Below are 115,343 nucleotides of genomic sequence, written 5' to 3'. Positions count from 1 at the left end.
AATATCTTTATAATTCTCGGCGACCTTCTACTGCTTTTAGCAAGGTCACTTCATCCGCGTATTCAATATCGCTGCCCACAGATAAGCCATGAGCCAAACGCGTGACTTTAATACCGGCAGGCTTGATCAAACGCGACATATACATCGCCGTCGCTTCGCCTTCCGTGGTCGCATTGGTCGCAATGATCACTTCTTTGACCTGATCATCATGCAGCCGCTGTATCAGGGATGCAATGTTGATATCTTCTGGACCTGTCCCTTCCATCGGGGATAACACGCCATGCAGCACATGATAAAGTCCATGATACTCGCGGACTTTTTCTAATGCCATGACATCTTTAGGCTCTTCAACTACTAAAATCGTTTCTTTGTCTCTTGTGGGATCACTGCAGATTTCACAAGGATCTTCTTCCGTTATATTTCCGCAAATACTGCAAAAGTGCAAATCTCGTTTAACACTAAGCAACGATTTAGCAAACTCATTGACGACTTCTTCTTTCATATCAATCGTATAAAATGCCAAACGTGTTGCGGTTTTTTGTCCAATTCCCGGCAGTTTCATGTAACTGTCGATCAATCGGGCGATCGGTTCAGGATATTGCACCGTCATTTCTCCTTTTATAGACCCGGAATGTTTCTTGTATATTTGCCCATTGTTTGTTCCGATTCTTTTTCAATTTTCTTTAATCCGTCATTGATGGCTAAAATGATCATATCTTGCAGCATTTCCACATCGTCAGCATCAACGATTGCTTCATTGATAGCAATGTCTTGTAACGTCTTATCGCCAGTAAAGGTCGCTTTGACATAGCCATTTGTCGATTCGCCGATAAATTCTTTGCTGTTTAGTGCTTCTTGTTCTTTCATCATTTCTTTTTGCATTTTTTGCATTTGTTTCATCATGCCTTGCATATTTCCCATGCCTCGCATCATTATTCATCACTCCATGTTCATTAATTTTCTTCAATGCTGGTTAATTCACCAAATAACTCTTGCGCTTTTGTTACTAAGTCATCATTTTCTGGTTCGACAGGAGCGGCTTCGGTCTCTTCTTGCTCTACTTCAATTTCTGACTCTTCCGTTGCTTGACCGCCAGCCAAAAACTCTTGTCGTAGCGTCGGCCAACTTTCTTTTGTAATAAAGACAGCCTGTGGGGCGTAGTCTTTGATCATACGGGACAATTGATTATGGATCATCAATTGAAACTCTTGGTCGTTACTTGCTCGCTGACATAAGATCTCATAGTCAAAAGCGATCACGACGCCCGATTCGCTGGCAGCTTTTGCTTCACTGGAGTGCAGCATAGCTCTTTGCGTCACGGAAAGAGACATCAAAAGATCGTCCCAAACATTACGAACATTTGCCAAGTCTTTCTTCGTTGCACTTTTCAGCACTTGGAACACGCGTTCCTTTGGTAAACGGAACGTAGTGGTCGCCTTGGTTTTCTTCACTGGCGCGGTGGTTTCAGCAACGGCACCCGTCGGTCGATTCTCTTGCAGTCGTTGCACCTCTGCCTGAAGTTTTTGCAGTGCTTGACGTAACTGCGCCACTTCTTGACTATTGTCAGCTGAATTGCTGGCAACAGCAGCACTTTCTGGATCATTGGCTAATTTGACCACAGCCACTTCCAAATAGATCGTAGGATTGTTCGTAAATCGTACTTCATTTTGCGTATCGTTTAAGACCGTGATCCAGTGATAGATTTTTGCTGGCGGGGTAATTTTTGCCAGTGTTTGAAACGCTTCAGTCAACTGCAGAGACTTTTCAGATAGCAGCTGCGGCGCTTGTTGATACATCAGCAAGTCTCGACAATAAACCAACAAGTTTTCCAATAAACGGCGGGCTTCTTTACCAGAGGCTAATAACTCCCGCAAGGTCGCTAACGCATCGGCAACTTCTTTTTCCCCACAAGCCTGCATCAGACGGTCCATCATTTCATAGGACAAGCTGCCCGTCACTTCTAAAGCATCTTGGGTCGTTACGGTTCCATCACTAAAAGCGATCGCCTGGTCGGTGATACTCAAGGCATCCCGCATACCGCCTTCTGCGGCTCGCGCAATGATCTGTAAAGCTTCTGCTTCGTAATTGATCTCGCTAGTAGTAAGGACCGTTTCCAAATGACCCACGATGTCTTGCGTATTGATCCGTTTGAAATCAAATCGTTGGGTTCGGGAAATAATCGTTGCTGGAATCTTATGGGGCTCTGTTGTTGCCAAAATAAAGACAACATTTTTCCGTGGTTCTTCCAATGTTTTTAGTAATGCATTAAATGCGCCTGTTGACAGCATGTGCACTTCATCAATGATATAAACTTTGTATTCTGCTTGGGTCGGTGCATAGTTCGCACGATCACGAATAAAGCGAATTTCTTCTACACCGTTGTTACTTGCCGCATCGATTTCGATCACGTCTTCTTGCGTTCCTGCTGTGATTGAGCGACACATGTCACACTCATTGCAAGGCTCGCCATTGACTTGGTTCGGACAATTGATTGCTTTGGCAAAAATTTTCGCTGCACTTGTTTTCCCGGTTCCTCGAGGGCCCGTAAACAAGTAAGCATGCGAGATTTGATTTTGATCGATTGCATTTTTTAAGGTTTGGGTAATTGCTTTTTGTCCGACAACATCATCAAAACGCTGAGAACGCCAAACACGATATAATGCTTGATAGGCCATAGTTTTCCACACTCATTTCAAAATTCGCTACCTTCTATTATACGTAATATCAGCTAAAAAAACCACCGTTTGCGTGGTGGAATCTCAAAAGAAATGGAAATTTAATTCGAAGAGCCATTCCGCGCGCTTTCACTCACTATATCCTTTTATTCCTCCCTATTTTCAAGAAAAAAGACCATTCCTCTTCTCCAACTTTAGACTGATAACGTAAATCTCACCTCCTATGGTATAATGAATCTACGTTCATCTATTGTGATGAAAACAATTTAAAGGAGGACTGAAAATGGGTATTATCAAAGCGGCAACAAGCGCAATTGGCGGCGGATTAGCAGATCAATGGCTAGAGGTGATCGAGCCTGACAATATGAGCGATTCGACAGTAATGACAAAAGGTGTCAAAGTGCGGCGTAATGACAAACGCGGTTCTAACAGAAAAGGCACGGAAGATGTCATCACTGATGGGTCAGTGATCCATGTCTATCCGAATATGATGATGTTATTGGTTGATGGCGGGCGAATCATCGATTATACCGCTGAAGAAGGCTACTATACCGTCAAAAATGAATTAGCGCCTTCGATGTTGAATGGTTCATTGAAAGATGCGATTTCTGAAACCTTCGACCGCTTTAAGTTTGGCGGCGTTACACCACAAAAACAACAAGTTTTTTATATCAATCTTCAAGAAATCAAAGGAATTCGCTTCGGTACTTCATCGCCTTTGAACTATTTTGACAACTTTTATAACGCAGAACTATTCTTACGGGCGCACGGAAACTATTCCTTACGAATTACCGATCCAATTTTATTCTATACGAATGCGATCCCAAAAAACAAAAGTCAAGTCGATATCAACGACATCAATGAGCAGTACTTAGCTGAATTTTTGACCGCCCTACAAACAGCGATCAACAAAATGTCCGCTGATGGCGAACGAATTTCTTACGTTCCATCTAAGAGCATGGAATTAAGCAAATATATGGGAACAGTTCTTGATGACAGCTGGCGAGAACTCCGCGGCATGGAAATCGTTTCTGTTGCCGTAGCGAGCATCTCTTATACGGATGATTCCGTAAAACTGATCAACATGCGGAACCAAGGGGCAATGTTAGGCGACCCTTCGATTCGTGAAGGCTATGTTCAAGGTTCGGTTGCTCGTGGTATGGAATCTGCCGGTAGCAATGCCGCTGGGGCTACGACTGGGTTTGTTGGCATGGGCATGGGGATGAACGCTGGCGGCGGTTATTTGAACCAAGCGTCTCAAAACAACCAGCAGCAGATGCAGCAGCAACAGGCTTCCGCACAAAACAGCGCAGATCATTGGGACTGTCCACAATGCGGCACCTCTAATACTGGTAAATTCTGCAGCAATTGCGGGACGCCAAAACCAACGAGCGATGGACCAAGCCTGAAAATGAAATGCAGCGATTGTGGTGAAGTGATCGATTTAGCCAACGGCATTCCAAAATTCTGTCCGAATTGCGGCAAACCTTTCAAAGGTGTCCCAGTAGACTAATTGAGGAGGATTGCTGATGGATGTTATCACACATAAGTGCCCCAATTGTGGTGGCGCTTTAACCTTTGATCCTGGCGATCAAAAATTTCATTGTCCATTTTGTCTGAGTATTTTTACTGAAGACGAAGTCACTGCCTTTGAAGAAAAGCAAAAAGAAGCGCAGATGGCCGATACTCCTGTCTCAGATCCTTCTGCAGCGACCGAGACCGAACCGTCCCTTCAAGAAGAAGTTAGAGAGCAAGCCGATGCACAAGCGGGGCAGATGGACCTTTTCACCTGCCCCAGCTGCGGTGCTGAAATCGTGACGGATGCGACTACAGCCGCAACCTATTGCTACTTTTGCCATAATCCGGTCGTTTTGTCGGGACGGCTTTCAGGAGAATTTTTACCTAACAAAGTCCTCCCTTTTGCCATCGAAAAGGAAGAAGCAACTACGAAATTCTTAGAATGGGCGCAAAAGAAAAAATTCGTGCCACGGGATTTCTTCGATCAAGCACAAGTAGAGAAATTGACTGGTGTGTACTTCCCTTATTGGGTCGTCGATGCTGAGATGAATGGCTTGCTTTCAGGTATGGGTACCTCTTTGCGTATTTGGCGCGTTGGTGATATTGAATATACTGAGCACAAACAATACGATGTCTTGCGACGAGGAAAAATCAAGGTGAATGAATTGCTCAAGCATGCGCTGTCAAAAAACGTTCAGCAAAAAATGGTGACTGGCGTTCAGCCGTTTCCCCTTGAAAAAGCTGTTAATTTTCGCAGTCAGTATTTAGCCGGCTTCCAAGCAGAAAAAAGAGACATTGAATACATTGATCTTTCTGACGAAGTCAAAAACGAATTATCGGGTTATGCTGAAAATCTGCTAGCAGGTACCGTCAATGGCTATACTAGTTTTAAACGCAACAATCGTTCCATCAATCTAACAAAAGAAGAAAACAACTACGTTTTGCTTCCTGTATGGCTAGTGACCTATCGAGCCGATGATGAAAACAAGAGTGCCTTTTATTATGCGATGAATGGGCAAACCGGAAAAGTCAGCGGTGTTTTACCGATTAGTTACAAGCGCTTGGGAATCGTCAGTGGCGCAATTTTCGCGGCAACGACCATCCTCGCATTGATTGGAGCGTATTTCTTATGAAAAAACTATCTTATTTGTTGTTACTGCTGGTTGGCTTTTTCTTAACCGCCCTGCCCGCCTTCGCAGCCGAAGAGACAGTCGCAGACCACGCTGGACTCTTTACCGAACAAGAGATCCAGAAGTTGAACGAAGAAGCAGAAGCGCTGAATGCAAAGATCAAAGGCGAAGTTTTTATTCAAACAACAAACAGCAATACGGGAGATATCGAGTTGTACACTGATCGATATCTTTCAAGACGGATCGGCAACGACAACAACGGTTCGGCATTGGTGATCGATATGGCGCAACGGAAATTTCACGTTTCGACTTCCGGAAATATGATCGATTATCTTACCGATTCACGTCTAGATAAGCTACTTGATGCGGTATTTGACCAGATGGCAGAGGGAAATTATTATCAAGCTGCATTGGTCTATCTGCAAAAAGCAGAGGGTTTTGTGGAAGCAGGTGTTCCTGCCGATCATTATCGTATCGATCGTGATACCGGAAAAATTACTTATTACAAAGTGATAACACCACTAGAAATTGCTATTTGCTTAGCGATCGCGGCAGTGATCAGTATCGCTTTTTTCATCATTGTTAAATCCCGTTACCAATTAAAAATGGGCGGCTACAAATTTAACTATCTAGAAAAATCAAGTATTGATCTGACCCAAAAAGAAGATCGCTTAGTCAATTCCTTTGTCACAACCAGACGCATCCCCCGTCCTTCGAATAATGGTGGAGGCGGTGGTGGCGGTTTTTCTGGCGGCGGCGGTGGCAGTACGACCCACTCTTCTGGTGGCGGAACATTCGGCGGCGGCGGACGCAGCTTTTGATTTTTCAAGAGTTCCTTTAATCAGGAACTCTTTTTTTGTTGACAATTTCCATAAAAACATCTACTATTTAGGAAAATATAGGAAATGAGTTGATTTTATGTTTGAAATTATTAGAAACAATAAACTTTTTATCAGTTTGAGTAGTTTGCTAGTTTTTTTGACTGTCCTGACAAACCTCGCTTTCCCTTTGCTTCTACAAGAAGATCACGCACTGCGCTTTGATCATCTCGTCGGCTTATTAGCGTTCATATTAAGTATCACTTATTGCGCGCAATTCTTATTGATTGTGATGAAAGAGCGCTATGCAGCTTCGATGAATGTTCGCCATCTCTTAGAATTGTTAAAAAAAATGAAAAGGAAGAGTTATGTAGAACTCTCTGAAAAGGAGCCCACTTATCTATTAAACCGCATCTTTGGCGTTGTTGATTCCTTATACTTGTTTATTTGCGGTAGTTTTAGCGAAGCCATTCGCTGCTTTTTCTTATTGCTGATCCCACTTTTTTTGTGTTTCCAATTGCATTATTTACTGGGTTTCATTTTACTATCGCTATTTCCCATCAATGTTTTTGGGTTTCGATGGATCAATCAACAGTTGAGTATTAAGATGAAAAATATGCAAGAAGCATTTTCTCTTAGCAATAAGGAAATGTTAACAACATTGTCCCATATTGATACAATGAAGCAATGGAGTGACGCTGTTCTTGAGCAGCTGTTTTCCTCTCAATTGACATCGATGTATCAAACATTAGCAAACACCAATACTTTTGCCCAAACGACTAGTTTAGTCCTTAATGCGATCAATCAGATCGCCCAGATCGGCGTCTATTTGTTTATGATTCAAGGAATATTACAAGATGAACTGCCAACCTCTGCGTTGATTTTGATTGGCGTGCTATTACCCATTTACTTTTCTGCATTAAGTGGTTTAACGAAAATCAATCTTGATACAGCTACTCTGAGGACCAATCAACGTTTTGTTAACGAAGAATTGGCTGCTCCCGATGACCGCTGGAACCAAACGTGTGAAGCTACTCTGAGTCTTACTTTCGACCACCCTGTCGTATCCATTGGCAACCACAGCTTTTCCTTTCCCATTGAAGAAACCTTGAAACCTGGTGAACATATTTACTTGGCTGGCGCTTCAGGAAAAGGAAAATCAACGTTTTTAAAGGCAATTGCTGGCCTTTATCCATCAGAAGGAATTTCGCTTTCAACGAAGAGTAAACGCATCAAGCCAAGAAACCCTGAAACAGATAAAACCCTCTACCTTGCTCAAGACCCTACGATTCTCTCTCGGACAATTGAAGAAAATCTTGTATGGGGAAGAAAAATGACGAGAGAAGAAAAAATAATTATCGAAACCTCTGGTATTTTAGCGCCCATTTTTCAACAGCGCTCATGGACTAGCAGGCTTACGGAAAATGGTGCCGACTTGTCTGGAGGAGAAAAGCAAAGAATCGCTCTAGCTCGCATATTATTAAGTGATGCCGAAATCATTCTTTTAGACGAAGCTACCAGCAGCCTTGATGATGAAGCTGCCGAAAAGATTATGAAGTATTTAAAAAAACATGCAGAAAAACGCATTATCATCTATACTAGTCATAAGAAAGAGGAGCAACGCTTTTGTGATCGTACAATCGCTTTGTAGGAGGAACCGATGAAAGATTATTATACCGTTGAAGAAGTCGCTGAAAAACTGGGCGTAACGACTCGAACCATCCGAAATTATCAAAAGACCAACCAACTTAAAGGGACAAAAATTGGCGGGCAGTGGCGCTTTTCTTACAAAGATGTGGCTTCGTTGATGGGCGAACCATTTGAAGATCCCCTGCTTTCTTTTGCTTCAATACGTTCAGAAAAACAGATACCCGAAAGCTTACTTGCCATTGATTTCTTTATTGAATCAGAGGAATTGCTACAACAGCAAAAAAAAATCGTTATTGATGAGTTCAATGCACTTTACTCAGGGGAAAGTCGGCGTTTTTACTTTGAAAAAATCAACCCAACGATGGCACGATTTACATTGGTCGGACCGTTGAAATATGTAACAACCTTTGGACAGTGGATCGAAACAATACTTTCTCTCCCAAAGTAATCATCTGAGCGCCTGCTTTGAATTTAAAAGAAGAGACCCAATTAGGAGAATGTCTAATCAGGTCTCTTCTTTCTTTTTTGGAAGGCTTGTTGCACTCAGATGATTTCCTTAAACACAGAGAAATCAATATTGCCGCCGGAGACCAATGCCACAGTTTTCTTTCCTCGAAGCAAATGATCGATCTGTCCGCTTAAAATCGCCGCCGTACTTAATGCACCAGCCCCTTCTGCGATGACTTTTTCCTTCAATGCTAAGTAATGGATCGCTTGTTCGATATCGGATTCTTCAACTAAGACCGTTTCATCGATACGGGTCTTTAAAACATCATAGGTCAGTTCCCCTGCCAATGCAACATCACAGCCATCGGCGATCGTTCTACTGCGGCGATTGGCTACTAGCTTTTGCTGCCAAAGTGAGGCGATCATGCCATAAACGCCATAGGATTGAACGCCGATGATTTTGACTTCTGGACGAAGTTCTTTTAAGGCTAAAGCAATCCCAGCAATCAACCCACCACCGCCGATGGGAATAATGACATTATCAACATCTGGAAGATCCTCTAACAGTTCGATCGCAATCGTTCCTTGCCCCTCCATTACTGCACGATCATCAAAGGGGGAGACAAATACTTCTCCACTATCTTTCATGGCGTCTAGTGTCAGTTGTTTGGTTTCATCAAACGTCTCTCCTGCTAAAACGACTTGTGCGCCATAACTTCTTGTCGCCTCTATTTTTGTTTTGGCAGCCGTTAATGGCATAAAGATTCGGACATTGATCCCCAGTAACGATCCGGCGAGAGCAACACCTTGCGCATGATTTCCTGCAGAACAGGCAATGACACCGCGAAGTTTTTCTGCATCAGTCAATGACGCGAGTTTGTTATACGCCCCCCGCGCTTTAAAGGAGCCGGTACGCTGTAGATTTTCTAATTTCAAAAATATCGTGCCCTCTTTTTCTTTGCCTAAAATATTACTTGGTGCAAGTGGTGTATGGATCATGATTGGTTTCAATCGTCGATACGCAGCAGCGATCCCCAGACTGTCCGTCAACACTTCCTCAATCACAAACGTTCCCCCTTTTTTGTATTTTTATACTCTCATTGAAGCACAGAACTTGTAGAAAAACAATCTGGGGAACTCGTACAAGCAAAGATCGGTTCCCCTTTCTTTACACGTCACTGTCACCAAATATTCTTACAGAAGAATTTTCAGAAAATAATGACATTTCTTTTCTGAAGTGCTATACTTAGAAAAATTAAAAAAGGGTGTGAACGAATGACAATCGATTGGTCAAATTTAGGGTTTTCTTATATCAAAACGCCATGGCGTTTTTTGGCAACATGGAAAGACGGTTCTTGGAATGAAGGCGAACTTACCGAGGATAATTATCTGCATATCCACGAGGGATCAACCGCTCTTCATTATGGACAGCAATGTTTTGAAGGACTAAAAGCCTACCGAAGAAAAGATGGCGGCATCAATTTGTTCCGTCCAGACGAAAATAGCAAACGGATGAACCGCAGTGCCTATCGCCTGCGTATGCCAGAGGTTCCTGAGGCCTTTTTCTTAGATGCGGTAAAACAAGTAGTAAAAGCAAATCAGGAATATGTTCCGCCTTATGGCAGCGGCGCCACCTTGTATATTCGTCCTCTATTGATTGGCGTCGGAGAAAATATCGGTGTCAGCCCAGCACCAGAGTATATTTTTACGGTTTTTTGTATGCCGGTCGGACCTTACTTTAAGGGCGGATTGACACCAACCAATTTCATTGTTTCTGATTATGATCGCGCGGCACCAAATGGTACTGGCGCAGCCAAAGTTGGTGGAAATTATGCGGCGAGTTTGTTACCTGGATACGAAGCCCATCAACGGAAATTTTCCGATTGCATCTACCTTGATCCAGAAACGCATACCAAAATCGAAGAAGTCGGTTCTGCCAACTTTTTCGGGATCACGGCTGCTAATGAATTTGTGACACCAAAATCTCCTTCTATTTTACCAAGTATCACAAAATATTCATTGCTGCATCTAGCGCAACATTCATTAGGATTGACCCCTGTGGAAGGTGATGTTTATCTCAATGAGCTGGATCGTTTTGTCGAAGCGGGTGCCTGCGGAACAGCTGCTGTTATTTCCCCGATCGGCGGGATCCAAAACGGCGAGGATTTCCATGTGTTCTATAGCGAAACGGAAGTTGGTCCACAAACAAAAGCATTGTATCACCAATTGACCGGCATTCAATTCGGCGATATTTCGGCACCAACCGGTTGGATCTTTGATGTTCCATTGGATTAAGCGAACCGGGCTACATCCTCTTCAACCGAACGATCACTACGGACCGTTCGGTTTTTCTCTTTCTATCGATCAATTTATCATCACTGCATCAGAATTGATTGCCACAACTCTTTTGACTTGTTACAATCATAGCAAAGGGAGGCGTAATGATGGGCAAACGATTCGGCTATTCTTTGCTAGCAACAGCCTTGTATTTGGTGGTTTCCAATATTGGTAATCTCGTTTTTGGTATTAACCGCAGCTTTAGTTGGACCACAACGTTGTGGGAAGCATTTTTCTTTTTTATTTTCGTGTTCTTATTCCAACAATTTCGAAAAAAATAAGCAGCGATCCTCGCTCATAAAAAAACGAGGATCGCTGCTTATTACTTTTTAGGAATCTCAGCCTCTAACAAAAAAAGCGCCAAACCCCTTCATACGAAAAGATTTGACACTAAGAAAAATTATTTAACTGTTACTGAAGCGCCAACTTCTTCTAAAGCTGCTTTCAATGCTTCAGCTTCGTCTTTAGAGATGCCTTCTTTAACTGCTGAAGGAGCTCCGTCAACGACTGCTTTCGCTTCTTTCAAGCCTAAGCCAGTTGCTTCACGAACTGCTTTGATAACTTTAACTTTTTGATCGCCAGCTGCAGTCAATTCTACAGTGAATTCAGTTTGTTCTTCAGCAGCACCAGCATCGCCAGCTCCACCAGCTACAGCTACAGGAGCTGCAGCAGATACGCCAAATTCTTCTTCGATAGCTTTAATTAAATCGTTTAATTCTAAGATTGTCGCGCCTTTTAGCTCTTCGACAATGTTTTCAATGTTCAATGCCATTTTGTTTTCCTCCATTTAAGTAAGTAGTTTAGTTTTTAATACTGAAAAATTATGCGGCAATTATGCTGCATCTTCTTCTTTTTCTGCCACTGCTTTGACAGCGTAAGCCACGTTGCGGATAGGTGCTTGTAGCACAGATAGCAACATAGAAAGAAGTCCTTCGCGGTTTGGCAATTTCGCCAATGCAGTAATTTCTTCCAATGAAGAAACTTTGCCTTCGATGATACCGCCTTTGATTTCTAAAGCTTTTGCGTCTTTTGCGAAATCGTTAATGATTTTTGCAGGTGCAACAACGTCTTCATTACTGAATGCTACGGCAGTAGGGCCAGTGAATACTTCACCTAAACCTTCTAGACCAGCTTTTTCAGCAGCACGAGAAAGAATTGAGTTTTTGATAACTTTCATCTCAACGTTTGCATCACGCAATTGTTTACGTAAGCGAGTTACTTCATCAACAGTTAGTCCACGGTAGTCAACAACGACTACAGATGCGGCTGCAGAGAATTTTGCACTCACTTCATCAACGATCGCGGATTTTTTAGCGATAGCTGCTTCACTCATTTATATTTCACCTCCTGATTTTGATGGAAGAGTTTCTTCGAAACAAACTGTTCCTTTGTCCTATAAAGGACAATAAAAAAACTCTATGCCACCGTAGACATAGAGGGACTATTGAAGATTCTCAATAAACGTCCTCGGTAGGAAATTAAGGCAAATGCCACCTACTGTCTTCGGTACAGTTAAACTTTTAACCTTGACTACCTTACCACAGATAAGGTAGTCAAGTCAATAAAAGTTTTGAATTTTTGTATTAAATTAGAAAGAAGCTTGTTCTACATGGATCCCAGGACCAAATGTTGTTGTAACTGAGATATTTTTCATGTATTGCCCTTTTGCTGCTGAAGGCTTAGCTTTCAACAATGTTTCATGGATCGTTTTGAAGTTTTCAATCAATTTGTCATCTTCAAAAGAAACTTTTCCGATTGGTACGTGGATGTTCCCAGCTTTGTCAACACGGTAAGTAACTTTACCAGCTTTTACTTCGTTAACTGCTTTTGTTACGTCCATTGTTACTGTACCAGTTTTAGGGTTAGGCATCAAACCTTTAGGGCCTAATACACGACCTAATTTACCAACAGTAGCCATCATGTCAGGCGTTGCAACAACAACGTCAAAATCGAACCAGCCACCTTGGATTTTTTGAACCATATCGTCGTCACCAACGAAATCAGCACCAGCTGCTTCTGCTTCTTTGGCTTTATCGCCTTTAGCAAAAACTAAAACTGTTTGTGTTTTACCAGTACCGTTTGGTAATACAACCGCGCCACGGATTTGTTGATCCGCTTTTTTAGGGTCTACGTTTAATTTGTAAGCAACTTCAACCGTTGCGTCGAATTTTGCAATATTTGTTTCTTTTGCCAAAGCTACTGCTTCTTCAACTGAATAAGCTTTTGTAGCATCAACTTTTTTCAATGCTTCTTGCATTTTTTTGCTTTTTTTAGCCATTTTGTTTCCTCCTTGATGTGGTTATAACGGTAGAACCTCCCACGTGTCCCATATTTTTCAATATGAAGCCGACTGAGAAGCTACTTCCTTAGGGCTGTAATTATTCTACAGTGATCCCCATGCTTCGTGCAGTTCCTTCAACCATGCGCATTGCTGCTTCAACGTCAGCTGCGTTTAGGTCTTCCATTTTCAATTCAGCGATTTCTTTTACTTGATCGCGTGAAACTTTTGCAACTTTTGTTTTGTTTGGTTCGCCTGAACCTTTTTCAACGTTTGCTGCTTTTTTCAACAATACTGCTGCTGGTGGTGTTTTTGTAACGAAAGTAAATGAACGGTCTTCGTATACAGAGATCACTACTGGAATGATCAAACCTGCTTGATCAGCTGTACGAGCATTGAATTCTTTAGTGAATCCCATGATGTTGATACCCGCTTGACCTAGCGCAGGACCTACCGGCGGAGCTGGTGTTGCTTTACCTGCAGGAATTTGCAATTTAACGATTTTTTCTACTTTTTTTGCCACGAGACATACCTCCTTGAGTCCGTGATGTGGTTAATTGGAGATCCAAATTTCTCCTCCCACTTTGGTGATTCATGTGCACACACAAAAAACGTGTGACGAAAGCACACTGGAATATTATAGCATCTTTATGGAATAATTCAAGGTTTTTCAGCTGATTTTTTTGAAAAAATGCTCACCAGCGCTTTTCGTTAGTCCATCGCTAAAAAAGAAATAAAAATCACTTGCTTTTGGTCTGCTTTTTTCATTCTCTCATTTTTTTATGCTACACTACTACTGGAATTCTTCCCTATTCGTTTACTACTATCGAGGTGAAAAAAATGGAACAATTAAAATACCGCAGTGTATTTGACATAATCGGACCCATCATGGTGGGTCCCAGCAGTTCTCATACCGCCGGTGCTGCCCGGATCGGAAAAATCGTTCGCAGTATTTTTGGCGAACAGCCAGACAGTGTAGATATCCTGTTGTATGAATCGTTTGCTAAAACCTATCGCGGTCATGGAACCGATATTGCGTTAGTTGGCGGTCTCTTAGGCATGGAGCCAGATGATGCTCGCCTAGCGGACTCTTTAAAAATCGCTTATGAGAAAGGGATCGAAGTCTTATTCGTCCCTAAAAAAGAAAAAGCGGAACATCCGAATATGGTCAAGATGATTTTGACAAAAGGTAGCCACAAACTATCTGTCACTGGCATCTCGATCGGTGGTGGCAACATTCAAATCTCAGAGCTTAACGGCTTCAAAATTTCTCTGACACTGGGTACCCCTACTTATGTGATCGTCCATCAAGATGTTCCGGGAATGATTGCGAAAGTAACCAATTTACTATCAGAGGCTCAAATCAATATCGGTACGATGACCGTTACGAGAGAAGCTGTCGGTGATAAAGCAATCATGATCATCGAAGTCGATCAGCGCAATGATCAGCTGGCGCAACAAATCAAAGTTTTGCCGCACGTTTACAGCGCTGCGTATTTTGATTAAAGGAGATAAGCACATGTTCTATACAATAGAAGAGTTAGTAATAGAAAGTAAAAATTATCCTTCCGTTGCAGAGATGATGATTGCGATCGAAGCAGAAAATACTGGTCGTAGTCGCGAACAGATCCTTGCAATCATGGAAAAGAATTTAGTTGTTATGGAACAATCAGTCGCTGAAGGTGTCGCTGGTGTAAAATCGGTGACGGGATTGACCGGCGGCGATGCGACTCGCATGAACGACTACCTTGCTGCCGGTGATTTTTTAAGCGGAGAAACCATTCTACAAGCGGTCCAAAATGCCATTGCAGTCAACGAAGTCAATGCGAAAATGGGCTTGATCTGTGCAACACCGACTGCCGGCAGTGCGGGTGTTGTTTCTGGTGTATTAATGGCCGTACGTGAGCGTTTGGCACTGACTCGAGCGCAACAAGTCGACTTTTTGTTTACAGCCGGCGCCTTTGGTCTGGTGATTGCCAACAATGCCTCGATTTCCGGTGCCGAAGGCGGTTGTCAAGCAGAGATCGGTTCTGCTAGCGCAATGGCAGCGGCGGCTTTGGTTTGTGCAAAAGGTGGCACCCCCCACCAAGCGGCTCAAGCGGTGGCGATCACCCTCAAGAATATGATGGGCTTGATTTGTGACCCTGTCGCGGGCTTAGTCGAGGTCCCCTGCGTGAAGCGCAATGCCCTGGGATCTTCCCAGGCCTTTATCTCTGCCGACATGGCATTAGCAGGAATCGAAAGTGTCATCCCACCTGATGAAGTGGTCTTAGCGATGTATCAAGTAGGACGACAAATGCCTAGCATTTTCAAGGAAACGGCTGAAGGTGGTCTAGCCATGACACCGACTGCCCAACGCCTACAGGCAGAAATCTTAGAAGCCAATCGTTGATGTTTTTTTAGAAATGAACACGAATAAAAACCAACCAAGAACAACCAATCTTTGCTTGTTCTTGGTTGGTTTTCATTTTCCCATTATTTCCAACGACGAAAAGGCAAGCACTCCCTACTTGTTAAACAAGTAACAAATGACATTGGCGGTTTTTCTACTCCCACTCGCCTACCCTATAGTGTTTCTTTTGGGCAACGGGTTTTAATACCTTCACAGGCTCGGAAAATTTAGGTTTTCCTTCTGTTTGATCCAATGGGACCAATGGCTGCTCGCTTTCTTGTGCTTTCAAGTCCATTTGTGGTTTTTCATCCTTGGTAGCTTGCGCCTGATCGGCTGATTTTTGCCAAAGCTGTTTGCTGAGATCCAATAAGGGAATGATCATCATGGCGACTAGCCCGCCAGAAAAACCATTGTTATACAGATTCAAACCTCCATGTAAGAAATCAATATTCAGTACCATTGAGGCGTGCACAAAACCGACCACCAAGCCGCCTTTCCAGCCATAGGCATTTGTTACTGCACAGAGCATCATCGCAAAAATCGCTGACGTGACTGTAACCGTCTCGTTGATGGTGTATACGCTCAATAGATTGGCAATCGTCACCCCTGCCAATAAAGGCAGCGAGTTAAAGACATGAGAGCCACAAGCAGAAAAGCCGATGACGCAAAAGATCGCACCGATAACTGGTCCATTTAAAACCGCACCAATACTGACGACATATGCCACAAGCAAAAACGTCATCAATCCCATGTTGATCATCGTATTATAAACGCCGGTATCACGTAAGATATCTCGTTCGATTTTGCCACTATGAGACCAAATCGCTCGCATATTCAATCGTTTTTTCTTGATTGCCATCAGCGACCCATAGCCTACGAACACACTTCCTAAAACCAGCATCATGAGAATCAAACGCGGCTGCTGTTCTTGCGACACCAATGTTCTTAGCTCAATCGTTAGGCCAAACATCCGACAGATAGCGGCGACTAATGTACACAACATTCCTGAAGTGAATCCAGCACTGTATAAACTGACGCTTTGAAAAAGTCCTTGAAAATATAAGGCCATGGGAACCATCAAAAAACCGGTAAAAATTCCAATACCGTACCCCATCACCAAGCTAAAATAAGGCGGTAGTGAGTCATTGAATGCAAAATAGCTGACGATTGGAGAAACCGACGATCCATACAAGGCAATCAACAGAAATTTTTTCAATGGTTCATTCATAAAATACGAATACAGACGGACGCCTAAAAATATCGGGATAAAATTTAGTAGATTTTTCCCAAAAAAACCATACCCAGTCACCATAAAGATAGCAGACACCGCGCCTCCTGTGATCGGCACCCGATAATGATAGCAAATCGAGATCGCTACAAACGTCATCAAACTGCTGTTTAATAAAGCCGACCCTACAGAAGTCATAGCAATATAATCTGTCACAAGATGACTTTCCGAAAATAAAATCAACTTGAGCTCTTCGACTGCCACCCTTGGATCGAAAAACAACATGGCAAAGAAAAACAGCAGCAAATTAAAAAGAAACAACAAGCTATACCCATTATGTACAGAGATCATCCCTTTAGTATGGGGATGAAAATCATTGTGAAACTTTACTCTAAAAAAAGCAAATAATTTTGACATAAGACCCCTTCCTCTTATAAAGCGCTTACTCATTTTGAGAAAAAAAGTGGGCCAACGAATTGGTCCACTTTATTCTCATTACTGTTATTTTACCGTAAATGAGCCGTTCATGCTAGTCTATCCAGCAGTTAAATTTTATCTACTTGCTCAAAATCAAGTTCTGTACTGGTTTCACGACCGAACATATCGATGTTCACTTTTAGTTTTTGTTTTTCTTCATCGATTTCTGCTACTTGTCCTTCTAGACCAGAAAACGCACCTTCGATGATTTTGACGGTTTCGCCAATTTCGACTTCCAGTTCAACTGTCCGAGTACTCATACCGATCGAACGTAAAATTGAATTGATTTCTTCTTGTAATAAAGGCGCTGGCTTGCTTCCTGCACCATGAGAGCCAACGAAACCTGTTACCCCAGGAGTATTACGTACAACGTACCAAGATTCATCCGTCATGACCATTTCAACTAATACATAGCCAGGAAATGTTTTATGAACGATTTCTTTGGTTTTGCCGTTTTTTTCTTCTGTTTCTACTTCTTCGGGAACGACGACACGGAAAATATAATCACCCATCCCCATGCTTTGTGCACGTGACTCTAGGTTCGCTTTTACTTTGTTTTCATAGCCAGAATACGTATGCAGTACATACCAATTTTTTTCAAAAGATTCCATTTTTTTCGGACTCCCCATCTTTTTTGTAAAATAAAAAAACCTCAGCTGCACCGAAGTTTTTCCTCAAAGCGATTATAGCACGATTTGTGATAAATGACTAGCGCTATCAGTAAGAAGTGTTACTTTAGGATCCAATTGAAGACCGTTTGAATCAGTGTGTCCATCACAAAGAACATCAATGCAAAAATAATGGTTGTTTGAATCACCACAAATGTATCTTTGCGTAATTGTTTTTTTGATGGCCAAGAAACGTTTTTCATTTCTTCAACAACATTTTTCAAAAATTTCATTCGATTCCCTCCTTACTTCGTTTCACGATGCAACGTATATTGATTACAATACTTGCAAAATTTGTTGATTTCAAGGCGTTCGCCTTTTTTACCTTCACTGACTGATTTTGAATAGTTGCGGGATCCGCAGACAGAACAAGCCAAAGCAGCTTTTTTCGTTGCCATCTTAGTGTCCTCCCCCTTTTTATAAAGTTTTCCAACACTAAAAATACCATTTATTTAAGATTGTGTCAATTTTTGATTTTCTGTCGTATAAATATAGTTTCTGCTGATTTTGTGGTATGATAATGGTGTTAAATGGGTATTTGGGAGGGAAAATTATGTTATTAAAAACAATGGTTTACAAAAAACGCGATTTAACAACGGTAAAGGAAACAGCTACCTTAGAAGAAGCGCTGGCAATTTTAGAAGAGTCTGGTTATCGTTGTGTGCCTATCCTAGATGAATCAGGAAAGATTTTTAGAGGAAATATTTATAAAATGCACATCTATCGCCATAAAGCAAATGGCGGTGACATGACTTTACCCGTCACCTATCTGCTAAAAAATGCGACGAAGTTCATTTATGTCAACTCTTCATTTTTTAAGGTTTTCTTTACAATCAAAGAATTGCCTTATATTGCGGTACTAGATGAAAACAATCAATTTTACGGCATCTTGACTCATAGTTCCTTATTGAATATGTTGTCACAATCATGGAGCGTTGAACAAGGAAGCTATGTGTTGACGATCGCATCAACAGGTCAACAAGGCGACTTAGCGGTTATCTCAAAAATAATCGCAAAATACAGCAGTATCGCTAGCTGTATCACTCTCGACATCGGTAAAGACGAATTTATTCGTCGTACGATGATCACTTTACCAGCAAACACATCAAAAGAATTATGCGACAAGATCGTTGCGCAACTAGAAGCGAAAAACTTCAAAGTTGTGGAGATCGAAGACTTAAAAGCAGAATAAAATAAAAGATCATTCCTTCATTTCTTAGGAATGATCTTTTTTCTTGTTTTTTGAGAACCATCAAAGCAAAAAACAAGCTTTTTTTACACGCGCTTATCGAAGCGAACGGCACGATTGATGATATACATCACCGGTGCCGTAATCGTCATTACAATAAATTCACTCAATGCCGTTGTTGCAAATGTTGGCCAGAAAGGCAATGCTAAGGTGATATTTAGCATAATCGCAATCAGGAACATACTTAATGAAAAAACAATGGTATTAAATGCCAGTCTTACGAAAACATTTGGAATCTTCTTATATACCAATGCAGTTGCTCCTAAAGCCAAGAAGCTTCCGAAACCGCCGAATACGACATCCAAGATCCCCATTCCAAAGAACATGTTATACACTATAACCCCGCCAACGACACCCCACATCAATTTTCTGTTGAAAACGACCAAGTGATTCAATCCTTCAGATATCCTAAATTGAATCGCTCCTGAAGCAACGGGTGAGACTAGAACCGTTACAGCAACATAAAGTGCCATAATGATCCCATTGGCTGCGACGGCACGCAAACGTTGATTGGTTAGATTTGTTGATTTTTCCATTTGATCCCTACTTTCTCCGAGTTTTGATTACGCGGGATGGTTGATGAACCGCGGTGCGCTTCGCACAAGTACTTATTATACACATTAATAGCCATATATCAATGTTAAACCGGCCATTTAATCATCAAATCATCTCGAAATCACCTGACAAAACTTTATGCAGATGGAATTGCTCCCTCTGTTCCTTCATTCGTTGATTCAAAGAAACACTTCGCAGCTTTCATTTTCTAGCCCTATTCGACTATCAATGAATCATCCATCGTCAGATTTCCTAATAGCTTGTGATTCAATCTTTAACCTTGAAAGAGATGGCAAAAATATTATTTTTACGCCTACCGAAGAAATGAACGATGAAGATGGTGGCTTTGTGTTGAAACCTCGCTAAATCAAGGCGCATCTCGTGATGAAAGGTTAAGTGCTGAATTACTTTAAGATTCGTCGGATCTACGCACAGAAATCATCTTGAATACGTAAAACATCCCTTTTCGCTAACGGAAAGGGATGTTTAGAATGAATCAGACGATTCAGTTACTTTTTGATCAAAAATAGCTCTCTTCTCGTTGCCTCGTTACCTTTTTGGTAAAGCAATTTCTCATAGATGTTTACTCAGCGAATGCCTGCTACACCTCTATTTAGCTGGTCGAAAGCCCGATTTGTAGGCTTCCACCTCTGTCTTGAACATCCGAATTGGACTGGTCGTTTTATTATAATATTGACTCCCCGGTATATGATAAATCTTTTGTTTGGAGCCTTTGATCAGCCCTTTGCCCCGTTTGTCTACATATTTTTTCAGTCCATCTCTAAATGCATCATTCGTCGTTCCAGGTGCTTTCCCACCTTTTTTCACCAGTTTGACCTGGATTGCTTCCAGTTGAAAACCAAAGCCAGACGTTCCTGAAGACTGTCCGTTTTTCGCCCACCCCATCCAGCCAAATTGTTGTGCATTGACTCGATAATAGACATCGTAATACTTAGCGATCTCACCGGTGAGTTTGATTTGGATCGCCTCCAACCGTTGTCCTTTTCCACTTGTACCAGACAGAGTCCCATTTTTTCTAAACGATTTTTCCCAGCCTTGTTTCTGAATGGAGGTTTTATATTCAATATTCCCTTTGTATTTTTCGTTAGTAATTTTTATCTTGATTGCTTCAAGTCGCTTGGCTTTCCCTGTGGTCCCTGACGTCTGACCGTTTGTTTTCCATGATTGCCACCCTTGAGACTGGATATTTGTTTGATAGCTCACACTTGGTGAAGATGCAGCAAAAACTGTCATCGGAAAAACAACAAAGCCAAGTAAAAGAACAAATAGTATGGACACTTTTTTCATTTTAAACCCTCCTTATTTTGATTATCTCAATATAATATCTAAAAAACAAACTTTTTATGAACAATAAATATTTTTTTATCAAAACACTTATTTAAACGTTGAACAGACTGAGAAATAAAAAAAGGAGTCTTAAGCGATGGCAACGAAAGTCAATTCATTTAGGGTTGGGGTCACTTATTGTATTCCTTTCAACACTCAAAGTTGAAAATTGCATGGTATCAAGCTAGCTTCTCGACGACTGATAAAATTTGCCTGTCAACGTACGATGAAAGAATCGTTGTTCATTTTTCTGAAAATCTAAGCAATTGACCGTCTGCAATGTGGTATAATCGACTTCGTTGAAATTTGTTTTGAGAGGATGGCATGATTGAACTTATTTGGATTGACCTTTGGCTTAAGAAATGTAAAAACTGGAATCAGTGTATTCCTCTGTATTTTGATTAGTGTTCTTTTGAATCGTGAAACCTACGTCGTATCAACGATCACAGCTGTTTTCACATTAAGAGAAGATCATGAGAATACCGTCAAATACGGGAAACATCGGATTGCCGGTAACAGCTTCGGCGCAATCGCTTCTGTATTTTGTATTGCGATATTTAACTTTTTCGGACATTCGTCCTTTATACAAATGATTGCGATCCCTTTAGTGATCATGTTGATGATCGCTTTATTGGTCAAATTTGATTACTCCGAGGGAACAGTTGGTGCTTGTGCTACACTATTGACGATTTTATTTATGATCCCTCAAACTGAATCTTACTTGTATGCTTTTAATCGGATTGTTGATAGTTTCATCGGCATGACGATTGCAATATTGGTGAACCGCTTTTTTCCATTTCCGAATAAAAGTACCGCAGGGACGAAGACGACAACAAATGAGAGTGATTCATTTTAAAAATGGAAAAGGAAAAAAACCATCTCAAAACAGCTTTGAGATGGTTTTTTAAGAATGGATCAGTTACTGAAAAGAACTTGTTGGTCTTCAATTAATGGATAAGAAATCGGTACATTACCTTCCAAATCTTCTTTATTCATATCAACTGCAACGATTTGACTATTTTCATACGTACGATAGTAATAGATTCCTTTATCTGTATTGCAGCAAGAAGAATAAATCGTGTACTCATAGCGCTCATTGCCTATGTCACAAAGTCCTTTTTGTTGCTCAACCGAACCTAAAATATGGAAGAACTGACTAATGCTTTCGGATTCAGATTCTCCAGAAACGGAATTTAATCGGGTAAAAGCTACTTTGACAAAGCGAGACATCGAAGAAAGATCTCCTGGCAGACCTAAGCCGCCCATTCCACGACTATATTCATCAAAATCCAGCTTGTCAGAAAAATGGGTTTCCGGAGTTTTCGATGATAACACACGGTAGTTATTCAAATTGAACAATTGATAATCAAATGGCGGATTATTTGTCAAAACTCCCACCGGATTTTCATGAATATGAAGGCCATCACTCATACTTTCCACAACGATGGCACTTTTTTTATCAGCAATCATCCAATGCAAAGGCGATAGAGGCAAATCTTCACTAAAATTGATCCGAACGAGATTGACATTGGCTAATAGCCCTTTTACTTCTTCGACAGTAGCGCATTGTCCTAAGAGCCATGGGATGAACTCAAAAGGCGTAACATTCTCTTTTCCTTCTTGAAATTCATTGTAGACAGCATTTTCTGGAAAATTCAATCCAGCGATACCTAAACCTTTTTCATTGACCGCATCATAATACAGTGGATACTCAGCGACACCAGCAGCAATCCCAATCATTGCGTAATGGTGATCTATTTCACTTACTTTGCGAAATTTGAATGGATAATTTCTCGGAGTAATGGTCACTACTTCTTTATAAGAAACATCATAATCAAAATTTCTGCCAAAATAATGATCTTTCGTTACATAAGTTAACGCAGTACACATAATACTTCCTCCTAAAATAAGTTTTTTACACTTCTAATTTACTCCTATCGCTTTTTTTTAACAAGGAAAAAGCAATAAATAATAATAAAAAAATAATTAGATATATTATAGTTATTTTAATATCTTTTCTCCATAAAATGCAAACCTTTTGAATTTTTACACAAAATAAAAAAAACGCTTTTTTTATCACTATTTATAACAATATGCATAAACATAGTTAAATAATGGTTAAAATAACCAGATACTTCTTTATTCGTGAGGCTTTTCAAGGTAAAATAAATAAAGTATCTAAAAAAGAAAGGATATGTTCTTTTTTAGATACAAAAAAATATTTCTTCATAAATTATAATATAAGCAAAATATTACAATTTATTTTGAAAAAAAGGGGTTTAAAAATGAAAAAGATTTTATTTGGTTTTGTACTAGTATCCACTTTATTCCTGGCTGGTTGCTCTAGTGAAGATGTGGAAAGTGATACTGTCGAATCGTCACAACAAACAACTGAAACAACAATGGAAAGCTCCGAAGATTCTGAGGATGTCGCTGCTTCTGAAGAAGAAGAGATTGAAACTAATGAGAGCTCAGAAGAAGAAATTGACAGCCAAGCGAATGAGCAAGCTTCTGATGAATTGGAAGCACAACTTGAAAAATTATCTGATACGTACGCTGATCTGACCGCAGAAGTTGAAGGGTATATTGCCAATCCTGAAACTTATGATTTGTCCGCTTACACTTCTGTTATGCGTAGCTACACTGATTTGATGAGAGAATTTCAAACAACCACTGAGACAATTGAAGCGGCTGATCTAGGTGACGGCTGGGCTTACTACGATATCTATATGGATATTTTAGAAGAATCTGTGAAACTAACTGAAGCCTTCGCCAATCTACCAGAAATGCAGCAATAACTAAAGGAGCTCTCCTATGAAAAAAGTACTAATTAAGCTAGTACGGATTTTATGTGTGATCACAATAATCCTTAACATACTAGGCACCTCTGCTTTATTTTATCTTGCCCATACTCAAAATTTACTGGGATTTATGTTTCAAACATGGCAAAATAATCCGTTTAATTTTAGTAATTACGATGTGCTGATAATCAATAATTCGATTATATTTTTAGTGGTTCCAATTTTGATTTTAATTTTTGTGAAAAATCCAAAAAAAGAATGACTGCTACTTTCTAAAAGACATAAAAGCAAAATCGAATGAAAACTCGGTTTTGCTTTTCCTTTATCTTTTATTTAAACTATTTAAATTTATCTAAAAGACAACTACCAAATCATGTAAGCGATTGCTAAAAGAGAAAAATGTGCTATACTATAAGTGTAAGGAGCAAGGATTCCCAGTAAAGCAGACGAAGCAGGTTCTGCAAGAAAAGAATTGTTGTCAACTTAGAATAAAAGACAAAGGATGTGGGAATTTGAGTTACTCCTTACTAATTGAATAGGATTCGGCGATGGGCATCATTACCTGAGGATCAAAGTGGACATAAGAACCTTTGAAAACCCAGAAAGCACAATCGTCGAATCTATTTTTTTGCTCTTTTTTCAGGCATCGTCTCCCCGCCTTCTGTCGAAACATGCTATAATTAAACGCATTGAACGAAAAAACGATATGGAGCTATTCATAAAATGAACTATTATTATCACTTCCTCGTAAACCCTGCTTCAGGTAGTGGACGAGGAAAAAAAGCGGCGGAACGTGTGCAAAGAATCGTAAAAAAACATCGTTTCCCCCATCAAATCTACCTAACCAAATCACCCGGCGACGAACGGTACATCACCAGAAAACTCTTAAAAGAACGCCTTTTGCCTTGGGATGATGTCTATTTAGAAAATGGCGAGATGCTTTATCCATTATTGGTGGTTATCGGCGGTGATGGAACGCTGCACCAAGTAGTATCAGAGTTACAACTTGAACAACAACAAATTCCCGTTGCTTACATCCCCGCTGGCTCGGGAAACGATTTTGCGCGAAGTATCGATCTGCCACGAGAGCCGGAAAAAGCGTTTTGGAAAATTGCCGGTACTACTAAGCCCCAAGAATTGGCCATTATCCGCTATGAAGAGCAGATCCAAGAGGAAAACGGCATCGCTCTTAATAATGTGGGTATTGGTCTTGATGCGGCAATCGTCTATACCACCAATCACTCTGTGGCAAAAAGCAGTCTTAATAAGTTCAACCTCGGCTCCTTTTCCTATATCGCTGCAATTATCCGCGTTTTGTTTCTTCAAAGAGGTTTTCCGATCTTAGTCGAGTGTAATGGGCAACAATTCAGTTATAAAAAAGCTTTTTTGTGCACCACGACCAATCATCCTTACTTTGGCGGCGGTGTTGCAATCGCCCCAACCGCTTCAGTCAGAGAGAAAAAGTTTGATTTCGTACTCGTTGAGCGTGTGTCGATTTTCAAGATTTTCTGGCTGATCGGTTTACTGATGCGTAAGAAACACATGAATTCACGCTACTTTCATCATCTCTCCACGTCGAAGCTGAGAATTATCTCTACCGTGCCCCAACATGGACAAGAAGATGGCGAAGAAATGGGCCAACGTCCCTTTGATATTACCTTTACTACTGCCAATCAATTATTTTGGTGCCCATAAAGAAAACGATACAAATCAGCAACGATTTGTATCGTTTTTTTCTGTGTACCTGTTAGTTTTTCGCTGAGTTGTACTGCCAACGAGGACTGCCTTCTTTTCCCAAAACAAAATGAATCATTGAAAATACTGCTGCAAATGCAACCAAGACAAAGCCATTGAACCAAAACGATTCAGTAAACCCTTGATTGTACGTGAGGGTCTCGCTAATCAAGGTATTGTTTTGAACAAACCAATACGTTGGTGTAAACGCCGCGATTTTATTGACGATATCTGGCAGGAAATTAGCTGATACAAAGACACCACCGATAAAACAGCTGCCGGTTATAAAGATATTGCTGATCCCGCCGATTGCTTCTGAATTTTTCACCAGGGAAGTGACACACGCCGAGAAGCTGATGACTGGTAATAAAAACAAGAACGTGTTCAAAATGTGGTACCAAGCTGCTGTATCCCAAGACGTGCGGATCACTAATAACACCATCAGTAATAAAAAGCCGAAAGTTAAGAGCAGCGAATAACTGATCAAGCTTAACAGGATTTTCCGCTGTAAGACACGTTTAGCAAGAGGGGCGCTCTGGTTTCGCTTGCTGATTGCTTTGCGATTAAAGGCCATATTGATCACGCCAAACCCGCTAAATATTGATAGAAAGAGACCATATGACAATAAGTTAAAGGTCATGCCTGTTAACATTTTTTTCATTCGTTGACTATATTCTGTACTGAGTTCAACTTGCCCAGTGACGGCTAGCGCTGTTTGTGCTTGTTCTATCGCCTCACTAACTGTTTTACCTTCTTCTTTAAAAAGCAAAAGCGTCTGTAAGTACGTGTTCACTTGCTGGGTGACAATGGTTTTAGAGAAAGCATCTGGCCGGCTTTGAATCTCGATTGCTGGCATCTGGCCGGCCTCCACCTGTTCCGTGAAATCTACTGGTAAATGCAAGACGATGTTTATGCGATTAAAATAAAGGGCATCATCAATTTCTTTTTGTGAGGTACCCTCCAAAGTGACCAAGGTCTGCTTCTCCTTCAAGTAGTCCCGAAGACCGTCAACGACTGGCGACTCCTCTTCACTGATCAAAGCAATGTTGGCTTCTTGTAAAGAGGTGTTTTCGACGTCGATGCTTTGTGCATAAAAGAATGTAACTCCCACAGTGATCAGTACTCCAATTAGTAAATTCGACTTATTGGCCTTCAGTAAAGTCCAAATCGTTTTATAAAGCGTCATAGCGCACCCCTCTTTCGATCCAAGTATTTCCAATTGCGAAAAGGACGATAAAGCCAGTCAACCATAAAAGATTGGTATAAAAGCTAGCCAGATCTGTATAGTAGTATAATTGATAGAGACTTTCACTGATCAAATTGACGAGATTTATTTGCCCCAGTATCGGCACATGTAGATCAAGCCAATACTTGATTTGTTCCGAGCCCATCATCCCGGCAAAAAAGCTCATCGCCATCGTCACGGAAATCAAAATGCCATCCTTTTGCACCAGATTCATTTTTGGCGTCAGATTTCCAATCAATGTTCCTAGCAAAATCGCACACAATGATCCCAACGCGGCAACCAGTAGTAGCCACTGCCATCGTTCACCAAAGTCTACTTGATAGACAAAACGAAAAACCGCTAAAATAATGTAGACTTCTACTAACACAATCGTAAAACTCGCCGCTAAATTCGCACTTGAAACCAATGTGCGTTTTCTTGGTATCAAGGAAAGCCGAATCCCATTCGCGGATTGATTGGCTTGCTGATCCTGAACATTGCGAACACCCCACATCGTCCCATAGAGGATCGCCATCCCAATCAAAGTAAAGAAATAAAAACTTTTAACACTCATGTCACGATCAGCATTCACTTCTTGAAAAGTCGCTTCCTGTTCAAACGCGGCCATAATTGGTGCAAGATCAAGCGTTTCAAGTTCTGCTGCTTTACTAGAAATAATCGCTGTACGTTGTAAAAATTGATCCATTACATTTTTCATCAACGTCTGACTCATGCCCGCTTGCCCCACATGGAGTGAAATCGTTTCGTCAGCTATCAGATAAAACCCAGCTAAATCACCCGCATTCAGCTCTTCAACTGCCTCTGCTTCTGATAGTTCCTTAAGATCAAATAATGGTTTTTCATTGATTTCCACTTGTTCAAGGACCGCGGAAAAATTTTCCGAAAGCGCTGATTGATCCCCGTTTTTTACGATTCCCGTCGTGATTGTCTCTAAATTTCCTGCTTGATCGATCTCCCCAAAGGCCGCCATAAACATTAGGCCTAAGAGAATGGGAAACGCCAACGTCCAAAACAGCATGGATTTATTTCGCAACAGCACTTTTGTGCGATATTTGTAAAAATGCCAAAACATGTTTTCCCCTCCTTTAGTCTCTCAATTCCTTGCCCGTGATCTCTAAAAAGACATCATTTAAGGTCGCTTCTTTGGTTGCAATTTTTCCGTAACTGATTTTCTCTGCTTGTAAGAGCGTCAAAATGGGGAGCAAGACCGTATTGAGTTCCGTCGTTGTTACTTGGAGCTGTCCCTCTTTATAAACGATCCCGTCAGCAGTAATGGTGGTTTGAATTGTAGCCAATACATGGTCTGGCAGTAAGGGGATGTCGATGGTCAAACGATCTGCCGTGCGTACCATGTCTTTCAGAGATTCCTTGGTCCCTTTGGCAATCACCTGTCCCTGATCCATAATCACGATCTGGTCACAAAGAATTTCCACTTCTTCCATGTAATGGGTCGTATAAACGATCGTTGCTCCTTGGCGATTCAGCTCTTTGATGCTTTCCAAAATTTTATTACGACTTTGGGGATCGACGGCGACTGTTGGTTCATCTAAAAAAATCAAGCGTGGCTTATGAGCGATCCCACAGGCAATATTCAACCGTCGTTTCAAGCCACCACTCAGCTCACCTGGATGGAAAGTCACGAAATTTTCCAATCCCACTAATTGTATGACTTCTTCGATCAATGCTTGCCGTTTCTCTTTGTCAGCAACATATAAACCACAAAAATAATCGATATTTTCTTGTACACTTAGTTCTTCAAAGACGGCAACATCTTGAGGAACGACGCCGATCATTGCTTTAACGGCATAGTTTTCAGGGGTCATGGTTGATCCAAACAGTTTAATGGTGCCTTTGTCATAATTTAGCAAAGAGAGCATACAATTGATAGCAGTCGATTTCCCACTACCGTTTGGTCCCAATAATCCTAAAACTTCCCCTTCTTGTACTTGCAGATCAAAATGATTCAATGCCACAAAATCACCATAGCGTTTAACTAATTTATCAATTTCAATAATCATGATGAAAAACTCCTTCCAAATTTCTTGTTAATCTGACTATAATAAAGTTTAAGAAAAGAAACTAGTGACGATTGACCAAATCAACTATGACATTTGTCACAATGAAGGAGTCTGCCATGTCCAAATCTCGACTACTCAGCGAAGCTGGCTTTCTACTCGCAATCTCGTTGCTTCTATTGGTAAATCAAGGATTTGTTGCCGTACAAGTCATTTTTTTGCTGATCGCTATTTTCTTCACTGGTGTCAGTTATTTATTGCCTAGGAAAGCAAGCTGGTTTTTTCAAGTTATTCTATTGCTTCTATGTACTTTTTGGCCAGAGCTTGCCCTCTTTCTGCCTGCAATGATGCGGGTGATCGCTCCTGAAGAAAGAAAAGATGACATTCTATCTTTATTAGGATTTTTATTGATCGCAACAGTTGGCAATCAATCCCCCTCCAAGATCGCCTTTGTCATCCTTTTGTTGCTTTTTGCTTTTTACTTACGTAAAAAAGAACAGCGAATGTCTGCTCTTGAGAAAAAGTACATCGCTTCAAAAGATACTCATTGGGAAAAACAGCAGCAATTATCGCAGCAAAACAAAGTACTAGCCTTATCACAAGAAACAAAATTGGCCTTACAAATTGCCGAAGAACGAAATCGAATCGCGCGAGATATCCATGACAATGTTGGCCATCTGCTGTCGAGTGCCATTTTGCAGATTGGCGCACTTGAAATGATCAATCAAGAACCAAAACTGAATGAGCCCTTAGCAAATTTGAGTGCTACGGTTCACACTGGGATGGATCGTATCCGCCAAAGCGTTCATGATCTCCATGAGACATCGATTACTTTCCAACAGTCCTTAGAGTTTCTGATTGCTGATTTTCCATCTTCAGTCACGATTGAAGGAACCTTATTTGAAGGATTGAACGAAGCCCAGCAAAATTGTTTCTTAATGGTGATCAAAGAAGCCTTGACCAACAGCATCAAACACAGTCATGCCAAAACCGTTGTCTTGCATTTTCGGACACTGCCTGCTTTTTTCCGCTTGCAAATCACCAATGATGGGGTCCGCGGATCTCAAATTGCTAAAACTGGAATCGGTCTGAAAACGATGCGTCAACGGGTCCAAGAACAACAAGGACAAGTTCATATCTTACAAGAAAACCAACGCTTTCAGTTGACGATCATTTTACCAAAGGAGGAACACCAATGATTACTGTAGTTATTATTGACGATGATCCGTTTGTGACGACCTCGTTGCAAACCATTTTAGAAAGCACAGAAGAAATTCGTGTATTAGGCATCGGTCATTGTGCCAAAGACGCCATTGACCTCTATGAAACTCATCGTCCTGACGTTTTGCTGACGGACATCCGCATGCCGGAACAAACTGGGATCGATGCTGCCAAAGAAATACTGGCTAAATTTCCCCACGCGATCCTTTTGCTATTGACTACCTTCAAAGATGAAGAATACATTCGAGAAGCCTTTTCCATCGGTGTGAAAGGTTATTTGATCAAACAGAATTTACAGGCAATCATCCCTTCTGTCAAAGCCTCTTATAATGGCCAAGTTGTCTTTGGGAATGAAATCGTTGAGACCTTCACGCAGCTAATGAAGAACGAACCATCAATTGACAATCAAGCTTCCTTTAGCGAACGTGAATTTGCGATCATCAAAGAAGTAGCAGCGGGTAAAAACAATAAAGAAATCGCCGATGCCTTGTATTTGAGTGATGGAACCGTTCGTAATTACATCAGCCAATTACTAGAAAAGCTGGGGTTACGGGATCGCACGCAATTAGCAATCTATTTTTATCAGCATTTACAGTGAGTCTCGTTAGACACAAAAAACCTGAAGAAATGCGCCTTTGCATTCTTCAGGTTTCTTTCTATTCGATTATTCAACAGTTGGTTTCTTCTTGGTAGAAAATCATGGATTTCCAGGACTGCCAGGATTCGTTGGGTTATTTGGTGTGTTAGGCGGGAAAATCGGCGCCTTATCTAACGTTTTTTCTAATCCTGATTCTTCCCGTTCGCCTCGTTCTGCATCAGGGCTTTCATCTAATTTAAATTCTTTTTCCATCTCATCCAATTTCTTAAAGTCGTTGCCAGATTCTTTTGCGAGTTTTGCTAATTTGTCTTCGGTTTCTTTCGCCATAATGTAACGCCTCCTTTTGATTTCAGCTTAGCATAAGAAGCTGAAAAACCAAAAGAAAGCGCTCACTAACAATCCCTTTTTAGCATTTTCTCATCGTTATAATCCCTCGTTTTTTACGGGCATAAAGTCGTACGGAGAACAGTCCTTCATCCCAATCATTGGATCTACTAAATGCTTTTTGACCATCGTTAAGGTCAGCACACCATCGTTTTGCGTTTCTTCGATGAGTGCTTCTTCCCCCGTAGTCCCTTCACTTAGGACCTTATCCCCTGACAGAGGCTTGGCCGTTTCTGTCTGATTTGATGCCGACGGATCAGGTTCGGCAAAAGCAAACAAGTCCAACCCACTATCTGGTGACTTTTCTGTCGCTTGCTGGTTAGCAGCAGCTTCAGTGCTGGGATTTTCCTTTGGCTTCGAAGCTACCATTTTTGCCTTCGTGTTCTCAGAGGAATCATTATAAAACGGATCATCGGCTTCCTCAAACTGAGCCAATTTCGCCCGTTGCAGCGGCGTCATTTCTTCCGTGCCATTGATACGTTCTTTTAATGTCGTTAAGCGAGTGGCAGATTCGTGACTGACACAGGTTTGGTAGGCTTGCGGTTCACCAAGTAAAATCAGCATCTCTTTGCTGCGAGTCACAGCGGTATATAGCAAATTGCGCTGCAGCATACGCTGGTATTGATGAACCATCGGCAAAATAACCATTTGAAATTCACTACCTTGGGATTTATGGATCGAACAACAGTAGGATAATGTGATCTTGTTCCATTCATTACGCTTATAGGTCACTTCGTTGGCATCAAATTGAATGACCAGTTCGTCAACCTTGTCTTCCGACTGTTTGGCTAGAGTGATCCCAACGATTTGGCCCATATCGCCATTAAACACGTTATCTTCAGGAGAGTTTACCAACTGCAAGACCTTATCGCCGATACGATACACCGTATCATTGAAGGTGACCTCTTTTTTGGTTCCATCGTTGGGGTTAAAAATCTCTTGCATCATTTTATTCAGAGCATCGATCCCAGCTGCCCCACGATACATCGGCGCCAACACTTGAATATCTTGCGGCGTATAACCTTTGTCTTTCGCCCGTTTCACGATCTGAGCGATCAACGGTTCGATCTTGTACGCATCACACGCAAAGAAAGAACGATCTTTTTGGTTTTGTGTAAAATCAGCAGGCAGCTGCCCGTTTTTGATGGCGTGGGCCAGTGGAATAATACTTGATCCATCTCCTTGACGATAGATTTCCGTCAATTCTTGTTTCGGGATCGCATCGATCGCTAGCAAATCATGAAGGACTTGTCCTGGTCCCACAGAAGGAAGCTGATCTTTATCCCCCACAAAAATCACTTGCATGTTTGTAGGGATCGACTTAAAGAGCGTATTCGCCAACCACGTATCGACCATTGACATCTCATCGACGATCAGTAAACCGCCTTCTAACTCTTTGGGACTAATCGATGGTGCTTTTTCACGGCCATTCAATCCTAACAAACGATGGATCGTACCACTTGGCAAACCAGTCGTTTCGTTCATCCGTTTGGCGGCTCGACCAGTCGGTGCTGCCAAGAGAATCGGAAAGGTTTCGTCGCTGTATCTTGATGGTTCTAAGTCCAAATCGTTCAACTCAGCAAATAATTGTACGATCCCATTGATTACTGTTGTTTTCCCGGTACCTGGGCCACCTGTCAAAATAAACAATGGCGATCGGATTGCTTCTTTGATCGCTTCTTCTTGCGAGGAACCATAGGTGATGCCTAAGTGCTTTTCTATTTTACGTAACGTTTTGCTGATTTTTTTCTCAGGATAGACGATTTCTTTTTTGCGGGAAAGCAAGCGTTCGATGGAACTGGCAATTCCCCATTCAGAAAAGTACAAACTATTTTCATATAAACGGGTTTCTTCTTGTTGGATCTTTCCTTCTTCCACTAGATGAATGATCGTTGATGCCAAATCGTCAGGCGCAATCTCAATGGGGCGGCTCGTTTCTAATAGGCGCAGTGTCTGCTCTAACAAATCTTGGGCGTGGATAAAGGTATTGCCCGTCTGCAAGGACTGGGCGAAGATTTGATGCAAGACCGCCGCTCGAAACCGTTGCGGTGACGAAGCCTCGATCCCCAGCTGTTCAGCGATGCCATCTGCACGTTTAAAGCCAATGCCTTCAATGTCTTCCACCAGCTGATATGGATTCTCCTCAATAATGGATAGCGCCTCATTTTTGTAGGCTTGATAGATAGCAAAAGATAGCTGGCTACCAAAGCCATAGCGACTCAAGCCAACGATTACTTGATCCATCCCATGGTTTTGCCGAACGGTATCTAAAATCATTTTTTGCTTACTTTCATTTAACCCTGGAATCTGCTCCAACAATGCCGGTTCTTCCAGCATCCGGTCGATCGCTTCTTCTCCTAACAGGTCAACGATTTTTTCAGCAGTCTTTTTGCCGATGCCCGGAAATTTTTCACCAGAAAGGTAGGCAATCAATCCTTGTTCAGAGGTCGGTTGTTCTTGTTGGTAACTCTCAGCCTTCAACTGGACGCCATACTTGGGATGATTGACCAGCTCACCAAAAAACCGATACTTTTCCTCTTCTTGGATCTCGCCGAAACTACCAGTAACGACGATCTCCGAGTCTTTGTAGTCGGCATTATTCTCAGTGACTTTAACTAATAGTACTTTATAAAAATTGCTGGGATTCTGGAAAAAGATGGCGGCAACATGGCCGACAAAAAACGTTCTTTCTGGAATCATGGTGCCGCTCCTTTCATGGTTTACAATAAAGCGTCTAACCCTGCCTGATTGCTTAAAAAGCTTGCTTCATTCCAAAGTTTCAGTTCAAAAGGCAGTACTTTTTGGTCATTGGTCTCTAAAAGGCTTAAGCTGTTGTTGACTAGTCCACCTTGCTCTCTTAATTCGGCTAATGGTTTGCCTGCAAGCCACTGGATAGCAGCCGTAAAGGATGCCCCATGACCGACGAACAATAATGGGCCTTCATGCTGCATCACCGCATCCATGACGACGGTCTCGATCCGGCTCAATGTTTCTTGGATCGGCTCTCCCTTAAAGGCACTGGGATCGTAGCGATCAAGATGATTACGCAGATCAGTCAATTGTTGAGGATACTTCTCATGCATTTCATCGATAGAACGTCCTTCTAATTCACCAAGTCCGATCTCACGCAGGTTCTCATTATAAATAATTTCAACAGGGTGATGGAGCCTTGTTTGGATCTCTTGGGCAGTTACTTTTGCTCGTAAAGACGTGCTTGAATAAATCTTCTCAAAAGGAATAGCAGCCAGATGATCACCGAGCAGTTTGATCTCTTCATGACTTTCCGGCAATAACGGTGAATCCCCTAGCATCCCTTGAAAGCGGCGCGCTTGGTTCCACTCTGTTTTTCCGTGACGGGTAAAGTATAATTGCATCGAACAAGCCTCGTTTCTTAATCTAGTTTGTCGTTCTCATAATGGTGTGTCAATTCCAGCTGTGGGAAGCCTTGCTGCCGCAAAACTTCATAAATGATCAAAGCAGCCGTATTTGATAGATTTAGGGAACGAACATGCTCATCATTCATCGGAATGCGTAGGCATTTTTCGGCATGCTCACGCATAAAGCTTTCCGGAAGCCCCGTCGTTTCTTTCCCAAAAATAAAGAACTGATCATCATCTGCGGTATAATCGACGTCAGAATACACGCGATTGGCAAATTTCGAGATCAGGTACAACGGACGCTCTCCTAAAAAGTCCATAAAAGTAGCCAAATCTTTGTGATAGGTGATATTGACATCATGCCAATAATCAAGTCCTGCCCGCTTCAATTGCTTGTCATCCGTTGAAAAGCCTAGTGGCTCTATTAAGTGTAAATGAGTATTTGTTGCTGCACAAGTACGTGCAATGTTCCCCGTATTGGCCGGGATCTGAGGTTCAAAAAGAACGATGTGATTCATAGATAAAAACTCCTTTCGATCGGATATTGCCGATCGGTTCTCGCATTGATTTGTGTCTCTGTATCTTGCGTTTTACAATTGATTCTCAATAGCTTCTTCAATAACTTCTATAGTACCATATTTTGGCACGCTTGTTTTTTGAAAAAGACATTTTTTAAGTTGAATTTTGGGCATAAAAAAAAACGTACCAACTCGGTGTCGATCACTGCGAGTCGTTACGTTAGTGAAGCTCTTTTCACTAACTTTTATCAGAACAGGAACCTGATAAAAACCAATGAAAAATGACTTGAGAACAATATATCACTCCCATGGCATGATTGCAAGAGTAAATAACAAAAAAGTTCAAAATATTTTCAGGAAATTTTCGCAATCAACACCTCAACATCAACAGTTATCTGTGCCAAAGGGGTTTGACGCAGCTTTTCTTTCCTTTCCTCCGAAGCCCCCCACTCTAACGGCGACATGGCAAGTAAATCTTGCCGATTTTCTTCAGGAATCGCAAAAACATGCGTTACTCTTTGACGGGATGCGGTGGGATAGTGTTCAAAAAATTTGCTAACGACCCGTTCATTCGAATACTGCTGTTTTGTTTCGTCATCAGGATAAAAAGCGGCTCGTAGTTCTTTTAAATAATCCGCTGCTGGGACGACTTTGATCAACTGGCCACCCTTTTTTAGAATGCGGTTGAACTCCCCGTAATTTGACGGTGAAAACAGATTGAAAATCGTATCAAAGCTCGCTTCAGCAAACGGCAGGTTGGTCAGATCCGCCACACACCAAAAAGCCGGTACGTTTTGATTGGTTGCTAGATAGACCCCGTCTTTGGCGATATCAAAGCCGACAGCCGCCTGAGTCTTTTCATTGACCATCTGCGCAAGGAAACTGCCTTCACCGCAGCCGACATCTAAAAGATACTCAGCAGCCCCCAAAGCTGCTTTGATGGTCTCAAGGACTGGTGCATACATGCCGCTAGCGATCATACGTTGACGCGGCAAAAACAGTGCTTGATCATAATCTGCTTTAACTTGATGATCCAAAAAGAAAAGTGTGCCTTTCTTTGATAAGTCAAATCGATGACGATTTGGACAAACCAAGCCATTTTCGGTTGGGAAAAATGCTTGGCGGCACAATGGACATTCAAATAAGTGATAATGGGCGTTTAAAAAAAGGCGCCCCCGATCGATTTTTTTTAACATTCAACTTCCCTCATCTCTGCTCTACTTTAGCATATTCTTGTGGTAGAATGCTAGTGGATAGAATAACAAATCAATTGAACACCCATCTATTGGAGGTAAATCATGTTAAAAGAATTTTGTGCAGAAAATTATACCAATATTCCCTTAGCAATCGCACGAGGCGCACAGCGGATTGAACTCTGTGATAATTTAGCGGTCGGCGGAACAACACCAAGTACCGGCGTGCAAGAAGAAGTCCTGCAGTATGCTGGCGAAAAAGGAATACCCGTTATGACGATCATCCGACCTCGAGGCGGTGATTTTGTTTACAATGACACTGAGTTGAAAATCATGCATACCGACTTGATCGAAGCAAAAAAATTAGGAACAGACGGCGTTGTTCTAGGTTGCTTAACTCCTAGCGGCTGGTTAGACGAAGAAGCATTGGAGCTATTGTTAGAAACCGCAGAAGGCTTGCAGGTTACTTTTCACATGGCCTTCGACGCGATTCCTGCAGCGCGCCAATTTAAAGCGATCGATTGGTTAGCTGAGCATGGCGTACAGCGGATTTTGACCCATGGTGGTGCTGCAGGGACTCCGATTGAAGACAACTTCGATCATCTGAAAGAATTGATCGCCTATGCTGGTGAGCGTTTAACGATTTTACCTGGCGGTGGCATTTCCTTTGAAAATGCCCAACAAGTTGCTGATACATTAGGTGTAAAAGAAGTTCATGGAACCAGAATCGTCGACTTTAATGATTGAGCTTGCGTGACACAAAAGAATCACGCAAAGAAATCCCCACAAACGATGAGAACGCATCGTTTGTGGGGATTCTTTTTATATGGCTTGCAATAAGTCGTATTGTGATTGATACAAATGATGGTACAAGCCTTTTTGTGCCATTAGCTGATCATGGTTACCAGATTCAGCAATCGTGCCCCCTGCCACGTAAAAGATTCGATCAGAATTTTTGATTGTGGACAGCCGGTGAGCGATGATGAATGAAGTTCTGCCTTCTAACAGCTTCAACAGTCCTTCTTGCAGCAATTCTTCTGTCTTCGTATCGATACTAGAAGTAGCCTCATCTAAGATCAAGATTTTTGGATCAGCCAACAACGCTCGGGCAAAGGAAATCAGTTGCCTTTGCCCCGCAGATAAAGTGCTTCCTCGTTCTTCGACGACGGTTTGATAGCCGTCTTTCAACTCCGTGATAAAGTCGTGAGCACGGACGATTTTCGCTGCTTCAATGATCTCTTCTTCTGTCGCATCTAATTTTCCATAGCGAATATTCTCTATGATCGTTCCTGAGAAAATAAAAGTATCTTGCAGCATGACCCCCATTTGTGAACGCAGCGATTCCAGCGTCACGTCACGAACATCCATCCCATCTACTTTAACACTGCCTTCATTGACATCATAAAAGCGGCTCAGCAAATTGATGATCGTGGTCTTTCCTGCACCAGTAGGGCCAACCAAGGCAATGCTTTCCCCGGGTTCGATGTGAAAATTGACATCAGAAAGAATGTTTTTGCCTTCTTCGTATCGGAAGGTCACGTGTTCAAAATCAACGGTCCCTTTCATCGTCGGCAATACTTTTGCATCTGGTTTGTCTTCGATATCTGGGACTTCATCCATCGTTTCAAAAATCCGTTCAAGATAGGCTGTTGCTGTAATCAAAGAATTATAAAAATTCCCGATGTTGATGACTGGATTCCAGAAATTATTGATATAACTGATAAAAGCGATCAGAGTACCTGTGCTGACAGCGACACCGATTTGGCGAATGCCGACAAAATAAATCAAACAAGTCGTAATGACTGAAATGTTTTGCACCCCAGGCCACATGAGAAACTGAATTTTGACAGCTTTCATCCAGGAAGTCCGATAATCATTGCTGACTTCTTGGAAAATCTCTGCATTTTCTTCTTCCCGTGCGAAGGATTGGGTAATCTTGATGCCGGCAATACTTTCATGAATGTAAGCATTTAAATTGGACTGTTTATTGCTCAACTCCTGATAGGCTTTGCGCTGGTTATTTTTGATTACCATCACCATGATGAACAAAATTGGCAGCAACGCAAGGGAATATAGGGTCAATTTGAAGTCGATTGCAAACATAAAGATCAAGGTGATGATGACGTTGAAAACATCGGAAATCAAATTGATCAGGCCATTACTCAACAGGTCACTCAGTGTATTGATATAGTTTACGATGCGGATCAAGATCTTGCCATGGGGCCTTGTATCAAAATAAGAAAACGGCAGCCGCTGCAGATGTTCAAAAATATCAAAGCGCATATCCTTCAAAACATCTTGCCCAATATTCGTGATATGGTAAATACGATAACGCATGCAGACGCCAATAACGATCAAGGTCACTAGAAAGGCAGCTCCTAAAAGCAGCAATTGATTGACATTTTTCTCAGGAATCGATGAGTCGATGGCGATCTTCGTGAAAACGGGCGCCAGCATTCCTGCTAAGTTTGCCAGGATGATCGTAAATAGTACTTTCCCAATGCTTTTTTTATACGGTACGACGTATTGGGACAAACGCTTGAAATCCTTCCAGCTAAATTCCTGGTCTAATTCCTCATCCACATCAAATTTATTTCTCGCCATCGTCTTCACCTCCTGACAAACCTAATTGTTTTTGATACACTTCATAGTATTTACCTCGCAGTTTGACAAGTTCTTCGTGGGTGCCTTGTTCAACGACCCGCCCTTTTTCCATCATCAAGATCTGATCGGCTTCTCGAACGGAGGAGATGCGATGCGCAATGATAAACGTTGTCTTCTCTCCAGTTAATTTCGTTAGTTCTTGTTGGATCTTCGATTCTGTTTCCATATCGACGGCAGATGTCGTATCATCCAAAATCAAGATCGATGGATCTTTCGCTAGAGCCCGTGCGAGGGAGATCCGTTGTTTTTGACCACCAGAAAGTCCGACGCCTCTTTCACCGACAATCGTCTCATAGCCTTGAGGCATTCGAGAAATAAAGGTATCTGCATCGGCGACTACCGCCATTTGCCGAATAAAGCCTTCATCTGCTAAAGGATTTCCAAAAGCAATATTGTCAGAGATGGTATTAGAAAACAAGAAGACATCTTGCATCACCATTGAAATGTTTTCCCGCATTTGTCGCACAGGATACTCTTTGGCATTTTTCCCATCAATGAATACTTCCCCTTCAGTCGGGTCATAAAAACGACCGACTAAATTCACTAAGGTCGTTTTCCCAGACCCAGTTTCGCCTAAAATCCCTAACGTTTGTCCTGGCCCGATGGTGAAGTTGATGTTTTCCAACACATTTTGATCCGGGTCATCTGAAAAGTGGAACGAGACATCTTTGAATTCCACAAACCCTTTGATCGGTTCTAATTTTTCTTGTTGGTGAACCGGTATTTTCGATTCTTGTGCTAGCATTTGTCGAATTTTGATACAAGCTGCAGAAAATCGCTGAACATCGTTGATCAACCAACCGCTCATACGCATAGGGTTATTCAACATCCATAGATAGCCATTAAATGCAACGAGATCACCTAATGTCATCTCCCCATTGATTACGAAAATTCCGCCTAAGACTAAGGCAATGACTGACAAACTTCCTGCTAAGCCATCAAGCCATGGCAGATAGGTACGGGATACTTTGGCAGATGCCATATTGCGGGTCTTAAAATCTTCGTTGTAGGAGCGAAATTTTTCAATCTCAAAATTTTCACGAGCAAAAGCTTTCACTACTCGATTGCCGCCGATATTTTCTTCCACCATTGAATTCAAGCGCGAAAAGCTCTCACGAATGTCAAAAAACAACGGGTGTGCTTTCTTAGACATGCGATTGGTCAACAGAAATATGATCGGTGTGACAGCCACCAGCGCCAACATCAATTTCCAATCAATAAAGCTCATGACCACCACCGCTGAAAAGAACCATAAGATACATTCAGCGATATTGTAAGTCACCCAAGAAACAAAGTGGCGAATGGCATCGGTATCACCAGTCATCCGTGCCATAATATCTCCCACGCGAGTGTGATTGAAAAAGTCGAAATCCAATTCTTGCAGCTTCTGATACAAATCTTCCCGTAAATCGTATAGCGTATTTTGCCCGACCCGTTCAAATAAAATTTGATAACTGTAGCGGACAATGGTACGAATGACGGTCGTTGCGATCATGATCAACAATAATGGAATCAATAAGTGCGTTTTTTGCTGATTGATGACATCATCGATCACCATTCCTCCCAAGTACGGATTAACAATGATCAGCGCTGCATTGATCACTAAAAACAGGACTGCCAATATGATTTTTCCCCGGTTCTTTTTGGCATAGCGCCAGATCCATTGTGTATTACTCATCTAATTCCCCCTCTCGTTGTTAAGCTTAGCGTTTTGAAAAGCGATTTGAATGGTTTTTCTTACTCATTTTGATGTAAAATATTAGTAAGAAGCACCATTCCCTTTTTTTATCGGAGATGGGCACCCAATTGGAGTGAATCAGCCATGAATTTAGTTAACCCTCGGACCTTCAATCCCGAAATCATCTATCTCTTTGACCCATGGACGCAAGCAGAAAGTCATGGAGAAATGCATCATCATGACTTTTTAGAAATCAGCGTCTTGTTAGAAGGAGAAAGTACGTATTATTTTGAAAAAGAACCAGCGAAGAAAATTCGTGCTGGCAGTGTCATGCTTTTTAATCCTGGTGTCGACCACTGCGAATTACAGCCTAAAGGCACTCGCTCCCACCAGTTGCATATTGGACTGAAGAATATTTCCTTGGAAGGATTCAAGCGAAATTTTTTCCCCAACAAACACCCATTGTTAGAATTAGGCAAATACCATCATCAAGTTTTGGAAAAAGCGTGGCAGTTGGTGCGAGAAAGCAGTGAAGAGCGGGATGAGTTTCAGTTGATGCAAAAAGCTGTCTTGATGGAGATGCTCGTCTATATTTTACGCGGACTAAATGAAGACCACATCAATGTCGTTCCTTACCTTTCCAAAAGCCAAAGAAGACAACAACAAATCGTCAACTATACCGTCTATTATTTGGAAAATCATTATAAAGAAGAAATCACCTTGGAAAAACTGGCACAAGATCAATTTCTCAGTCCAACGTACCTTTCCAAGATTTTTAAAGAAGCGACAGGGGTCAGCCCCATTAACTATTTGATAGAAATCCGCCTAAAACGTGCCAAAGACATGCTAAAAAATGACAACCTCACGATCAAGGAAGTCGCCTCTGCAGTTGGCTATCAAGATGCCTATCACTTTAGCAAGTCTTTTAAAAAACTTTATGGCGTCTCTCCTTCTGGGGTGTTGCCAAAACCAAAAAATTAAAAAGCAAGCCAATGATTCTTCACTCGAAGAAAAATCATCGGCTTGCTTTTATTTTTTATTCATTGAATAAAATAGTTCATAAAAAGACTGGCAATATTGAAATAGATCAAAACACTGGTCAAATCACTGAGGGTCGTAATAAACGGACCGCTCGCCACTGCCGGATCAAACCCAAGCTTATCCATTAGCATCGGAATCAAACTTCCCGCTAAGTTGGCTACTGTGATGGCACACATCATAGCCATCCCGATCACAAACCCTAGAATCGGATTTTGTTTCCAGACAGCCACAATAGCAAAAATCGTCAATCCGGTAATAGCTCCTGTGAAAAGTCCTGTAAGCACCTCACCGACCACTGTTTTCATAAAGCTATTTTCTTTATCATCATTGATCGCCAAGCGGCGTACGGCTACCGCTAAAGATTGGGTACCGGCATTGCCGGCAGTTCCGGTGATCAGTGAGATAAAGACGGCGAGAATACTTGCTTCACTAACTAACTCTTCATAATGGCTGATTAAACTGGCGGTTGCCATTCCGAGAAAGAGTAAGGTGATGAGCCAAGGTAACCTTCTCGAAGAAGCTTTGATCGGGTTTTCACTGACTTCTTCTACATTGACCCCTGCTAAACCCGAGTAATCACTGGCTGCTTCATCATCGATAACGTCGATGATATCATCGACGGTCACGATCCCTAATAGGTGATCGTCATAATCGGTGACTGGCAATGCGAGAAAGTCATAATCCCGGAAGGTCTGAGCGACATCCTCTTGGTCATCTCCAACATGAACCGACATCACCCGCTCGTTCAAAATATCAGCAATCATGGTATCTTCATCATTGATGATCAAGTCTCTTAAAGAAATAACGCCCACAAGTTTGTTGTCGGTATCCACGACGTAAATATAATAAATCGTCTCAGCAACATCTGCGGCATTTTTTAAGACATACATCGCTGAACGAACCGTTTGGTTGGCAACAATGGAAACAAACTCGGTTGTCATCAATGATCCAGCTGTTTCATCTTCATAATGCAATAGTTCTTTGATCTCGCTAGCGGCTTCAGCAGTCATCAGACTCAAATATTTGGCCGTTTGTTTCTTGTCCAATGTATTCAGTAGATCGACAGCATTATCGGTATACATCTCTGCTAACATCGTTGCAGCATATGCCGGCCGCATTTCTGAAAGATAGTCCACCATGTTTTCATCGTCTTCTTCAATGACGTCAAACATGTCTGCCAATTCTTTCGGCGATAGATACGTATAGACGATTTGTCGATCGTCTGCTTCTAGAGATTGGTAGAATTGACCCTGCTCGTAGATATGCAGATCCAAGAATGCCTCACGAAATCCCTGGATATCATTGTCTTTTAGTGCTTGATTCAGTTGATCAAATCGTTTGGTTAATTCTTGATTTTCATCCAATCTCTTCACCTCATTTGTTATTGCTTATCGATAGCTGAACAAACAGCGGCCATGTCTGCAGGTAAAGGCAGTTCAAAAGCCAACGGTTCATTCGTAAAGGGATGCTGGAATTGCAGCTGACAGCAATGAAGTGCCTGTCGTCTGATCCCAAAAGCCATTGGTCCCCCATACATCTCGTCTCCTAGTAAGGGACAACCGATTGCAGAAAAATGGACCCTTATTTGATGTGTCCGGCCTGTGTGTAGTTGAATGTCGACTAATGCGCAATCTGAATTGCGCTGTTTTAGCCAATACTCCGTACGTGCCTCTTTTCCTTCTTCACTGACCTTGCGTTTCAAAAGCGAGGTCAGGTCCCTAGCGATAGGCAAATCGATCTCGCTATGGGCGGATAATGCGGAAAGATCTCCCGCAACGAGGGCTTGATATTTTTTAACAACTTGCTTCTTCCGTAACTGGCTATCCAGCTTCGCATGGGCAAAGCCGTGTTTTGCAAAAAGCATCAATCCTGATGTGTCACGGTCTAAGCGAGTCACTACATGGATCACTTGATCTTCATAGTGTTGCGCTTGATAGTAGGCCTTGACTCGATTGGCCATCGTGCCAGTCGGATGATATTGCGCAGGAATCGATGAGATGCCAGCCGGCTTATTCACGATTAACAGATGGGCATCTTCATACACAATCTCAATAGGTGTCGGATCAGCCAGCATCGTTTCATGTTCCCCTTCAGGAGGAATTACAATAGTTACCCTATCATTTTGCGCCAAAGAAAACAAGACGTTTTGCTCGTGGTCGTTCACAAATATCTTTCCGCCTTGAAATTTTATTTTCGCTAGCAGACCTTTGGATACTCCTTGTTCCTTCAAAAAATATTTGACTTGCTGCCCTTGTCCAGTATATTGATACGTAAATTCCATGAGTTTATTCTTCTCCAATAAAGGAATCTTTGACACGATTCCAAAAATGCATATGCCGATAAGACGCAAAATGAATCCGTTCGTCGGCAATCCGGTAATAGATTGCATCGATTTCTTCTTGCTCGATGGTAAATTGATCAATCGTCACTAAATAGTCGGTACTTTGTTGCAGTTGCACTTTGACCCACTCGTGATGACCCACGACGATCGGTGATCCAAGTGTCCGAAAGACGCGATTGTTCAAAGAAGCAATCTCTGCTAATTGAAACGCATTGATACTTGGGTGCAATACTGCCCCACCAACACTTTTGTTATAGGCAGTTGAGCCGGTTGGCGTTGAGATCGAGAGGCCATCCCCGCGAAACTTTTCAAAGAGGTCTTCTTTAATAGAAATATCGGCAACCATGGTGCGATTGCCGCGTTTGATCGTTGATTCGTTCAATGCCAGGAAATGCTTGTCTGGTTTGCCATTTGCATAAGTGATTCGGACATCCAATAAAGGATAACTGACACTCTTTTGATGGTCATTGCATAAAGACTCTACCAATTCATCCAATTCATAGTCACGCCAATCTGTATAAAAGCCGAGGTGTCCCGTATGGACCCCTAAAAATTGTACTTGATCTAACTTATGGTTGAACAAGTGAAAAGCAGAAAGAAGCGTACCATCTCCACCAACAGAGATCACTAATTCAGGGTTCTCTTGATCGATCTTGTTTTCAGACTGCTCCAGGAGGACAGTTAAACGCTTCGTCACTTCTACTGACTTGCTTTCTTGATTATGGACGATTGCCACGCGGATGCCTTTCATTCTGATTCCTCCTTCGGCAACTTGGGCGTGTCATGTCCGCCGCGTTTGCCTTTCCCATGAGAAAACAATCGCTGTGCCTCTTGGATCTCTTCACGAATATTAGACATCTCTTCATCTAGCTGGTAGGCTGCTTCTGCCGAACGTCGTAGTCGCTCGCTAATTTCATCGGGAAATTCCCCTTGGTATTTGTAGTTCAATGAATGTTCAATCGTTGCCCAAAAGTTCATCGCCAGTGTACGAATTTGTACCTCTGCTAAGATAATTTTTTCTCCATCGATCAATTGAACTGGATACTCGATCACCAGATGATACGAGCGGTAACCACTGACTTTTTTATTGGTAATATAGTCACGTTCAATAATGACTTTCATGTCTTTACGTGTCCGCAACAGTTCAACGACTTGGTGAATGTCTTCCACAAACTGACACATGATTCGCAAACCGGCGATGTCAGACATTTCTTCTTCAAGACGATCCAGTGCGATTCCTCGTAATTTGCTTTTTGTTAAAATGCTATCTACTGGCTTGACACGCCCCGTGACAAATTCAATGGGAACATGTTTGTTTTGTTCCCGATATTGTTTTCTTATGCCTCTTAATTTTACTTTTAATTCTGAAACCGCCTGTTCATAAGGCGCTAAGAATTCTTCCCAATCTCGAATCATTCTTCTCCCTCGATTCTGTTCATAACATACCTCTTATTCTACCATACTCTTGGAATAAAACTGAATGGACAGAAGTGCAGAAGCAAAAGATTTTTTTGTCTGCCCCAATCGTTTCCGCTTTTCTTTGTTTAGTTTCTTTGACGGAATAGCTGAAACAGCGTACACTATGTTTGCAATAGAAAGAGAGTGAAAATCAATGGTCGAACAAGTAGAGATTGAATATAAAACAATGTTGACGGAAAAAGAATACCACCAGTTGCTTGCTTATTACAAATTGTCAGAAAAAGCCTTCAAGACGCAAACCAATTATTACTTTGATACGCAAGACTATAAACTGCGAGAAAAGCATTTTGGCTTACGCATTCGCACGACTCCTACCAATGCAGAATTAACGCTAAAGACCCCCATTGAACACGGTCTGTTAGAAACGACTGATCCTTTGACAATCGAAACCGCAGCGTCATTGATCGCATCAGAAAAAATTTTAAAAACAGGTGTGGTTGCTCAACGCTTAAAAGCAGCGAATATCGAACCTGATTCATTACACATGATCGCAGCATTAAAAACGAAACGGGCGGAATTTCCGATCAATGAAGGATTACTTGCTTTGGATGAAAGCTGGTATGGTCAACAGCATGATTATGAGTTAGAGCTAGAAGTCAGTGAGCCAATTCAAGGAAAACTTGCCTTTCAATCGTTATTGCATTCTTTTGGTGTTCCTTACCGACCAGCAAAAAACAAGATCATTCGAGCCGTTGAAGAAAAATCATTGTAGGATGCCCTTTTGCTTACTTTTTTCGCGTTTTTTTGCTATATTTAATAAAACATACTTATTTTGTTTTTCAAGTTACTCAAGAATCTTAATTGGGGAGAGATTCAAATGATCGAACTTTTTTTATTTATTAATCCGATTGGGCCTATTTGTTATGATATCGAAAAAGAGATTCTCAACAAATTAAACACGAGCCGCAAAAAAATCCATTTGCAGATCCTGCCTTTCGTTAACTTGTTTTCCGTAGGTGTTTCAATGGACTATTTGTCCATGAATAAGGCGGATTTGGTCTTGCGAAATGAACAGACCAACCAAATCTATGCTGCGTCATTGGATTATAAAGCAGCCCAGTTGCAAGGAAAAAAAATTGCTCGGGATTTCTTATTGAAATTGCAACAACGGATAGGGATCGAAAAACAGGAATATTGTGACACCTTAGTGAAAGATCTATTTTCAGAAACGAATGGTGATTTAGAGATGTTCCTAGAAGATCGTACATCTGAGTTAGTGAAAAAGAACTTTGCCACTGATCAGAGGGTAGCGAAAGACATGGGCATCACGATCACACCTTCTGCTGTGGTGTATGATTTTTCAAGTGAAGAAGAATATGGGGTCCTTTTAGAAGGATCAGAGGAACTGAGAAGTCTTCCTCTCGTCTGTGGTACAGCAACAGAACTCGATACATTTATGCAAAAAGCTCAGTCTTTGAAAGCACCAAAACTTTCCACTATTCATGAAATTGATCGAGGGTTGATTCTTTTATGAAACCCTATTCAATAGCGACGCTGCGCAGCGAGCCAAACGATGATCTTGTGTTTGGCTCGCTGCGCAGCGTTTTTCATTGCGGGAGGAACAAAAAAAACAAACCAATCCTTTTCGGACTGGTTTGTACTCTTTTCAATTATGCTTCGATTTCTTTTACGAGTTCTTCCAATTCATTCAAGCGTTGCTCAAATACTTTCATTGCATCTTCAATATAATCTGCTTTCGTCATATCTACGCCTGCTTTTTTCATGACTTCGATTGGATAATCACTACGTCCGGCTTTCAAATAGTTCAAATAGTTAGTTAAGGCATCAGGTTCGCCAGCTAAGATTTTCTTCGCCAAAGCAGAAGCTGCCGAAAAACCAGTTGAATATTGGTAAACATAGTAATTGTAATAGAAATGCGGAATGCGTGACCACTCAAGACGAATCTCCGGATCTTTTTCAACTGATGGTCCGTAGTATTTTGCATTTAACTCGGCATAGTTCTCGCTTAAGAATTCACTGGTCAACGGCGTTCCTTTCGCATCTTCCACGTGCATGAAGTGTTCAAACTCGGCAAATTGCGTTTGACGGAAAATCGTTCCTTTGAAGCCATCAAGAAAATGATTCAAGACATAGGCTTTGACCCGCGGATCAGTCTCAGTCTGAAGCATGTATTCCGTTAAAATATTTTCATTCGTGGTTGAAGCGATTTCTGCTAAGAAGATCGAGTAATCCCCATAGGCATAAGGCTGGTTACTCCGTGTGAAGTAACTATGCACACTGTGTCCCATTTCATGAACGAGGGTAAAGAGTTGATCCAATCGATCATTCCAGTTCATTAAGATATAAGGCAGTGTGTCATAAGCACCTGAAGAATAGGCACCACTGCGTTTGCCTTTGTTTTCAACGACATCGATCCACCGATTGCTGAAGGCTTCTTCAACTACAGCTAGATACTCTTCCCCTAATGGTTTTAACGCTTCTTTCGCTTTTTCGACTGCTTCTTCATAGGTATAGCGAATCGGTGCTTCCCCTAAAATCGGCGTGTACACATCATACATATGAAGCGTGTCGACAGCCAACAGGCGTTTTCTTAATGCCATATATCGGTGTAATAATGGCAAATGCTGATTAACGACGTCCACTAAGGTATCATAGACACTTTCAGGAATATGATTGGCACTCAAAGCGGCTTGGCGTGCCGAGTCGTATTTACGGGCTTTGGCTTTAAAGTTGTGGGCTTTGATATTCGTACTTAAGGTTTGGGCAAAGGTATTGCGGAATTGCTCATAAACGCCATAGAGACCTTTAAAGGCCGCTTCCCGAACAGACCGATCCGTGCTTTCCATCAACTCACCGTATACACCATGAGATAGCTGTACTTTTTCCCCGTTTTCATCTTCAACTACTGGAAAATCCAAATCAGCATTGTTTAAAACAGAAAAAATGTTGCCGGATGCTCCAAAAATTTCGCCTGCTCCGGCCAATAGCGCTTCTTGATCGGCAGGCAAAACATGGGGCCGCTCGTTAATAGTTTTTTCGATCATATGACGATAAACAGCTAGTTTCGGTTCTTGATCGAAATAGCCCCAAATGGTTTCATCGGACATCGTCAATAACTCGGGATCAAACCAAGCAACGGCTTCACTTACTTGCGCAACTAAACTGCTGGCTTTCGCATATAAGCCTTGATAAGTCGTATTAGCGGTATCTTGATCATTTTTCAAATGACTGTAAACATACAGTTTCTCTAAACGGCGAGAAAGATCTAAGACAAATTCTAAAGCGGATAGGAAGGCTTGTGGCCCATCTGCTAAAGTGCCTTGGTAACTGCTAGCTTCTTTGAGCTGTGCTTGGATTTCTTGAAATTCTATGTCAAAAGCCGCATCATCGGCATAGATTTTCGTTAAGTCCCACGTTTTTTCGACTGGAATCGATTCACGTGCTGGTAATTGTTTTGTTTCTGACATTCCCTTCACTCCTTGTTCATTGGTTAAAAATATCTTATCACACTTTTCAACGAAACCAAATCATTGGCTTGAAAAAGAAACCGAATTTTCTAAATATTGGCATTCTTGAAAGATTTCTCTCAGTATTTCTCTTTGATCAAGCAAAGGAAAGCACCATTGCCAATGCAGCTTCCTCAATTGAATCAACCACTGTTCAAAACTAATGGGACATTCACTTAAATAGAGAAAGCGAAAAATCAGTATGTGGTGTTCAAATAAAAAGCCAAACCGACTTTCACAATAGCACCAAAGAGGCAACTGTGAGACATTCCCATTCAACGGGTATACTATTTCTTGAATCTCTCTGATTTTAGGCAGTCTGTTTCGCAGTTTTCGAATCACCCACAAACGATAATCGACCGCTACCCATTCAATAGAATGGTGGGTATCTGATTCATCTGCTTCGTACAAAGGTCGAAGTGTCTCTTTCCTGTATGGCTCCCCTTTTTGTATAGCGCTTCGTCGACTGATTACCCCTTCTTGATAGTGCCATTTGATTTGGTGCAGCCGCACCAATGCCTGATTTCGCGTATCAATGAGCCACAAGCAAAAGCCAGTAGACTGATAAGTACAGCAGGCTTTTGCCAAAAGCGACCAATGGCGTTTCGGATACATTTTGGTCCCTAGGATCCACCAAGGCTGATAACCATTTGCTAAATAAGTGCTGGTTCGTTCCAGAAATCGTGAAACCTTGAGTGAAGAACACTGGACTTCAACGGCAATATTTTTGTAACAGAGATCAGGTCGCTGCTTAAGTTGCGGCAAGTAGGCTTCAAGTTCAATATCCATCTCTTGATACCATTCAAACAAAAGTTGTTTTGCTTCCAAGTGCTCCTTCGTCTCCCCTTCACTGTATGTCTGACAATCAGTGGTGGCTTGATGGGCAAAGTGGGATTGTCGCTTAAGTCCTTGCCTCAAAATCACTTCTTTCTGACAGCCTGGGCAATAAAAAGGGCCCGAGGATTTCTTTGCCCCTTTCGCTAGGATGACTTCTTTTCTTTGGTTCAACGCTTTCAACATCTGGCTCACCTCAATAAGAGGTACGCCAGATTCGTCAAACACAATTAAAAAAGCCAAAAACATTGTCAAAATGTCCTTGGCTGGAAATGATTTTCATTCATTAATCATTCTTGAAATAGAAACGAGTCAATTCAAGTGCATCGTTTTCCATGATCAACTCACCGTATTCTGATAAAACTTCGGGCGTCACTGAAGTCCTTTGGGCAAATTCCATCAAATAAGAAAGTGCATTTTCCACTTCAATATCAGTAATATCTGCATCCATAAATCGAATTTCAATATAATAATGATTGCCCATTTGGTAAAGATTGGTTGCAACGGAATCCAAATATACTTCGGATGCCAATTGAATCATATCTTCGAATCGCAACAACTCGAATACAAAACGATTGCCGATTTCTTCTGCTTGCTCTGACTCTTGTAATTGAGCCGCCACATGTTTTTTCAACATATCGGTAATGTCTTCATTCGCTTCATCGTTCATCTCATCAAAATTTTCCATTCCTTCTGGTGGAAGATTTTTGCTAATAAACAATTCTAACCCATCGCCTTTAGGCAAGACTTGGAAAGTTACAGCTTCACTGCCTTTAAATTCTTCGTCAATATCAACTTCTTCAAGAATACTGTAAAAGAAGTTTTCAATTTCATTGTGATTTCCTAGAAGGTCAAGAAAAGTGATGCCTCTCGCAGCTAAGTCTTCACTTTTGATCAATACACGAATGGTGTTCTCATTGATATGTTCCATTTCCATATTAGCTACACCTCACTTTTGCTACTCACTATAGGTTCATTGTATCGAAACCTGATAAAAAGTAAAGAGAAAACGAATATCCTCTTAAGAAAAACGTAAAAACTCAAAAAAAGACTCACTTTCTACGAGAAAGCGAGTCGATGAAGTCAAATTTATAAGCCTGCCATTAATTGCGCTTGTCTTAGTTCCAGTTGGCGAACATCCCTAGGTAAGAACCGACGAATTTCATCTTCATTAAACCCAACTTGCAATCGTTTTTCATCGATCATAATTGGCCGACGCAATAATCCTGGATTTTCTTGAACAAGTGTCAATAAATCTTTTAGGGGCAGGTCATCTAGATCCATATTCAACTTTTGGAATACTTTGGATCTGGTGGAAATAATTTCTTCTGTGCCATCTTCTGTCATTTGTAGAATTGCCTTAAGCTCAGAAATATTTAACGGTTCTGAAAAAATATTTCTTTCAACAAAAGGGATTTCGTGCTCTTGTAACCACGCACGAGCTTTGCGACAAGATGTGCAACTTGGGGAAGTGTATAGTGTCAACAACGTGCATCTCTCCTTTTTAATTTTCAATCAAGCAAGTCCTGTTCCCTCGCTTGATTTCAATTATACAGGTTTAACTAAAAAAAATCTAGTCTAAATCTCATATTTTTTAATAAAACTCGAAAGTTATATTAAAAGCGAAACCTTTTAGGCAAAAGGTTTCACTCAAAAAGTTTATTTTTAAATGAGAAAAATCAAATTTTTTTTTAATATTACTTCTTTTATACAACAGTGTGTCAAAGGTGTATCAAAAAGATGTCAGAATATTAAAATACTCTTTTAGTTGAATCCCGCGTTTTTTAATTTCCCCTCTGTAATTACATGTGTAATCAAAAAAATGGAGAAAAAAACCAAGTCCATGGCTCAATCGTTTTCAAAGGAAAAATTTCACGATACCTTGTTGCCTTGGAAACGACAGGGCTACAATAAAAATATATGTTATTTTTTCCAGAGAAGATTCTCAACCAATGTCTTCATTCTTGATTCCATTGTATCACATTCCTTTTTAATCAGAAAACCATACAAGCATTTCTGTCATAATCGACAATAAAACAGTAGGAGAAATGAATATCTGCTTATAAATGAAAAGGGTTTCTCACAAAAATTTAGTGAAAAAAGATCAACCTAAGAAACCCGTCTTTTATGCTTTTTCCTGACAAAGTATAAAAAGACTAGTGTTTTCTTGGATTGATCGTTCATTTCTTTCTTCTAAGGAAGAGAAGGTTCTCCATCACGAGCGAATTGCGCATCATGCAATGCGCGATAATGTCCCTTTTTCGCCATCAAATCTTCATGGGTCCCCTCTTCTAAGATGCCTTTATCACTAACGACAATGATGCGTGTCGCATGTTTGATCGTTGCGAGGCGATGGGCAATGATCAAGGTTGTACGGCCATCTGCCAAAGAATTCAATGACTCTTGAATCACTTGCTCGGTTTCCGTATCCAACGCTGATGTTGCTTCATCTAATATCAAAATCGGCGGGTTTTTTAAGAACATCCGAGCAATCGCTACCCGCTGCTTTTGACCACCGGATAATTTGACTCCTCGTTCACCGATGACCGTATCTAACCCATCCGTCATTTGATCGATGACCTTTTCTAAGTGTGCTAATTTGACTGCCTTTAAAATCTCTTCTTCTGTTGCATCAAGTTTGCCATAAGCAATATTTTCTCGAATCGTTCCCGGGAAAAGAAAGACATCTTGCTGCACAGTCCCAATCTGCTGACGTAAAGAAGCCAGGGTCATCTCCTGAATATTGATGCCGTCAATCGTAATGGCGCCTTCAGTGACTTCATAAAAACGCGGCAACAAGTTGCATAACGTGGTTTTCCCTGAGCCACTTTGCCCGACGAAGGCGATCGTCTCGCCAGCTTTGATCGATAAATCGATGTGATTCAAGACTTTCGTCGCATCCGCATAGGAAAAAGAAACATCTTGGTAGACGATATCCCCTTTTAATGATTGAACAGCCCGTGCCCCTGGTTTGTCTTTGATCGTCGGTTCTTTATCCAATTCTTCGGTCAATCGTTTGAAGCCAGCGATGCCTTTCGGATAGCTTTCAATCATCGTATTGACCTTCTCAATTGGTCTAACAAAGACATTCGATAATAAAATAAACCCAACAAACTGGCCATTCGTCAGTTCACCACGAATTACGTAGTAAGCACCAAAAATCAGAGCAAACAAGTTGATCAAGCGAATCAGAAAGTAATTATACGCTGAACTGATCGCCATTACCTTATAAAAAAGGATCTTCGATTGCCGATAGATTTCGCTCAATCCATCAAAGCGTTTATGTTCGAACGTTTCATTAGCAAACGATTGGGTCACTCGAATGCCGCTAACAGATGCTTCCACTCCGGCGTTGAACTCACCGAGGTTGTCATAGATCTGTGTATTGACTTTGGTCATTTTCTTATTGAAAAAAACCAAGGCAATCGTAATCAATGGAATCAACGCAAATGTCGCTATCGCTAATTGAACGTGCATATTCAACATCAATAGGAATGCCCCCACCAAAGTCATGATAGTAATAAAAACATCTTCTGGCCCATGGTGAGCGACTTCAGAGATTTCAAAGAGATCCGTGGTCAAGCGACTGATCAGCTTGCCGGTCTTTTGATTGTCATAATATTCAAAAGATTGGGTCTGCAGATGTCGAAACAGTTCTTGACGCATATCTGTCTCAATATTGACCCCAAGTTTATGACCATAAAAAACCACGATATATTGCAACACAGTATTGATCACATAAAACAAGAACAAGCCTAAGCAAGCCAATAGTATCAAGCGAAAGTTGTTCTGGGGCATGATCTTATCGATTACTTGGTTGACGGCAACGGGAAAGGCCAGTTCTAATAAACCAGCAAATACCGCACAAGTAAAATCTAGCATAAATAGTGACCGATACGGTCGATAATAACGAAAAAACCTTTTTAACACATTTCCCCCTCCTCAATAGCTTTCATTATAAGCAACTCTTTGAAGAAATGCAAAATGAGAAACATGTGAAAATGGGTAAAATTCACTATAATTTTGAAAACGTATCAAGACGCGGATTTCTAAAAACAGTAAATAAAACCTTTATTTCACAAGGTTTTTCCTCTTTTTTTTAGAGTCATAATGGCTTATGATTGATTCGAAAACAAACTGAAAATTTTCACTAACTTTGAAAGGCGTGTCTCTTTTGATCACTAGTATTCTTTTTGATGTCGATGATACCTTATATGACCAGCAACAACCATTTCGTAATGCCATAACCTCATGCTTTCCACAAATTGCCCGCAAGGACCTAACCGCTCTTTATTTGCGTTTTCGCGTACATAGCGATGAACAGTTTGGAAGGGTATTGGCGAATGAATGGACGCTGGAGCATTTTCGTTATTACCGGCTGACTCATTCTCTAACGGACTTAGGTTATTTCTCTATTACTATGGAAGAGAGCTGCCAGTTTCAGCTGTGCTATGAACAAGAACTAGATGCTATCACGCTACATCCGGAAGTTGAGTCAACCTTGAGTTATTTGTCCAAATTGCCAATCAAATTAGGAATTATTACTAACGGTCCCACCGACCACCAACAAAAGAAGTTGAATCAGTTGCAACTGACTCGATGGATCAAACCAGAGCATATGATCATTTCACAAGCAACCGGTTATCAGAAACCAGAGCTAGAAATTTTCCAATTGGCAGAAACCGCCTTTGCTCTTGATCCAGAAACAACACTGTACGTAGGTGACAACTTTGATAATGATGTAGTGGGCTGCAAAAAAGCCGGTTGGCAAGCCTTGTGGTTCAATCATCGTCTTCGTCAGGCGCCTAATGGATTGGAAGATTTACCCGATGTGTCGATCACTGCTTTCTCGCAGCTCCAAGAAAGTATTGACGCCCTCTTGCAGCTTCCTGCATACGCCTATAACTAAAAAAACATGGACCTTCGCTTCAAGCGGGTCCATGTTTTTTTGAATGCTTAATTTTCTTCGCCGATACTCAAAATTAAGCGAATATCTTCTTCGGTCATTTGTTGAAGCTGGGTTTCATTGCCTTGAATCACTTTTTGGAAAAGCTCACGCTTTTCTTGTTGCAATGCATCCATTCGTTCTTCAATGGTTCCTTCGGCGATCATTCGCCAGACTTCGACTACATTTTTTTGACCGATCCGATGGGCTCGTCCAGCGGCTTGTTCTTCCACTGCCGGGTTCCACCATAAATCGTATAAAATCACTGTATCTGCACCAGTCAGATTTAGTCCAGTTCCTCCTGCTTTTAATGAGATCAAGAAGACATCTTTTTCGCCACTATTAAAAGCATTGACCATCGTCAAACGATCTTGCGGCGGTGTGCTGCCACGCAAATAGAAGGATTCAAACCCTTCCTGGGCTAATTCTTCTTCAATGATCGAAAGCATACTGGTGAACTGAGAAAATAGCAGGACACGACGGCCATTTTCTTTGGCTGCTAAGAGTAAATCTTTGACCTGTTCAAGTTTCCCAGAAGACCCTCCGTAGTCCTCCACGAATAATCGAGGGTCACAGCAGATTTGCCGTAGACGAGTCAAGCCAGCCAAAATACTGATCCGATTTTTGCGGAAAGACGTAGAATCCATTTGCGCGATTTCTTCTCGCATTTGTCGCAAATACGCCAAATAAATTTTCTTTTGTTCCTCTGTTAGGACACTGTAATAATTTGTTTCCAGCTTTTGCGGCAAATCATGTAACACAGATTTTTTATCTCTTCGCAAAATGAAGGGTTTGATCATTTTTGCAATTTCCTGTGTAGATAGTTCCTTAAATTTCTGCTTGTTGGGGAAAAAGCCTGGCATAATCATTTGGAACAAGGACCACAATTCTTCTAAATTGTTCTCGATCGGTGTGCCACTGAGGGCGAACCGCTGCGGAACTTCCAAGGATCGCAATGCCTGTGCCGTTTTGGTCGCGCTGTTTTTGACCATCTGTGCTTCATCTAAAATCAAACACGATAGCTCTAGTGCTTGATAGGCATCAATGTCCTGACGCAAGCTTGCATAAGAAGTAATTCGGACGTCCGCTGATTGCGCCATCTGCGCTTCTCGCTCTTCTTTCGTTCCACTGATGACAGTCGCTGAAATTGAAGGTGCGAACCGTTTGATTTCTTGCTGCCAGTTGAATGTTAGACTGGCTGGCGCCACGATCAACGCATTCAATTTTTGATGCTCTTGTTTCTCAGAAAGCAAATAGCTAATGGTTTGGACGGTCTTCCCTAACCCCATTTCATCAGCAAGAATGCCGCCAAATTGATAATGGCTCAACATTTTTAGCCAACGAAAGCCAACTTCTTGGTACTGCCGCAACTCAGCATGCAAGTTGTCTGGCAACTGTGCCTCAAAGTTTTCTGGATGGATCAAATCTTCCGTCATTTGCTGAAAGCCTGTACTAAAACTCGCTTGATCGGCAAACTGTTCTTGCAGTAATAGCCCTTGATTCAATGGGACTTGGATTGCCCCGTTTTTCGTATCTAACGATAGCCGTAATTTTTTGAGGGCAGCACTTGCTTCTTGAAACTCTTCCGACTCCAGCGAAAGAACTTGCCCATTTTCTGTGGTATAAAATTGCGCAGATTGCAACAGACTCCGCAAAACATCGTTGATCTCTGATTCTTGAATGCCGCTAACATCAAACTTGATATCCAACCAAGAACCATTCTCTTCAATCACGATTTCTGGTCGATGATGCTGGGCATCAAGGTAGAGTTCCCTCAGCTTCTTGCCGATCCGCACTTCCCCTAATTGTCTCAAGACCGGGATCTCTCTCGTAAAAAAGGTATAGAGTTGCTCACCTAGCGGTAGATTTTTTTGCCAATTTTTGCTGCTGGCTTGATAGCCAAAGGTTTCAATAATGGCTTCGATCCGTGCTTCTTGTTGGAAATCACGTAAAATCTCTGGATGATTTTCTGGCATGTATTGATGTTTTTCATCACTTGAAAAAACGACTTCTCCATAAGTAAAATCAACTTGTAGATCTACTTGACCTTTGATTTTCCGCAAGGAGAAAACTGCTTTCAATTCAGATTCTTCGATGTCATTTTGAACCTCAGGAGCCACTTGGACACGCCCAATTTTTCGCAAATAAGGCAAAACTTTCATAAAGAGATTCGCCAGCTCTTCTTTTGGATAATCAATGATTGGCTGTTCAAAACGTTTAAACAGCTGCTGCATCGTGACATAGATCTCCTTTTGCTCGACAGTCAATTCATAAAATGTTCCGTCCAACAGCCCCCAGTTATAATAACTAAGTAAGTGGTCGAAGTCTTTTACGAACTGCAGCGGAAAATGATCCGCTTCTTTTGTAACTGAAAACGTCAATGGTTCCCCCGATTGGAAGTCTACTTGGCTGACCTTGGTTTCACCAATGGTGATTTGCGTGTAGACATCATTGAATTGCAATAGCAGTTCCTTGCCGAATTCAACGGGCAGAAGCAAGTATTTTTTATCAAGTTTGCCATTGATTTGAATGCCCGCTTGCCCCATTAATTGTTGGGTTTGCGCGATTCCTGTCAATCGATTCAATAAAGCTCGATTTTTCTCATCAAAGGCATCCGCAGAAAGCAAAAAGGTCTGTTGCTTATTGGCCGCATAGTGCTTGTTCTCTTGATACATCTGTAAAAATTTATAAATGTTTTTGACGACATAGGTCCTGGCCGTGCCGCGATGCCCGACCTTCAAAGAGACCCCTAAAATATCCATCTCTTGGTGATAAGGATTTGTCGCAATCGTATCTACCCGAAATTCAATCTGTAATGGTTTACTCGCTTCCTTTTCGCTGTCTAAGCGAGCAAAACCATTGGAAAACATCTCTGAAGCAGAAAAGGCTTTTTTGATGGGGGTTTGTTCATTGATTTTCCGTGTTTTTCCTTGTTGGCGTAAATAGAGTTCGACGGCCACCGTATGTTTGCAATAATGATGTTCTTCCCAATAGGGACATTGGCAATAATCCACTTCTTTGGCAGTAGCATCCAAAGTAACTAAATACAATTCTGTTCCGAGTACTTCTGCATGCCACACATTTTTTTCTTTATCCGGGGTGACAGACAGGACACGGCCTTCATTAAGATACGTTCTCCCCCGCTCGATTACTTTTTCTGGAATACTCCACTTCATAAGAGCCCTCCTCTCCTTATTCTTTTATTCGGATCCGGCTTTGCCCGCTGCCGTTGGTTTCTACGAAAACTTGCTGCAGGATCCTTGCCCGCAGTTCTCGAACATGACTGATGATCCCAATCATGCGCCCTTCATTTTCGATCATTTCTAATGCTTCCATCGCCATTTCTAATGATTCTTCATCAAGCGAGCCAAACCCTTCATCGATGAAAAGTGCTTCGATCTCAATCCCGCCAGCTCGTTGCTGGATCACATCTGCTAAAGAGATTGCTAACGCTAAGGCTGCAATAAAGCTTTCACCGCCTGACAGTGTATGTGCTCTTCTGACTTGACCAGCATTATCGTCATAGATGTCAATTTCTAAGCCTGTTGAGCTTCGATAGCTCCCAACTTTATCCGCTAATTCAAATTGATAGCGGCCACGAGTCAACCGAGCCAAGCGTTCATTGGCGACTTCTAAGATCTCTGTCAGAAATTGCTGCAGTACATACCGTTCCAAGCTGGTTTTTTTGACGTTTTCGCCGTTGATGGTTTCTGCCAACTGCTGAAGTTGGCCTAATTGGGCCAGTTCTTCGACATTTTGCTGATAAATGACCTGCAGCTCGTCAAACAACCGTTGATTGCCGTTGACTTTCTCCTGTTTGCGAACTGTTTCTTGCTGTAGTTCCTCCATCACGGTCTGCAACTGAAGGTAGTCAGCTTCCAATTGGTTTAAATCAATCGCAGCTTGCTCTTTTAACTGTGCATCTAACAATGCTAGCCGTTGCTGAACAAACACCGTTTCTTGCTCATAGGTTTTGATTTCTTCTGAGAGAACGGTTGTTTGAGCGGCTTGGGCAATCAATTCCCGCATCGTTTCCTCAGTCATACCAGCTTCTTGAAGTCGCTGCGTCAGTCGTTGTTCTGCTTTTGTCTTAGCCGCTTGCTTTTGTTCAAAAAATTGCTGCAGATTTTTCAGCTTCTCTGAAAGAATCGCTTGCTGTTCGTTTAGCTGCGCTTCTTGTCGGGCATCAGCCTCAATTTGTTGCGTATATTCCCTCAGTAAACCATTGGTTTTTGCTAAATCGGCTTGTAATTGTTCATACGTTGCGCCTGCAAGTTGTTCCTGTAAAGAAGCCAATTTCCCCTCCGCAAGCTGGCGCGCTTCTTGGGCTTTTTTCGCTTGCTCACTGACTTGCTGATAGGACTCATTTAACGTTGCTAATTTCTCATTTACTGCCTGATGTTTCTTCTGCGCGTCTTCATAAGAAGCGGCTTTTTGTTGATTGAAAGATTGCCGTTTCTTTAGTTCCGCTACCGCCGTTTCCTCGGTAATCGTCTCTTGGTTTTCTATCGGCTGCAAGGCAGCAAATGCCTGTTGAACTGCAGTCCAAGCGAATGCCACTTGCTTCTGCGCAGCAACACTGGTGGCTTGCCATTCGCTGATTCGCAATGTGGCTTGCTCCTGCAGCGTTTGATTTGCCGATACTTGCTGCTGGATCTTCGTCAATTTTTCTTGTGTTTGCTCAAGTCTTTGTTCACTGGCAATGATGTCTTCGATGCGATAGGTCGTGTGCTCCTGTGTATTCGGATGATCCAATGATCCGCAAACCGGACAGGGTTCATTTTCTTCCAGCAAAAGACGAAGCCGAGCAATTTGCATTCGAGCATTTTGACTGGTTTCTTGTTTTAACGTTTTTTGCAGCTCCAGCAAGGATGCTGCTAATTGCTGTTTTTCAAGAACCAACTCCGAATGAATTTGTTGCTGTTCCCCTGCTTTTTGCTCGGCTTCACGAAACTGCGCTTTTGCTTGCTGCCATTTTTCTACCAGAGCCTGCGTTTCTACTAATTTCACCGCTTCTGCTTGAAACCCTCGCAATGCTTCGATTTCTTCTGCCAGATGCTGCGCTTGCGCTTTGGCACTTGCTTGCGCTTGGTTTATCTTCGTTAATTCGGTGGTCTGTTTTTGTGCGGCTTTTTCAAGTTGCACCACTTCTTCTTGCTGCGCTTGTGTGCGCTGTGCTAGCGGGATCTGCTGCTGGATTCGTTGAACTTTTTGACTAGCAGCTTCCTGTTTTTTCTTGATGCCGTCAATCAACGCTCGTTGGTCTTGCCAGCTTACTTGTTGCTGCTGAATTTCTTGCAGCTGCTGCTTTGTTTCGTTGATTTGCTGAGTAGCTTGCTGTGCTTCTTTCACTCGTTCTTCTTTTTGCTGCATGATTTCTTGATGTTCAAGCGCCCACACCAACTGGTTCAACTGGGCTTTTTTCTGAGCGATCTCGGTTTTTTTAGCATGCAGCTCTCGGGCTTTTTCTTGTAGACCTTGCCATTCGATCCGTGCATTTTCAATTTCTTTTGCACGGTAAAAAGCGTCTTGCGCAGCTTTCATTTCTTGGATCGCTTGGTCTTTTTTGTGCAATAACTGCTGAAGCTGCGCCTGTTGTTTTTCTAAATCCTGCGCCCACAAAGTAAGACCTTCCGCAACCGTTAAAACCTCCTGCGCTTCTTCCCATTCAAAGCGCTCCATGATTTGCGAGGCGAGCAGCTGCTGATGCTCAAGCTTTTTACTTTGTGCTTTGACTTGCTCTTTCAACCATTCATTAAATTGTTGATACATTTCCGTGCCAAATAAATTCCGTAAAACGCGTTCTTTCTCATTGCTGCTGGCAATCAAAAAATTACGAAATTCTCCTTGCGGCAACATCATGATTTGAAAAAACTGTTTGGCATCCAGCTGCAGCAGATCCTTGATAAATGCATCAACCTCTGTCCGTTTACTGATCTGCTTTTTCTCTTTGCCCTCGGCGTCAAAAATTGTCAGCTGGACTTTTGCCGTTTGGTTGGTGACCCCGTCACCACGTTTTTTTGCTAAGGTCTGTTCCGGTTTCCGTTGGATCTGGTAAGTAAAACGCTGATGTTCAAAAGTAAAGGTGACGCTGGTCTCTTCGGTTGGTGAAGCAAACATCGATCGCATTTCTTTGCCTGAGCGCAGATTCCCCGATGTTTCACCGAACAAGGCAAACGTCATTCCATCGAAAATCGTCGTTTTTCCTGCACCAGTTTTACCGCTGATCAAAAACAACCCGCCAGCTTGCAGCTGACTAAAATCCAATTTTTCATCAATGAATGGACCAAAATTTTTCATTTGTAAAGACTTCGGTTGCATGACTATTCCCTCTTTTCCACGACAAATGCTTCATTTAATCCTTGTTCGATCCATTTGGTTTGTGAATCGAGCAATGAATCTCCCGTCATTTCTTGAAAAAAATGACTGATCAAGGTCTGCGGGTCGGTTTCTCGTGTCGTTAGCTGTCTTTTTTTCGTCTGTTCTCGTCCATTCAACCGTTCGACAGACAAAATAAATGGATAGATTTTTCGCAACTGATTCATCATATTTGGAATCACAGCACGATCCGTCAGCAGAAAATGCCAAAACGCCTCACGATCCAGATCACGGTAAAAAACCGGATCGATCAACTCCTCAAAGGACGCCGTCAGCTGCTGGATATCCCTTTTTGGTGTCAATGGAATAAATTCATTGGTATCTTTTACGGTATCAATAAGATAGATCCCTTTTTGGTTCGTCCGTTCAGAAAGGGAAAATTTCAGTGGTGAGCCGCTGTACCCGATCTTTGGGTGTTTGAGAGCCGTATTGGCATGTAAATGGCCTAAAACAACCCGATCAAAAGGCGCAAAAGCGGTGGTCGGTACGCTGTCCAATCCGCCAACTTGAATTTTTGTTTCTGAATCTGTTTGGCTAGAACCCGCCACAAAGAAATGGGTCACTAGCACTTGCTTTTTGGACGAGTCAAAGTTCTTGGTCATCTCCTCAATGACTCTTTGGACACTATCAGAAATCTTCATTAATGGTTCATCAAAAAACAAGCGGGCCTCGATGGGTTCGAAATACGGTAGTAAAAAGAATTGTGTATCGTCAAACTCAACCGGGTGCAAACTTTGTTCGATGCTGGTGGACAGGTAAAAGCGTGTTTGTTGAAACCACTGACTGCCGGTTTCTAAACGAGTTGGACTATCATGATTTCCTGAGATAGCCAATAATGGCAGTTCATTCGTTAAATTGATTTCAGCGATTTTTTCATTTAGTAATTTGACTGCATCAACAGCAGGAACCGAACGATCATAAAGGTCCCCCGCAATGACGATGGCATCGACCTTTTCTGCTCTTGCTAGCGCTATGATTTGATCAATGATTGCTCGTTGGTCTTCCAGCAGATCATAGCCATGTAGTTTTTTTCCGATGTGCCAATCAGCTGTATGTATAAAGCGCATTTCTTCACCTTCTTAAAAAATATCCTTCCAATCATTATACCACTTTCCCTGATCGTTAGACATCTCTCTTCCAGCGAAATTTCATTTACCACCCATTTTTGATAAAAATAGCGAACACCTAACATCATTATGTTGAAATGTTTTTTCAATTATAAATTTATATCTTGAAATATAATTACACTTCATTTACAATGAGTGTGAAATCGAATTCAACAATCGCTTTCATCACTATTCTAAAAGAAAGGAGAAAAGATATGCTTGCAATAGGACTCATGTCAGGAACCAGTTTGGATGGAATCGACGCTGCTTTAGTAAAAATCAACGGCTGCGGTACCGAAACTGACGTCCAGCTGATGGAAATGCTCACACTGCCCATTGGTGAAGAATTGAAGGAACGAATAAAAACTGCTTGTGATCCGGTGGAATCAAATGTTCCCCTCATCTGCCAATTAAATACTGAATTAGGGTATCAATTTTTGAAAGCGTGTCAAATCCTCTGCCAAAAAGCCGGTATTGAAGAAAAAAGCATTGATTTTGTTGCCAGCCACGGACAAACGATCTGGCACTCCCCCGATGCTGATCCAGCGAATAACAGCACCTTGCAAATTGGCGAACCTTCGATTATTGCTTATGGCTTACAAACGAAAGTCGTCGCCGATTTCCGAGTGATGGATATGGCTGCTGGCGGGCAAGGAGCGCCCCTTGTACCTTATACGGACTATCTGCTTTATCAATCAGGCGATAAAAATCGCTTATTGCAAAATATTGGCGGCATCGGCAACGTTACGGTTCTGCCTAAAAATGGTGGCTTAAGCGAATTATATGCTTTTGATACAGGTCCAGGAAACATGGTCATCGATGAACTAATGGTTCAGCTATTCGGTCAGCCTTATGATGCGTTTGGTGAAACAGCCCGAGCGGGAGCAATTATACCCACCTTGCAAAAGGAATTAAGAACTCATTTTTATTTGTCCCAGCAACCGCCGAAAAGCACTGGACGTGAACAATTTGGCAAACATTTTGTGCAGCAGCTAATGACCGAATATCCCCAAGTAGCATCGGAAGACTTGGTGAGAACTTTAACCGATTTCACCGCATTTTCCATTGCTGACAGTTACCAAAGGTTCATTTTCCCTCAGTTGGGAACAAATGATATTGAAGTGATTCTTTCAGGTGGTGGCGCCCATAACCATCTGCTGATTGAGATGATCAAAGGCTATTTACCCGAAACAGTAGCCGTTGTAACACAAGATGACATTGGCGGTTCGAACGATGCCAAAGAAGCGGTGGCTTTCGCCATCTTAGGAAATGAAACCCTTCACAGCCGTGTCAACAATGCCCCTGCAGCAACCGGGGCAGCCCAAGGCGTGATTTTAGGAAAAATCATTCCGAATCCATGGGAAACAAAAATGTAAAACATCTTAGGAGGATAAACCATGTTAGATAAATTCACTCAGTTCATCGAACGCCATCTGGCAGGACCGATGGAAAAACTTGGCAGCCAGCGTCATTTGCGAGCGGTTCGTGACGGGATCGTTTCAACATTGCCATTGATTATCGTCAGTTCGTTCTTTATGATTTTAGCCTTTCCACCGCTGCCTCAAAGTTGGGGCATCTATCAATTCTTGTCTAGCAATGCCACAACCATCTTATTGCCTTATCGAATGACGATGTACATTATGAGCTTGTATGCTGCATTCGGGATCGGATACAGTCTTTCTCGCTCTTATAAGCTTGATGGTCTTTCAGGCGGGATCTTAGCAACGACCGCCTTCTTACTGACCTTCACCCCGGTCAATATCCCAGCAGAAGCGTTGGATGCAGCTGGAACGGTCGGTTTTGTCTTGCCAATGGCCAATTTAGGGAGTGCTGGTATGTTCGTGGCGATCATCACCTCGATTCTTGCCGTTGAAATCTATCGGTTAACGGACAAATCGAAATTCAAAATCACGATGCCAGAACAAGTCCCACCTGCAGTTGCTCGCTCTTTTGAAGCCTTGACTCCCACTTTAGTGATCATTTTAGGAATGGGCGCGATCACTTACTATATCGGTTTTGACTGGCACACGATCGTGGCAAAAGTCGTCGATCCTTTAGTCAGTGCCGCAGATACCTTGCCAAGTGTGCTTTTGATCACCTTCTTGACGACCTTCTTCTGGTCATTCGGGATCCATGGTGCTTCTATCGTTGGTTCACTGGCTCGTCCATTATGGTTACAGTTGTTAGAAGGAAATACAACAGCGCTTGCATCGGGAGATATGATTCCCAATATTGCAGCCGAACCATTTTATCAATGGTTCATCTGGATTGGTGGGGCTGGTTCAACGATTGGTTTGGCTATTTTGTTAGCTTTTCGCACAAAATCGGAATTCGGTTCAAAACTAGGAAAAACAGCCTTAATTCCAGCTATTTTCAACATCAACGAACCACTGATTTTCGGTACACCGATCGTCTTGAATCCAATCTTGATCCCACCGTTCATCATTGCGCCTTTAATCAATGGTGTCATTGCATGGGTCGCCACCTCAGCAGGTTTAGTCAATGCCGTCACGGTCAATGCCCCTTGGACATTGCCTGGACCAATTGGTGCTTTCTTAGCGACTGGCGGCGATTGGCGTGCGATCGTGCTGAATGTTCTTTTGATTCTTTTATCGATTCTGATCTATTACCCATTCGTAAAAATCTATGACAAAAACGAATTGGAAAAAGAAAATCAACCAGTCACACAATAATTTGTTGATAAAGGTCGGACGAAGCACCCATCAAGACAATCGGAAGAAGCGCTCCACAGCAGCATTTTTCGATACTAAGAGGTGCTTCGTACGATTTTTTTAGAAAGAGGGAAAACCATTGAAACGAGAAATTGGCCTTTCGATTTACCCCGACCATAGCGATCCTTTACTGGATCAAGACTATTTAAAAAAAGCTGCTGCCCTTGGTTACTCTCGCTTATTTATGAGTATGCTAGAAGTCAGTGAAGGCAAAGAGACCGTCAGAAAAAAATTCTCTTCGATTATCGGGTTTGCCAAGAACCTTGGGTTTGAAACGATTTTAGATATTTCCCCAGCTGTTTTTAGTGATCTGGCGATCTCTTATGACGATCTAAGCTTCTTTGCAGAATTAGGTGCGGACGGTATCCGCTTGGATCAAGGGTTTGATGGCAGCAAAGAAGCCCAACTGACCTTCAATCCATTCGGCTTGGCGATTGAATTAAACATGAGTAATGATGTGAACTATTTAGAAAATATCCTTTCTTATCAAGCCAATGAACCTTTTTTATATGGCTGCCACAATTTTTACCCCCAACGAGGCACAGGCTTAACGGAGGCTTTTTTCCGCAACTGCAGTCAACGTTTTAAAAAATATGGGTTGAAAACAGCCGCCTTCATCACTAGTCAATCAGCCAAAATTGGCCCTTGGGAAGTCAATGATGGCCTGCCAACCTTAGAATCTTGTCGCGATTTACCTTTGGCGTTGCAAGGAAAGCTGCTTTTTGCTTCTGGGTTGATCGATACGGTGATTGTTGGCAATGCCTATGCGTCGGATGCAGAACTGAAAGCTCTGGCAACGATCGATCGCTACAAACTGACCTTTGGCGTTTCCGTAGAAGCAGAAGCCAGCGAAATCGAACGGAGGATATTAGCTGAAACCAATCATTTTCGTCGCGGTGACAGTAATGCGTTAGTCGCTCGGTCCACACAATCACGGGTGAAATACCGTCCCATCGAAAACCTCCCTCATACAAACCAAGAACCGTTTGCTTATGGGGACATCGTTATCGGCAATGATACCTTTGGTCAGTACAAAAACGAATTGCAGATCGTTTTGACCCCTCACCAAGACGCCCGAAAAAACAAAGTCGGTGCTATCCCAAAAGAGGAGTTGCCTTTGTTGGAATATTTGAAACCATGGACCAAATTTGCTTTCGAATTGTTGGATTAAATCATTAGAAAAAAGCCGCTGATCACAAAAGGATCAACGGCTTTTCTTAGGTATTAATCTTCTCTTTTGGACTCATCGATTTGATAAACAAATGACGGATCGATCGCTTGATCCAGTGTGTCAAATGCACCTTGTATGCGCCGTTCCACTTCCGCCAAGCCCTCTTTGTCCATCTTTTTGATGTCACTGATATCGATTGGCTCCCCAAAACGGACAGTCACTCGCTTGCGTTTAAATAAATCCTTTAATGTCAGCGGTCCTTGATAAACAGAGGGAACGATCTTGACTTTGGCCATTTTCGCGATCAACGCCATGCCACCTTTTAAGGCCGTTGCATGTCTCGTACCACTTGGGAACATGATCAAGCTAAGATCGGTTTCCTTCAAGATTTTGACTGGCGTCTTTACCGCGCTCGGTCCTGGTTTGTCCCGTTTGACTGGAAAAGCATTGGCATGAATCAAAATGAACCGTAAAATCGGGTTTTTGAACAGCTCTTCTTTCGCCATAAAACTGAATTTCTTTGGCCGAGCAGCCACTGCTAGGTACAATGGATCCCACCAGGTTCGGTGAGGAGCCACTAAAATATAGTTTTCATTTTTAGGTAAAACCTCTTTGTTTTGATAACGAGCATTGCCGTTGATCAAAAATAATACTACGCGAACCACACCGCGCATAAAGCGAAAAAACATACTCATTTTCCTTTCTATTTCTCTCCTATTCAAGTATGCAAAAAAACGGTTTAAATGACAAGCCTTTTTTAGCGTTTCCCATTATTCTTAATCGTAGTATAATACATTGAAATGAATTTAGAACAGGAGTATGCTTCATGTTGCAACCGAACGAACGCATTGACCAATTGTATGCCGATGACATCAAGATTATTCAGAGTTCCGAAGTTTTTTCTTTTTCATTAGATGCTGTCTTATTAGCCAATTACGCTAGAGTACCAAAAAGAGGTGTGATCGTTGACCTTTGTGCAGGGAATGGCGCAGTCGGTTTATTTATCAGCAGAAAAACGACTGCTCATATTTATCAGGTCGAATTGCAGGAACGCTTAGCGGATATGGCGCAGCGCAGTATCGAATTAAATGACTTGCAAGAACAGCTGACGGTCTATCCTATGGATTTGAAGAATCTCTTTCAAAAAATCAAACCTGATTCCGTCGATCTTTTGGTCTGCAATCCGCCTTACTTTAAAAATATACCGACGGCGATCAAAAACCCGAATCCTTATTTAGCGATCGCCCGGCACGAGATCACCACAAATTTAGATGAAGTGATCCAAACCGCCAGTAAAGCGTTAAAAATGAATGGAAGGTTTGCGATGGTTCATCGCCCGGATCGCTTTCTCGATATTTTGGACCATATGCGCACCCATCGAATCGCGCCAAAACGAGTCCGCTTCGTCTATCCGAAAGTAGGCAAAGAGGCCAATATTTTATTGATTGAAGGAATCAAGGATGGTAAGGCGGAAGGGTTTAAAATTGATTCTCCTCTCATTACCTATGATGAAACGGGCTCTTATAGTCCAGAAGTGAAGGCGATGCTCTATGGCTGCTGACAACCATTACTTTTATGTCTTACGTTGCAACGACCAATCCTTTTACGGCGGCTATACTACCGATTTGAGTCGCCGCTTATTAGAGCATAACAAAGGGATCGGGGCAAAATATACCCGTCCCGCTAGTCGCAGACCCTTGCAAATGATCCATGCGGAAAGCTTTTCCACTCGCAGTAAAGCCACTCAAGCAGAAGCCGCCTTCAAAAAATTGCCTCGCAAAAAGAAAGAGGACTACCTGATCAGTCATAGGAAAAGCAATGTTCTCTGACCAAGCATGCAAAAAACTACCTGCGCACGGAAGTTTCCTTCTTGAGGGAGCTTTCTTTCGTGACTTAGGTAGTTTTTTTATCGTTATTCATTCCTATTCGGTAACGCCCATTGGGTTTGACTTTTCCCAAATTCTTTCGGGATCACAGAATCAACGGATTGATATTCGAGGGTTTCTTGGGACTTTGGAATCGTAATTGCCGTTAAATAGTTGTTGGTTTCGGAATAGAAACCAATTGTTTCAAAGGAAGGATCAGTCAAATGGTATTGAACCCCCTGCAGTTTAGCAGTTGTTTCCTCATCCACAAAAGTCGGTTGATAGCGAGCATAGTAAACCTGGGCGCCCATTTTAAAATATACGGAGTTATGAGCAGAACCAAGAAATTCAATCGCCCGTTCCACCGGTATTGCTTGATAGATTCCTAAAGTTTCAATCGCTTCATTGCTTTGGATGCGCTGATAAATTGCTGTAGTATCAGATTCGTAATATTTATAGCCTAGAAACATCTTTTCGCGATCTCGGATATTCGGTGTGATCAGCGCATTATACGTTTTGAATTCACCATACACTTGATCCCCAATAAAAAAACCTAATAGACACGTAACGACTATGCCGCCAAGCAATAGCGTCACTTTTGGGTTGCGGTTTTCTCGATAAAGCAGAACCATCAGGAACCCTAATAACGCAATCAGACCAACTACCATGAGAATTGGTAGGATCACATAATAAAAACGCTCACTTTGCAGCCATTTTTCGCTCGTCATAAATGCAACCATTTTTTATTCCTCTTCGATTCCTCACTACTCACTGTCTTACCCTTGGTAAAACAGTAGAAGGATCGTCCTTTCATCCCTTTTCATGCCAATTATCCTCAAGGCGCTCAATTCCCATATAAGTTCTTATGAGATTAATTTTACCATAACTATGTAGAAAAGATAAGTGTTAGATGAATTGCTTTTCACAACAAACATCCATTGACAAAAGGAGGGTTTTATCAGATAATATTGATGCTAATCGGGAATGAATGTCTCCCTCAGTTCTTACTGAAACCGCAATTTTGCTAATGACTTCTACCACTTTTTTTAGTGTGTAGCAGTCATTTTTTTATTTTCACTAGGTCGTCGTATTTGCAGGAGCATTGTTCCTATATTCTTTTTAAAGGATCGTGATAGAAATGATGAAACAAAAAACAACTAATTGGGAACTGACTGCTTTAGGTGTGGTCAGTCTGGTTATTGGCGTATTCGCTGGAGCCGTCGACACCTTCTTTGGGAAGATCCTACTTTCCTTAAGCGCCTTTCGTGATAGTCATTTTTTGCCCTTGATTCTCTTTTTACCCATTATCGGCATTTGTTTTACTTACCTGTTCCAAAAGTACGGTGACCGAAGTCCTCAGGGAATGAATTTAGTGTTTTTAGTCGGACATGAAGAAGAAAAAGACATTCCGTTGCGCTTGATTCCTTTTGTAATGGTGGGAACCTGGCTGACGCATTTATTTGGAGGAAGCGCTGGCAGAGAAGGGGTTGCGGTTCAGTTAGGTGCCACCATCGCCAATCGCTTAGGAAAATGGCTGCGACTAGAAAAGTACGCCAGCACCCTGATCATGATTGGGATGGCTGCGGGATTTGCTGGTTTATTTGAAACCCCGATCGCTGCGACGTTCTTCGCACTGGAGGTACTTGTCATCGGTAAATTCAGTCATCATGCACTCTTACCAACTTTGCTGGCTGCTTTCACTGCTAGTACGACTTCTCAATTGTTAGGATTAGAAAAATTTAGTTTTGCTTTGTCACCTTCCCCCGATTTGACTTTGGCTGTTTTTCTGAAATTACTTTTGATTGGCTTACTATTTGGTATTGTTGGTGGCAGCTTTGCGGGATTATTAGAAACGATGAAACGGATCATGAAACGACGCTTTCCTCATCCTCTCTGGCGCATCGGCATCGGTTCACTCGTGCTAGTCTTACTTTTTGTCCTTTTGTATCATGGTCGTTATTCAGGTTTAGGAACGAATTTGATCAGCGCTAGTTTCACGAATCAACCAATCTATTCTTATGACTGGCTGCTTAAGATGGTGTTAACTGTACTGACTATCAGTATTGGTTTTTTGGGCGGAGAAGTCACCCCTTTGTTTGCGATCGGCGCCTCTTTGGGCGTCGTGCTGGCACCGCTCTTCGGACTGCCTATCGAACTGGTGGCAGCCCTAGGCTATGCCAGTGTCTTTGGCAGTGCTACTAGCACTTTATTTGCACCGATCTTTATCGGTGGGGAAGTCTTTGGCTTTGAAAATCTGCCCTTGTTTGTGATCGTCTGCTCCGTCGCCTACTTTATCAGTAAACCCTATAGTATTTATCCCTTACAAAAATCATTGGCAGACGGGAAATGATTCACTTTTGATCCCTCCTCCAGAGCAAAAGAAAAAACCGCGAACAAGTCGCGGTTTTTTTCTTATTTCGCACGTTTTAAGTAGGTACCTTCAGCTGTATTGATTTCTAGCATTTCGCCTTCTTCAACAAAGTCAGGAACATTGACAACTAAGCCCGTTTCCATCGTTGCTGGCTTGCCTGAACCAGTCACAGTCGCCCCTTTGATCGACGGCTGTGTTTCAACAACCTTTAAGATTACGCTTGATGGTAGTTGAACGCCGATTACTTCGCTGCCGAAGAATTGGATTTTTACTTCCATGTTTTCAAGAATAAATTTCATTTCTTCTTCTACCACTTCAACTGGAATTTCATATTGTTCATAGGTTTCCAGATCCATGAAGAATGCTGTATCATCCATTGTGTATAGATATTGTACAGCTTTCGTATCAATATGCGCTTTTTCAAATTTTTCTTCTGGACGGAAGGTTGTATCATAAGTCGAACCAGTCCGAACGTCCCGTAATTTCATACGCATAACCGTATTTCCCTTACCTGGTTTGTGATGGCTAGCATCTAATACTTTGATAAGTTTGCCGTCTTGAACGAATGTCATTCCAGCTCTTAAGTCACTTGCATTGATCATAATTTTGAAATCTCCTTCACTATGTGATAATCCTTGTCTATTGTATCAAAAAAAGCTGCTTTATTCTAGCTAAATCAGTGGGAAGGTCGCACAAGTTTGCGCCGTTTCTCCATATAGTGAGGGTCATACTCATCTGTCTCAATATAAATATAGACTTTTTTATCTGCCATCTGGTGTCGAATCTCGGCTTCAATCTCATTAATGATCTCATAGCCGACCTCTTCTTGTTTCGAGGCAATATCAACTTTTGCCGCAATCAAAATTTCTGATGGTCCTAAATGCACCGTTTTAACATCAATCAAGCGATCAACATCTGGCCGTTCAAATGCTCTTTTGATCACTGCTAGATCCCGTTTTGTGACACTTTCGCCAATCAGTAGACTGTAAAATTCGCGGGCTAAGAAAATGGCTGCTACCATCAATAAAAGACCAATCAATAAACCACTGAAGGCATCAAAAAATGCGTTACCCGTAATCATGGTTAAAATCGTACCAAATAGTGCGATCATTAGGCCGATCATTGCACAAAAGTCTTCTGTGAAAATGATCAGAATCTCACTATGCCGACTTTCTTTCAAAAAACGATAGATTGGTTGACGTTCCACATTCAGTTCGCGGATCTCCTTGATCGCGATCCACAACGAACTTCCTTCAACGATCATCCCGAAAATCAAAATAGCGATCACCAACCAAGCGTTACCAACTTCATGGGCAGGATGCAGCAGCTTTTCTACCGCTTCCATCACACCGAGTGCGCCCCCACCAAAGAAGAGCATCATCGCAACGATCGTGCTAAAAAAATATTTCGCCCGACCTTCTCCAAACTGATGCAGTTCACTTTGGCCCTTTGTTGCCCGTTTATCCCCGATCAATAAAAAGATTTGATTGCTACAATCCACGACACTATGAATGCTTTCATTCAACATGGCTGCACTGCCACTTAGTGCATAACCGACAAACTTACTAATAGCCACCAAAATATTTGAGATCAGGGCAGCGATGACCGCCATCATACCATTTGCTTTCTTTTCCACACCTTACGCTTCCTCTCATCAATAAATTCCCTGTCTTTTACTCTGCTATTCTTCTCAAATGAATCACGGCTGACTGAGTTTCTTCAATCAACAGGTGCTTGTTTTTTCAACTTTGCTTCTCGGCGACTGATTTTTTTGGTCCAAAATCCACCTGAGATATACTTGGGTTCATAGCTGATGATAAACGCTCGTTCTTCCACCGCTTTGATGGTTTGATAGAGCTTTTTCTCACTTTTTCTTTGGGAAAGAATCTCTAAAATCAGTCGTGGCCCTTCTAAGCCTTCTCCATAACTTTGTGTAACTCCGTAGCCTTCTTGTCGTAAGATCTTAGGCAAACTTTTTTCCTCATCCGTATTACTAGGTAGGATCACTGTGACCATTGTATAGCCCAGAGCCAGCTTATCTTCGATTTTGATACCAATACTGACTCCTGCAGCATAACCTAATGCATAGAATAAGAGATTCAGCGGGTTATCCAAACGATCCAATACCATAGATAAGCCTAAAATATAGATCGTGATTTCGATCATACTCACTAATGGGGCAATCACGCGATACCCTTTCATTGTCAATAAAAATCGCAGTGTGTTCAATGTAACATAGGCGAGATTGATAAAGAAAATCATCGCCAGCATTTGTAGATCAACTTCCATCTTTGATTCCCCCTTGTTCTTAGCATATCAAAAGGCAAGAGAAAATTAAAATATTTGAGCAGGATTTAATTACTAAAATAGCTAAATAAAATTTATACTGGGGAAGATATAGTGCTTAAGTGATTTCATTGATCACTACCATGTCATGATTTTACTCATTGATCCATTGCCTGTGGTTTCACTCTCTTCTATTGATCGAAAAGCATATCCACCAAAGTGGAAAAAGCAGTTTAAACCACCGCTCGTCTGTTTCAGACAAAAAAGAAGTCCAATGGCAAATGGACTTCTTTTTGTCTGATCAACTTTTACAGTGTTCGATCATATTCACGATTGCAGAACATACTTACTTGTTTTCCAAGGGGTTATTCGTCAGCACCAGGTACGAAACTCAGCTCCCAATGGATGGTTCCTTGATAACTTGTTGCTTGCGGCCTCGCGCCAATAGGGATTTCCAGCTCGACACTTTTTTGCATGGTATCCTCGTTTCCATAGCGTTGAATCCAAGTTCCCGCCCCTTGCTTTTCATTGGCACGTGCAATCACTTGGTTCTGCGGTCCCAGCTCGATTGCATCAAAGTAGTCTGGTGCTTCAGAGGGATTTTCTCTAGAGGTAACCATTTCAATATTCGTCAAATGCACACTCGCTCCTTTTAAGTGGTGCTTAAACGCTTCCGTGCTAACGAACCCTTCCTCTGATAATCGGGCACTCAAGGTCCAGCCCTTTTGAAGAAATCGACGATCGGAAACCTGAATGTAGTTTGGTCGTTCGGTTGATTCATGATCATCCACTAAAGAAATTCGTTGCGGACGCGCCGGATAGCGGCTTGTCGACGAGCGAATCGGTACTGTACCAAAATCGAATTGTGAAACAAAGTCTATACTGATAAACCCGCGATTTTCTGGTATCAAGGGTGGATTTTCAGGTAGAATCGGTTGATCAGGATCAAGGGGATCTTTTGGGTCTACGTCACCAATGGGTTCCACAGTGGTTGATGCTTCTGCCCATTTGCCATCAAGAAATGCCTGAGCGGTGACCACCTCACCTTGAGTAAAATACTGGAAAGGTTCTAAATCAGATAGATCAAGTAAATAATGCCCGTTTTCATCCGCTTGGGTGTGAAAATACGTGCTATTGCCAGCACTATCGACTGTCGTTTCAAGCGTCGGTTCTGGCATCAGTCCCTCTCTTTGGAATCGAAGGTAGCTACCAGGATTGGCGGTTCCCGAAATCGTATAGGCATTAGGTAAGGTTCTATCTTCTGTCAAAGGATCGATGGTCACCGTGACGTCTGGTATGTTCTCAAACAATAGCCGTTGCGAACGAGAAGCAAACTGCGCGGCAAACCCTCGACTTGTTTCCTCATTTAGCGAAGATACATTGGTCACATTGGTATTGGTTCCTGAAATCGCCGCAGTCATGGACAAAATCGGTTGCCACTGAAAATCAACTGTCTCTCCTGTATTTCCATGCCGCCACTGGCGAATCGCCTGATTCTTTGCAGTGATTCCTCCCCCTTCAATTAGACCATTTGTGGTGGTCGTTATGGCGCGGGTTCTTTGCAAATTGACACGCTTGGCATCGTCGATCGTCAATCTTGCGGGATTGTTGGCACCGGTAAAGAAAAGTAGCCGTTGGACAGCTTGTGGGCTGTCCGAACGAATATCTAAGGTAGCATCTTTGCCCACGTTGAGATTGCCAGTCGTGCCAGAGAAGTGGAAGATATTTGCGGTTGTATTTTGATTTGTTGCTTCAACCTCTAAGGTGCTGCTGTCTTCTAAGGTGACATGCGTATTGGCACTTAACCAGAAAATATGACTGTACAACGTTCGGTTTGCAGCAGCAACCGACAAGCGACTTTTTTCCATTAAGCGAATATCATGGGGCGTGCCTGATGTGATGACTGCTGGGCTGTTGTTTTGTGTATTTAGTGTCAATTCCGCGCCTTTTCCTAACTCAATGCGTCCATTGCCAGCGACAAAGCGAATATTAGCACCGCCTGCTTCACCAGCTGAACCGTTGGCATTTAATGATAGTCGGGCATTATCCCCTAATACGAGACGCGCATTTATATTATAAAAATCAAGATTTCCTGAGCTGATCGTCGACATTTCGACGTTTGCTCCCTCACGAAGCTCGATTTGGTTGATTTCAAAATTCGCTTGGGTGTTCGAGTGAATCATCCAAGAAGCATTGAAGTCTGATGTATATCTAGGCGTTTGGTGTGAAACCGAATGTCCAGAAAAGCTGGCTCGAGAGTGCAACCCGTAAAACAACTGATTGCCCGTATGGTTGAGATTGTGGTACCGAATGATTGAACGCTGCTGATTTGACATGTTCAAATCATGGTATTCAATTGCCCCCCAAAAGTTTCCATGGTAGAGTTCCAAATTTTGCAAGGTAATGTCCCATGGGGAATCAGGATTGACACTGGAATCGCGGAAACAGATCGCTACGGCTCTAAGATCCATCTGAAAGGTGTCGAGACCATCGATGATTAACGTTCTTGAAACTCTCGAGGCATTGATATAAACATAGGCTAATCCGCCATTAGGATTGGCACTGCTGCTCCAGCCGTCAATTCCCGTAATGCCTAAACGAGGATTATCGTTCGTTTGAAAACTGGCTGTCAAATAAATATAATTGACCGTCGGATCGACCATTGCAGCCATAAATTCGACCCAGTTAGCAACCCCTCTCTTTTTTACGTCGTCGCCTAACAGATATAGATTGCCAGGATCTGACTCTGATTCGTCAGGAATCTGGCTTTCTATTTCCTTCTCTTTTGGTAATTGATCCTCTTTGTCCTCTTGATCGAATTGATCAGTGGAGTCACTCGAATCGGTTAGCGCATCCTCTTGTGTATCCGTAGGGTTTGTCTCCCGTGCTTCCTTTATTTCAAGTATTATCATTGATTCTGCTACTTCAAATGGAAACGCCCCTGCTGTATCAACTACCAATGGAACCAAAAAATCACTTCTAGGGATATCAGTCGTTAGTTTCCAACCATTCTCTTCAGTGGTTGACGTAATTTTGACTCCCTTTGGCAACTTCTCTTCAACAAAAACTGCAGATTGCGGCAACCGGATCGCTATTTCACTAATGGGACGGCCCGTATGAAACGCAACTAGTAACATGTCTCCTACAGTCCCGGCTTTCGTTGATTCATCAAAATAAATGGCAACTTTTTCCTCAGCCTCTTTCTCTCGTATCGGTTCGAATGGGTCACTCGCAACCGTTTCTTCCTCCAGCTGTGCAGCAAAGAAAATGTTTGAAGAAAACACACTCATGGTTGAAAAAAAGTAGAGTCCTCCAAGTAAACCAATAATGATGGTGAAATATACCTTTCTCTTTTTCTTGTTCATTTGTTGATGCCCCACCTTTCAGCGTATCTTTCCCTTGAAATCGATCATGGATCAGTCCTTCCCAAAGAGCAGCTTTAACCATCAGGACGCTTGCTTCCTTTTTTCAATTACGGCTGATCAGAAAACCACAATCCTGCCATCGATTTTAAATGACAAAAGAAATCGCCAATTAAAATAACAAACATTATAAATAACGATGGTTTTGATCGTTTCACTTTATTCTATAGCCCACGCTATTGCTTAGTAAAATCAGAATATTCCTCAGTCGGTGAAAAATGTAATTCGACTAAGTATTTTGTGAAATCGGCAGTTTCAGCACACAAAAAAAACAGCTAGATGTTCGCCATCTAGCTGAAATCATTCATCGTTATGCTCAAAGGACTACTTCTATTAAAAGTAACTGTCTCTGCTATTTAGAACGAAAATAGCCATTTGAAGATTCTGCTTGTTGATCGTCTTCAATCATTCCTTTTAATGATCGATCTAAAACGGACCGTTTTTTCTCACCATTTTTTTTATTGTTGGCTCGAAACTCGCTGCGTGTCATCCCAACAGAGGGGTGGCGATTGAATTTTTTGACGGTTGGATCGCTTTCTTCTTTGACTTGATAAGCTGCTGGTTCAGTGTCAAATAACAAATAACTTTCTTGTTTTTTTGCCATTGCATCCATCAAATCGTTCGGCGTAATTTCAGGTTTTTGCTCATCTGGAATAATTGATGCAGGAATATATTTAGGCACGAAGTAAGAGCGTCCCGAATATTCTTTTTTTGAAGAAACAGGAACCTCAGCTTTTTCCTTCTTACTAGTCACTTGATAAGAAGAATGGTTCGCTTCTTTGCCAAAAAAATTGGTTTTTCCTGTCGGCATCTGCTCTTTCACCGGACGTTTTCCGTACTGAGGCAAGTTGGCACGGTGATTGGCAAGCTCTTCTTTTTGACGAACATTGTGCCCTCGATCGCGTTGGCTGGACTGCACTTTACGCTGCAAAGATTGATTTTCTTCCTTGTGAGAATGACTCACGGGATCTTTGATTTCGGTTAAAATCCAATCATCTGCTTTACTGAATGCGGGGCGATGCTCGGATTGAAGCTTCACACCGTCTGTATCATCATAAGCAGGAAAACGGAAGTGTTTTCGTTTCACATCTAAATAATTTGCCACTGTACTCATCCTCTTACATGCATTTTTTTCATCATACCACAAATAAAAGAGAATTTCACGAAAGACTGCGCCATTTCAACCGAAGTCGCTTCAATTGTCTCCCCTTGGAGGCACTGACTCCGTCAAGCTTGCCGCATTTGGTTCTTTGATATGGGCAAATAATGGATCGATCTGCCAAATATCTGCTGCATAATTTCGCACCGTTTCATCCGCCGAAAACTTCCCAGCATTCGCAATATTCATTAGACTGATTTTTTGCCAGCGATGAGTATCTTGATAAGCAATATCCACCCGATGCTGTGCATCACAATAGGCGTGGAAATCTCTTAATAAAAAGTACTCATCATTGTATTTCAAAAGTGAATCAAAAATCTCGCGGCCTTCTACTTGAATATTGGGGATTGTCCCGTCAATAAAGGCATTGACTACACGTTGCAATAGTGGATCTGACTCATAATACGCATAGGCAGAATAATTACGCTGGGCGTAATACTGATACACTTCTTCTTCGGTTAGCCCAAAGATCGCGATGTTTTCATCACCGATTGCATCTCGAATCTCAATATTGGCACCATCTAAAGTGGCGATCGTTACTGCCCCATTTAGCATCAACTTCATATTACTTGTCCCTGAAGCTTCTTTGGAGGCCAATGATATTTGTTCACTGACATCCGCTGCTGGGATAATTTTTTCTGCTAAAGAAACGTTGTAATTTTCTAAAAAAACAACCTTGATTTTATCATTGATGGTTTCATCATGATTGATCAGATTCGCCACTTCATTGATGACTTTAATGATCGATTTTGCGTAGTGATAGCTTGGTGCGGCTTTGGCACCAAAGAGAAAGACTCTTGGATGAAACGCAGCAGTTGGTTCGTCTTTGACCTCAAAGTAGAGCTTTAGAATATGCATAAGATTTAGTAATTGTCGTTTGTATGCATGCAGACGCTTGATCTGCACATCAAATATTGCCGTCGGATCTACTGTGATGCCCGTTGCTTTTTGAATGTACTGTGCCAGTGCACGCTTGTTACTCATTTTTGCGTCGGCAATTTGTTGGAGAACAGTTTCGTCCTCATAATAGTTTTTGAGTAGTTGCAGGTCTAATGGATCATTGCGCCAGCTTGTACCGATGGACTGATCCAATACTTTGGCTAACGGTTGATTGGCTAGCTGAAGCCAACGCCGTTGCGCGATGCCGTTGGTCTTATTGTTGAAACGGGCCGGATAAATAAGATAAAAGTCATGGAGTACCACTGATTTTAGTAAATCAGAATGGAGCTTGGCTACCCCATTGACACTGTGGCTGCCGATGATCGCGAGATGTGCCATATGGACTTGATCATCAATAATGATTCGTGTCCGTTCCAGTAACGCTTGCGGATGGACCCCTTGCATCGTTTCCACAAAACGGCGATCAATTTCTTTGATGATCTGATCCATTCTCGGCAAAACTTCTTCAATCATGCGCACGGGCCATTTTTCTAAGGCTTCCGCCATGATTGTATGGTTCGTATAACTCATGACTTTCACGGTGATCGCCCACGCTTGTTCCCAAGCAAGACCTTCTTCATCAACTAAAATGCGCATCAGTTCTGGGACACAAAGGGCTGGGTGCGTGTCGTTGATATGGATTGCTACTCGTTCACTGAGCATTGCTAAAGGCAGATTCGATTTTTTATAATAGCGAATGATACTTTGAATGCCTGCAGAAACAAAAAAGTATTCTTGCATCAATCGTGTGCGTTTGCCGATCTCGTTTGAGTCATCTGGATATAAAACAGCAGTCAAATTTTCTAAAGCTTGCCGTGATTCCAATGTCGCATAATGCGCCTCATCTTCAGCAGGTACTTCGACACTCCACAAGCGCAGTGTGTTGATGTGTTGATTCTGATAGCCAACCATCGCGGTGTCATACGGAACTGCCCGCCAGGTAAAGCCACCTTCATAGACCGGTGCTAGTTTTCCGTCCTCTCCCGTAACGAGATAGACCTGGCCCCCGAAACGAATAGGCACCGCCTTGCTTTCTTTGCGGACTTCCCAAACATTTCCCGAACGCAACCAGTCATCGGGCAACTCTACTTGATGGCCGTCAATAAATTTTTGTTTAAATAATCCGTAGCGATAGCGGATCCCATTGCCATTTCCTGGCAAACCTAAAGAAGCCAATGAATCCATAAAACAAGACGCTAAGCGACCGAGGCCCCCGTTGCCTAAAGCCATGTCTTTTTCCGTCTCTGCAACATCGTCAAGTGAAACCCCTAACTCTTCAAAAACGGCTTCCGCTTGCTCCAACAACTGCATATTTAACAGATTACTCTTTAACATTTTGCCGGGTAAAAATTCGATTGAAAAATAATATGCTTGTTTTTGATCCTCCAACAAGAGATTTTTTCTGGTCTGGCGCCAGTCTTCTGAATACACTTGCTTCACCACATTGGCTAGTGCCTGAAACAATTCCTGCGGCGATGCTTCATCGATCTCTATCGCAAACAGTTCGTGCACGTTGGTTTCTAACAGATCACGCAATCGTTCTTTTGTCATAGGGTTACACTCCTTTATGCTAACCGTTTATAAAAAAGAAGAATTCTTGCCGCCAGAATGGCTAGTCATACAACTAGCCGCTCTGTTGCAGACAAGGATTCTTCTGTCTTAAAACAATCAAACTTTGATATTATTATACAACTCAACATAAAGATCTGAGCTTTGATTCCAGCTAAAATCTTTTTTCATTGCTTGCTTGACTAATGCCGTCCATGTTGTCGGATCCGATTCATATAATTCAATCCCCTGTTTTAAGGCATTCATCAAGTAAAAAGGTGAAAACTCTTGGAAGCCAAAGCCAGTTCCTTGTTTCGTGATCGGATTATAGGAATCCACCGTATCTTTCAAGCCACCGATTTCATGAACGATCGGTAATGTACCATAACGCATCGCGATCATCTGCGATAGTCCACATGGTTCAAAAGCCGAAGGCATCAAGAAGAGATCCGCTGCTGCGTATAACTTTTGCGCCAGTGCAATATCAAAAGAAATCGCGGCAGCACATTTGTCAGGATATTTCTGCGCAAAGTAGCGAAAGCCTTCTTCAAAATCATGCTCACCGGTTCCCAATAGGATAAACTGGACATCAAACTGCAAGAGGTTTTCCATTTCTTCAAGAACTAAATGGAACCCCTTTTGAGTGGTCAAACGACTAACAACGGAAATCAGCGGAACCTCTTTACGAGTTGGCAAGCCAAACTGTTCTTGTAGCGCTCGCTTGTTTTTAGCTTTTCCTGATAAATCCTCGACACTGAAAGGATAGTCCAAATGAGGATCGGTTTCTGGATCATTCATTTCATAATCAATTCCATTCAAGATACCGCTTAGCTTGCCACTTTCCATGCGTAAAATGACTTCAAGACCACAACCAAACTCAGCTGTTTTGATTTCTTCACTATAGGAAGGACTGACGGTCGTGATGCGGTCCGCATACAAGATTCCTGCTTTCATAAAGTTCAAGCAATCGTTTAAACGCAAGGTTCCATCATCATATCTTTCCGTACCCATCCCAAAAAGATCCGGTAAAATATCGCGACTATACCACCCTTGAAACCCAATGTTATGGATCGTCAAAACGGTGCGTATGTTTTGATACGCTTGGATCCAATGATATTTTTCTTTGATCAAGAACGGAATCATCGCCGTATGGTAATCATTGACATGTACGACGTCTGGAATAAATTCAATGCGTTCCATCATTTCGATCACGGCTAATTGGAAGAAAGCAAAGCGTTCCCCATCATCATAAAAATCATAGAGCCGTTCGCGACCAAAATAGTAGAGATTGTCTATGAAATAATAAGTCACAGCGCCTAGAACTAATTTTTTGATCCCACAATATTGCTTGCGCCAGCCGACCGCCACTTCAAAGGAAAAACATTCTTCCATTTGGTCTTGGTATTCGGCAGGCATTTTCGTGAAATAAGGTAAGACGACAACTGTCTCGACGCCTTTTTTGACCAACTCTTTTGGCAATGCACCTGCAACATCCCCTAACCCGCCTGTTTTAAAAAACGGAGCGCACTCTGCTGCTGTAAACAAAACCTTCATGCGCTTGCTCCTCCGATTACATCTTCTGTCACATGAGAATTCTTCTTAATGACAATCGGCGTTTCTTTGGTTCCCTGCACTTTTACACCTTCTGCGATGGTTACATTTTTATCTAAGATTGCATAAGAGACTTCGGCACCTGCTTTGATTTCGTTATTTCCGAAAATGATCGCGCCTTTGACTTTTGCCTCAGGATGGATTTTCGTACGGCGAGCAACCAGTGACTGCTCGACAGAGCCTTCAACGATGCAACCAGAAGCAAAGTGGCTATTTTTCACCTCAGACGTTTCCGAATAATAGGTTGGTACTTCATTCTTCAATTTGGTATAGATTTTTTGATTCGAATAAAGCAATGAGGTGAATTTATGCACATCTAGCATGTCCATATTTGTTTGATAATAAGAAGAGATATCATAAATGTTACTTAAGTAACCAGTGTACTCATATAGGCCAGTGTTCTCCACAGAGATCATCTCTCGTAAAAATTGACCGAGATCTGCCGTTGCGCCAACTTTTTGCCCTTCTTTAAGAGCCGCGATCAGACGATCCGTTTGAATGATAAAAATATCCGTACACAAGTTGACTAGGGAGCCAACTTCCCCTTTTTTCGCTTGGATCGCTTCTTCTAAGTGTCCTTCACTGTCAACATTAAACAACAAGTCACTTTCAGAAACATTGTCACTGCCGATGCGTTTATACACCACAGTCATTTCATTGCCTTGTAGTTGATGAATTTTCAGCAAAGCACGCAAATCGATGTTGCATAAGATTTTGCTGCCCATAAATACAGTGTGATCTGATTTTGATTTTTCCAAATAGTCAATGACGTTATAGTAGTACTCTTGCCCTTCGGCTTGCTTTTTCAATGAGTCTTGGAATAAGTGGATAAAGAACCGGTTTTGAACACCGTCCAAGTTCCACTCTTTTCCACCACCGATATGATCAAAAACTGACTGGGTCTCTCCTTCATTGAAAATCATGTAGACTTGTTTGATGTTGGCATTTTCAATACTTGAAAGATTGAAATCCAGCAAGCGATATTTGCAGTCAAACAACAAGGTCGACAGCGGACGATTCTCCGTTAATGGCATCAAGTCTTGGTATCGCTGTAGGTTCCCTAAAATTGCACACATTTTATTAGTTCTCATCAATCGTCACCCCTAAAATTTCAGAATAGCCGACTACGGCAATTTCGTCTGTTCCATCGATCTCTGCGTCGTCACCAATCACTGCATTTTCCCCAACGATCACACGATTTAATTTGACATTTCTACCAATCACCGCTCCAGGCATGATCACGCTATCTTTGATAGTCGAGCCTTCTTTCACTTGCACGTTCTCTGATAAAATACTGTGCTCGATCTCCCCAGCAACATAGCAGCCGTCCATCACAAGCGAATTTTTAGCAGCACCGGTTTCAGTTACAAAGTGCGGTGGTGCGATTGGGTTTTTGGAGAACACTTGCCAGCTTTTATCCCGGATATTCAACTCCATGGCTGGATCAATAAATTCCATGTTGGCTTCCCACAATGAATCGATCGTTCCTACGTCTTTCCAATAGCCAGAGAAGCGATAGGCAAAAACGTTGTCGCCGCTTTCTAGATAAGAAGGAATGACATGTTTCCCAAAATCGACCATTTCGCCGTCTTTTGTGTAGTTACTCAATAGCATACTGCGTAGACGACTCCAATCAAATATATAGATCCCCATCGAAGCAAGATTGCTTTTTGGTTCGGCTGGTTTTTCATCAAATTCGATGATGCGGTCATTTTTATCAGTATTCATGATCCCGAAACGAGAAGCATCTTTCATCGGAACTTCGAGAACTGCAACCGTCAATGAAGCATCATTTTCTTTGTGTTTTTCCAGCATTTCTTCGTAATCCATTTTGTAGATATGGTCGCCGGACAAAATCAAGACATATTGCGGGTCCATCTCATCGATATAGGCGATGTTTTGATAGATGGCATGGGCAGTTCCCTCAAACCATTTTTCGCCTTCTGAATTTGAATATGGCTGTAAAATCGTCACACCGGTACTGATTCCATCCAATCCCCAACTGGCACCATTGCCGATATGGTTGTTCAGTGCTAAAGGTTGGTACTGCGTGACTACACCCACATTTTTGATTCCAGAATTGACACAATTACTCAACGTGAAATCGATGATCCGATACCTGCCGCCAAACGGAACTGCTGGCTTGGCAATATTTTTTGTTAGTTTCCCTAAACGAGTCCCTTGTCCTCCTGCGAGGATCATTGCTAACATTTCTGTTTTCATTTTGTTTGGTGATCTACTCACCGTTCCCCCTCTACTCTTTTTTTATGCTTTCTTTACTGCTTTTTTACGAGTCATTTTGATTTTTTCTGGTTTGATAATCAAAGCCCCAAGTGCAGGCAAAATTGTTTTGATTTGATAGTCGTATTGTTTAAAAGGGGCATTACTGGTCTGGCAGTCTTGGTTATTAGCCACCCAAGTTCCACCAAATACATCCCGTTCAGTGTTTAAAATCTCTCGATACGTTCCTTCGTATGGCACGCCGATCGCAAAATCGTGACGCTCCACTGGTGTCAGATTGACAACAACGATCAAGAAATCTTTTTTCGTTTTTCCTTGTCGTAAGAAAGTCAATGTCGTTTCATCTAAGTTGTCTGCATCGATCACCATCAATGAATCTTCTTGATCATCCAATTCCCAAAGGGCTCTTTCTTCTTTGTATAGTTCATTCAAGGTCTGGGTGAAGAATTGCATTTTTGCATTTAATGTGTCGTTTAAATCGCCCCATTCAAGTCCATGATCATATTTCCATTCTAAAAACTGTCCCCATTCACTACCCATGAATAACAGTTTTTTCCCTGGATGCATCATCATGTACGTATAGAGATTTCGTAGTTGTGAAAACTGTTTGTAGCGGTCCCCCCACATTTTATGCATCAAACTTTTTTTACCATGAACGACTTCATCATGAGAAAGTGGTAAGATATAATTTTCTTGCATCCGATACATGAAAGAGAAAGAAAGCAGATTTAAATGATCTTTACGGAAAATCGGGTCCATTTCATAAAAACGCAGGACATCGTTCATCCAGCCCATATTCCATTTATAATCAAATCCTAAGGCGCCTTCTTCGACCATTCCTGTTATTTTGGTTTCAGACGTACTTTCTTCTGCAATCATGACCACTGCTGGATGGGCTAACTTGATAACAGAATTAAGCTTCTGTAAAAAGTAATAGCCTTCAAAGTTGCGATTGCCCCCTTCGTGATTTGGTTCCCATGGACCTTCATCATAATCTCGATAGATCATGTTGGAAACGGCATCTACCCGAATACCATCAATATGATAAAATTCGATCCAGAACAAGGCACTTGAGATCAGAAAGCTTTGGACTTGTGGTTTGCCGAGATCAAAGTTGATCGCACCCCAGCGAACATTTTTGGCACGGTTTTCATCCATGTATTCAAATGTCGGCGTGCCGTCATAATAAGCTAGGCTGTCATCATTGACACAAAAATGTCCTGGTACCCAATCAACAAAGACACCAATATTTTCTAAATGGCATGCCTCTACAAAGTCTTGAAATTCTTCTGGTGTCCCATAATAGGAACTGAGCGCAAAATAACCTGTCAGCTGATAGCCCCACGAGGTACCTAATGGATGTTCCATCAAAGGCATAAATTCAATATGGGTATAACCCATTTTTTTCACATAAGGAATAAGTTCATCTTTTAATTCAGAGAAGCGATAAGGGGTGCCGTCTTCGTGATGCTTCCACGAGCTGGCATGAACTTCATAAATATTTAGAGGTCGATTAAATGTTTTCTGTCTTTTTTTGCGGCCTTGCCATAGTCCATCCCGCCATTTTTTTTGTGGGATCGAATGCAACACGGCAGCAGTTCCTGGTCGAGCTTCGAAATGGACAGCAAAAGGATCAATCTTCAATACTTCTCGTCCATTTGCTTGTTTGACTTTGTATTTGTAAAGCTGTCCTTCTTTTACTTGGTTGGTCTCAATCTCCCAGACCCCAGATTCTGCCCTTTTATTCATTGGCAAAGTGTCTGTCCATTGGTTGAAATCACCAACCAGCCAAACTTGTTGAGCGTTTGGTGCCCAAACACGAAACACATAGCCATCATCCGCTTGATGGGCTCCTAAGAAATGTTGGACATAAAAATTTTCACCGCTCAGAAAGTCCTTTTCTGCAGTCAGTACCTGTTGTTTGGTAACCACTCTCTCATCAGTCCTCCTTCGACTCATCTTGATCGCTTATTCTTTAACGATCGATCATTGTCCCATTTTTTAATAGAGAAGCATTTGCAATCAAACGATCTCTACTGTTAGCATAGCATAAAATAAAATTCTAGTAACCTAATAACCCTATGATACGAACGAATTATTCAGGACAGAAAAAAACAGCTTGAACGTATCTGTTCAACCTGTTTCAGCTCTACTTTTTAGCTTTTGGAAAATGAAGTATGTGACTACACTTAACTGAAACAAATTTGCCAAAACCAGGATGAAAACAACCATCACCGGAAATGTCTCAGTTAATTCAACATATGCCAGCAGTGTCCCAAATGCAGAAGAGGCGGAGCAAAAACACCAGAATCGAAACCCGTAAAAACTCGTCACTACGGTATAAAGACTAATAATCCCCAATAAGAAAAGCTGAGTAAATCGGTCAAATACCGTATCGGTATAATAAATTTCACCTAACATTACTTGGATCGTACCAAAACTAGTTGGTACTTTATAAAGCGTCAGCAATGCACCGATCAAACTGAATGCACCAATCAAAAGATGACTGCCAGCTAAGCTGATTCGAATGTTTAGTTTCACGCGTCCTTCACAACCTTCAATCTTCGATCCTTTTACGAAAACAACTGCTTCTACAGCCGTTTCCCTTCTTCGCTAGAGCCGAAATCACCTTCAATTATTTTGCTTGCCAAAGCTCTTTTACTTGCCCATCGGTGTAAACTTTATAGGCTTTATTTACTGCCAAGGACTTGTCTGCGTGACCAATTAAGTAATAATTGCCATCACAGTCAAACTCTCCCTCACTCAATAATTTATAACTCGTTAATGGACCATCTGCCATTTTTTTCGCCAAATAACGAAGGGCATTCGCGGGATTCACTAAATAGTTTTGATTCACTAGCCAATCAATAACCACTGAAACGATCGTATTTGCCCCAAATCGTTCCTTTTGCTTTAATGCGAGAATGAGATCTCCATCAGAAAAACGCGTTTCATCGATCCCCGCATTTGTAATTGCTTGCCGTGCCGCTTCTATCTCTGACATTGATACGAATGTAATCATTTCTGCTTTCGTTTTATTCCGTTCCAACTGTTCAAAATCAACCGTTTTATATCCTTCCATTTTTATATCCCCTTTCAACGTTCTAAAATCATCATATCATCCAGAAATCAAATCTCCAAACAAAACGATCGTTATATTTTAATTTTTATTCATCAAATTATCATTTTAGCGAACAAGAAAAAAAGCTATTAGAATAACATCTAACAGCTTTGTAATATTCAGAAATTTAAAACAAATAACATAATTATTAGAAATCTCAATTATCATTGAAAAAAAACGTGTTGTATGAACCTGCTTTTTTCGCTAAGTGAGCGAGCACTGATCGTTGCAAGAAAATATCCTTTTCAGCAGATGGATAACGGCCGTTTTTTAGATTATCACAATTTATTTCTTCCAGCAAGAAATCTAGCTCGGAACTAACGATTTTCAACTGTTGAAGCGATTCTAGAAAAATACTCGGACGCACTTTTTTGTTTTTACGGATACGTTCAAAGATGACACTTACTTGATCTAAGTAATAGACCGGATCGACATCGCCGATCAAATCCATTAGTTCGTCATAAACCGATAGATTTTGCAGCTGGCGATTTGCTTCAAAAAAAGCCGGCAGCGTTGGTGGCCATGGCGCTTCTGCGTATGAGATCATCTGAAAACTTTCATGGGCCAAGGAATAAACAATCCCCTGCTCCACCTCCTGCAAACAACCATAGAAGTATTTATTTTCATTACTTAATGTCGCAAAGTTTTTGAGAAAACCAGCGATTTCTTGTGTTGACCAATCAAGGGCATCTTGATAAAAACCGTCACTTTCTTGCAGCTGCTTTTGATCTTCTTCAGTATAAACAGGAAAACCTAAAAAATAGCGTCGATTTTGGCGGATGATCAAAGCTGATGCGATCAGACGGTCAAGGGTTTTATCAAATGACACCTCTGGAAACTTCGCTTTTAGCTCTCGTAGTGTCGGCGGTTCCTGACAGCTTAAAAGCACATGAACCAAATCATGGAATTCAGAAGATGCCAGGATCGGTTGCAACGAACGATAATGGGGACTATAAAAAAATTTCACTGTGTGTACTCCTTATTAAAAAAATCATGAAAAATGCTGGCTTGATCTACCAAAACAGATCTCACCAGCACTCTGACATTTATCCTTATTATCCTTCGAAAACCGCTGTTAATTGAGGAACGATTTGTTTTTTACGAGAAACAACGCCAGGTAAAAAGGCACGATGGTTCGTTAATGTCGTTTCAAACGCTGCTTCTACTGGGGCAATTGGTTCACCAACAACTAATAGCTCAGAATTACTGTCTAAGATATCAGTAGCAACAAGCAAGAACAAATCATAGCCATTTGCTGACATTGATTCTTTCATGGCAGCTTCCAATTCTGCTTGACGGTCAAAGACCTCTTTTAGGTCGACTGTATTGACTTGTCCGATACGGATGTTTTTCCCGCCCATTGGGAAGCTTTTTGCATCAAGATCCAGCAATTCTGCGGCTGATTTCGTTCCAAGATTTGTGCCGGCTTTCAACATATCCAATCCGTATGCTTCCAGTTCAACACCTGCTAAAACCGCTAATTCTTTTGCTGCCGCTACATCTTCATCGGTACATGTTGGCGATTTGAACAACAATGTATCGGAGATGATCGCTGAAAGCATGATTCCTGCGATCGCTTTTGGAATTTCCACTTGATTTTCTTTGTATAACTTCAATACGATCGTACTGGTACAACCAACAGGTTCTGCACGATAATACAACGGATTGGCTGTCTCAAAGTTAGCAATACGGTGATGATCAACCACTGCCAACACTGTAACATCAGCGATATCTGCCGCACTTTGCTGAAACTCATTGTGATCCACCAGCATTACTTCTTGTGTTTCCTTAGTTACTGAATCGATTACACGAGGAGCAGCCAGGCTAAAGGTGTCTAGTGCAAATTGTGTTTCTTCATTCGGTGTACCTAGCGCCACCGCTTCACAGTCTTTCCCAAGTTGATTTTGTAAGTTTGCAAAGGCAATCGCTGCACCAATAGCGTCGGTATCAGGATTTTGGTGACCGAATACTAATATTTTCGACATTTCTTCATCGCTCCTATTTCAATTGATATTCACTTTCTAATCATAGTAAAAAAACAGGAAAGAAGCAATAGCAATCTCTTCTTTCCTGTTTTGATCAACGGGTTAAGTAGCCTTTATAGTCATCTACATGGAGCAAACGTTTGGCATTTTTCACCCGATCTTCGGTTGGTGGTTCGATCCCTTCAAGGGGATATTTCAAGCCTAGCTCATCCCACTTGTATTTCCCCATCGTGTGATAAGGTAAGATCTCAACTTTATCGACATTCTTCAACGTCTTGATAAATTCATCCAAACGGATCAAGAAGTCATCATAATCGCTTCTAAAAGGAACCAGCACATGACGAATCCAGACGGGCTGATTGATCTCTGAAAGATAATTTGCCATATCCAAAATATTATCATTGGATTGGGTGGTCAGCTCTTTATGGGCTTTGTTATCGATATGTTTGATATCAAACAACAGCAAATCAGTCACAGTCATCAACTCTTGAAACTTACTGAAAAAAGGCTCTTCTCGTGTAAATGGTTTTCCGCAAGTGTCCAGTGTTGTGCTGACCCCTTCTGCTTTGGCTTTGCGAAACAGATCGATCAGAAAGTCCATTTGAAGTAACGGTTCCCCACCACTAACGGTGATCCCACCTTTTTGTCCCCAGAATTCGCGATATTTCAACGCCTCTTCTAAGACGTCATCAGTCGTTCGTTCGATACCCGTGCCAATCTTCCAAGTATCTGGATTATGACAAAACTGGCAACGCATGCGGCATCCTTGCATGAATACAATAAAACGGATACCTGGTCCATCTACTGATCCAAAACTTTCTGTTGAATGTACTTGTCCTGTTACTGCCATAATGCTCTTCCTTTCTTCGAAACGACGGATAACCATGCTCCGTCTGATACTCTCAAAACAAGAGGCGGCGGATTTTCCCGTCCGCCGCCTGAAGTTGTTGCTTATTACATTGCTTCGTGCATTGTACGAGCAATGACATCATCTTGTTGTTCTTTGGTTAATTTAATGAAGTTAACCGCATAACCAGAAACCCGAATCGTTAATTGTGGGTATTTTTCTGGGTGAGCTTGCGCATCAAGTAATGTATCACGGTTAAATACGTTGATATTTAAGTGGTGACCACCTTTTGCTGCATAGCCATCTAGCATTGTTGCTAGGTTTTCTTGTTGTGTCTCATCGTCACGACCTAATGCTTTAGGTACGATTGAGAAGGTGTTTGAAATACCATCTAATGAGTAATCATATGGTAATTTCGCAACTGACGAAAGACTTGCTAATGCACCATGCGTATCGCGGCCATGCATTGGGTTTGCACCTGGAGCAAATGGTGCACCTGCACGACGTCCATCAGGCGTGTTCCCTGTTTTCTTCCCATAAACCACATTAGAAGTGATTGTAAGGATCGAAGTTGTATGTTTTGCATCACGATATGTTTTTGTGCGTTTTACTTTCTTCATGAAAGCTTTCAACAAGTTGACTGCGATATCATCTACACGGTCATCATTGTTTCCGTATTTAGGATAATCGCCTTCGATTTCGTAATCTTCAACAATGCCGTTTTCATCACGAATCGTACGAACTTTGGCATATTTAATCGCTGATAATGAATCAACTGCAACAGAGAAACCAGCGATACCAGTAGCCATCGTACGTAGAATATCTGTATCTTGGAGCGCCATTTCAATGCGTTCATAAGAATATTTGTCATGCATGTAATGAATGATGTTCAATGTGTTCACATACAGATCACAAATCCAGTCCATCATTGTGTCATATTTTTCCATTACTTCGTTGTAATCCAAGTATTCAGAAGTAATTGGTTGGAATTTTGGTCCAACTTGTGCTTTTGATTTTTCATCGACCCCACCGTTGATTGCATACAACAATGTTTTCGCTAAGTTGGCACGAGCACCAAAGAATTGCATTTGTTTCCCGATGCGCATTGCGGATACACAACAAGCGATTCCGTAATCATCGCCCCAATGTCCACGCATCACATCATCGTTTTCATATTGAATCGCTGATGTTTGGATCGACATTTTCGCACAGAATGTTTTGAAGTTATGAGGCAAACGTGTTGACCATAAAACAGTCAAGTTTGGTTCTGGTGCTGGACCTAAGTTTGCTAGAGTGTGTAAGAAACGGAAGCTGTTTTTTGTTACCATGTGGCGTCCATCTTCACCCATACCAGCGATTGACTCAGTTACCCAAGTTGGGTCACCAGAGAACAATGCGTTGTAATCAGGCGTCCGAGCAAATTTCACAAGACGTAGTTTCATGACAAAATGGTCAACGATTTCTTGTGCTTCTTCTTCAGTGATCACGCCATTTTTTAAATCGCGTTCAACATAAATATCAAGGAAAGTTGACGTACGTCCCAATGACATTGCCGCACCATTTTGCTCTTTGATGGCTGCTAAGTAACCAAGATATAACCATTGGAATGCTTCTTTCGCCGTTTGAGCTGGTTTAGAAATATCAAATCCGTAAATGTTTCCTAATTCTTTCAATTCGCTTAAAGCGCGAATTTGTTCACTTAATTCTTCACGTTGGCGGATAATGTCTTCAGACATGGTTCCGTTTCCGCAATACAATAGGTCTTGTTGTTTTTCTTTGATCAAGAAATCCACTCCGTATAATGCAACACGACGGTAGTCACCAATGATCCGGCCACGGCCGTATGCATCAGGAAGACCTGTGATTACACCAGAACGACGAGCTGCTCTGATTTCAGGTGTATAGGCATCAAATACCCCTTGGTTATGTGTTTTACGGTAGTCGCGGAAAATGTGAGAAACTTCCGCATCGATTTCATAGCCGTAAGATTCTGCTGCTTGTTCTGACATGCGGATGCCGCCAAATGGTTGCAAGCTGCGTTTAAATGGTTTTTCCGTTTGGAAACCAACAACTGTTTCTAAGTTTTTGTCTAAGTAGCCAGGTCCATGAGAAGTAATCGTTGAAACGACTTTTGTATCCATATCCAATACGCCGCCAGCTTCACGCTCTTGCTTGTTCAGTTCCATGACTTGATCCCATAGCTTCGTCGTTGCTTCAGTAGCATCTGCTAGGAATTCATCTGTTCCGTCATAAGGTGTGTAGTTTTCTTGGATGAAGTCGCGTACGTTTACTTCTTCTTTCCAAGTTTTTCCTTTAAATCCATTCCATTGTTCCATCTGATGGACCTCCTTAAATTTTCTGTTCACTAATGTAACAGCTTTACGTGAACAGTATAACACACACCCTAATGATTGCAAGTGTTTTCAAGAATTATTTTGAACAATTTAGTTTTTTTTAAGATTTTTATTATTAAAAACGTTGATTTATAAGCATTTATCAAATGTGAATCTTTTATTAAAGTTCGTTTTTTATTAATGTGAAAGATTAATTAAGAGGCAAAAAAGCAACCATTCTGTACTGGTACAGAATGGTTGCTTTGTTATAATTTATAGTACAGAATCCTCTGCGATTGCAGGACTGATTTGTGTTTTCACTTCGTAGATTTGCCCCCCTGTTTTCTCATCCATGATAAATGAGCCGTTGGAGGTCCGATCATTGATCGGGATTTGATTCGTGATGACTTCAAAGGCTTGTCCTTTTTGGTTGGTTACCAGTAGCTGCTGGTTCTCTCCATTCCCCATATAGACTACGCGATGAGGGTTTTTCTTCAATTCCCGTAAGACCATCAATCCACGCTTCGCCCGTCCTAATTGGGTGATCTCTTGGGCTAGCATGCGTTTTGCTGCGCCACGTTGGGTAATCAGAACGATCGGTGTATCCCCTTCTGAATAAACTAACAACCCATTGATAAGATAATCATCCGCTTTAAGGTTCATCGCTTTGACCCCAGCTGCTTTTGGTCCCACAACGGGCACTTCATTAAGCGAATACCGTAAGCCAAAGGCAAGATGACTGACTAAAAAGACATCCATTTCTTCTGTTTGATCAGTCAAAAAGACATTGACTAATTCATCTGATTCATCTTTCAGCTTCATGATCGTCATTGGCCGTGTCTTATAGGTGCGCCAAGGTTCAAATTCCGTCATTCGTGTTTGTTTAATCATGCCGTTTTTACTGATCAGCACAAAGTTTTTCAACGGATCGATCTCTTTGTAGGCAAAGACCCCAATGATCATTTCATCTTGCGCCAGTGTCATAACCGTTTGCGAAATATGTTCGCCTAGATCTTTCCATTTTAAATCAGGCAATTCATGAACCGGACGATAGATCGTGTTTCCTTTATTGGTTACCAATAACAGATGATCCAACGTATTCATTTGGTTGCTGTAAAGTAAAGAGTCGCCTTCTTTCATGCCGATCTCTTCTGGTTTTGAGGCACCGTAAGAACGCAAACTGCTGCGTTTGACATAACCGTCTCTTGTGACTGTCACGACGACTTCTTCTTGCGCGACTAAAACTTGTGTTTCGATCTTGATTTCTTGAATTTCGGCTTCGATCTCAGTCAATCGCGGTGTCGAATATTTTTTCTTGATCTCCCGCAATTCCTTTTTGATCACTTTCAGTAATTCACTTTCCTCATTTAAAATCGTTGTCAATTCAGCGATCGTTTCAGCAAGTTCTTTCGCCTCTGCTTGCAATTGTGTGATATCCGTATTGGTCAAGCGGTACAACTGTAAGTTCACAATGGCTTCTGCTTGCTCTTCCGTAAAACCGTGCTGAACAACCAGATTGTTTTTGGCATCTTTTTTGTCTTTACTGCCGCGAATGGTGGCGATCACTTCATCAAGAATCGATAAAGCTTTGATTAACCCATCGACGATATGCTGTCTCTTTTGGGCTTTTTGCAGTTCAAAACGACTGCGTTTTTCGATCACTTCACGCCGATGCTTGATGTAGCTTTCTAAAATCCGTTTCAAACCGACTTGTTGGGGGCGCATATTGTCGATAGCCACCATGTTGAAGTTGTAGTTGATCTGCAATTCGGTATTTTTAAATAAATAATTTAAAATTCCTTGTGCATTTGCTTCTTTTTTCAGCTCGACAACGATCTGCAAACCAGTACGGTCAGTTTCATCACGCACTTCAGCAATCCCGTCGATCCGTTTATTCAAACGAATCTCATCCATTTTTTTGACTAGATTGGCTTTATTGACCTCATAGGGAATCTCATTGATAACGATTTGCTGCTTGCCACCTTTGATGTCTTCGATCTTGGTTTTCGAACGCAGGATCACTTTGCCTTTGCCTGTTTCATAGGCTTTTTTGATTTCTTCTTTCCCTTGTAAAATCCCTCCTGTTGGAAAATCAGGGCCGGGAATATACTTCATCAGCTGATCCAAAGAAGCTTGCGGATGGTCGATCAAATAGACCGTTCCATCAATGATTTCCCCTAAATTATGGGTGGGAATTTCCGTTGCATACCCAGCTGAGATCCCAGTTGAGCCATTGACTAACAGATTTGGGTATTTTGCTGGTAAGACCGTTGGTTCTTTTTCGGTATCATCAAAATTCCACACCAATTCGACGGTGTTTTTTTCGATATCTTTTAACAGCTCACCGCTTAATTCTGAAAGTCGTGCTTCGGTATAACGCATGGCAGCTGGCGGATCACCATCCATACTCCCGTTGTTTCCGTGCATTTCAATCAAAATCTGACGCAATTTCCAGTCTTGGCTCATGCGGACCATTGCTTCATAAATACTCGAGTCACCATGGGGATGAAAGTTCCCCATGATATTCCCGACTGATTTCGCTGATTTTCGGAAGCCTTTGTCATACGTATTGCCGTCTTGGTTCATGGCAAACAAGATGCGCCGCTGAACCGGTTTTAACCCATCACGAATATCTGGCAATGCCCGTTCTTGAATAATGTATTTGGAATATCGACCGAAGCGATCTCCCATCACTTCTTCCAATGTCAATTCTTGTATATTGCTTCTGTGTTCCAAGAGACCACCTCCTATTCCTTAACTAAATGTTTGCTTTCTGCTTGTTCGGTATCCATTAACTTTTCATCAACTAATTCCGGTACCGTATCTTCTTTTTTATCCAAAATACTGCCATCTTCTTCTAAACTGAATTGAACATGGCTTTCGATCCACTTCCGACGAGGTTCTACCTTGTCCCCCATCAAAGTGGTGACGCGACGTTCTGCTTGAGCCGCATCATCGATTCTTACCCGAATCAGCGTCCTTGTTTCTGGGTCCATCGTCGTTTCCCACAATTGATCGGCATTCATTTCCCCCAACCCTTTGTAGCGCTGAAGCATATAGCCTTTACCGATTTTTTGGGTCAGTTTGCTTAGTTCATCATCCGTCCAAGCATATTCGACTACTGCCTTTTTCCCTAACCCTTTAGACACTTTATACAAAGGTGGCAAAGCAATGTATACTTTTCCCGCTTCGATCAAAGGTTTCATATACCGGTAGAAAAACGTTAAAAGCAGCACTTGGATGTGCGCCCCATCGGTATCCGCATCGGTCATGATAATGACTTTGTCATAATTGCAGTCTTCAATCGAAAACTCTGGGCCAACACCGGCACCGATAGTATAGATCATGGTATTGATCTCTTCATTTTTCAAAATATCCTGCATCTTGGCTTTTTCTGTATTGATAACTTTGCCTCGTAACGGTAAAATCGCTTGGAACTTGCGGTCACGGCCTTGCTTCGCTGACCCGCCGGCTGAGTCCCCCTCCACCAAATACAATTCATTTTTCTTAGGATTACGAGATTGAGCAGGCGTTAATTTTCCAGAAAGCAGTGACTCACCTTTTTTGCGTTTCTTTCCAGTGCGGCTTTCTTCTCTCGCCTTTCTGGCAGCTTCACGGGCCTCTCTTGCTTTGATCGCTTTACGAACCAGCATTTGACTCATTTCACTGTTTTCTTGCAGGTAATAGCCTAGTTGCTCGCCAATCACATTGTCTACAGCATTTCTTGCTAAGGGTGTTCCTAATTTCCCTTTGGTCTGTCCTTCAAATTGCAAAAGATTTTCTGGAACACGGATCGACAGCACGGCCGCTAAGCCTTCACGAAAATCACTACCTTCAAGGTTCTTATCTTTTTCCTTCAACAAATTGACCTTGCGGGCATATTCATTGAAAGCTTTCGTCATTGATGTTTTCATCCCAACTTCATGGGTACCACCATCTTTGGTACGTACATTGTTGACAAAGGACAAGACATTTTCCGAATAGCCATCATTGTATTGAAAGGCAAGTTCTACCTCGATTGCTTCTTTGGTACCGGAAAAATAAACCACCTGGGTCAAGGTATCTTTTTCTTCATTTAAATAATCAACGAATTCTTTGATGCCTTCTTCATATAAAAAAACTTCATGAATTGGTTCTTCCCCACGTTCATCCGTCAGGGAGATTTTGACCCCTTTTAGCAAGAAAGCCGATTCTCTTAAACGTTCTGCGAGAATTTCATAGGAGAATTTGGTTGTTGAAAAGATCGTGTCGTCAGGTTTAAAGGTGACTGTGGTTCCAGTTGGTTTACGAGTTTTGCCGATTTTTTTCAAAGTACCCGCTGGTTTCCCACCGTCTTTGAAGCTCTGTTTGTATTCGATGCCATCACGAACGATGACTACTTCCAGCCAGCTGGATAGAGCATTTACAACACTGGCACCAACCCCATGAAGGCCGCCAGAAGTTTTGTAGCCTCCTTGGCCAAACTTCCCGCCGGCATGTAGCACTGTGAAGATCACTTCAACAGTAGGGATTCCCGATGCATGTGTCCCGACCGGCATTCCTCGCCCATTGTCTCGAACACTGATACTATTGTCTTTGTGGATCGTAACATCGATTTCATTGCCGTATCCAGAGAGTGCCTCATCAACCGCATTATCGACGATTTCATACACTAAGTGATGTAAGCCGCGGCTATCGGTCGAGCCAATATACATTCCTGGCCGTTTTCTTACTGCTTCTAGGCCCTCTAAGACCTGAATGGAAGCATCATTATATTCTGTGGTTTTCTTTGCCAAACCCACCGCTCCTTTAATCTTGATCAGTCCTTTTTTACTGCTGAAAGGACTGCAAAAAAAATCTTAACACAAAATACGCTTTTTTCAAGCGAACATTTTTCTAAACTATCTTATCCTTTTTCCTTTGTTTGCACAAGCTAGAGTCACAAAATGGCTTGTTTGTGTTTCACAGCTCCGAGGAAAGCTGTTTTTCTTCTTTCCCTGACTAGCGAAAGATTTTCTTATTGTTGGAAAGGCGTTTTCATGCTAAAATTGCCCTAGCCTTGCAAAGAAAGTTGGTTATTATGAATACGATTCTTTTATTTATTGTTGCTTACCTTTTAGGTTCGATCCCCTCGGGTGTTTGGATTGGCCAATTGTTTTTCAAAAAAGATATTCGCCAATTCGGCAGCGGCAATACGGGAACGACCAATACATTTCGCGTTTTAGGAAAGAAAGCCGGGATCGTTGTTTTATTGATGGATATCTTAAAAGGAACTTTGGCAACCAGTTTGCCTGTCCTCTTTGGTCTCCATACCGTCAATCCGCTCTGGTTTGGGGTCTGCGCGATCTTAGGTCATACCTTTCCGATCTTTGCCAAGTTTAAAGGCGGCAAAGCGGTGGCGACAAGTGCTGGGATGCTCTTAGGATACAATCCGCTCTTTTTCATTTATTCTTCATTGATTTTTGTTATCTGTCTTTATGTGACAAGTATGGTAAGCCTGACCAGTATGATCGCGGCGTGTTTGATCACCTTATCGACGGTCGTTTTGCCTTTTATCGCCCCTGCGATATTGCCTGAGCAAAACTGGTTGCTGACCTTCATCGCGATCGGCGTAACGATTTTTATCTTTATTCGCCATCGCGAAAATATTTCACGTATTAAAGACGAGACTGAAAGTCGGGTACCGTTTGGTCTGAATAAGCGTCAAGCGAACAAATAAGCAGAAGCTGAGAAAAGTGCAATGACTTTTCTCAGCTTCTTTTTGCCTGCTTTTATTTGACTGTGATCGAGTACTTTGTTTCAAATAACTCCTCAGGCGAAAGTGCTTGAATACCCAATTTTTCTGAAAGCTCACCGGAAGCTTCCAGTGTATCTGCGATACCGCACCATGGTTCTATACATAGAAACGGCGATTTTACGGGATACGTGGACCAAAAACCGACATACGGCATATTATTGTAGCTTAACGTAACACTATGAGGCGATTTCTCACTGCGAATCGTGTAGGAATGTAATCCTTTCGTTTCATAAACCAGCGCATCATTTGCAAACATATCGTGGGTCAAGCGCAAATCCGTATTCGTTTGACCGAGTGTGCGTTGTTCATAATCAATATAATTGCCTTTTAATGGCAATTTCACTCGTGATTTTTTTGGAGAAAAAGAAAGGTAGTAGTCTTCAAATGTCAGCCCTTTTTCAAGTGGGACGTTGAATGCAGGGTGTCCTCCAATGGAGAAGAATAGTTCTTTTTGACCGCTATTCTTTACTTGGTATTTGACGACTAAGCCATCACCGCCTAATTCGTAACTGACATACAGCTGAAAATCAAACGGATACTTCACTTTGGTTTCAGTTGAACTTTCTAATAGAAACAAGGCATAGTCTGTACGTTTTTCAACGACAGTAAACACCATGTCTCTGGCAAACCCATGACGGGGCAAATGATAACTTTTGCCCTCATGCTGATAGGTGTCCTCTTTTAAGGCGCCAACAATCGGAAATAAGATTGGCGCATGCTTTCCCCAGTGGTTTGGATCAGCTTGCCAAATATATTCAAGGTCATTGCTTGTATCAACTAAGCTTTGTAGCTCAGCCCCTTTTTCTGCAATTTTTGCTTGCAGATGACCCGCCGTGATGGTAACTGTCATGGTCTCATCTCCTAATATTGATGTTTCGTCAATTCCTCTTTAAAGCGGCTGTTAAGCACTTTTAAATAGGTGCCTTTCATCCCCAAAGAGCGGGATTCTATAATGCCGGCAGACTCTAGTTTACGCAAAGCATTTACGATCACCGACCGTGTAATTCCAATGCGATCAGCGATACTTGACGCGGTCAGACGACCTTCGTCGCCTTCTAATGCCTCAAAGATCGCTTGAACAGCTTTCAACTCACTATAAGAAAGGGTGTTGATTGCCATTTGAACAGCTGTGGTACTGCGAACATCTTCTTCGATACTGCGGGATTTTTGGTACAAGAATTGCATACCAACAACTGTCGCACTGTATTCCGCTAATACCAAATCGTCGTCATCAAAGGACTTATCGATTCTGGAAAGAATGATCGTACCTAAACGTTCTCCTGCACCGTAAATCGGTACGATGGTCGTTAGTCCGTTGGGATACAACTCACGGCCTTCTACAGGAAAAGCGGTCATATCATCACTGATTGGCACATTAGCTTCTGTGGAAGTCAGGTGATCGACTAAATCTGTATAATTTTTAGGAAACTGTTTTTCAACAAACATTTTTTTGATGCGTTCATTATTGACATCATGGTTCTCAACAAAACCTAACACGCTACCGTCAATGCTAATAATATACGCATTGCTGTCTAGGATGTTTCCTAAAATGACAGCCATCTTGTCGTAAGGCAAATCAGAAGCTAAATTAAAGGTGTTTTTTTGCTGCAATAATTCGTTGATTTGTCTTGTCTTTTCTAATAATGTTTTCATTGGTCCGCTCCCTTTATAAAATATACCGGCTTAAGTCTTCATCTTTTGCGATGGACGCAAGTTTTTCTTCCACATACGCTTCTGTGATGGTGATTTCACCCATTTGCATCTCAGATGCTTCAAATAATAAGTCTTCAAGTAGTTTCTCTAGAATCGTATGCAAACGACGAGCACCAATATTGTCGGTATCGCGATTCACTTGATAAGCAATTTCGGCAATTTTCTCGATAGCTTCCATCGTAAAGACTACTTTGACATTTTCGGTTCCTAACAAGGCAATGTATTGCTTGACTAAGGCATTGTTGGGCTCCGTTAAAATTTTAACAAAGTCTTCTTTTGTCAAATCATCTAGTTCCACACGAATCGGGAAACGCCCTTGCAATTCAGGGATCAGATCGCTTGGTTTCGACAGGTGGAATGCCCCAGAAGCAATAAAAAGGATATGGTCTGTTTGTAGGGTTCCGTATTTCGTATTGACTTGCGATCCTTCAACGATCGGCAAGATATCTCTTTGCACCCCTTCACGAGAAACTTCTCCTGACTGCTGTGATTTCGAAGATACTTTGTCGATTTCATCTAGAAAAATGATGCCACTAGATTCTGCTAAACGTAATGCTTCACTATGAATATCCGCGTCGTTGACCAGTTTTGAGGATTCTTCTTGAATCAGCAATTCTCGTGCTTCTTTTACGGTTACTGTGCGTTCAATTTTCTTTTGCGGTTTCAATGCTCCTAAGGTTTCATTCAAATCGATCCCCATTTGTTCTAAGCCATTGTTCATCATCGGTGCTTGATTTTTCGGCTCATCGACTTGGATCGTCACTTCCCGGTTGTCTAAAAGGCCCTTTTCTAATTGCTCAAAAATGGCTTGACGGTTGCTGCGAATCTCATCCGTCAATTCTTCTTTTGGCTCTTCTGGTTGTTGTGCGGCGTTGAACATATTCATCATTTGTTCATAAGGATTGGTATTCTTTTTCTGTTCCTTTTTAATACCAGGAACTAAGACTTTTACTAAACGACGGTTGGCTTTTTTCTCTGCTTGGATCCGCACGTTTTTATATTGTTCTTTTTTCACGATTTGGATCGCATTCTCAACGAGGTCACGTACCATCGATTCTACGTCTCGACCGACATAGCCGACTTCCGTGAATTTCGTCGCTTCTAACTTAACGAAAGGTGCATCAACGATCTTTGCTAAGCGTCGCGCAATTTCCGTTTTACCAACCCCTGTTGGTCCGATCATCAAAATATTTTTTGGTGTGACATCTTGTTGCATCTTTTCATCTAATTGCAGCCGGCGGTAGCGATTTCTCAAAGCAACAGCCACTGATTTTTTGGCGTTGGTTTGTCCAACGATGTATTCATCTAACTCTTTCACGATTTCTCGTGGTGATTTGTTTTGGTTTGTCATATCGTCATCCCTCTTTAAAACTCTTCTACAATGATATTGTGATTCGTAAAGACACAAATGTCTGCGGCAATATTCAAGGCACCTTCAGCAATTTCTTTGGCAGATAGTTCACCGCCATAACGTTTCATCGCACGGGCTGCTGCCAAGGCATAGTTTCCACCTGAACCGATGGCTAAGATCCCTTCATCTGGCGAAATGACTTCGCCTGTCCCAGAGACCAAAAGCATCTCCTTATCATTCATGACGATCAGCATCGCCTCTAATTTTTGCATCGACTGCTGAGTCCGCCATTCTTGTGCCAATTCTACTGCAGCTCGCTGCAAATTTCCGTTGTATTCATTTAGTTTTCCTTCAAATTTTTCTTCCAAGGTAAAGGCATCTGCCACACTGCCGGCAAAACCAACGATCACTTCACCGTTGTAAATTCGACGGACTTTCCGAGCGGTTCCTTTCATAACGACCTGTTCTCCCATCGTTACTTGTCCGTCACCGGCCATGGCAAATTTCCCATCTTTTTCAACCGCACAGATGGTGGTTGAATGAAATTCTGACTTCATTTATGTTCCTCCTGTACCAATTTTACGCGCGTGGATGAAATTGGCGATAATTTTTTTGTAAACTGTCTTTGGTGACATGCGCATAAATCTGTGTCGTCGATAGATTGGCATGCCCCAACAATTCTTGAACGGTCCGCATATCGGCGCCGTTGTTTAATAAATGGGTTGCAAACGTATGCCGAAGCATATGAGGATGGATTTTACTGTCTAAACTGCTTTTTCGAATGATTTGATTCAAAACATATTCGATCCCAGTTGCAGTGATCCCGTCACCAAGATGATTCACGAAAAGGATCTCGTGTTCCTTGTTCTGCTTTTCCATCAGCTGTTTGCGTCCTGAGGAAAGATAGCGTTTGACTGCTGCTTGTGCGTAACTACCGAAAGGAACATAGCGATCCTTATTCCCCTTCCCATGGATCAGTAATACGCCACTTTCCCAATCGATTGCCCCCAGTGTGAGACTGCTGCACTCACTGACCCGCAAACCTGAACCATAAAGGACTTCTAACAATGCTTGATTGCGCTGTTGTAGTGGCTCATCGCCAGCAACACTTTGAAAGAGAGCATCCATTTCCTTCTCATAAAAAAAACGCGGCAATTTGGCGTTTTTCTTTTTTAAATGAATGTAGGCGAAAGGATTCTCTTTGACGATCTCATGCTTGGTTAGAAACTGATAAAAAGATCGCAAACTAGCCATTTTACGACTGATGGAATTACGGCTGTACTCTCGTTCCGTCAAATAGCTTAAATAGACGCGAACATCGCGGTATTCCACTGCTAATGGGTCTTCATTGCCAGACTCTTTTAAGAAGTGAAAAAAATCGCCCATATCTTCTTGATACGCTTTTTTTGTCTTTTCCGAATACCCTCTTTCAACAATAAGATAACGAAAAAACTCTTCTTGAAACTGATCTGTTTGCAAATTAACCCCCCTTTTCATGATTCGAAATAACTTTAGCATAGACCACAAAAAAAAACAAATGAATTGTCAGAATTTAATCAATATTTCAAAGTTTAGACATAATTGTGAAAACTTTCTAAGAATCTACGTAAGATTCTTATCTTTGTTCAGAAAGATCCGTTAAATGCGCCAGAAAAACGTACCAGTCCCTCTCCTCAAAAGAAAGAGGGACTGATACGTTTCCACTTATTTGCTTTTATTCGATTGGATCAGTTGTTGGCTGATGCGAACCAGTGCTTTCAGATACAACCTGAACTAGCTCTTTGTTTCCTTGTTTTGTGGACATCGTGTCATTGATTAACCCAACTAAGTCTAATCCGGTTGTCTCTTTGATCGTATCAAAGGTTCGCGCTAAACCAGCTTCCCCCATTGATTGAAGACCATCATTGCCGCCAAAGCTAACCACTTTATCAATATTGCTCAGTGGCGCATTGACCTCTTTCGCGATTTCAGGCAGCACTTTGATGAACTCCATCAAAATACCAGCTTCGTTCAGTTTGGTCAAAGCAATCGCCATCTTTTCACGGCTTTCCGCTTCGGCTTGACCGACTTTTGCGATCCGTTCCGCGTCGGCACTACCTAGTTTTTCAATTCGTTCGGCTTCTGCTTGGGCAGCTAATTTGACTTTTTCCGCTTCCGCTTGTGCTCGTGCGATTTCTCTTGCTTTGTCTGCTAAAGCGTTTTGTTCAACCACATATTTATCCGCTTCGGCTTTTTTACGGACAGTTGCATTCAATTCTTTTTCCGTCAATTCCGCTTGTTTTTCTTGAATCTCGATATTTTTTTCTTGTTCGATCAATTGAACTTTCATTTGTTCGCCGACCGCGATCTGTTCCGCTTTCGCATCCGCAACTTCGCGTTCTTGTTTGTATTGTGCTTGTTTCAATGCCATATCTTTTGTCGCTTCTGCAATTTCTGTTTGGCGACGGATCTCTTCATGCTGTGCCAATTGCTCATTCTCAGCTTGCTTGATTCGAGTTTCTCTTAAGGCATTGGATTCCGCTACTTCGGCATTTTTTTTCACTTCAGCAATCTGAGGGCGTCCTAACGCATCCAAGTAGCCATTGCTGTCGCTGACATCTTTGATCGTAAACGAAACGATCTCCAACCCCATTTTCTTCAAATCCGTAGAGGCAACTTCTTGCACTTGTTCCGCAAAATCATCGCGGTTTTTATAGATGGCTTCTACCGTCATCGTTCCTAGAATCGCCCGTAAGTGACCTTCTAAGACTTCTTGGGCTTCATCTTCCAATTCACCTGTGGATTTGCCTAAGTATTGCTCAGCAGCTGTCTTGATCGACTCGGTACTGTTGCCGACCTTTACAAGCACCGTCGCACTGGCTTTGATCGGTACGCCTTGTTCCGTATAAACTTCTGGTGTCCCAATCTCTAACTTGTGGGTCAATAAACTTAATTTATGGGCTTTTTGAACAATAGGAATCACAAACGTCCCACTGTTTTTTAAGATTTTGATGCCTTCTTTTCCTAAAAACGACCCCGTAACGATCAATGCTTCATCGGGTTTCCCAATGCGATAGCGTATCATCAAAAAAGCGATCAATAAAACAACGAGGACAACACCCCATAAAATCGGATTACTTAAAAAATCTACTGCTGATCCTGTATCCACCATAACGTAACACTTCCTATTCTATAAAATTTTTACTTTCCACCACCAACGCGATCCCTTTTTTATCAAAATCGACAATGATGACTTTGGTTCCGACTGGCAATCGAACATTGTTTTCACGATCTTCTTCCCGAAAAAAACGTGCAGGATAAACAGAACGTGCACCTTGACTCCCTATCTCCATGACTTCGCCGATTGTATCTCCGACAATCTTTTCCGTCAGTTCACCGATCACAAAATCATTGCGACTAATGACATTGCTGCGGTTTTTGTCTGTGATGCGATTGTAAAGCCACATAATGGGACCTAACAGCAAACTAAATAAAACAAAGACAACGAAAATGACCCCGACCAACAGGATCAGCCATCCTAAAAATTGAATTACTGTAGGAAAACGCTGTAAATAGTTTTGAATCAAATGAATCCATTCTCCAATCACCATCTTCACCACCTTCTGTCATTGTTACTGTCTATCATAAGTCACCTTGATTAAAGTTTCAAGACAAATTAAAAAAAAACCTTCTTACCATTTATTAGTAAGAAGGTGATGACTCATCGCTCTTATAGTTGTTCTTTGGCTTCTTCTAAGGCAGCTAATGCCCGGTTTGCCAATGCTTCATAACGAGATTTTTTATCTCTGATTCGTTCTGGAAGTTCTGGCAGCAAACCAAAGTTGGCATTCATCGGTTGGAAGTGTTTGCCTTCTGCATGAGTGATATAATACGCCATACTGCCAATTGTCGTCTCTTGTGGCATAATGATCGGCGCTTCCCCTTTTGCAAGTTTGGCAGCGTTGATCCCGGCCATCAATCCACTGGCTGCACTTTCAACATACCCTTCAACGCCTGTCATCTGACCAGCAAAAAAGAGGTCTTCACGTTTTTTCGATTGGTACGTTTGTTGTAACAACTCTGGTGAATTCATAAAACTATTCCGATGCATCACGCCGTAGCGCACAAATTCTGCCTCTTCCAAACCAGGGATCATCCGGAATACCCGCTTTTGCTCGCCCCATTTCAAATGTGTTTGAAAACCAACGATGTTGTACAGAGAAGCAGCTGCATTGTCTTGCCGCAGCTGAATCACTGCATAAGGACGCTTGCCGGTTTTCGGATCTTCCAAACCAACGGGTTTCATCGGACCAAACAACATAGTTTTCGGTCCACGGCCAGCCATAACTTCGATTGGCATACATCCTTCAAAGAATTTTTCTTTTTCGAATTCTTTCAAAGGGGCCACTTCCGCATTGACTAAAGCTTCACGAAACGCATAAAACTCCTCTTCGTTCATTGGACAGTTCAGATAGGCTGCTTCGCCTTTGTCGTAGCGTGATTTCAAATAAACTTTATCCATATTGATGGTGGATTTATCGACGATCGGTGCTGCTGCGTCATAGAAATAAAATCCTTCTGATCCGTTAAAAGCTTGGATCGCTTTTGATAAAGGTTCAGAAGTCAAAGGTCCAGTTGCAATCACGGTAATCCCTTCTGGAATTTCAGTGATCTCCTCTTCGATGACAGTGACTAAAGGATGTTCTTTTACACGTTTGGTTACTAACTCTGAGAAATCATCACGATCCACAGCTAAAGCACCCCCTGCTGGAACAGCTGTTTTGTCTGCAGAGGTAATAATGACTGAATCTAAGCGGCGCATTTCTTCTTTCAAAACACCGACCGCATTCGTTAAATTGTTGCCCCGAAGTGAATTCGTACAAACAAGTTCAGCAAAATTATTTGTGTGATGGGCTTCTGTCGATTTCTTAGGACGCATTTCATAAAGCTTTACTGCGACACCTGCTTGCGCTGCTTGCCAAGCAGCTTCGCTTCCGGCTAAACCGGCACCAATAACATTGATTTCTTTCATAGTGCTCTCCTTTTATTTCAAAAGCTCGCCTCTTCTCATAAGAAACTGCTTGTATTAATCAAAAGGACCGGCACTTTCTTTTGTCAGCCAACATCGAGGCTGACCGTTCAAAAGAATGCGCCGATTCTTTTTTTAACAGGGAATCCTGCTAGTTATTTTTGCACATTTTCTTCATAGTCCCCATTGATACACACGACTTGCTTGCCGCCTTTGACTTTCTTCTCGACTAAGTAATTATCACATTTCGGACAATTACGGCCTACAGGTTTGTCCCAAGAAGTAAAGTCACAGTCCGGATAGCGGGTACATCCATAAAACAACCGATTTTTTTTCGATTTGCGTTCAACAACTTGGCCTTGGTGACAGACCGGGCACTCAACGCCGATTTCTTTGACGATTGGTTTCGTGTTGCGACAGTCAGGGAAATTGCTGCAGGCATAAAATTTTCCGTAGCGACCTAATTTGATCACCATTGGATGGCCACAAAGGTCACAGTCAAAGCCTGCAGGTTCGTCTTTGATTTGGATTTTTTCGATACTTTCTTCTGCGGTCGTCAATTCTTTTTCAAAGGGACGGTAGAATTGATCGACGACTTTGACCCATTCTTCTTTCCCAGCTTCAATGCTATCCAAGCTATTTTCCATTTCAGCAGTAAAATGCATATCAACGATTTGCGGGAAGAATTCCTCGATCAATGAATTGACGATCTCACCAAGTTCAGTTGGCTCAAAACGTTTTTGTGTCAATTTCACATAATAACGTCGTTGGATTGTTTCCAACGTTGGTGCATAAGTTGAAGGACGACCCACACCGTTCTCTTCAAGGGTTTTGATCAAGGTGGCCTCACTGTAGCGGGCAGGTGGTTGAGTGAAATGCTGTTTTGGTTCGATCGATACGGATTGGACCACATCTCCTTCAACTAACTCTGGCAAAATGTTCTCTTTGTCTTCTTTGCCATCATCGCGCCCTTCCACATAGACCTGCATAAACCCTTTAAATTTGATCTTTGAACCATTGGCAATAAAGATGACACCATTTTGATCCAAGGTAACTTTCATTGTATCCAAAATCGCCGGCGTCATTTGACTAGCCACAAAGCGAGACCAGATCAAGCGATACAGTTTCAGTTGGTCTTTGTCTAAGAATTTCTCCATGGCTTCTGGCGTACGCATCACACTTGTTGGTCTTACCGCTTCATGGGCATCTTGTGCCCCTTGTGCATTCGCGCGTTTTTTGCCACCGTGCGCCGAGAACTCTGAACCATAAGTACTTTCAATAAATTCGGCCGCTTCGCCTTTGGCTGTGTCTGCGATTCGGGTCGAATCGGTACGCATATAGGTGATCAAACCAACGGTTCCTTGTTTACCAAGAGCGATCCCTTCATAGAGCTGCTGTGCGACCATCATGGTTTTCCGCGTTCGAAAGTTCAGTTTACGGGCTGCTTCTTGTTGCAAGCTACTGGTGGTAAACGGTGCCGCCGGGTTGCGTTTGCGTTCTTTCTTTTCAACCTTCGTCACTTGAAACTCTTTACTAGAAAGACGATCGGTGATTTCTTTTATGCTTTCAGCATTCGGTAATTTTTTCTTTTTGCCATCTAGGCCCCAAAAATTGGCTTTGAATTTTTTCGTGGCTTTTTTAAAGTTCCCATCGATGCTCCAATATTCTTCAGGAACAAACTCACGGATCTCTTTTTCACGATCTATAATAATCTTAAGCGCCACCGATTGAACACGGCCAGCACTCAAGCCTTTTTTCACTTTACGCCAAAGGATCGGGCTCAATGAATACCCCACCAATCGATCTAAAATCCGGCGCGCTTGTTGAGCGTCAACGAGATCTACATCGATCGTTCTTGGTTCTTTGAAAGCTGCCTTGACCGCATCCTTAGTGATCTCATTAAAGACGACTCGGTTTTTATCTTTTAAATCTAACCCTAGTAGAAAAGCTAAATGCCACGCAATAGCTTCTCCTTCTCTATCCGGGTCACTTGCGAGGTAGACTTTTTCGGCTTTTTTCGCAGCTGAGCGGAGACTTTTGATCACATCGCCCTTGCCACGGATCGAAATGTAATGCGGTTCGTAGTCATTTTCGACATCAATTCCCATTTTACTTTTAGGAAGATCACGAATATGACCGACACTTGCGACGACTTTGTAATTTCGTCCAAGGTATTTTTCAATGGTTTTCGCCTTTGCCGGCGATTCCACGATTACTAAATATTTATATGCCATATAAAGAATGGCTCCTTCCTGAATTTTTCCTACTATTATATTCTATCAATCAGTGAACCTATCGTATGCAGATGAAACATACAAATCGTAGCTTATCATAGCTTTCAAGAAAAGGTTTGTCAAGGAAGGTTGATTGGAAAAATCAAAAAAAGGCTAACTCCTGTAAAATATCTGACACACTAATCGTACATTTTGCGCCATCTTGAATCAAGTGGTGACAACCTTTTGACTGATCGGAAATCATTTCACCAGGCACTGCAAAAACTTCTCGGCCATTTTCCATTGCTAATTGTGCCGTAATCAAAGAACCGCTTCTTTCTTTAGCTTCAATCACACAGATTGCTTTTGAAATACCGGCAATGATGCGATTGCGTAAGGGGAAGTGATGTCTTTGCGGTTTGGTGTCGTGAGAATATTCACTCAGTACTAGATGTTCTTGACGAATCTGCTGGAACAACGGATACGCAGAAGTAGGATAACAACGTTCCAAACCAGAAGCAATCACGGCAATGGTTTGTCCCCGATTTCTGATGGCTGATTCATGGGCAAAACTGTCGACGCCATTTGCTAATCCACTGACGATCGTATAGTTTTCTGTCACTAAAGGCGGGATCAGCTTTTCGCAAACTTTACGCGCGTAGCGAGAAGCTGTTCTTGCGCCGACAAATCCAATCATGGGCGTTTGCAACAATTGCAGATTTCCTTCGTAAAATAGTAATAATGGTGGGTCCGCAATTTGTCTTAAAAGCATCGGATACTCCGCTGAAAAGAAGGTGAGGTAGTTTTGTCCCCCCATCTTTTGTGTGATATGCTCTTCTGTCATTTGCTCCCACGATCGGCGAAAGACCGTCCTATGCTGTGGAAGGACGCCGATGGCAATCATCTCTTCCAACGAACAACGCATTTCTTTTGTTTCCAGCCAATGCCAAATAATCTTCCAGCAACCTTGCAGACCGATTCCCTGACAGTAGTACAGTTTTATCAACTGTTTTTCAAAATCTGTTGCTTGTTGATATTTCATAAACAAAGCCCTCTTTTCTTAGTGATCTTACTTATAAGATTCGCTAAAAAAAGAGGGTTGGATGAAATTTATAGGTATTGTTTAACTGGGGCAAAGGTTTTTCGATGAATAGGGCAAATTCCATGGGCAGCTAACCCTTCTAAATGAACTTTGGTCCCATACCCAGCATTTTGATCAAACCCATAAAAAGGATACACATCATGAAAATCTTTCATTAAATTGTCACGATAGACTTTGGCAATGATACTTGCTGCGGCAATCGAAATGGAGCGGGCATCGCCTTTGATCAAGCTTTGTTGAGGGATGTCGGTCTCGATGGTCATCGCATCAATGAGCAAATGTTCCGGCTTGACCGCTAAGTCGATCAAAGCTTCTTTCATCGCCAGGCGGCTCGCTTGATAGATATTTATCCGATCGATTTCTTCAGGACTAACCACACCGATACCGACAGCCACGGCTTTATTTTGAATTTCGATAAACAGTTCTTCTCTTTTCTTCGCAGAAAGCTGTTTTGAATCATTCAGACCTAAGATCTGACATTCTTTAGGCAGAATGACCGCAGCTGACACCACGGGTCCTGCTAATGGTCCACGCCCCACTTCATCTAAACCGGCGATAAAACGGGCACCTTGTTGAAATGCTTCGTTTTCAAAACGCATCATTTCTTCGTATTTCTCCTGCAAAAGCTGCTGTTTAACTAATTGTTTCTCATATTGTTGCAGTAGCTTTTGGACCCCCGCGCGTTCATCTGCCTGCAATTCCTGTAAAAATGCCAGGTCATTAAATGTTGGATCAAATAATCGCTCTTTGATTGACTTAATCGGTTGTTTCATCTTGGCTTTCCATTTCCTCCACTCGATCTAGTGTATAACGGCCTAATTTTCCTTGCCGAATGTCAAAGACAACAAGCTCGCTTCCTCGATCATAGTTATCTTTATACCCACGTTTTTCAGTGATTTTCATCAACAGGTCTGGCGCTAACAACGCCTCTTCCTCCGCCTTTAGTTGGTAACGATTGGCGATTCTTTCAGGATAATAACGGGCAAAAAAATCAAGTCCATACAATGCGATATCATCCAAATGGATCAGCTGATCTTTAATAGCCCCCGTCAATGCCAATTTTTTACCAATCTCAGGATCTTCAAATTTTGGCCATAAGATCCCAGGCGTATCTAGCAGCTCTAGATCAGTCCCAAAACGCAGCCATTGCTGTCCTTTGGTCACGCCGGGTTTATTACCCGTCTGAGCAATTTTCTTCCCTACTAAACGGTTCATCAAGGTTGATTTTCCGACATTCGGAATGCCAATCACCATCGCTCGAATCGCACGGGGCTTCAATCCTCTGGCTTTGTCACGAGCGATTTTTTCCTTCAAGACTTGCTTAGCCGTCGGGACAATGGCTTTGACGCCTTGATTGTCTTGGGCGTTGATCGCCAAGGCTAAATAGCCTTGTGCTTGGAAATAATGCTCCCATTTTTTGGTTTGAACGGGATCTGCTAAATCCGCTTTATTGATCAAGATCAATCGTGGTTTTTGCTGTAATAATTGGTCCAGCATGGGGTTGCGGGATGAGATCGGCAAGCGTGCGTCCACGAGTTCAAAAACGATATCCACGAATTTTAATTTTTCACTTACTTCACGTCTGGCTTTCGCCATATGGCCTGGAAACCATTGAATGGTCATTTGAACGTTTTCCTCCTTGGTACTTCTTCGAATTGGTAAAAAGACAGTAGTGTCTAAATCCATGCAGTATATATCTGACAAGAACGAGGACTATTTGCTCTAAAACCATCAGAGAAACTAGTCACACTGGGCATTTTGCTAAAATTGCTTTAGGACAATGTTCTTGTTCCAACCTCGTGCATAGGTAAAGCTTTCAGCGCGATTCTCATGCGTCATACGCGCTTTCTCGCTTTTTAATTTTGGGGAAGTGGTTGGAAAAAGCTTGTCTATCCACTCATTCTTCCTTTTTTCTGACACCTTTACCATTAGACCGACTGCTTTTTACTACCTTTTATCTTCGTTATTGTACCATATTTCACACGACATGTTTCGTTCTGAGTAAGGTTAACAAGTCATTTTCTAGTGGATCTAGAGGAAAACCTGCTATCTTTTCTTCTTATCACTGGGAGTGATCAAATCATGCTGTTTTTTTCTTTTGATTCTGCTAATCACCAGCAGGAGTAGTAATAGTATGGTGCTTACAACTAGCAGCACCCACAAATCCTGCTGGTTTGCTTTTTTTGCGGCACTTGTTTCATTTTCTTCATTGTAAGAAACCCTTTTGCCGCGAACCAATAAACGATGGCTATTGACCATATAGGGTGTGCAGGTTAGTAAGGTGACATAATCACTGCCTTTGACAATTTTTAGTGCTTCGGTATCATCAGGGGCGACCGTTTTAATCTGATCTATTTGATACGCCAACGTATCATCAAACGTTTCGATATAAAACTCATCGCCGATCTGCAGCTTAGGCAGATCCGTAAAGAGGGTTGCACTCGTTAACCCACGGTGTCCGCACAGAACTGCATGGGTATCTTCACCACCTATTGGATACGAAGCGCCCTCCAATAATGTTGCTCCTCTTTTTAACAACGTATCGGTGGTTTGATCAAAAATCGGGAGAGCGACACCAATCACGGGGATCTTTAAAACGCCGATCGTATGTCGTTCATAGTAATCAGGTGTATCGCCTGATTCTGAGTCCCTTGTTTCTGATAAATCTTGCGTTTCTTTGATTCCAGGATTGCTGGGATGCTGTGCCAGCTCTTGATTTACTCGTTCCAACTGGTTCCTTTTTTGTTGTTTTTCTATTTCACTCATTTTTTTAGCTTGGCTTTGGTAGTAGCTGATCAACTGTTGATCCAAAAAGGTGTTGAGCTGATTACTTACAAAAGGATAACTGATGATCAGAACACCTAGCAGCAGCAGAATACCCATTAGAACATCCAACAAAGTCACTTTTTGAGTAGGTACTTTCGTGCCATTTCTTTTCCTTTTGATTGTCATCGTGCATTTTCATCTCATTTACTTACCCTTTTTTCCGTTTAACAAAATAACACCCAGCTAAACCAACGATCACCACTCCGATGGCGCCCATTAAATACGTGCCGGCACCACCAGTTGCCGGTAAGGTTCCTTTGCGGCGGTTAGGGACTTTTTCTGGATCTCCCAATTGCTCTTTCGTTCCATAAGACGTTTCATGTACTTCAAAAGCGATGCGATTTGTTAGCAGTACATAATTTTTTGGTGCTTTTACTTCTTCCAAATAGTAGGTGCCAAATTTTAACCCGATGATATCAACTAATCCATCTGTCCCTGTGGTAAATTTCGTCGCTTCATCCGCTGTTTGCACCCAAGATACCTGTTTGGTTCCTTCTTCGATTTTCAGGTAGTTGGCATCATCACGGTCTTGATCCCGTACAACAAAAACTGCATCTGCCAATGCTTCGGTAGCGGTCACAGCCCCATCGACTTTTAAGAACCGTTTGCCCCCTGTCAAAACTTCCACGCTTGGAGGCGTTTGATCCGTCATGAAATCCGTTTCTACATTTGCTTTATTCGTAAAGCCATTGATAGGCATAGCTTGTTCATTTAAATACATATAATACACAAAGCGCAATTGATTTCCCGGCGTTAATTGCGGCACGAATTCTGGATTGATAGTTACCGTAAAGCCATGCTCTTTTTCCGTTACTTGGTAATTCGTCGCATCGATTTTCTGCTCTCCATCATACAATGCATAGCCCGTTTCTCCTTCAGCTGTATTTTCAAAAGTTAATGCTGGATCATGGGCATCGATCAATTGAAAATGTTTGTATTTGTTTTCTGATCCTACTTTATCTTGAATACCTGATGGGATATTGACCGTTAGGTGATATTGGATTCTTTCGCCGATCTCCACGTCTTTGCCGTCTAATTGTGGTGTTGTTTTTGTAACATTTGTTGTGTCATTCTTGATTGTTAGCTCAACAGTAACGTTACTTCCTGAATCAATCGAGAAATCCTTGATTCTTTCTTCCTCGATTAAGGCGGCTTGACTTGGGGCTTTCGTTTCCTCTAATTGATAGGCGCCTGTTTCTAGTTGCGCAATCTTTAGCTGTCCTTTTTGGTTCTCACTCACATCGATACCAGCGTCTCCAGCAGCATATTGTTTGCCTGTCAAAAAACGGTACGCTGCCTGTTTGTCAGTTGTCCATGTATAAAGTCCATCGGCTGCACTTAAAATGTATTTCTTGGTATTTTCGCGTCCTTCTTGCTTTGAAACAACAAATTCCGCATCATTCAGTGGTTCGTTTTCCCCCGTTCCTCGCTTATTCACAAGGAGCGTTCCTTCATTTGTGACGATATTCTTCGGATAAAGATGGATCGTGTCTAGCTCTTCTTCTCCATAAACATATGAGCCATCAGCTTGTTGGATCATTTCATATACGGGAAAGGCGATCACCATATTCTCAGCAGTTGTAACGCCGTCTTTAGGGGCTTCTACAATGGTGTAAACTGCATCCCGATCGGCTTGTTTTTTCGGCAATTCAAAAACCAAATCACCGGCTGCATCTGTTTTCCCGCTAGCTATAGGGGAACCAGACGTCAAGGTTTGAACTTGACGCTTGGCTTCTTCAACGGATGCCCCTGCAGATCGTTTTTCATAAAATGCTGCTGTCACATCATAGACAGAAAAAGTGACATCGGCTAAGCCTTGGTATTGATCAAACTCTTCCATCTCAGTCCCACTATTTTGAATCAATGAACCTGGCAGATTGACCATTTTCTTTTTATGGAGATGGATCTGTGCCAAATTGCTCTCTGCAGACACTTGCTGATTTTTTGTTCCAAAAAAGACAAATGGCAAAAGTAAAAATAGGAGACAAACCATTTTCGTATGATTAAAAATCTTTTTCATTGTTCTTTCCTCTCTTCTAAATTTTTTTTCGTTTTTCATTCGCTAATGGAAAAATTACTTTAATGAAGGCTTATCTTTGCGCTTAACGTGCAAATAGCTACCAGCTAAAAGGACTAGCAGACTTGCTGAAAGAATGACCATCCATCCATGCCAATTCCCTCCGGTTTCAGGAAGAGACACTTTCACTTGATTGGTTACGATCAATTCTATTTGATTGTTCTTTTCTCCAGAAACAAGAAGATTCGGTAGTCGTTCTTCATCGATAAAGACCTGACCATCCTCTTCAATCTTGATTTGGACAGGTGCTGTTAAACCTGCATAGCCTGCGGGTGTACCAGTTTCTTCCAAGGTATAGCTGCCGGGTGTGAGATCTTGGAAGTGAAATACCGCTAGTGCTTCTCCGTTTTCAGGCAGTTCGACAGTCCGTCCGTTTCCACTTAGCCGGAATTTTGCCCCCTCAAGTGCTTGTCCCAGTTCATCCTGTTTATTGACCACCAAATCAAAAGGTTTTAACTGATTGCCATGGGTAAGGGTCCAACAGTTGGCATCCCCGTCGACATTTTCCCCTTGATACTGGATTTTTCCGTCTGTACCAACGACAAATTCATAGTCACCGGCAACCGTATCATATCCGAGCGGACCGGCTGTTTCTGAGATACGATAAGCGCCAGGCTCAAGGATCGTAAATTCAGCCATCCCAACATCATCCGACGTTTCTGAGGCGATTTCTTGATAATCCCCTCCTGCTGTTTTTTGTTGAAGAGAAAAGACAGCGCCTGCTAACAATACTTGCTGCTCATTTTGCAACGAATATTTTCGAATAGCGACTGGAATTTCTGTAAACGGATTGGTAATCTCCAGGATAATCGTATGCTCGACCAGTGTGACAGGTTGTCCATCAATCGTCGCATGCCCTTGCTCATCAATATGGATCAGCCACTCTGTTTGCTTAGCCAAATGATGTCCCGCCGGTGCAGTGACTTCCTTTAAACGATACGTCTGACTTTTTTGCAACGTAGTATCTGCTGGCATCCCGTACGTTCCATCCCCTTGATCCACAAGGGTTACTGTCTTTCCAGCGCCCGTCAATTCAAAAACAGCACCTGTCAGCTTCACCTCTCCTACAGCGGATTTTTTGATCAGATTTAATGCGAGGGGCACAAATGTCTTTGTGTTTTTCCATGTAGAAACGTCCACTCTTGTCGATTCGTAGCCTGATACTGCCAGTTCATTTGTGACTTGATAATTAAACGTTTCTCCTTGATTGTTATAAAGCGGCAGTAGCCGGGTTTCTTCGTAATCCGTTCCATCCTTTTCAGAAACCGCGGAAACCTTGCTTCGTTCCCAACTTGTCTGATCTTGTGCATCGGTCTCAGTAAGTTTGAGATATCCTGTTTGCCAGCTCTCCTTGCTAGTAACTGGGCTTCTGCTTATTTCAAAATAGACAGATTCTGGGCGACTTGACGTATCGCCATCGTATTCCTCCCAGACTTTTTTGATCGTCAACTCTTTCCCAGGTGCTTTGGCAGAAGGCACACCAAACAATGCCTTTTGATCGGACTGATGATTCGGATAAAACACCGTTTCTCCATTCATTTGATACCAAGTATCTGGTTTAAAATCCGCTGCTTCCGTTTGAATCCGCACTTGATAATGAATTTGCAGTTCCTGTCCTTCGCCTAAATAAAGACCAGAAGCATTGAGTGTATTGTCAGATATCGTGACCTCAGGCTGCACCGTTAGAGCAGCAGAACCGACACTTTTGATGGACAAGCTATTTTCTTCGTATAAAAATGGCTGCGAAATGGGGTCAGTAATCTCTCCATCAGTGACTGTCGCCGAAATATGAAGGGCTTTTTTCTCGAGATAGTCGGCAATATCCGCTGCTTCATTGGCTGACTCATAATAAAGATG

The 115,343-nt window shown here is 42.0% G+C and carries 100 protein-coding genes, 1 riboswitch and 1 other annotated feature (1 of these 102 only partly in view); of the genes, 28 read left to right on the top strand and 72 right to left on the bottom strand.

What is annotated here, in order from left to right; all coding sequences use genetic code 11:
- Positions 1-7: 7 nt before the first annotated feature.
- The 3 genes from recR to dnaX are packed head-to-tail and all read right to left on the bottom strand — an operon-like array spanning position 8 to position 2,675.
- Complete coding sequence (gene recR, locus IGJ42_RS06335; protein ID WP_005229813.1) at positions 8-604, bottom strand: recombination mediator RecR; 597 nt, start codon at positions 602-604, stop codon at positions 8-10.
- 14 nt (positions 605-618) lie between these two features.
- Positions 619-933 carry a YbaB/EbfC family nucleoid-associated protein gene (locus IGJ42_RS06330; RefSeq protein ID WP_005236633.1) on the bottom strand — a complete coding sequence of 105 codons (315 nt, stop codon included), beginning with the start codon at positions 931-933 and terminating at the stop codon, positions 619-621.
- Between the two features lie 20 nt (positions 934-953).
- Positions 954-2,675 (bottom strand): DNA polymerase III subunit gamma/tau, encoded by a 1,722-nt coding sequence (gene dnaX / locus IGJ42_RS06325; protein ID WP_016621226.1) that lies wholly within the window; start codon positions 2,673-2,675, stop codon positions 954-956.
- 283 nt (positions 2,676-2,958) lie between these two features.
- Between dnaX and IGJ42_RS06320 the strand changes: the two genes are divergently transcribed.
- The 5 genes from IGJ42_RS06320 (at position 2,959) to IGJ42_RS06300 (ending at position 8,239) form a co-directional block, all read left to right on the top strand.
- Positions 2,959-4,188: an SPFH domain-containing protein gene (locus IGJ42_RS06320; protein ID WP_016621227.1), complete on the top strand. Its 1,230-nt coding sequence runs from the start codon at positions 2,959-2,961 to the stop codon at positions 4,186-4,188.
- A 16-nt stretch (positions 4,189-4,204) separates the two neighbouring features.
- Entirely contained in the window at positions 4,205-5,326 is a 1,122-nt protein-coding gene (locus IGJ42_RS06315; protein ID WP_086332251.1) for an ATP-binding protein, read from the top strand.
- Positions 5,323-6,144, top strand: a complete 822-nt coding sequence (locus IGJ42_RS06310; RefSeq protein WP_005236637.1) for a TPM domain-containing protein — start codon at positions 5,323-5,325, stop codon at positions 6,142-6,144. Before IGJ42_RS06315 ends, IGJ42_RS06310 begins: the two co-directional genes overlap by 4 nt.
- A gap of 97 nt (positions 6,145-6,241) precedes the next feature.
- Positions 6,242-7,792: an ATP-binding cassette domain-containing protein gene (locus IGJ42_RS06305; RefSeq protein WP_086332250.1), complete on the top strand. Its 1,551-nt coding sequence runs from the start codon at positions 6,242-6,244 to the stop codon at positions 7,790-7,792.
- 9 nt (positions 7,793-7,801) lie between these two features.
- A complete protein-coding gene (locus tag IGJ42_RS06300; RefSeq protein ID WP_008381614.1) occupies positions 7,802-8,239 on the top strand; it encodes a helix-turn-helix domain-containing protein in 438 nt (145 codons plus the stop codon).
- 95 nt (positions 8,240-8,334) lie between these two features.
- Here the strand turns inward: IGJ42_RS06300 and IGJ42_RS06295 are convergent, their stop codons facing one another.
- Positions 8,335-9,303 (bottom strand): pyridoxal-phosphate dependent enzyme, encoded by a 969-nt coding sequence (locus IGJ42_RS06295; protein WP_086332249.1) that lies wholly within the window; start codon positions 9,301-9,303, stop codon positions 8,335-8,337.
- A gap of 210 nt (positions 9,304-9,513) precedes the next feature.
- Between IGJ42_RS06295 and IGJ42_RS06290 the strand changes: the two genes are divergently transcribed.
- Together IGJ42_RS06290 and IGJ42_RS06285 are read left to right on the top strand one after the other, a co-directional pair.
- Complete coding sequence (locus tag IGJ42_RS06290; protein WP_008381617.1) at positions 9,514-10,533, top strand: branched-chain amino acid aminotransferase; 1,020 nt, start codon at positions 9,514-9,516, stop codon at positions 10,531-10,533.
- A 149-nt stretch (positions 10,534-10,682) separates the two neighbouring features.
- Complete coding sequence (locus IGJ42_RS06285; protein ID WP_005236653.1) at positions 10,683-10,856, top strand: hypothetical protein; 174 nt, start codon at positions 10,683-10,685, stop codon at positions 10,854-10,856.
- Between the two features lie 119 nt (positions 10,857-10,975).
- Here the strand turns inward: IGJ42_RS06285 and rplL are convergent, their stop codons facing one another.
- The 4 genes from rplL to rplK all read right to left on the bottom strand — a co-directional run bounded on the left by rplL (position 10,976) and on the right by rplK (position 13,376).
- Positions 10,976-11,347 (bottom strand): 50S ribosomal protein L7/L12, encoded by a 372-nt coding sequence (rplL, locus tag IGJ42_RS06280; RefSeq protein ID WP_003127081.1) that lies wholly within the window; start codon positions 11,345-11,347, stop codon positions 10,976-10,978.
- Between the two features lie 60 nt (positions 11,348-11,407).
- Positions 11,408-11,908, bottom strand: coding sequence for a 50S ribosomal protein L10 (gene rplJ / locus IGJ42_RS06275; protein WP_005236672.1), 501 nt, complete (start codon positions 11,906-11,908; stop codon positions 11,408-11,410).
- 65 nt (positions 11,909-11,973) lie between these two features.
- Positions 11,974-12,100, bottom strand: a sequence feature (ribosomal protein L10 leader region).
- A 63-nt stretch (positions 12,101-12,163) separates the two neighbouring features.
- On the bottom strand, positions 12,164-12,853 hold the full coding sequence (rplA, locus tag IGJ42_RS06270; protein ID WP_005229790.1) for a 50S ribosomal protein L1: 690 nt from the start codon (positions 12,851-12,853) through the stop codon (positions 12,164-12,166).
- 100 nt (positions 12,854-12,953) lie between these two features.
- Positions 12,954-13,376 carry a 50S ribosomal protein L11 gene (rplK, locus tag IGJ42_RS06265; RefSeq protein WP_005229787.1) on the bottom strand — a complete coding sequence of 141 codons (423 nt, stop codon included), beginning with the start codon at positions 13,374-13,376 and terminating at the stop codon, positions 12,954-12,956.
- A gap of 317 nt (positions 13,377-13,693) precedes the next feature.
- On the opposite strand from rplK, the gene sdaAB reads away from it, so the two are divergent.
- Entirely contained in the window at positions 13,694-14,359 is a 666-nt protein-coding gene (sdaAB, locus tag IGJ42_RS06260) for an L-serine ammonia-lyase, iron-sulfur-dependent subunit beta (protein ID WP_005229781.1), read from the top strand.
- A gap of 13 nt (positions 14,360-14,372) precedes the next feature.
- Entirely contained in the window at positions 14,373-15,245 is an 873-nt protein-coding gene (sdaAA, locus tag IGJ42_RS06255; protein WP_008381622.1) for an L-serine ammonia-lyase, iron-sulfur-dependent, subunit alpha, read from the top strand.
- 154 nt (positions 15,246-15,399) lie between these two features.
- Here the strand turns inward: sdaAA and IGJ42_RS06250 are convergent, their stop codons facing one another.
- From IGJ42_RS06250 to rpmG, 4 genes are all read right to left on the bottom strand, one after another.
- The gene (locus IGJ42_RS06250; RefSeq protein ID WP_008379789.1) at positions 15,400-16,890 is read right to left on the bottom strand and encodes a DUF1576 domain-containing protein; all 1,491 of its coding nucleotides are present in this window, start codon (positions 16,888-16,890) and stop codon (positions 15,400-15,402) included.
- Positions 16,891-17,018: 128 nt separating this feature from the next.
- Positions 17,019-17,561 carry a transcription termination/antitermination protein NusG gene (gene nusG, locus IGJ42_RS06245; protein ID WP_005229769.1) on the bottom strand — a complete coding sequence of 181 codons (543 nt, stop codon included), beginning with the start codon at positions 17,559-17,561 and terminating at the stop codon, positions 17,019-17,021.
- 119 nt (positions 17,562-17,680) lie between these two features.
- Positions 17,681-17,851 (bottom strand): preprotein translocase subunit SecE, encoded by a 171-nt coding sequence (secE, locus tag IGJ42_RS06240; protein WP_005229766.1) that lies wholly within the window; start codon positions 17,849-17,851, stop codon positions 17,681-17,683.
- A gap of 12 nt (positions 17,852-17,863) precedes the next feature.
- Positions 17,864-18,016, bottom strand: a complete 153-nt coding sequence (gene rpmG, locus IGJ42_RS06235) for a 50S ribosomal protein L33 (protein ID WP_005229764.1) — start codon at positions 18,014-18,016, stop codon at positions 17,864-17,866.
- Positions 18,017-18,171: 155 nt separating this feature from the next.
- Here rpmG and cbpA point away from each other — a divergent pair, with 155 nt between their 5' ends.
- Positions 18,172-18,810 (top strand): cyclic di-AMP binding protein CbpA, encoded by a 639-nt coding sequence (gene cbpA, locus IGJ42_RS06230; protein ID WP_008379786.1) that lies wholly within the window; start codon positions 18,172-18,174, stop codon positions 18,808-18,810.
- An 83-nt stretch (positions 18,811-18,893) separates the two neighbouring features.
- On the opposite strand, the gene IGJ42_RS06225 is transcribed toward cbpA, so the two are convergent.
- Together IGJ42_RS06225 and IGJ42_RS06220 are read right to left on the bottom strand one after the other, a co-directional pair.
- Positions 18,894-19,403 carry a QueT transporter family protein gene (locus IGJ42_RS06225; protein WP_005236682.1) on the bottom strand — a complete coding sequence of 170 codons (510 nt, stop codon included), beginning with the start codon at positions 19,401-19,403 and terminating at the stop codon, positions 18,894-18,896.
- A 628-nt stretch (positions 19,404-20,031) separates the two neighbouring features.
- Complete coding sequence (locus IGJ42_RS06220; protein ID WP_061053978.1) at positions 20,032-20,730, bottom strand: Ig domain-containing protein; 699 nt, start codon at positions 20,728-20,730, stop codon at positions 20,032-20,034.
- A 367-nt stretch (positions 20,731-21,097) separates the two neighbouring features.
- On the opposite strand from IGJ42_RS06220, the gene IGJ42_RS06215 reads away from it, so the two are divergent.
- The gene (locus IGJ42_RS06215) at positions 21,098-21,625 is read left to right on the top strand and encodes an FUSC family protein (protein WP_005236688.1); all 528 of its coding nucleotides are present in this window, start codon (positions 21,098-21,100) and stop codon (positions 21,623-21,625) included.
- A 59-nt stretch (positions 21,626-21,684) separates the two neighbouring features.
- Here IGJ42_RS06215 and bsh read toward each other — a convergent pair whose 3' ends face one another.
- Entirely contained in the window at positions 21,685-22,659 is a 975-nt protein-coding gene (gene bsh / locus IGJ42_RS06210) for a choloylglycine hydrolase (protein WP_008379784.1), read from the bottom strand.
- 395 nt (positions 22,660-23,054) lie between these two features.
- Here bsh and IGJ42_RS06205 point away from each other — a divergent pair, with 395 nt between their 5' ends.
- The 3 genes from IGJ42_RS06205 to IGJ42_RS06195 all read left to right on the top strand — a co-directional run bounded on the left by IGJ42_RS06205 (position 23,055) and on the right by IGJ42_RS06195 (position 25,265).
- Positions 23,055-23,567 carry a membrane lipoprotein lipid attachment site-containing protein gene (locus tag IGJ42_RS06205; protein ID WP_086332248.1) on the top strand — a complete coding sequence of 171 codons (513 nt, stop codon included), beginning with the start codon at positions 23,055-23,057 and terminating at the stop codon, positions 23,565-23,567.
- Positions 23,568-23,583: 16 nt separating this feature from the next.
- Positions 23,584-23,832, top strand: a complete 249-nt coding sequence (locus tag IGJ42_RS06200; RefSeq protein WP_086332247.1) for a spermidine/putrescine ABC transporter permease — start codon at positions 23,584-23,586, stop codon at positions 23,830-23,832.
- Between the two features lie 461 nt (positions 23,833-24,293).
- On the top strand, positions 24,294-25,265 hold the full coding sequence (locus IGJ42_RS06195) for a diacylglycerol/lipid kinase family protein (RefSeq protein WP_005236695.1): 972 nt from the start codon (positions 24,294-24,296) through the stop codon (positions 25,263-25,265).
- 52 nt (positions 25,266-25,317) lie between these two features.
- Here IGJ42_RS06195 and IGJ42_RS06190 read toward each other — a convergent pair whose 3' ends face one another.
- From IGJ42_RS06190 to IGJ42_RS06180, 3 genes are read right to left on the bottom strand one after another with little or no spacing between them, the layout of a single operon-like run.
- Positions 25,318-26,490: an ABC transporter permease gene (locus tag IGJ42_RS06190; RefSeq protein WP_016613262.1), complete on the bottom strand. Its 1,173-nt coding sequence runs from the start codon at positions 26,488-26,490 to the stop codon at positions 25,318-25,320.
- The gene (locus IGJ42_RS06185) at positions 26,477-27,622 is read right to left on the bottom strand and encodes an ABC transporter permease (protein WP_034878640.1); all 1,146 of its coding nucleotides are present in this window, start codon (positions 27,620-27,622) and stop codon (positions 26,477-26,479) included. Before IGJ42_RS06185 ends, IGJ42_RS06190 begins: the two co-directional genes overlap by 14 nt.
- A gap of 13 nt (positions 27,623-27,635) precedes the next feature.
- On the bottom strand, positions 27,636-28,568 hold the full coding sequence (locus IGJ42_RS06180; RefSeq protein ID WP_005236700.1) for an ABC transporter ATP-binding protein: 933 nt from the start codon (positions 28,566-28,568) through the stop codon (positions 27,636-27,638).
- An 86-nt stretch (positions 28,569-28,654) separates the two neighbouring features.
- On the opposite strand from IGJ42_RS06180, the gene IGJ42_RS06175 reads away from it, so the two are divergent.
- Together IGJ42_RS06175 and IGJ42_RS06170 are read left to right on the top strand one after the other, a co-directional pair.
- Positions 28,655-29,764, top strand: a complete 1,110-nt coding sequence (locus tag IGJ42_RS06175) for a sensor histidine kinase (protein WP_005236702.1) — start codon at positions 28,655-28,657, stop codon at positions 29,762-29,764.
- Positions 29,761-30,384 (top strand): response regulator transcription factor, encoded by a 624-nt coding sequence (locus tag IGJ42_RS06170; RefSeq protein WP_008379771.1) that lies wholly within the window; start codon positions 29,761-29,763, stop codon positions 30,382-30,384. The genes IGJ42_RS06175 and IGJ42_RS06170 overlap by 4 nt, the downstream gene beginning before the upstream one ends.
- 99 nt (positions 30,385-30,483) lie before the next feature.
- Here IGJ42_RS06170 and IGJ42_RS06165 read toward each other — a convergent pair whose 3' ends face one another.
- The 5 genes from IGJ42_RS06165 to IGJ42_RS06145 all read right to left on the bottom strand — a co-directional run bounded on the left by IGJ42_RS06165 (position 30,484) and on the right by IGJ42_RS06145 (position 35,859).
- Entirely contained in the window at positions 30,484-30,711 is a 228-nt protein-coding gene (locus tag IGJ42_RS06165) for a hypothetical protein (RefSeq protein WP_005236708.1), read from the bottom strand.
- A gap of 96 nt (positions 30,712-30,807) precedes the next feature.
- Positions 30,808-33,468 (bottom strand): SF1B family DNA helicase RecD2, encoded by a 2,661-nt coding sequence (gene recD2, locus IGJ42_RS06160; RefSeq protein ID WP_016613259.1) that lies wholly within the window; start codon positions 33,466-33,468, stop codon positions 30,808-30,810.
- Between the two features lie 20 nt (positions 33,469-33,488).
- Positions 33,489-34,142, bottom strand: coding sequence for a histidine phosphatase family protein (locus tag IGJ42_RS06155; protein WP_008379766.1), 654 nt, complete (start codon positions 34,140-34,142; stop codon positions 33,489-33,491).
- 17 nt (positions 34,143-34,159) lie between these two features.
- Positions 34,160-34,663, bottom strand: coding sequence for a tRNA (uridine(34)/cytosine(34)/5-carboxymethylaminomethyluridine(34)-2'-O)-methyltransferase TrmL (gene trmL / locus IGJ42_RS06150; RefSeq protein ID WP_008379765.1), 504 nt, complete (start codon positions 34,661-34,663; stop codon positions 34,160-34,162).
- 353 nt (positions 34,664-35,016) lie between these two features.
- Complete coding sequence (locus IGJ42_RS06145; RefSeq protein ID WP_061053975.1) at positions 35,017-35,859, bottom strand: methyltransferase domain-containing protein; 843 nt, start codon at positions 35,857-35,859, stop codon at positions 35,017-35,019.
- Between the two features lie 102 nt (positions 35,860-35,961).
- Between IGJ42_RS06145 and IGJ42_RS06140 the strand changes: the two genes are divergently transcribed.
- The gene (locus tag IGJ42_RS06140; RefSeq protein ID WP_086332246.1) at positions 35,962-36,603 is read left to right on the top strand and encodes a copper homeostasis protein CutC; all 642 of its coding nucleotides are present in this window, start codon (positions 35,962-35,964) and stop codon (positions 36,601-36,603) included.
- Between the two features lie 75 nt (positions 36,604-36,678).
- Here the strand turns inward: IGJ42_RS06140 and IGJ42_RS06135 are convergent, their stop codons facing one another.
- Positions 36,679-38,460 carry an ABC transporter ATP-binding protein gene (locus tag IGJ42_RS06135; protein ID WP_005236718.1) on the bottom strand — a complete coding sequence of 594 codons (1,782 nt, stop codon included), beginning with the start codon at positions 38,458-38,460 and terminating at the stop codon, positions 36,679-36,681.
- On the bottom strand, positions 38,447-40,198 hold the full coding sequence (locus IGJ42_RS06130; RefSeq protein ID WP_086332245.1) for an ABC transporter ATP-binding protein: 1,752 nt from the start codon (positions 40,196-40,198) through the stop codon (positions 38,447-38,449). The genes IGJ42_RS06135 and IGJ42_RS06130 overlap by 14 nt, the downstream gene beginning before the upstream one ends.
- A gap of 144 nt (positions 40,199-40,342) precedes the next feature.
- Between IGJ42_RS06130 and IGJ42_RS06125 the strand changes: the two genes are divergently transcribed.
- The gene (locus IGJ42_RS06125; protein ID WP_005236722.1) at positions 40,343-41,179 is read left to right on the top strand and encodes an AraC family transcriptional regulator; all 837 of its coding nucleotides are present in this window, start codon (positions 40,343-40,345) and stop codon (positions 41,177-41,179) included.
- A gap of 59 nt (positions 41,180-41,238) precedes the next feature.
- Here IGJ42_RS06125 and mgtE read toward each other — a convergent pair whose 3' ends face one another.
- Genes mgtE through IGJ42_RS06105 form a run of 4 tightly spaced genes read right to left on the bottom strand, consistent with a single transcriptional unit; the run spans position 41,239 to position 44,996 of the window.
- The gene (gene mgtE / locus IGJ42_RS06120; RefSeq protein WP_086332244.1) at positions 41,239-42,603 is read right to left on the bottom strand and encodes a magnesium transporter; all 1,365 of its coding nucleotides are present in this window, start codon (positions 42,601-42,603) and stop codon (positions 41,239-41,241) included.
- Positions 42,604-42,620: 17 nt separating this feature from the next.
- Positions 42,621-43,520, bottom strand: coding sequence for an RluA family pseudouridine synthase (locus tag IGJ42_RS06115; protein WP_034872214.1), 900 nt, complete (start codon positions 43,518-43,520; stop codon positions 42,621-42,623).
- Positions 43,521-43,524: 4 nt separating this feature from the next.
- Positions 43,525-44,322, bottom strand: coding sequence for an NAD kinase (locus tag IGJ42_RS06110; RefSeq protein ID WP_301280263.1), 798 nt, complete (start codon positions 44,320-44,322; stop codon positions 43,525-43,527).
- 5 nt (positions 44,323-44,327) lie between these two features.
- Positions 44,328-44,996: a GTP pyrophosphokinase gene (locus tag IGJ42_RS06105; RefSeq protein WP_005236729.1), complete on the bottom strand. Its 669-nt coding sequence runs from the start codon at positions 44,994-44,996 to the stop codon at positions 44,328-44,330.
- Positions 44,997-45,192: 196 nt separating this feature from the next.
- On the opposite strand from IGJ42_RS06105, the gene IGJ42_RS06100 reads away from it, so the two are divergent.
- The gene (locus IGJ42_RS06100) at positions 45,193-45,771 is read left to right on the top strand and encodes a CYTH domain-containing protein (RefSeq protein WP_086332243.1); all 579 of its coding nucleotides are present in this window, start codon (positions 45,193-45,195) and stop codon (positions 45,769-45,771) included.
- Positions 45,772-45,876: 105 nt separating this feature from the next.
- Positions 45,877-46,533 (top strand): DsbA family protein, encoded by a 657-nt coding sequence (locus IGJ42_RS06095; RefSeq protein WP_008379746.1) that lies wholly within the window; start codon positions 45,877-45,879, stop codon positions 46,531-46,533.
- A gap of 136 nt (positions 46,534-46,669) precedes the next feature.
- Here the strand turns inward: IGJ42_RS06095 and pepF are convergent, their stop codons facing one another.
- The 5 genes from pepF to IGJ42_RS06070 all read right to left on the bottom strand — a co-directional run bounded on the left by pepF (position 46,670) and on the right by IGJ42_RS06070 (position 53,290).
- The gene (gene pepF / locus IGJ42_RS06090; RefSeq protein WP_086332242.1) at positions 46,670-48,487 is read right to left on the bottom strand and encodes an oligoendopeptidase F; all 1,818 of its coding nucleotides are present in this window, start codon (positions 48,485-48,487) and stop codon (positions 46,670-46,672) included.
- Positions 48,488-48,547: 60 nt separating this feature from the next.
- The gene (locus IGJ42_RS06085; protein ID WP_223347076.1) at positions 48,548-49,546 is read right to left on the bottom strand and encodes a competence protein CoiA; all 999 of its coding nucleotides are present in this window, start codon (positions 49,544-49,546) and stop codon (positions 48,548-48,550) included.
- 100 nt (positions 49,547-49,646) lie between these two features.
- The gene (locus IGJ42_RS06080) at positions 49,647-50,297 is read right to left on the bottom strand and encodes an adaptor protein MecA (RefSeq protein WP_005236753.1); all 651 of its coding nucleotides are present in this window, start codon (positions 50,295-50,297) and stop codon (positions 49,647-49,649) included.
- 152 nt (positions 50,298-50,449) lie between these two features.
- Positions 50,450-50,848, bottom strand: coding sequence for a transcriptional regulator SpxA (gene spxA / locus IGJ42_RS06075; protein WP_003127030.1), 399 nt, complete (start codon positions 50,846-50,848; stop codon positions 50,450-50,452).
- Between the two features lie 705 nt (positions 50,849-51,553).
- On the bottom strand, positions 51,554-53,290 hold the full coding sequence (locus tag IGJ42_RS06070; RefSeq protein ID WP_086332240.1) for an ABC transporter ATP-binding protein: 1,737 nt from the start codon (positions 53,288-53,290) through the stop codon (positions 51,554-51,556).
- A gap of 244 nt (positions 53,291-53,534) precedes the next feature.
- On the opposite strand from IGJ42_RS06070, the gene IGJ42_RS06065 reads away from it, so the two are divergent.
- Positions 53,535-54,269: an HAD family hydrolase gene (locus IGJ42_RS06065; RefSeq protein WP_034872213.1), complete on the top strand. Its 735-nt coding sequence runs from the start codon at positions 53,535-53,537 to the stop codon at positions 54,267-54,269.
- Between the two features lie 47 nt (positions 54,270-54,316).
- Here IGJ42_RS06065 and IGJ42_RS06060 read toward each other — a convergent pair whose 3' ends face one another.
- Genes IGJ42_RS06060 through IGJ42_RS06050 form a run of 3 tightly spaced genes read right to left on the bottom strand, consistent with a single transcriptional unit; the run spans position 54,317 to position 61,750 of the window.
- Positions 54,317-57,481: a DEAD/DEAH box helicase gene (locus IGJ42_RS06060; protein ID WP_086332239.1), complete on the bottom strand. Its 3,165-nt coding sequence runs from the start codon at positions 57,479-57,481 to the stop codon at positions 54,317-54,319.
- Positions 57,482-57,497: 16 nt separating this feature from the next.
- Positions 57,498-60,626, bottom strand: coding sequence for an AAA family ATPase (locus tag IGJ42_RS06055; protein ID WP_086332238.1), 3,129 nt, complete (start codon positions 60,624-60,626; stop codon positions 57,498-57,500).
- 2 nt (positions 60,627-60,628) lie between these two features.
- Positions 60,629-61,750 carry an exonuclease SbcCD subunit D gene (locus IGJ42_RS06050; protein ID WP_005236763.1) on the bottom strand — a complete coding sequence of 374 codons (1,122 nt, stop codon included), beginning with the start codon at positions 61,748-61,750 and terminating at the stop codon, positions 60,629-60,631.
- A gap of 254 nt (positions 61,751-62,004) precedes the next feature.
- On the opposite strand from IGJ42_RS06050, the gene anmK reads away from it, so the two are divergent.
- From anmK to IGJ42_RS06035, 3 genes are all read left to right on the top strand, one after another.
- Positions 62,005-63,165 (top strand): anhydro-N-acetylmuramic acid kinase AnmK, encoded by a 1,161-nt coding sequence (anmK, locus tag IGJ42_RS06045; protein WP_086332237.1) that lies wholly within the window; start codon positions 62,005-62,007, stop codon positions 63,163-63,165.
- 21 nt (positions 63,166-63,186) lie between these two features.
- Positions 63,187-64,482, top strand: coding sequence for a PTS sugar transporter subunit IIC (locus IGJ42_RS06040; RefSeq protein WP_008379718.1), 1,296 nt, complete (start codon positions 63,187-63,189; stop codon positions 64,480-64,482).
- Between the two features lie 118 nt (positions 64,483-64,600).
- Positions 64,601-65,692, top strand: coding sequence for a DUF871 domain-containing protein (locus IGJ42_RS06035; RefSeq protein WP_086332236.1), 1,092 nt, complete (start codon positions 64,601-64,603; stop codon positions 65,690-65,692).
- A 53-nt stretch (positions 65,693-65,745) separates the two neighbouring features.
- On the opposite strand, the gene IGJ42_RS06030 is transcribed toward IGJ42_RS06035, so the two are convergent.
- Positions 65,746-66,381: a lysophospholipid acyltransferase family protein gene (locus IGJ42_RS06030; RefSeq protein WP_005229679.1), complete on the bottom strand. Its 636-nt coding sequence runs from the start codon at positions 66,379-66,381 to the stop codon at positions 65,746-65,748.
- A gap of 137 nt (positions 66,382-66,518) precedes the next feature.
- Here IGJ42_RS06030 and IGJ42_RS06025 point away from each other — a divergent pair, with 137 nt between their 5' ends.
- Positions 66,519-67,253: a tRNA1(Val) (adenine(37)-N6)-methyltransferase gene (locus IGJ42_RS06025; RefSeq protein WP_005236774.1), complete on the top strand. Its 735-nt coding sequence runs from the start codon at positions 66,519-66,521 to the stop codon at positions 67,251-67,253.
- Positions 67,243-67,521 (top strand): GIY-YIG nuclease family protein, encoded by a 279-nt coding sequence (locus IGJ42_RS06020; RefSeq protein ID WP_005236776.1) that lies wholly within the window; start codon positions 67,243-67,245, stop codon positions 67,519-67,521. The genes IGJ42_RS06025 and IGJ42_RS06020 overlap by 11 nt, the downstream gene beginning before the upstream one ends.
- Before the next feature lie 83 nt (positions 67,522-67,604).
- Here IGJ42_RS06020 and IGJ42_RS06015 read toward each other — a convergent pair whose 3' ends face one another.
- Positions 67,605-68,297: a hypothetical protein gene (locus IGJ42_RS06015; protein ID WP_005236777.1), complete on the bottom strand. Its 693-nt coding sequence runs from the start codon at positions 68,295-68,297 to the stop codon at positions 67,605-67,607.
- Positions 68,298-68,528: 231 nt separating this feature from the next.
- Positions 68,529-68,601, top strand: a riboswitch (Fluoride riboswitch).
- 94 nt (positions 68,602-68,695) lie between these two features.
- Between IGJ42_RS06015 and IGJ42_RS06010 the strand changes: the two genes are divergently transcribed.
- On the top strand, positions 68,696-69,907 hold the full coding sequence (locus IGJ42_RS06010) for a chloride channel protein (protein ID WP_008379710.1): 1,212 nt from the start codon (positions 68,696-68,698) through the stop codon (positions 69,905-69,907).
- A 62-nt stretch (positions 69,908-69,969) separates the two neighbouring features.
- On the opposite strand, the gene efp is transcribed toward IGJ42_RS06010, so the two are convergent.
- The 18 genes from efp to parE form a co-directional block, all read right to left on the bottom strand.
- A complete protein-coding gene (gene efp / locus IGJ42_RS06005) occupies positions 69,970-70,530 on the bottom strand; it encodes an elongation factor P (RefSeq protein ID WP_005229668.1) in 561 nt (186 codons plus the stop codon).
- Positions 70,531-70,604: 74 nt separating this feature from the next.
- The gene (locus IGJ42_RS06000) at positions 70,605-71,543 is read right to left on the bottom strand and encodes a cation diffusion facilitator family transporter (RefSeq protein ID WP_034872243.1); all 939 of its coding nucleotides are present in this window, start codon (positions 71,541-71,543) and stop codon (positions 70,605-70,607) included.
- A gap of 104 nt (positions 71,544-71,647) precedes the next feature.
- Positions 71,648-72,217, bottom strand: coding sequence for a DUF2179 domain-containing protein (locus tag IGJ42_RS05995; protein ID WP_005236782.1), 570 nt, complete (start codon positions 72,215-72,217; stop codon positions 71,648-71,650).
- A 362-nt stretch (positions 72,218-72,579) separates the two neighbouring features.
- Complete coding sequence (locus tag IGJ42_RS05990; RefSeq protein ID WP_422705340.1) at positions 72,580-75,579, bottom strand: WxL domain-containing protein; 3,000 nt, start codon at positions 75,577-75,579, stop codon at positions 72,580-72,582.
- A gap of 409 nt (positions 75,580-75,988) precedes the next feature.
- Positions 75,989-76,750, bottom strand: a complete 762-nt coding sequence (locus tag IGJ42_RS05985; protein WP_005236785.1) for a hypothetical protein — start codon at positions 76,748-76,750, stop codon at positions 75,989-75,991.
- A gap of 81 nt (positions 76,751-76,831) precedes the next feature.
- On the bottom strand, positions 76,832-79,285 hold the full coding sequence (locus tag IGJ42_RS05980; RefSeq protein WP_086332234.1) for a glycogen/starch/alpha-glucan phosphorylase: 2,454 nt from the start codon (positions 79,283-79,285) through the stop codon (positions 76,832-76,834).
- Positions 79,286-79,402: 117 nt separating this feature from the next.
- Positions 79,403-80,836 (bottom strand): glycogen synthase GlgA, encoded by a 1,434-nt coding sequence (gene glgA / locus IGJ42_RS05975; protein WP_086332233.1) that lies wholly within the window; start codon positions 80,834-80,836, stop codon positions 79,403-79,405.
- Entirely contained in the window at positions 80,833-81,984 is a 1,152-nt protein-coding gene (gene glgD / locus IGJ42_RS05970; protein ID WP_016613233.1) for a glucose-1-phosphate adenylyltransferase subunit GlgD, read from the bottom strand. The genes glgA and glgD overlap by 4 nt, the downstream gene beginning before the upstream one ends.
- On the bottom strand, positions 81,974-83,116 hold the full coding sequence (locus IGJ42_RS05965; protein WP_016613232.1) for a glucose-1-phosphate adenylyltransferase: 1,143 nt from the start codon (positions 83,114-83,116) through the stop codon (positions 81,974-81,976). Before IGJ42_RS05965 ends, glgD begins: the two co-directional genes overlap by 11 nt.
- Before the next feature lie 42 nt (positions 83,117-83,158).
- Positions 83,159-85,093 (bottom strand): 1,4-alpha-glucan branching protein GlgB, encoded by a 1,935-nt coding sequence (gene glgB, locus IGJ42_RS05960; protein WP_086332232.1) that lies wholly within the window; start codon positions 85,091-85,093, stop codon positions 83,159-83,161.
- 174 nt (positions 85,094-85,267) lie between these two features.
- Positions 85,268-85,675, bottom strand: coding sequence for a hypothetical protein (locus IGJ42_RS05955; RefSeq protein ID WP_086332231.1), 408 nt, complete (start codon positions 85,673-85,675; stop codon positions 85,268-85,270).
- Positions 85,676-85,769: 94 nt separating this feature from the next.
- Positions 85,770-86,216: a hypothetical protein gene (locus IGJ42_RS05950; RefSeq protein ID WP_005236794.1), complete on the bottom strand. Its 447-nt coding sequence runs from the start codon at positions 86,214-86,216 to the stop codon at positions 85,770-85,772.
- A gap of 196 nt (positions 86,217-86,412) precedes the next feature.
- Complete coding sequence (locus tag IGJ42_RS05945) at positions 86,413-87,222, bottom strand: DUF1803 domain-containing protein (RefSeq protein ID WP_034872210.1); 810 nt, start codon at positions 87,220-87,222, stop codon at positions 86,413-86,415.
- 88 nt (positions 87,223-87,310) lie between these two features.
- Complete coding sequence (locus IGJ42_RS05940; RefSeq protein ID WP_008379685.1) at positions 87,311-88,240, bottom strand: manganese-dependent inorganic pyrophosphatase; 930 nt, start codon at positions 88,238-88,240, stop codon at positions 87,311-87,313.
- Positions 88,241-88,334: 94 nt separating this feature from the next.
- Positions 88,335-89,090, bottom strand: a complete 756-nt coding sequence (pflA, locus tag IGJ42_RS05935) for a pyruvate formate-lyase-activating protein (protein ID WP_008379682.1) — start codon at positions 89,088-89,090, stop codon at positions 88,335-88,337.
- Positions 89,091-89,194: 104 nt separating this feature from the next.
- Complete coding sequence (pflB, locus tag IGJ42_RS05930) at positions 89,195-91,423, bottom strand: formate C-acetyltransferase (RefSeq protein WP_008379680.1); 2,229 nt, start codon at positions 91,421-91,423, stop codon at positions 89,195-89,197.
- 270 nt (positions 91,424-91,693) lie between these two features.
- Entirely contained in the window at positions 91,694-94,156 is a 2,463-nt protein-coding gene (parC, locus tag IGJ42_RS05925) for a DNA topoisomerase IV subunit A (RefSeq protein WP_005236805.1), read from the bottom strand.
- An 11-nt stretch (positions 94,157-94,167) separates the two neighbouring features.
- On the bottom strand, positions 94,168-96,195 hold the full coding sequence (gene parE, locus IGJ42_RS05920) for a DNA topoisomerase IV subunit B (protein ID WP_034872209.1): 2,028 nt from the start codon (positions 96,193-96,195) through the stop codon (positions 94,168-94,170).
- 284 nt (positions 96,196-96,479) lie between these two features.
- On the opposite strand from parE, the gene plsY reads away from it, so the two are divergent.
- Entirely contained in the window at positions 96,480-97,118 is a 639-nt protein-coding gene (gene plsY, locus IGJ42_RS05915; RefSeq protein ID WP_086332230.1) for a glycerol-3-phosphate 1-O-acyltransferase PlsY, read from the top strand.
- A gap of 52 nt (positions 97,119-97,170) precedes the next feature.
- Here plsY and IGJ42_RS05910 read toward each other — a convergent pair whose 3' ends face one another.
- From IGJ42_RS05910 to IGJ42_RS05840, 15 genes are all read right to left on the bottom strand, one after another.
- The gene (locus tag IGJ42_RS05910; RefSeq protein ID WP_086332229.1) at positions 97,171-98,046 is read right to left on the bottom strand and encodes an aldose 1-epimerase family protein; all 876 of its coding nucleotides are present in this window, start codon (positions 98,044-98,046) and stop codon (positions 97,171-97,173) included.
- An 11-nt stretch (positions 98,047-98,057) separates the two neighbouring features.
- The gene (gene codY, locus IGJ42_RS05905; RefSeq protein WP_005236817.1) at positions 98,058-98,849 is read right to left on the bottom strand and encodes a GTP-sensing pleiotropic transcriptional regulator CodY; all 792 of its coding nucleotides are present in this window, start codon (positions 98,847-98,849) and stop codon (positions 98,058-98,060) included.
- 13 nt (positions 98,850-98,862) lie between these two features.
- Positions 98,863-100,260: an ATP-dependent protease ATPase subunit HslU gene (gene hslU, locus IGJ42_RS05900; RefSeq protein ID WP_005236820.1), complete on the bottom strand. Its 1,398-nt coding sequence runs from the start codon at positions 100,258-100,260 to the stop codon at positions 98,863-98,865.
- A gap of 14 nt (positions 100,261-100,274) precedes the next feature.
- Entirely contained in the window at positions 100,275-100,817 is a 543-nt protein-coding gene (gene hslV, locus IGJ42_RS05895) for an ATP-dependent protease subunit HslV (protein ID WP_005229630.1), read from the bottom strand.
- Between the two features lie 22 nt (positions 100,818-100,839).
- The gene (gene xerC, locus IGJ42_RS05890) at positions 100,840-101,778 is read right to left on the bottom strand and encodes a tyrosine recombinase XerC (protein WP_005236822.1); all 939 of its coding nucleotides are present in this window, start codon (positions 101,776-101,778) and stop codon (positions 100,840-100,842) included.
- Positions 101,779-101,974: 196 nt separating this feature from the next.
- The gene (locus tag IGJ42_RS05885) at positions 101,975-103,411 is read right to left on the bottom strand and encodes a flotillin family protein (protein ID WP_016613227.1); all 1,437 of its coding nucleotides are present in this window, start codon (positions 103,409-103,411) and stop codon (positions 101,975-101,977) included.
- 13 nt (positions 103,412-103,424) lie between these two features.
- Positions 103,425-103,850: a hypothetical protein gene (locus IGJ42_RS05880; protein WP_008379668.1), complete on the bottom strand. Its 426-nt coding sequence runs from the start codon at positions 103,848-103,850 to the stop codon at positions 103,425-103,427.
- A 119-nt stretch (positions 103,851-103,969) separates the two neighbouring features.
- Positions 103,970-105,271, bottom strand: coding sequence for an FADH(2)-oxidizing methylenetetrahydrofolate--tRNA-(uracil(54)-C(5))-methyltransferase TrmFO (gene trmFO, locus IGJ42_RS05875; protein ID WP_016613226.1), 1,302 nt, complete (start codon positions 105,269-105,271; stop codon positions 103,970-103,972).
- 152 nt (positions 105,272-105,423) lie between these two features.
- Entirely contained in the window at positions 105,424-107,502 is a 2,079-nt protein-coding gene (gene topA, locus IGJ42_RS05870) for a type I DNA topoisomerase (RefSeq protein ID WP_008379664.1), read from the bottom strand.
- A gap of 142 nt (positions 107,503-107,644) precedes the next feature.
- On the bottom strand, positions 107,645-108,523 hold the full coding sequence (dprA, locus tag IGJ42_RS05865; protein WP_430616014.1) for a DNA-processing protein DprA: 879 nt from the start codon (positions 108,521-108,523) through the stop codon (positions 107,645-107,647).
- A gap of 68 nt (positions 108,524-108,591) precedes the next feature.
- A complete protein-coding gene (locus IGJ42_RS05860; protein WP_005236834.1) occupies positions 108,592-109,356 on the bottom strand; it encodes a ribonuclease HII in 765 nt (254 codons plus the stop codon).
- Positions 109,340-110,206 carry a ribosome biogenesis GTPase YlqF gene (gene ylqF, locus IGJ42_RS05855; RefSeq protein WP_005229614.1) on the bottom strand — a complete coding sequence of 289 codons (867 nt, stop codon included), beginning with the start codon at positions 110,204-110,206 and terminating at the stop codon, positions 109,340-109,342. Before ylqF ends, IGJ42_RS05860 begins: the two co-directional genes overlap by 17 nt.
- 423 nt (positions 110,207-110,629) lie before the next feature.
- On the bottom strand, positions 110,630-111,535 hold the full coding sequence (locus IGJ42_RS05850; RefSeq protein ID WP_086332227.1) for a class C sortase: 906 nt from the start codon (positions 111,533-111,535) through the stop codon (positions 110,630-110,632).
- A gap of 22 nt (positions 111,536-111,557) precedes the next feature.
- Positions 111,558-113,429, bottom strand: coding sequence for a SpaH/EbpB family LPXTG-anchored major pilin (locus tag IGJ42_RS05845; RefSeq protein ID WP_034878666.1), 1,872 nt, complete (start codon positions 113,427-113,429; stop codon positions 111,558-111,560).
- A 54-nt stretch (positions 113,430-113,483) separates the two neighbouring features.
- On the bottom strand, positions 113,484-115,343 hold the 3' portion of the coding sequence (locus IGJ42_RS05840; RefSeq protein WP_086332226.1) for a SpaA isopeptide-forming pilin-related protein. It continues 1,716 nt past the right edge of the window; the window shows 1,860 of its 3,576 coding nt (coding positions 1,717-3,576); its start codon lies beyond the right edge, outside the window — the gene reads right to left on this strand; its stop codon occupies positions 113,484-113,486.

It is taken from the genome of Enterococcus sp. DIV1067f (assembly GCF_050543505.1).
GTDB lineage: Bacteria > Bacillota > Bacilli > Lactobacillales > Enterococcaceae > Enterococcus_D > Enterococcus_D entomosocium.
This window is presented reverse-complemented; position numbering and strand designations above follow the sequence as displayed.

Coding starts and splice junctions, on each gene's coding strand:
- IGJ42_RS06330 (WP_005236633.1), bottom strand. CDS start 933: ATGATGCGAGGCATGGGAAATATGCAAGGCATGATGAAACAAATGCAA.
- dnaX (WP_016621226.1), bottom strand. CDS start 2,675: ATGGCCTATCAAGCATTATATCGTGTTTGGCGTTCTCAGCGTTTTGAT.
- IGJ42_RS06320 (WP_016621227.1), top strand. CDS start 2,959: ATGGGTATTATCAAAGCGGCAACAAGCGCAATTGGCGGCGGATTAGCA.
- IGJ42_RS06315 (WP_086332251.1), top strand. CDS start 4,205: ATGGATGTTATCACACATAAGTGCCCCAATTGTGGTGGCGCTTTAACC.
- IGJ42_RS06310 (WP_005236637.1), top strand. CDS start 5,323: ATGAAAAAACTATCTTATTTGTTGTTACTGCTGGTTGGCTTTTTCTTA.
- IGJ42_RS06305 (WP_086332250.1), top strand. CDS start 6,242: ATGTTTGAAATTATTAGAAACAATAAACTTTTTATCAGTTTGAGTAGT.
- IGJ42_RS06300 (WP_008381614.1), top strand. CDS start 7,802: ATGAAAGATTATTATACCGTTGAAGAAGTCGCTGAAAAACTGGGCGTA.
- IGJ42_RS06290 (WP_008381617.1), top strand. CDS start 9,514: ATGACAATCGATTGGTCAAATTTAGGGTTTTCTTATATCAAAACGCCA.
- IGJ42_RS06285 (WP_005236653.1), top strand. CDS start 10,683: ATGGGCAAACGATTCGGCTATTCTTTGCTAGCAACAGCCTTGTATTTG.
- rplL (WP_003127081.1), bottom strand. CDS start 11,347: ATGGCATTGAACATTGAAAACATTGTCGAAGAGCTAAAAGGCGCGACA.
- rplJ (WP_005236672.1), bottom strand. CDS start 11,908: ATGAGTGAAGCAGCTATCGCTAAAAAATCCGCGATCGTTGATGAAGTG.
- rplA (WP_005229790.1), bottom strand. CDS start 12,853: ATGGCTAAAAAAAGCAAAAAAATGCAAGAAGCATTGAAAAAAGTTGAT.
- sdaAB (WP_005229781.1), top strand. CDS start 13,694: ATGGAACAATTAAAATACCGCAGTGTATTTGACATAATCGGACCCATC.
- sdaAA (WP_008381622.1), top strand. CDS start 14,373: ATGTTCTATACAATAGAAGAGTTAGTAATAGAAAGTAAAAATTATCCT.
- IGJ42_RS06250 (WP_008379789.1), bottom strand. CDS start 16,890: ATGTCAAAATTATTTGCTTTTTTTAGAGTAAAGTTTCACAATGATTTT.
- nusG (WP_005229769.1), bottom strand. CDS start 17,561: ATGGAATCTTTTGAAAAAAATTGGTATGTACTGCATACGTATTCTGGC.
- secE (WP_005229766.1), bottom strand. CDS start 17,851: ATGAAATTTTTGAAAAATGTTGTTGAAGAAATGAAAAACGTTTCTTGG.
- rpmG (WP_005229764.1), bottom strand. CDS start 18,016: ATGGCAACGAAAAAAGCTGCTTTGGCTTGTTCTGTCTGCGGATCCCGC.
- cbpA (WP_008379786.1), top strand. CDS start 18,172: ATGTTATTAAAAACAATGGTTTACAAAAAACGCGATTTAACAACGGTA.
- IGJ42_RS06225 (WP_005236682.1), bottom strand. CDS start 19,403: ATGGAAAAATCAACAAATCTAACCAATCAACGTTTGCGTGCCGTCGCA.
- IGJ42_RS06220 (WP_061053978.1), bottom strand. CDS start 20,730: ATGAAAAAAGTGTCCATACTATTTGTTCTTTTACTTGGCTTTGTTGTT.
- bsh (WP_008379784.1), bottom strand. CDS start 22,659: ATGTGTACTGCGTTAACTTATGTAACGAAAGATCATTATTTTGGCAGA.
- IGJ42_RS06205 (WP_086332248.1), top strand. CDS start 23,055: ATGAAAAAGATTTTATTTGGTTTTGTACTAGTATCCACTTTATTCCTG.
- IGJ42_RS06200 (WP_086332247.1), top strand. CDS start 23,584: ATGAAAAAAGTACTAATTAAGCTAGTACGGATTTTATGTGTGATCACA.
- IGJ42_RS06195 (WP_005236695.1), top strand. CDS start 24,294: ATGAACTATTATTATCACTTCCTCGTAAACCCTGCTTCAGGTAGTGGA.
- IGJ42_RS06190 (WP_016613262.1), bottom strand. CDS start 26,490: ATGACGCTTTATAAAACGATTTGGACTTTACTGAAGGCCAATAAGTCG.
- IGJ42_RS06185 (WP_034878640.1), bottom strand. CDS start 27,622: ATGTTTTGGCATTTTTACAAATATCGCACAAAAGTGCTGTTGCGAAAT.
- IGJ42_RS06180 (WP_005236700.1), bottom strand. CDS start 28,568: ATGATTATTGAAATTGATAAATTAGTTAAACGCTATGGTGATTTTGTG.
- IGJ42_RS06175 (WP_005236702.1), top strand. CDS start 28,655: ATGACATTTGTCACAATGAAGGAGTCTGCCATGTCCAAATCTCGACTA.
- IGJ42_RS06170 (WP_008379771.1), top strand. CDS start 29,761: ATGATTACTGTAGTTATTATTGACGATGATCCGTTTGTGACGACCTCG.
- IGJ42_RS06165 (WP_005236708.1), bottom strand. CDS start 30,711: ATGGCGAAAGAAACCGAAGACAAATTAGCAAAACTCGCAAAAGAATCT.
- recD2 (WP_016613259.1), bottom strand. CDS start 33,468: ATGATTCCAGAAAGAACGTTTTTTGTCGGCCATGTTGCCGCCATCTTT.
- IGJ42_RS06155 (WP_008379766.1), bottom strand. CDS start 34,142: ATGCAATTATACTTTACCCGTCACGGAAAAACAGAGTGGAACCAAGCG.
- trmL (WP_008379765.1), bottom strand. CDS start 34,663: ATGAATCACATCGTTCTTTTTGAACCTCAGATCCCGGCCAATACGGGG.
- IGJ42_RS06145 (WP_061053975.1), bottom strand. CDS start 35,859: ATGTTAAAAAAAATCGATCGGGGGCGCCTTTTTTTAAACGCCCATTAT.
- IGJ42_RS06140 (WP_086332246.1), top strand. CDS start 35,962: ATGTTAAAAGAATTTTGTGCAGAAAATTATACCAATATTCCCTTAGCA.
- IGJ42_RS06135 (WP_005236718.1), bottom strand. CDS start 38,460: ATGGCGAGAAATAAATTTGATGTGGATGAGGAATTAGACCAGGAATTT.
- IGJ42_RS06130 (WP_086332245.1), bottom strand. CDS start 40,198: ATGAGTAATACACAATGGATCTGGCGCTATGCCAAAAAGAACCGGGGA.
- IGJ42_RS06125 (WP_005236722.1), top strand. CDS start 40,343: ATGAATTTAGTTAACCCTCGGACCTTCAATCCCGAAATCATCTATCTC.
- IGJ42_RS06115 (WP_034872214.1), bottom strand. CDS start 43,520: ATGGAATTTACGTATCAATATACTGGACAAGGGCAGCAAGTCAAATAT.
- IGJ42_RS06105 (WP_005236729.1), bottom strand. CDS start 44,996: ATGATTCGAGATTGGGAAGAATTCTTAGCGCCTTATGAACAGGCGGTT.
- IGJ42_RS06100 (WP_086332243.1), top strand. CDS start 45,193: ATGGTCGAACAAGTAGAGATTGAATATAAAACAATGTTGACGGAAAAA.
- IGJ42_RS06095 (WP_008379746.1), top strand. CDS start 45,877: ATGATCGAACTTTTTTTATTTATTAATCCGATTGGGCCTATTTGTTAT.
- pepF (WP_086332242.1), bottom strand. CDS start 48,487: ATGTCAGAAACAAAACAATTACCAGCACGTGAATCGATTCCAGTCGAA.
- IGJ42_RS06085 (WP_223347076.1), bottom strand. CDS start 49,546: ATGTTGAAAGCGTTGAACCAAAGAAAAGAAGTCATCCTAGCGAAAGGG.
- IGJ42_RS06080 (WP_005236753.1), bottom strand. CDS start 50,297: ATGGAAATGGAACATATCAATGAGAACACCATTCGTGTATTGATCAAA.
- IGJ42_RS06060 (WP_086332239.1), bottom strand. CDS start 57,481: ATGAAGTGGAGTATTCCAGAAAAAGTAATCGAGCGGGGGAGAACGTAT.
- IGJ42_RS06055 (WP_086332238.1), bottom strand. CDS start 60,626: ATGCAACCGAAGTCTTTACAAATGAAAAATTTTGGTCCATTCATTGAT.
- IGJ42_RS06050 (WP_005236763.1), bottom strand. CDS start 61,750: ATGCGCTTTATACATACAGCTGATTGGCACATCGGAAAAAAACTACAT.
- anmK (WP_086332237.1), top strand. CDS start 62,005: ATGCTTGCAATAGGACTCATGTCAGGAACCAGTTTGGATGGAATCGAC.
- IGJ42_RS06040 (WP_008379718.1), top strand. CDS start 63,187: ATGTTAGATAAATTCACTCAGTTCATCGAACGCCATCTGGCAGGACCG.
- IGJ42_RS06030 (WP_005229679.1), bottom strand. CDS start 66,381: ATGTTTTTTCGCTTTATGCGCGGTGTGGTTCGCGTAGTATTATTTTTG.
- IGJ42_RS06025 (WP_005236774.1), top strand. CDS start 66,519: ATGTTGCAACCGAACGAACGCATTGACCAATTGTATGCCGATGACATC.
- IGJ42_RS06020 (WP_005236776.1), top strand. CDS start 67,243: ATGGCTGCTGACAACCATTACTTTTATGTCTTACGTTGCAACGACCAA.
- IGJ42_RS06015 (WP_005236777.1), bottom strand. CDS start 68,297: ATGGTTGCATTTATGACGAGCGAAAAATGGCTGCAAAGTGAGCGTTTT.
- IGJ42_RS06010 (WP_008379710.1), top strand. CDS start 68,696: ATGATGAAACAAAAAACAACTAATTGGGAACTGACTGCTTTAGGTGTG.
- efp (WP_005229668.1), bottom strand. CDS start 70,530: ATGATCAATGCAAGTGACTTAAGAGCTGGAATGACATTCGTTCAAGAC.
- IGJ42_RS06000 (WP_034872243.1), bottom strand. CDS start 71,543: ATGATGGCGGTCATCGCTGCCCTGATCTCAAATATTTTGGTGGCTATT.
- IGJ42_RS05995 (WP_005236782.1), bottom strand. CDS start 72,217: ATGGAAGTTGATCTACAAATGCTGGCGATGATTTTCTTTATCAATCTC.
- IGJ42_RS05990 (WP_422705340.1), bottom strand. CDS start 75,579: ATGAACAAGAAAAAGAGAAAGGTATATTTCACCATCATTATTGGTTTA.
- IGJ42_RS05985 (WP_005236785.1), bottom strand. CDS start 76,750: ATGAGTACAGTGGCAAATTATTTAGATGTGAAACGAAAACACTTCCGT.
- IGJ42_RS05980 (WP_086332234.1), bottom strand. CDS start 79,285: ATGACAAAAGAACGATTGCGTGATCTGTTAGAAACCAACGTGCACGAA.
- glgA (WP_086332233.1), bottom strand. CDS start 80,836: ATGAAGGTTTTGTTTACAGCAGCAGAGTGCGCTCCGTTTTTTAAAACA.
- glgD (WP_016613233.1), bottom strand. CDS start 81,984: ATGAGAACTAATAAAATGTGTGCAATTTTAGGGAACCTACAGCGATAC.
- IGJ42_RS05965 (WP_016613232.1), bottom strand. CDS start 83,116: ATGAAAACAGAAATGTTAGCAATGATCCTCGCAGGAGGACAAGGGACT.
- glgB (WP_086332232.1), bottom strand. CDS start 85,093: ATGAGTCGAAGGAGGACTGATGAGAGAGTGGTTACCAAACAACAGGTA.
- IGJ42_RS05950 (WP_005236794.1), bottom strand. CDS start 86,216: ATGGAAGGATATAAAACGGTTGATTTTGAACAGTTGGAACGGAATAAA.
- IGJ42_RS05940 (WP_008379685.1), bottom strand. CDS start 88,240: ATGTCGAAAATATTAGTATTCGGTCACCAAAATCCTGATACCGACGCT.
- pflA (WP_008379682.1), bottom strand. CDS start 89,090: ATGGCAGTAACAGGACAAGTACATTCAACAGAAAGTTTTGGATCAGTA.
- pflB (WP_008379680.1), bottom strand. CDS start 91,423: ATGGAACAATGGAATGGATTTAAAGGAAAAACTTGGAAAGAAGAAGTA.
- plsY (WP_086332230.1), top strand. CDS start 96,480: ATGAATACGATTCTTTTATTTATTGTTGCTTACCTTTTAGGTTCGATC.
- IGJ42_RS05910 (WP_086332229.1), bottom strand. CDS start 98,046: ATGACAGTTACCATCACGGCGGGTCATCTGCAAGCAAAAATTGCAGAA.
- codY (WP_005236817.1), bottom strand. CDS start 98,849: ATGAAAACATTATTAGAAAAGACAAGACAAATCAACGAATTATTGCAG.
- hslU (WP_005236820.1), bottom strand. CDS start 100,260: ATGACAAACCAAAACAAATCACCACGAGAAATCGTGAAAGAGTTAGAT.
- hslV (WP_005229630.1), bottom strand. CDS start 100,817: ATGAAGTCAGAATTTCATTCAACCACCATCTGTGCGGTTGAAAAAGAT.
- xerC (WP_005236822.1), bottom strand. CDS start 101,778: ATGCTAAAGTTATTTCGAATCATGAAAAGGGGGGTTAATTTGCAAACA.
- IGJ42_RS05885 (WP_016613227.1), bottom strand. CDS start 103,411: ATGGTGGATACAGGATCAGCAGTAGATTTTTTAAGTAATCCGATTTTA.
- IGJ42_RS05880 (WP_008379668.1), bottom strand. CDS start 103,850: ATGGTGATTGGAGAATGGATTCATTTGATTCAAAACTATTTACAGCGT.
- trmFO (WP_016613226.1), bottom strand. CDS start 105,271: ATGAAAGAAATCAATGTTATTGGTGCCGGTTTAGCCGGAAGCGAAGCT.
- topA (WP_008379664.1), bottom strand. CDS start 107,502: ATGGCATATAAATATTTAGTAATCGTGGAATCGCCGGCAAAGGCGAAA.
- dprA (WP_430616014.1), bottom strand. CDS start 108,523: ATGAAATATCAACAAGCAACAGATTTTGAAAAACAGTTGATAAAACTG.
- IGJ42_RS05860 (WP_005236834.1), bottom strand. CDS start 109,356: ATGAAACAACCGATTAAGTCAATCAAAGAGCGATTATTTGATCCAACA.
- ylqF (WP_005229614.1), bottom strand. CDS start 110,206: ATGACCATTCAATGGTTTCCAGGCCATATGGCGAAAGCCAGACGTGAA.
- IGJ42_RS05850 (WP_086332227.1), bottom strand. CDS start 111,535: ATGACAATCAAAAGGAAAAGAAATGGCACGAAAGTACCTACTCAAAAA.
- IGJ42_RS05845 (WP_034878666.1), bottom strand. CDS start 113,429: ATGAAAAAGATTTTTAATCATACGAAAATGGTTTGTCTCCTATTTTTA.